Raw genomic sequence first — 115,343 nt, 5'->3', positions numbered from 1 at the left:
GGTGGTGCCGGTGACGGTCACGTTGATCTGGGTCGGGTCGTTGTAGACCGTGTCGTTCGGTGCCAGTGGCACGTTGACGGTGCCCGTGGTGGAGCCTGCCGGAATCACGATCACCGAGCCGTTGGACAAGGTGATGGTCAGGTCGGTCAGCGGCGCCTGGGTCAGGGTCGCCGTGTACACCAGCACGCCGCCGGCTTCAGTGATGGTCGGCGTGGCGCTGAGGCTCAGGGTCGAGTCGCGCAGGGCGTTGGTGGTGGTATCGGTGGTCTGGCCACCGGTGATGTTCTGGGCGGCCTGGCCGGCGGAATTGATGCCCGCGGTCGGGAAGCCGATGGTCGGGTCGACACGGCCTGCGGTCGCGTCGAGCATCACGAAACTGTGGCCGCCACCGGCAGCACCGCCCGTGCCTGCGGCGCTCGGGCCGGCAGCGGTAGCTTCAAGGGCGGTGGTCGGGTCAGCGCCGGCGGCGATGGCTTGTTGCAGTTCTGCAACGGACGGCGCGGCTTGCGCAGTGGCCTCGGCCAGATCGGTGCTGGAGTCCGGAGTGCTGGCGCTCCACTGCGTGTCGCGGCCCAGGTCCAGGGTGCGGCCATCGGCCAGTTCCAGGGACACCGCGCCGGAAACGCCGGTATCGACCTGATCACCGACGAACAAGCGGTCGCCTTCAACGAGTACGCGACGGACGCCCTCTGGGGACACCACGAAAACCTGACCGACAATGCTTTTGACGATGGCAACAACACTGCTCATTGAAGACTCTCCGGGTGTCACGTTCAGTTGACTTCCATAGACCTGATGGCTTTCTGCGCCGATTCAGTCTGGACGTACTTTTAAAAAAATGTGAATCAAGTTTGACGCTGATCTTCGTCAATATTTTGGCTAGATTCTTTCGCTATTAAGTTTATGCCAAACTATTGACCTTCTGGGAGCCATCCTAAACAATCGCCCCAGTAATGTCACATTGATATTTATGCGGCGACCTGCCTTCAGCGTGTGATCCAGTTCCGGTTTTAAACTTTCCGACATACGGTCATTCCGGTTGCCATCTTCCGACGCAGCTCGCCATTTTGCTGTGATTCAAGACAAGAAGTTCTGGGAAATCTTTACCATGCGTTCGCACCTGCTCAAGGCTCTACCCTTCGCTCTCGCCGCCTCTTTTGCACAAGCACAATCCTTACCGGAAGCCATGCAACAGGCACTGGATGTCCATCCGGAAATCCAGGCAGGGGTCAACAGTCGATTGGCTGCGGATTATCAGTTAAAGGCTGCCAAAGGTGGATACCTGCCCAAGGTCGATCTGCTCGGCGGTTATGGCCGTGAAGGCACCGACAGCGTCACCACCCGTGCCAACGGCGGCGGCAATCACTGGGAATCCCTGAACCGCGGCGAGTCGAGTGTGCGCCTGTCGCAAATGGTTTTTGACGGTTTTGCGACGTCCAGCGAAGTCGGGCGTCAACAAGCCACCGTCAACTCCCGCGCCTACTCCTTGCTGGGCACCTCCGAACGCACCGCGCTGACCGTGGCCCAGGTTTACCTGGACGTGTTGACCCGTCGCGAATTCGTGCGTCTGGCCGAGGAAAACCTCAAGAGCCACCAGCGTATCTACGACCAGATCCAGTTGCGCACCCAGCGCGGCGTCGGCAGCGGTGCCGACCTCGACCAGGCCGAAGCGCGGATGGCCCAGGCCCGCAACAATCTGCTGACCGAGCAGACCAACCTCGCCGACTCGGAAACCAACTTCCTCAGCGCCGTCGGCCAGATGCCCGATCAACTGGAGCGTCCGGCGCCGTTCATGGCGATGATGCCGGCCAACCTTAATGAAGCGCGCCAGCAGATGCTGGAAAACAGCCCGATCCTGCGCTCGGCCGAATCCGACATCGCTGCTGCCGAGAAGCAGTACGAAACCGCCAAGTCGACCTTCTACCCACGCTTCGACGCCGAACTGGGCCGCACCGCCGACAACGACCTCGACGGCCAGAACGGTCACAACAATGAATGGCAGGCGATGCTGCGCATGCGCTTCAACCTGTACTCCGGTGGCAGCAACAAGGCGGATCTGGAATCCAAGTCCTACCTGTCGAACCAGGCGCTGGACATCCGCAACAACGCCCTGCGTCAGTTGAACGAAGAACTGGGCCTGGCCTGGAACGCCTTGAACAACGCCAATGCCCAGGTGCCGATCGCTCAGCAGTACGTTGATCACAGCACCTCGGTACGCACCGCTTACCAGCGTCAGTTCAGCCTCGGCGAACGAACCCTGCTGGATTTGCTCGACAGTGAAAACGAACTGTTCACCGCTTCGCGCCGTCTGGCCGAGATCAAAAACATTCAGTTATTTACTCAGTACCGAATCAAGGCGACCATGGGCGAGTTGCTCAAGAGCCAGGGAGTGGTCGCACCGATGGCATCCGTTGTGCAGAACGACGTGAAGCCCAAGGTCCAACTGCCCGGGATGAATTGAGTTGTCCCTTTTCAACTGTTAAAGAGTGTCGAGCGTGGAATCAGAAGTCAGTCGAGTTCATCTCAGTCATGATCCACGCGCGTTGCACGACGATCCGTTACTGGATGGTCTGCTTGCCCTTTGCATGCTGCACCAGAAACCCGCCAGCGCGGCGATGCTGACCACCGGTCTGCCGCTGCCCAAGCAACGCCTGAGTGTCGAGCTGCTGCCCCGTGCGGCGGCGCGCGCCGGGCTGCAGGGGCGGGTGCTGCAACGCAAGCTGGAAGAGATTCCAGCCATCGCCATGCCGGCGCTGTTGCTGCTCAAGGATGGTCGCAGCGCTGTCCTGCTCGGCTGGCAGGGTGAGAACGAAGCCCGGGTGTTGCTCAGCGAAACCGACGGCGGCGAGTCCCTCGTCAACCGTGAGCTGCTGGCCGACGACTACCTCGGCAAAGTGTTCTTCGCCCAACCCCAGCACAAATTCGACGTCAACCATGGCACGCTGATCCCGCGTGCACGCTCGTGGTTCCGCGACACCCTCAAGCGCTCGCGCTGGCTGTACGTCGACGCCATCGCCGCCAGTTTCCTGATCAACATCATCGCCATGGCCGCGCCGCTGTTCGTGATGAACGTCTACGACCGCGTGGTGCCGAACCAGGCCGAAGCGACCCTGTGGGTCCTCGCGCTGGGCATCACTGGTGCCTACATTTTCGACCTGATCCTCAAGAGCCTGCGCAGCCTGTGCCTGGATCTGGCCGGCAAGAAAACCGACCTGATCATCTCCGCCACGCTGTTCGAACGCATTGTCGGCATGGCCATGAAATACCGCCCGGCGCGGGTCGGCAGCTTTGCCCAGAACATCCATGAGTTCCAGAGCCTGCGCGACTTCCTCGCCTCGCTGACCCTGACCAGCCTGATCGACCTGCCGTTCACCCTCCTGATCTTCATCGTCATCGCGATTCTCGGCGGGCATCTGGTGTGGATTCCGGTGCTGGCCTTCCCGATTGCGCTGCTGATCGGCTACGCACTGCAAAAACCGCTGGTGGCAACCATGGAGCGCACCATGGCGCTGGGCGCCGAGCGTCAGTCGAGCCTGATCGAAACCCTCGCCGGCCTCGACGCGGTGAAGGTCAACAACGCCGAAAGCGAACGCCAGTATCAGTGGGAGCAAACCATCGGCACCCTCAGCCGTCTCGAGCTGCGGGTGAAAATGCTCTCCGGCCTGGCAATGAACATCACCCTGCTGATCCAGCAACTGGCCGGGGTGATCATGATCGTCTTCGGCGTGTACCAGATCATCGCCGGCAACCTGAGCATGGGCGGCCTGATCGCCTGCTACATGCTCAGTGGCCGCGCACTGAGCCCGCTGGCGTCGCTGTCCGGTCTGCTGACTCGTTACCAGCAGGCGCGGGTGACCATGACCTCGGTCGACCAGATGATGGAGCTGCCGCAGGAGCGCAATTTCGAAGAGCGCCCGCTGAGCCGCAAGGTGCTGCAAGGTGCCATTGAATGCCGTCAGCTCAACTTCACCTACCCGGATCAACAGAACCCGGCGCTGAAAAACATCAACCTGGTGATCCGTCCCGGCGAGAAGATCGGCATCATCGGCCGCAGCGGCTCGGGCAAGAGCTCGCTGGCCAAACTGCTGGTCGGCCTGTATCAGCCGGACGACGGCGCGTTGCTGGTGGACGGCGTCGATATCCGCCAGATCGACGTCAGCGAGTTGCGCTACAACATCGGCTACGTGCCGCAGGACATCCAGCTGCTGGCCGGCACCCTGCGTGACAACCTGATTTCCGGCGCCCGTTACGTCGAGGACGAGCTGGTGCTGCAAGCCGCCGAACTGGCCGGCGTGCATGAATTCGCCCGCCTGCATCCGCAGGGTTATGAACTGCAAGTCGGCGAGCGCGGGCAGAACCTGTCCGGCGGCCAGCGGCAGAACGTCGCCCTGGCCCGGGCGCTGTTGCTCAACCCGCCGATCCTGCTGCTCGACGAACCGACCAGCGCCATGGACAACACTGGCGAAGAACGCCTCAAGCAACGCCTGGCTGCAGTCGTTGAAAACAAGACCGTGGTGCTGGTGACGCACCGGGCGTCGCTGCTGTCGCTGGTGGATCGTCTGCTGGTGATCGACCGCGGGCAGATTCTCGCCGATGGCCCGAAAGCCGCCGTGATGGAAGCGTTGAAGAAGGGGCAGATCAGTGTTGCTTAAATCGGGTTTCAAGGATTCGATCCGTCGCTACTTCAAAGGCTCTGCCTCGCTGCAGGGCCAGCCGCTGCCGGAGGTCAACAAGGCCTTGATCGAGGACGCACCGCGTGTGGTGCGGCTGACGATCTGGGCGATCATCGGTTTCTTCGTGTTCCTGATGCTGTGGGCCAATTTCGCCGTCATCGACGAAGTGACCAAGGGCGACGGCAAGGCGATTCCATCGTCGAAGATCCAGAAAATCCAGAACCTCGAGGGCGGTATCGTCTCCGAGCTGTTCGTCAAGGAAGGCCAGATTGTCGAAGCCGGCGCACCGCTGGTTCGCCTGGACGACACGCGATTCGCTTCCAACGTCGGCGAAACCGAAGCCGATCGCTTGTCGATGCTGCTGCGGGTCGAGCGCCTGAGCGCCGAAGTCGATGACCGTCCGCTGAATTTCCCGGAGGACGTGCTCAAAGCCGTGCCGGGTCAGGCCAAGAGCGAAGAATCGCTGTACGTCAGCCGTCGTCAGCAATTGCACGATGAAGTCGGCGGCTTGCAGGAGCAGTTGATCCAGCGTCAGCAAGAACTGCGCGAGTTCACCTCGAAGCAGGCGCAGTACCGCCAGCAACTCGGCCTGCAACGCCAGGAAATCAACATGTCCGAGCCGCTCGTGGCCCAGGGCGCGGTGTCGCCGGTGGAAGTGCTGCGACTCAAGCGTGCCGAAGTGGAAACCCGTGGTCAGCTCGACGCCACCACACTGGCGATCCCGCGTGCCGAATCGGCGATCAAGGAAGTGCAGCGCAAGATCGACGAAACTCGCGGCAAATTCCGCAGCGAAGCCCTGACTCAGCTCAACGAGGCCCGCACCGACCTGAACAAGGCCCAGGCCACCGGCAAGGCGCTGGAAGACCGGGTCAGCCGGACGCTCGTCACCTCGCCGGTGCGCGGCATCGTCAACAAGATGCTGGTCAACACCATCGGCGGCGTGATCCAGCCGGGCAGCGATTTGCTGGAAATCGTGCCGCTGGATGACACCTTGCTGGTCGAAGCGAAGATCCGTCCGCAGGACATCGCGTTCCTGCATCCGGGCCAGGAAGCCACGGTGAAATTCACCGCGTATGACTACACCATCTACGGTGGTCTGAAGGCCAAGCTCGAGCAAATCGGTGCCGACACCATCACCGACGAAGACAAGAAAACCACCTACTACATCATCAAGCTGCGCACCGATCGCAGCCATCTCGGCACTGACGAGAAGCCGTTGCTGATCATCCCGGGGATGGTGGCGTCGGTGGATATCATCACCGGCAAGAAGACCGTGCTGAGCTACCTGCTCAAACCGATCATCCGGGCTCGGGCCGAGGCGCTGCACGAACGGTAAATCTTCACGGACGCCTTCGCGGGACTCGCGAAGGCGTCCGTCGCAACAACACATCCCGTCCAGAAGTGACACAAATGGTCACTCACCATCCAGTCCATTCCTAAGCAATTGCCATATCGTTATTCGCTAACGGTATTTAAATTACGCTTCTTATAGCTATAAAGTCGACCTCCTGCGTACCTGCCGACCAATCGGCGCGCCGCACGACACGAACCCACACGCAATCCAGCGTGAGTTTCTGATCGACGCGCGCGCCCTTGAGCGTGCCATGCGTGGGAGATTGATTGATGTCCGCAGCTACTGCTACCCCAAGCGCCGCGACTGTCGCGCCGCAAACCTTCGAGATCCGCCCGTTCAGCGGTGCCGTCGGCGCCGAAATCATCGGCCTCGACCTGACCCGTCCAGTCAACGACCAGGATTTCGTCCGCATTCACCGCGCGCACCTCGATCACCACGTGGTGGTGTTCCGCGACCAGCGCATCACCCCGCAACAGCAGATCGACTTCAGCCGCCGCTTCGGCGTGTTGCAGATCCATGTGCTCAAGCAGTTCCTGCTGGCCAATCACCCGGAAATCCTCATCGTTTCCAACATCGTCGAGAACGGCCAGAACATCGGCCTCGGTGATGCCGGCAAATTCTGGCACTCGGACCTCTCCTATAAAGAGCTGCCGAGCCTCGGCTCGATGCTGCACGCCCAGGAGCTGCCGTCCGAAGGCGGCGACACCCTGTTCGCCGACATGCACAAAGCCTGGGACAGCCTGCCCGACGCGCTGCGCAAAGCCGTCGAAGGCCGTTCGGCCGCGCATTCCTACACCGCGCGTTACAGCGAAACCAAATTCGAAGGCAACTGGCGCCCGACCCTGACCCCGGAGCAATTGGCCCAGGTCGCCGAGGTCGTGCACCCGGTGGTCCGCACCCACCCGGAAAACGGCCGCAAGGCGTTGTTCGTCAGCGAAGGCTTCACCACCCGCATCGTCGGCCTGCCGGAGGACGAGAGCAAACAACTGCTCGACGAGCTCTACGCCCACAGCGTGCTGCCGCAGAACATCTATCGCCATCAATGGCAGCCCCACGACCTGGTGTTCTGGGACAACCGTTCGCTGATCCACCTTGCCGCCGGTTGCCCTGCGCACCTGCGCCGCAAGTTGTATCGCACCACCATCCAGGGCGACGCGCCTTTCTGATTTGCCGGAGATCCGATCATGTCCAAACGTCTTCCATTTGCGCCGCTGGCGGCGGCCATCGGCCTCGGTTTCAGCCTGATCGCCGGCAGCCTGGTGGCGCCGACCGTGGCCCACGCCGAAGGTGAAATCCGCATCGCCGAACAGTTCGGCATTGTCTATTTATTGCTCAATGTGGTGCGCGATCAGGGACTGATCGAGAAGTACGGCAAGCAGGAAGGGCTCGACATCAAGGTCGACTGGACTCAGTTGTCGGGTGGCGCGGCGGTCAATGATGCGCTGCTTTCCGGTTCCATCGACATTGCCGGCGCTGGCGTCGGGCCGTTGCTGACCATCTGGGATCGCACCCATGGCAAGCAGAACGTCAAGGCCGTGGCCTCGCTGGGCAACTTCCCGTATTACCTCGTCAGCAACAATCCAAAGGTCAAGACCATCGCCGACTTCACCGAGAAGGATCGCATCGCGGTGCCGGCGGTCGGGGTGTCGGTGCAGTCGCGTTTCCTGCAATACGCGGCCGCCAAGCAGTGGGGCGATAAGGAATTCAATCGCCTCGACAAGTACACCATCGCCGTCCCGCACCCGGACGCCACCGCTGCGTTGATCGCCGGCGGCACCGAGCTGACCGGGCATTTCTCTAATCCGCCATTCCAGGATCAGGCGCTGCAGAACCCGAACGTGCACGTGGTGCTCAACTCCTATGACGTGCTCGGGCCGAACTCGCCGACCGTGCTGTTTGCCACCGAGAAATTCCGCAACGACAACCCGAAGACCTACAAGGCGTTCGTTGAAGCCCTGACTGAAGCCGCGCAATTTGCGCAGAACGATAAAGGCGCGGCGGCGGACACCTATATCCGCGTGACCAAGGCCAAGATCGACCGCGCCGAACTGCTGAAAATCATCGACAACCCGCAGTTCGAATTCAGCGTCACGCCGAAAAACACCTACCCGCTGGCCGAATTCCTCTATCGCGTCGGCGCGATCAAGAACAAACCTGAATCGTGGAAGGACTACTTCTTCCAGGACGCCAAACCGCTGCAAGGGAGCTGATCGACATGAACGCCCCCTTGCAAGGCCACGCGGCCAGCAACCCGATCGCCACGGCGCAGGCGCTGTTGGCGGTCGACCAGGTCAGCCTCGAATACCGCACGCCGCAACGCGTCGTGCGTGCTACCCACCAAGTCAGTTTCGAAGTCGATCAACAGGACCGCTTCGTGTTGCTCGGCCCGTCCGGCTGCGGCAAGTCGACATTGCTCAAAGCCGTCGCCGGGTTCATTGCGCCGTGCGAGGGCGAGATCCGTCTGCAAGGCCAGCGCGTCGACGCGCCGGGGCCGGACCGGATCGTGGTGTTTCAGGAGTTCGATCAACTGCCACCGTGGAAAACCGTCAAACAGAACGTGATGTTTCCGCTGCTGGCCTCGCGCACCTTGAAGAAAAAGGAAGCCGAGGAGCGCGCCCTGCATTATCTGGAAAAAGTCGGTCTGGCGGCGTTCGCCGATGCCTATCCGCACACCTTGTCCGGCGGCATGAAGGCGCGGGTGGCGATTGCCCGGGCGCTGGCGATGCAGCCGAAAATCCTGCTGATGGACGAGCCATTCGCTGCGCTGGATGCCCTGACCCGGCGCAAGATGCAGGAGGAATTGCTGCTGCTCTGGGAGGAGGTGCGTTTCACCTTGCTGTTCGTCACTCACTCGATTGAAGAAGCGCTGGTGGTCGGCAATCGCATCCTGCTGCTGTCGCCGCATCCGGGGCGGGTGAGGGCGGAAGTGCACAGTCATCAATACGATCTGCAAAGCCTCGGCGGCGTGGCGTTCCAGGAATCGGCGCGGCGCATTCATCGGCTGCTGTTCGATGAAGGGCAGTCGCCGGAAACCGAGCGCGAGCACGATTTCAACGACATTCGCATCGCTTATTGAGCCACCCGGAGGATCGCCCGATGAGCCATTCATCATCCGTACGTCAAGAATTCGAAATTGATTTGCAGCCGCTGACCAGCGTCCCGGTGGAGCGCGAACTACCGCTGGGCCAGCGCCTGTGGCAGCAGGGCTGGCTGCGCAAAAGCGTGATCCTGATTCTGCTCGCGGTGCTCTGGGAAGTGGTGGCCCGCGTGCAGAACAATGATCTGTTGCTGCCGAGCTTTTTGCAGACCAGTCATGCGCTGTACGACGGCCTGCTCAGCGGCGAACTACTGGGCAAGGTGTGGATCTCGCTGATGGTGCTGCTCAAGGGTTACCTGATTGGCATCGTCCTGGCCTTCGCCCTGACCACGCTGGCGGTTTCGACCCAATTCGGCCGGGACCTGCTGAGTACCCTGACTTCGATGTTCAACCCGTTGCCGGCGATTGCGCTGTTGCCGCTGGCGTTGCTGTGGTTCGGCCTGGGCCAGAACAGCCTGATTTTCGTGCTGGTGCATTCGGTGTTGTGGGCGCTGGCGCTGAATACTTACGCCGGGTTTCTCGGCGTCTCGGAAACCCTGCGCATGGCGGGGCGCAACTACGGTTTGAAGGGCATGCGCTTTGTGCTGTTCATCCTGATTCCGGCGGCGCTGCCGTCGATCCTCGCCGGTCTGAAAATCGGCTGGGCCTTCGCCTGGCGTACCCTGATCGCCGCCGAACTGGTGTTCGGTGCCACCAGCGGCAAGGGTGGCCTGGGCTGGTACATCTTCCAGAACCGCAACGAGCTGTATACCGACAAGGTGTTTGCCGGTCTGGCTGTGGTGATCCTCATCGGTCTGCTGGTGGAGAACCTGGTGTTCGACACGCTGGAGCGGGTGACGGTGAAACGCTGGGGAATGCAGCGCTGATTTTCTGATCTGCTAGCATTGCGTGCGAATCAATCCTGATCGGTCACGAGTGCTCAGCATGCAACTCCCGGACATGAACCTGTTGGTCGCCCTCGACGCCTTGCTCGACGAGGGCAGCGTGGTCGGCGCCGCGCGGCGGATGAACCTCAGCCCGGCAGCCATGAGCCGTACGCTGACGCGAATCCGCGAAGCCATTGGTGATCCGATTCTGGTGCGTGCCGGCCGGGGTCTGGTGCCGACGCCCAAGGCGCTGGAACTGCGCGAACAGGTGCGCGATGTGGTCGAGCAGGCGGCGCTGCTGTTTCGCTCGGCCGATGCGGTGGAACTAGGCACCCTGCGTCGGCGCTTCAGTATTCGCGCCAACGATTTTTTCGTCGGCGTGTACGGCGGCAAGCTGTTCGACACCTTGGATCAACTGGCGCCGCACTGTGAATTGCGCTTCGTTCCCGAGGGTGACGGCGACGATGAAGCCTTGCGCGAAGGGCGAATCGACCTGAGTGTCAGCAACACGCGTCCGGTGACCCCGGAAGTCAAAGTGCAGAACCTGTTTTCCACCCACTTCGTCGGTCTGGTGCGCGAGGATCATCCGCTGCTGGATGGCGAAATTACCGCCGAACGCTATGCCGGGTTTTCCCACATCAGCATGTCCCGCCGGGGCATCGCCCGTGGGCCTATCGACACCGCCTTGAATGCCTTGGGGCTGGAGCGGCGAGTCGCGGTGATCGCGCCAAGTTTCCACGCGGCGATGTTCGCCCTGCCGGACTCCGACCTGATCCTGCCGGTGCCCAAGGAAGCGCTGCTCAGCGTGCGGCGACTGGGATTGAAGCTGCGCTCGTTCGACCTGCCGATCCCGTTGCCGACGCTGATGCTGACCCAGGCCTGGCACCCGCGTTTCGACAAGGACCCGGCCCACCGCTGGCTGCGGGAAACCCTCAAGACCTGCTGCGACGAAACCTGGCTGGCGGCGCAGCCCTGACGATTGCGTCTGACGCACTTATAAGCTGTCAACAAGTCAATTTTCGTCAGTTCTAAGCCTTACTAAGATGCTCCGGTATTTTTCCCTCCGGAGTTTGCCTGCATGACATCCCTGACGGTTACGGCGCCGATTGCCGCTGCCGCTCCGATGGCCGCCGCGCCCCCGGTGTTCGGGGCCCGGATCATCATTGGCCTGGTCGGCGTACTGCTGGCGGTGCTGGTGTCGGGCCTCAACGAGATGGTGACCAAGGTCGCCTTGGCCGACATTCGCGGCGCCCTGAGCATCGGCTACGACGAAGGCACCTGGCTGGTCGCCAGCTATACCGCGACTTCGGTGGCGGCCATGGCGTTCGCGCCGTGGTGCTCGGTGACCTTTTCTCTGCGTCGCTTCACCCTGTGCGCCATCGGCGTGTTCACCCTGCTCGGGGTGCTCTGTCCGTTCGCCCCGAACTACGAAAGCCTGCTGCTGATGCGCATCCTGCAAGGCCTGGCCGGCGGCGCGTTGCCGCCGATGCTGATGACGGTGGCCCTGCGGTTTCTGCCGGCCAATATCAAACTGTACGGCCTTGCCGGTTACGCCCTCACCGCGACGTTTGGCCCGGGTCTCGGTACGCCGCTGGCCGGGTTGTGGACCGAGTACGCCGGTTGGCAGTGGACGTTCTGGCAAATCATCGTGCCGTGCCTGATCGCCATGGCCGCTGTCGCGTACGGCCTGCCGCAGGATCCGCTGCGTCTGGAGCGCTTCAAGTCGTTCAACTGGAAAGGCCTGTTGCTGGGGTTTCCGGCGATCTGCATGTTGGTGATCGGTCTGTTGCAGGGCAATCGTCTGGACTGGTTCGAGTCGAACCTGATCTGCGGTTTGCTCGGCGCTGGTTCACTGTTGCTGGTGGCGTTCCTGATCAATGAATGGTCGCAGCCGATTCCGTTTTTCAAGTTGCAGATGCTCGGCATCCGCAACCTGTCGTTTGCGCTGATGACGCTGGCCGGGGTGCTGGTGGTTTTGCTGGCGGTGGTGCTGATTCCATCGAGTTATCTGGCTCAGGTGCAGGGTTACCGGCCGGTGCAGACCGCGCCGATCATGTTGCTCGCGGCGTTGCCGCAACTGATCGCGCTGCCGCTGGTGGCGGCGTTGTGCAACCTGCGTTGGGTTGATTGTCGCTGGGTGCTCGGCATCGGCTTGAGCATGTTGACGCTGTCGTGCCTGGGTGGCTCGCAGCTGACCTCGGAATGGATTCGCGACGATTTCTACGTCCTGCAATGGCTGCAGATTTTCGGCCAGCCGATGGCGGTGCTGCCATTGCTGATGCTGTCGACCGGCAGCATCCAGCCGCAGGACGGGCCGTTCGCGTCGGCGTGGTTCAACACCGTTAAAGGCCTGGCAGCGGTGGTCGCCACCGGGGCCATCGAGGCGCTGACCACTTCGCGCCTGCATTTTCACTCGACGATGCTGGTCGATCGCCTCGGCAACTCGCCGCTGGCTGCGAGCAACGACCCGGGCCTCGCCCATCGCCTGCACGAACAGGCCGTGGTGCTGACTTCTTCGGATCTTTATCTGTGCATGGCTGGCGTCGCGGTGGCGCTGATCCTGCTGATTTTCTGGCTGCCGACGCGGATCTTTCCGCCTCGCGCGCCGACCTGACTGGAACAGAAGGTTTTTATGACGACTCAAGCAAAGCAAAAACTCGCGGTGGCTGTGGCCGCAGCGCTGGCGGTCGGTGTGTTGGTGTATCTGGCGATGCCGGGCCTGTTCGGCAAGCGCACTCAGCAGAACACCAACGACGCGTTCGTCTCTGCCGATTTCACCCTGGTGGTGCCGCGTGTGGCGGGGTTCATCAAAGAGGTGTTGGTGGAAGACAACCAACAGGTCAAGGCCGGGCAGTTGCTGGCGCTGATTGATGACCGAGACCTGCGTGTCGCCGCCGAAGCCGCCGATGCGCACACCGTGGTCGCCCGCGCTCAATTGCAAAACGCCAAGGCCACGCTGGAGCGGCAGACCTCGGTGATCGCTCAGGCGCAGGCGTCGGTGGTTTCGGCCAAGGCTGAAATGGCCTTCGCCCAGCAGGAATTGAACCGCTACAACCACTTGGCCGGCGTCGGCGCGGGCACTGTGCAGAACGCGCAGCAGGCACGCACCCGGATCGATCAGGCTTCTGCGCGGCTGGACACGGCCACGGCAAAACTGGCCGCGGAACGCAAACAGGTCGAGATTCTGACGGCGCAGCGCGATGCCGCCGAAGGCAGTCTGAAACAGGCACAGGCGGCGCTGGAAATCGCCAGTTTCGAGCTGTCCTACACGCGCATCACCGCGCCTCAGGACGGCATGATCGGCGAGCGCGCCGTACGGGTCGGCGCCTATGTGACACCGGGCAGCAAACTGCTGGCGGTGGTGCCGTTGAAGCAGGCTTATGTGGTCGCCAACTTCCAGGAAACCCAGCTCACCGACGTGCAGCCGGGGCAGGACGTGCAAGTGCGGGTCGACAGTCTCGGCGGCGAAGCCCTGAGCGGTCGCGTCGAAAGCATCGCCCCGGCCACCGGCGTGACCTTCGCCGCCGTGAAACCGGACAACGCCACCGGCAACTTCACCAAAGTCGTGCAGCGGATTCCGGTGAAAATCTTGCTGGAACCGGGCCAGCCGCTGGCCGAGCGCCTGCGCGTGGGGATGTCGGTGGAGGCGAGCATTGATACCAAAAGCTCGGCGGCGTCGGTGCGTGAGGTGACGCAGCGATGAAGCGCTTTCAATCTCTGACGGTTGTTCTCAGTCTGTCGACGCTGGCGGCGTGCACCGTAGGCCCGGACTTTCAGAAGCCCGAAGCCACGCAGATTGCCGACTGGGCAAGACCGTCCAGGTCCGCCCCCAGCCAGGCCGTCAGCGAACCCCTGAACGAGCGTTGGTGGGAGGTTTTTCACGACGCGCAACTCTCAGCCCTGACCCAGCGCGCCGTGAGCAGCAACCTAGACCTGCAACTGGCCAGCAGCCGCCTGCAACAAAGCCGCGCCGCCCGCCAGGTGATCACCGCGGACCGCTATCCGACGACTGCTGCCAGCGGCAGTTATGCCCGCAAACGCAACAGCGGCGAAGGCTTGAGCGACCCGTCCGGGCACAACGGCGATTCCGCCTTCAACCTGTGGGACGCCGGTTTCTCCGCCTCCTGGGAACTGGACTTCTGGGGCCGTGTGCGCCGGGAGACCGAAGCCGCCGATGCCAACCTCGAAGTCGCGGAAAACGACCGTCGCGGCGTGCTGCTGGCGGTACTCGCGGACACCGCGCAGAACTACATTCAGTTGCGCGGCGTGCAGAACACCCGCGCCGTCACCGAGCAGAACCTCGATGTCGCGCGGCACAGCCTGAAACTCTCGCAACTGCGGTTGAACGACGGCGTGGCCACCGATCTCGACGTCGCCGAAGCGGCCGCGCAAGTGGCGGCCATCGAATCGCGGCTGCCGGCGCTGGAGCAACGTCAGGCGCAACTGATCAACGCCATCAGCCTGTTGATGGGCGAACCGCCGCAAGCCCTGAGTAAAGAGTTATCCACAGACGCGCCGGTGCCACAGTCGCCGCTGGAAGTCGCCATCGGCCTGCCGTCGCAACTCGCCGAGCGCCGACCGGACATCCGCCAGGCCGAAGCCCGGTTGCATGCCGCCACCGCCAATATCGGCGTGGCCAAGGGGGATTTCTATCCGCGCATCACCCTGTCCGGCAATCTCGGCTCGCAAGCCATGCAGCTCAGCGATTTCGGTTCCTGGGGCTCACGTGCTTTCGGCATCGGCCCGCAATTCAGCCTGCCGCTGTTCGACGGCGGCCGCTTGCGCGGCGTGCTGCAACTGCGCGAAGCCCAGCAGCAGGAAGCCGCCATCGGTTATCAACAGACCGTTCTGCGCGCCTGGCACGAAATCGACGACCAACTGACCGCCTACAACGCCAGCCAGCGCCGCCGCGACAGCCTCGCCGAAGCCGTGCGCCAGAACCAGATCGCCCTGCGCACCGCACAACAGCAATACGTCGAAGGCGTGGTCGACTTCGTCAACGTCCTGACCGTGCAAAGCGCACTGCTCGCCACCCAGGAACAATGGGTGGAAAGCTCCACCGGCGTTTCACTGGCGATGGTCGGGTTGTACCGGGCGTTGGGCGGGGGATGGGAGTCGGTGTATCCGGTGGGGGAGATGGCGCAGCGTTGATTCTCGCACTTGAATGATGGCCTTTCGCTTGACGCTAACCCCCGCTGTCGTAGACTCCGAGCATCCGTCAGGGAGTAACGGTTATGCGGCGTTTTCGTGGTTGGGTTGTCGGATTGACCTTAGTAACGTGTGCAGTTCAGGCTCAAACGCCCGCGCCAGACGATCCGCTGCAGGATAGTGGCGGGGCGGCCAATGCGTCGGCCAGCAGCGAAGCACGGGGTGTTTTGCGGGCTCGGGATCAGGCGACGCTGGCCAGCGAGTTGTCCGGACGGATTGTCGAGTTGCCGTTCAGCGAGGGCGAGTCGTTCAAGAAGGGCGATACCCTGGCGCGGTTCGACTGTTCGGCCTATCAGGCCCAGTTGAATGCCGCGCAAGCCGCCAGCCGTGGCGCCGGTGAAGAACTGGCGCACAACCGGCAACTGGCGGCGCTCAATTCCGTCGGGCGTTTCGAGGTGGCCCGGGCCGAGGCCAAGGTCAGCGAAACTCAGGCGCAATCTCAGGTTTATCAAGTTCAGGTCAAACGCTGCAGCGTGGTTGCGCCGTTTGACGGGCAAGTGGTCGAGCGCAAGGTGCAACGCTACGAAAGCGTGTCGGCCGGGGCTCCGCTGCTCGATGTGGTCGACAACCGCACGCTGGAAATCCATCTGCTGGTGCCCTCGCGCTGGATGGCCAGGCTAAAGCCCGGCCAGACGTTCAGCTTCGTCCCCGATGAGACCGGCCAGCCAATCGACGCCACGGTCAAACGCCTCGGCGCGCGGATCGATGAAGGCAGTCAGACCCTGTTGCTGGTCGCAACACTCCCTGAAGCCAAAGGCCTGCTCGCCGGCATGAGCGGCACCGCGCGTTTTCCGGAGCTTAAGTGAACGCCCCGGTGAGCGGAGCCGCCGAGCAGGTGTTCGCGCGGTTTCTTGATCTCGAACGGCAGACCCGCGCCGCCCGCGATGCGTCGCAACTGGCCTACAGCCTGGTCAATGACGGGCAGTCGCTGTTCGGTTATCGCCATGCGGCATTGCTGATCGCCGGCAAGGTGCAGGCTGTGACCGGCGTCAGCGCGGTGGAACCGAATGCGCCGTTCGTGGCGTTCGTCGAGCAGGCGGTGGCGCAGTTGTTCAAGCAGGATGTGTTGAAGGTTGCGCGGGTGATCGCGCCTGAGCGGGTGGGCGAATCGATCCAGGCCGACTGGCGCAGCCTGTCCGCCGCTCAGGTGTTCTGGCTGCCGTTGATCGACCGCGAGGGCGAGGTGTTCGGCGGTTTGTGGCTGGCCCGCGACGTACCGTGGAATCCATCCGAACAAGTGCTGCTATCGCAACTGGGCGACACCTACAGCCACGCCTGGCTGGCGCTGCAACCGCGCAAGCCGTGGCGGCTGCGCTGGACTCGCAAGCGCCAGGTGGCGCTGGTCGCGGTGTTGTTGCTTGGCTTGTTGATCCCGGTGCGCCAGTCGGTGCTGGCCCCGGCCGAAGTGGTGCCGCAGGGCGGTCGTGTGGTCGCGGCGCCGGTGGACGGGGTGATCGCCGAGTTTCTGGTCAAACCCAATCAAACCGTGAAAAGCGGCGATCTGTTGCTGCGTTTCGAAAGCACCACCCTCAAGGCCCAGGCCGATGTCGCGGAACGCGCGCTCGGGGTGGCCGAAGCCGAATTGAAAGCCAACTCCCAACGTTCGTTCGCCGACGCCGAATCCAGTTCACGGGTGGATCTGCTGGCCGCCCGCGTCGAACAGAAACGCGCCGAACGTGACTACGCCCGCGAACTGCTCAACCGCACCGAAGTGCGTGCCGAGCGCGACGGTATTGCGGTGTTCGCCGACGCCGAGCGCTGGACCGGCAAACCGGTGCAGACCGGCGAGCGCTTGATGGAAATCGCCGACCCGAACCAGGCCGAACTGCGCATCGAACTGGCGGTAGGCGATGCGATTTCGCTGGAGCCGGGCGCCGACATTGCGCTGTTCCTCGACAGCGATCCGCTGCAACGCCATGTCGCCAGACTTGAGCGTTCGGCTTATGAGGCGCAGCCCACCGCCGGCGGCCAACTGGCCTATCGGCTGGATGCGAATTTCACCGACGCACCACCGCGTATCGGCCTGCGTGGCACGGCAAAGATATTCGGCGACCGCGCGCCGCTGGCGCTGTATCTGCTGCGCCGCCCGCTGGCCGGTCTACGCCAGAGCGTAGGCCTGTAAATGAACCTGCCGAGCCTGCGTGCCGACCTGCAACTGTCGCCTGCGGCGCCGGCACTGGACGGTTCGCCGCGCTGGACCCTGGCCGACCCGGTGCGCGGGCGCTATTTCAAACTCGGCACCGCGGCGATGCGCCTGTTGCGTCACTGGTCGCTGGGCGATCCCGAGCAAGTGCTGCGCGCCGCCAACCGCGAACCCGGCTTGCCGCTGGACGGCGTCGAGCTGGAGCAATTGCTGACGTTTCTGCGCGGGCATGACCTGATCAGCGCCCTCGACGATCAGCAACGCGCCAGTTACCAGCTCAAGGCCCTCGCGCAACGCCAGAGCCTGTGGAAAATCCTGCTGCATCAATACCTGTTTTTCCGCATTCCACTGTGGCGACCGGATGCGTTTCTCAATCGGGCATGGCCGTGGCTGGAGCGCTTCGGGCCAAGGGTGTTGCGCTTCGGTTTGCCGGCGACATTGGCGCTCGGGGTGTTTCTGGTCTCGCGGGACTGGCAGCGATTTGTCGGCACCTTTCCGCACCTGTTCAGCCTCGGCGGGGCGATTTCGTTTGGTGTTGCGCTGTTCTTCGCCAAGCTCTGCCATGAGTTCGGCCACGCGTTCATGGCCAAGCGCGCCGGGTGTCGGGTGCAGAGCATGGGCGTGGCGTTCATGGTCTTGCTGCCGATGTTCTACACCGACGTCAGCGATGCCTGGCGGGTCAATGACCGACGTGCGCGGCTGCTGATCGGCGCTGGCGGGGTGATGGCGGAATTGCTGCTGGCGTGCATCGCGTTGCTGGTCTGGTCGTTGCTGCCCGACGGCCCGGCGCGCACGGCGGCGTTCATGCTCGCCAGTGCAACCTGGATCACCACGCTGGTGGTCAATCTCAACCCGTTCATGCGTTTCGATGGCTACTTTCTGCTCAGCGATTTGTGGGAAGTCGACAACCTTCAGGGCCGGGCCTTTGCCTTTTGCCGCTGGCGCCTGCGTGAATTCTTGTTCGGCTATGGCGCACCGGCGCCAGAGCCTTGGTCGCCGGCGATGCAACGGCGTTTGCTGATCTGGGGGTATGGCTCATGGTTATGGCGTGCGGCGTTGTTTTTCGGGATCGCGCTGGCGGTCTATCACCTGTTCTTCAAGGTGTTGGGGATCTTCCTGATGCTGGTGGAACTGGTGTGGTTCATTTTTTTGCCGATCATGAGTGAGTGGCGCCAGTGGTGGAGCCGCCGCGAACAGGCGCATGGCCCCCGTGTGCTGCTCAGCAGCCTGGCGGTGCTGGGTCTGCTGCTGGTGCTGATCGTGCCGTGGCGCAGCGCGGTCGAACTGCCGACGATGCTTGAGGGCGGTCGAGCCAGTGCGTTGCACGCGCCGGTGGCGGCGCGGGTCAAAACGGTGAAGGTCACGGACGGCCAGAAGGTCGCTCAGGGCGACGTGCTGATCGAGCTTGAGTCGCCGGACCTTGATTCGCGGCAGGCCATCGTCCGCCGGGAAATCCAGATTCAACAGTTGCTGATGCGTCGTCAGGCCGGTCGCAGCGAAACGGCTGCCGACGCCGGCATCGTCGAGCAACGCCTCGCCGAAGCCGTGGCGGAATACCGTGGCCTGAGCGCCCGTCGCGAACGCCTGCTGCTGCGTGCGCCCCATGCCGGCACCGTGCGTGACTTGCTGCCGAACCTGACACCGGGCCGCTGGCTGTCGAGCAAGGATGCGCTGGCGCGGGTGGTCGAGGACGGTTCGCGCCTGCGTGGTTATGTCGCCGAAGCTGAACTGTGGCGGGTCAAACCGGGCGCAACCGGGCGCTTTATCGCCGATGATCCGATGCACCCGGCGATCACCGTGAAGCTCGATGAAATCGATACCAATGGCGTGGCCTATGTCGACCAGGAAGCGCTGACGTCCGATCACCACGGGCCGATTGCCGTGCGCCGCGATCAACAGCAACGGGCGGAACCGGTGCAGGCGCAATACGGCGCGCGATTGACTACGCTGGATCAGCCACCGACGCCGGTGCAACCGTTGCGCGGTGTGGTGGTGTTGCAGGGCAGTGGCGAGTCGGTGCTCGGCGTGGCCTGGCGTCGGTTGGCGGCGCTGGGGGTCAGGGAAAGCGGTTTCTAGGGAGCGTGAACATGGCGGACAACGCAGCAGTGTCGGCAGACGGATTGGTGGTGCGGCCTTCACGAGCCACCGACGGACCGTTTTTGCAAAGCCTCTATCAGTCGGCGCGCCCGGATCTGCAATGGATCGACGGCGAGCAAGAGGTGGTGCAGCACGTGGTCGCGCAGCAATTTCAGGTGCAGGAGCAGGGTGTGGGTGAAAACCATCCCAATGCCATGCACTACGTCGTGGAAAAACTCGGCACGGCCATCGGCGCGTTGAGCACTGACTTCGGCCCCAACGAAATCCGCGTGTTGTACATCGCCTTCATCCCCCAGGCCCGGGGCAAGGGTTACGGCCGTGCGGTGTTGCAAGGCGTGCAAAAGGCCGCGCAACAAGTCCGCTGCCCGGTGACGACGGTGGTCTGGGCCAACAATCCCCATGCACGCCAGCATTACCTGGCGCTGGGGTTCGCGGTGGAAGAGCGCAATCCGGCGGCGGAGCGGTTGGTGTGGTATCCACAGGGTTGAGTCAGATGACCGAGTCGATATCAAAGGTGTGCGGCGCGCCGATCTTGTGGCCGTAGAGCGTCGCCAGCAGCGGATCCTCTTCGGCGGCGTCCGGCGCCATGGCCAGTTGATGTGCGACGAGATTCTCCGGGTGGGCCTTCCAGCGCGGCAGGCTTTCGGCGAGTCGTTCCGGTTGTTCTGCCAGTCGCCCGTAAACGTCCTGGGCGATGACACGTTGATGCCGGAATATTTCCAGACGTTTGCGGGTGGCCTCCACTTTATCGACCTCTCGACTCAAGGCTTCGATAGCTTTTTCACTCGCGCGGACGTAGGCGTCCGGACGACTCGACAAATCATTTCGCTTGTCCCGTAGCTGTAAAGTGATGCGTTGCAGCGCTTTCTCGACCAAGACGTATTCCTGATCGGTGACCAGTGAGCGCCCTGCCTCCAGCGCCTCCTGCCAACGGCGCAACGCCGCCCAGCACGCCGGAATGTACGCCCCGGTCATCGAGTGGTGCCCGGCGTCGAAGATCTGTTTGAGCAACGTCGGCCGATCCGGCAGACCGTGCCGCTGTCGAATCGCTACATCGCATGCGGCGTGCTGGGTGATGGTGTCGCAACCTGGTTTCCACAGGATCGATGACACTTGCCCACGCCCGAACTCGACCGGCATGGCGTGCCGCAGGCTGCCGTGATGGTCGTAGGCTTCTCCGGTCCAATTGGTGATACCGGCGACGAACACCGACAGACCCACCGGTACATTGACGAACGTCAGCGCCGCCCCGGTGCCGTAGATGTCGGCCTTGGTGTTCATCCAGCTGCCGGGCACGCTGGGCACCGGATCGTTGTGATTGACCATGCGGTGATGCACGAGATCGGCTGCGGCCTTCACGAAATCCGCGTCGCCGGCGCGGGGAGCGCCGTAGGTGTAGAGCTGGATGTTGTAGCCCTCGGGCCGGCGCCGAAGCATTTCGGACAGCAGCAATGTGATAGCGCCGCCGAGGCTGTGGCCGCAGATCAGGAGGTTCTGGCCGGTGTAGAACTTTTCGAGGTATTTGACGGTGAAGTCGTAGGCTTTCTGCGCTGCTTCATAAAATCCTCGGTGTACCTGGCCGTCGCCTTCCTTGAACGGCACTTGAAGGGCGTCTGCATCACGTAGACCGTCGGCGATTATCTCGGCAGTGCCGCGCACGGCGATCAGGATCAGTTCGTCGTTGTGGGTGATGAAGGCTTGGGTGTCTGTAGACTCATTTCCTTCGTTTCTGTCATCAAGGAAATGAACCTTGGCTGGATGTTCTTGCGACTCCATCCTCTTCGGGTCATTCACTTCGTACAGATCCGAGTCGAATGGAACGATTTCCAGGCGTTTGGAATACGGCACGTCTTCGTACAGAGGGTAATAGGCTTTGATTTGACTTGAGTCGACCCTCCATAGTTCGTCGGATTTGGCCAGGGCATCGCCAAACCAATTGCCCACGCTGGGATGCAAAGGAAAGGTGACCCGATTTTCTTTGATCGGAACGGTTTCCGGTTTCTGGCCGAAGGGGCAGTAACTCAAGGTCGCCATCAATGAAAGCTGGTACAGATTGAGTGCACAGAATTCCTGAGCTGTGGATAACATCGGACGCAACGCGCGTAGCGGGCGCACTTCAAGAACTGTGTGACGTTGCGGCATCAGCGCTACGCCAAGTTTTCCGTGTTCACGCATGATGGCCGCGCACCCGGAATCGAGGGGGTAATCGCGATAAACCTCGGGTGGCAGATGCGAGGCATATCTCACCAGATGGCGGACTTCGACTTGAAAGTAGTCTGAGCCGTCTGCGATCTCGGGTCGCTCCCGTGTGCGGGTGGCATTCAGGTTCAGATAACGAGTTTTTTCGGCGCGTACCTGAAGGTCTGTGATTGGAAGAGGGTAGTGAATTCTTGTCTGCAAATCCTTGTAAAGCTTCTCTGTACCTTCATATTCCTGGCTGAACAAAAGGGCAATCGGCCCGGCAAAATGGCTCTCTACTTTACCGATGCCTGCGGGATCCAGATGCCCGTTGTATTTCATCCCTTCTGAATCCGTTGCGATATACGCGAGCCCGGCATACGGCGCTCCTGAGCCAGATTCATCGATCAGCTGAAAACTGGTCCATCTTCCGCTTTCCGGGCAAGACAGCATGCGGCTACCCAGTGAAGATTGAAGTTCTTTCTCGAGTGATGACATGTTGAACGCTCCTTATTCGGTGCAGGCGGGGTAAATGCTGCAGATGCGGCCATCAGGCATTTTGAATGTGCTGAAGTCGGTGTAATTGCCGTTGCAATAGGCATGCGGATCGTCATATCCATCACCCAGGCATCGCTTCCAGCCATTCGGCATCTTCACCCACGTGTCCCTCCATCCTGGCCGCTCTTCCTTCACCAGCCTGATCTTCATCCTCACGGTTTTGCCCGGAAGTTGATCGTGGGTGTATGCCGCAAACGGGCGCCCCGGCTCTGGCGTACCCAGAGCATTGGTTTCCTTGCAGTCGAGTATTTTTCGCAGGATTCTCGGCTTGCCCGAGGTGCGAAACAGCCACTGGCATTGGCCATGGAAGGTGCTTTCGCCCCGGCTGTCGAAGCTGTTTTTGTAGCGTTCCTCGATATCAGGAAGAACGGCGACTACGGCACTGTCTGCACTGAAGTCGCCGCGAGATTTTCCATAGACCGAATTGATATCGAGGCTGATTCTGCGTATCGCCATCGGGCAGCCACTGATCGTCCGGCGAATAGGGATTTCAAAGGTTGGTTCATACCGTTCACGCCACTTCTGATTGTGTGCTGAGACTGTCTTTCTGCGGTCCGGCACGCTGCACGTTTCGTCTTTGGCGGGTGTGTATTCGACAAAAGCCTGATAGGTAAAACCCGGTGGCAAATCGGCTGTGAAAGTGAATGAATTTGACGGTTCGGTTTTGCAGCCTGCGATGAGGGCAAGGCAACCCATCAAAGTCACATTTAGTATCGCGAGTCTGATCGTCGCGGGGGGCAGTGTTGGAGATTGCAGATCCTTTTCAAATAATTCCATGGCGAGCCCTCCTTACTCCGTGCAACTTGGATAAATAGTGCAGACGCGGCCATCAGGCATTTTGAATGTGCTGAAGTCGGTGTAGTTGCCGTAACAAAAGGCGTACTGATCCTCAAAGTTGTCACCCATGCACCGTTTCCAGCCGTTTGGAAACTTGACCCATGTGTCTCTGATGTAAGGTTGTTCTTCCCTTGCTAGCTTGATCTTCATCCTCACGGTTTTGCCCGGAAGTTGATCGTGGGTGTATGCCGAAAACGGGCGCCCCGGCTCTGGCGTACCCAGAGCATCGGTTTCCTTGCAGTCGAGCAGTTTTCTTAAAATTCGCGGCTTACCGGAGGTGCGAAAAAGCCACTGGCATTGACCGTAGAAGGTGCTTAAACCCCGTTCGTTGAAAGTGCCTTTGTAGCGATCGTCCAATTCAGACCGTATAACAACCGCTGCACTATCAGCGCTGATGTCGCTCCAGTCCTTCCCATAGGCGGCTCTGATGTCCAGATCAATTCGACGTATAACCATCGGGCAACCATTGATGGTCTTTCGGATGACAATTTCGGAAACAGGCTCGTACTTTTCTCGCCAGTTCCTGTTGAATCTGTTGGCTGTCTTGCGAAGGTCTATGGCTTTGCAGGTTTCACTACTATTTATCGGCTCATATTCTGCGAGAGCCTCATAGGCGAACCCTGGCGGTAACTCTGCCGTGAATTTGAAGGTGTTGGGCGGTTCGGTCCTGCAGCCTCCCAGTGCCGCGAAACAGCCGATCAGACCGAGGCTTTTGAGCGGAATTTTCATGATGGCGTCTCCCCGTTCCAGTGCTTCGAGAGCTGGTAAACCCGATCAAAGTGTTCATCCGGCGTTTCGTCCGGTCGGGCTTGCCAATGGGGCGCGGGATTCGGAGTTTGCAGGCTCTGGACCAGCAGAAACTCCAGCCGCTCCGGCGCCAGCCAGTCCCAGGTTTCGGCCAGTTCCAGTCGTTCACGCAGCCAGATGTGCGGATCCTGAGCGCACGCCAGCGCGGAATAAGCCTTTACATGTTCGGCCAGCAGAAAGCGGTGGGCATTGGCCAGGCGAATCGCCATGGCATGCTCATCAGGCATCGGCAGTTGCAGCCACGGTGGTGCGGCCGGCACGGGGTAGCTGCCCGGCGCGGGGTTGTCGGTCATCTGCCAGTGCGAACCCTGCCAATGGCAAACGCTGATCGCCGGCCCCAGATACGCCGGCAAAGCATCCACCGGTAGATGCTCCAGCGCCCGGGCCAGCACCCGGTTGTCGTGAAAGCGGTACAGCGCCTGATGCGGACGGGCGCCGACGATCAGCCGGTCCTGCCAGTGCCGGACCCAGGTCTTCAGCTCATCTTTGCCCAGGCTGGCGAACCATCCCCAATGGCTGTCCGGCCTGTCGAGCAGGGCGTCGAGACGACGGTCGTCGGGTTGATCGAAGGTGAAGAGGAACGGGCCGGTGTCTGCCAGTTCGGCGACTACGGTTTCGCCGTAGACGCTGGCGTATTGCTCGTAACGGCTGCTTTTCAGCCAGCGCTGGCGCATGTCGCGCTCGTTCTGCGAGTCGAGGACCAGGCACAGGAGGCAACCGGCGCGGTGTTGTTCGATCAGCCAGCGTCGTACAAGGGCGTCGGTCATGCGGCAGCCTCCGGGATCGGGCACGCACCTGTGCGGCAGGCTTCGCAGATCGGGCAGAAATCCGCGCCCAGGGTTTTGCTGGCGGTCATCAATGCCTGTTGCGAGGGTGCGACCAATGGCGGCAAAGGTGCGGGAGCCGACAGGTCTTCAATACCGTCGGGCTGCAACAGCGGGGCTCGTAGCGAGGGCACCGGTGCGCCGCCGATCAGCAGGTCGCTGCTGCCGTAAAGGCCGCTGTGGTCGAGGACAAAATGCTCGCCACCGACCTTCAGGCTGATGCTTTTTCCGGCTTCCAGCACCAGATGTTCGCCGGCGCTGAAGCACATTTGCCCGGCGGCTTCGGCCGTCAGCGATTGACCGGTTTTGATGTGGCTGCTTCCGCCGACATGCAGGTAGTCGCTGGCCTTGAGCCGGGTCTTGCGATCACCGGCGACGGTGCGGTGTTCCTCGGCATGCAGCACGCTGAAGCTGTTGCCCCGGACGGTTTCCCGCCGTTGGTTGCCGATTTCCAGATGACTGTCGTTCTCGACCTTCAGCTGAAGATCGCGCTGGGCGCGCAGGTAAATCTGTTCCTGGCCTGCGCGGTCTTCGATCATCAGCTCGTTGAATCCCGCGCTGTCCGGCGAGCTGCGGGAGCGAAACACGCTGCGGGTCTTGTGCATCGGCAGCTCGTAGGGCATCGGGTTGGCGCTGTTGGTCAGGCAGCCGCTGATCACCGGATGGTCGGGATCGCCGTGGAGAAAGGTCACCAGCACTTCCATGCCTACGCGCGGGATGATCACGCTGCCATGGGCATTGCCGGCCCAGCCCGAGGCCACCCGCAGCCAGCAACTGCTCTTGTCGTTATGACGGCCCTCGCGATCCCAGAAGAACTGCACCTTGACCCGGCCATACCGGTCGCAATGGATGTCTTCGCCTTCCGGGCCGGTGACCACAGCGGTCTGGGTCGAGCCGATGCGGGGTTTGCGAAAGCGCAACGGCGGGCGGTAGATCGCCTCCCAGGGCGTGGCCTTGAAGTGGTTGCGATAGCCCTGAATGAAGTCCTTCTCCGGGCTGAGTGGCGTGTGGCTGCCGGTTTCCTCCAGCACTTGCGGTTGCTTGCCCTCGTGCCGGATTTCGGTCAGCAGCCACAAGTCGTTCAATGCCGGATCGGGATGTTCGGTCAGTGACAGAAAATGTCCCGACACCAGCGCCGGTTCGTTGCTGTCGCCTTCGCCCAGGCAGTCATCGGCGCGCTGGCGCTCCAGGGCCCGCCGGGCCAACCGCTTGCCGTGCTCGCGGACGAGGTAGCGTCCCGGATACTCGTACACCTCAAGCTCTGGCTGAAGGTGTTGATCAGGTTTTCGGGCATCCGCTTCCAGCGCCATCCGCGCCTTTTTAAAGTCATAGGCGCGGCTGGAGGCATGGTTGGGCCGGGTTTCGAGACGGTAGTCGAAACGCTGGATCACCGGCCTGTCGGCGACCATGGCGTTGTGGGGTTTGAAGCGTGTTGGCCGAGAGAGGCGGGGAAACACGGTCTGATCGTCGCCAAATACCAGCAGGTGCCTGTCGAGGCTGTGCCGGAAGTGGTAGTGCAGGCCGTCTTCCTGACACAGGCGCTGGATGAAGTGCAGGTCCGATTCGTTGTACTGCACGCAATATTCACGATCCGGCAACGGCTCACCGAGCTTGAACTGGTAGAGGTCAGCGTGAATGCCGTGTTCTTCGAGAATCTGCGCGAGGATTCGTGGCACGCTCAGGTTCTGGAAAATCCGTTGATTGACGCGATGACGCAGATTGGCCAGCCGAGGGGCCAGGGTCAGGCTGTATCGCGTCAATCGCTTGCCGATGTTTCCCCGAGCGATGTGCTGGACCTGTCCGTGGATGCCGTGGCCCTGGTCATCGAAAGCAAGAAAGGCCTGTTGGTGCATCAGGCCTGGAAGATCGGCATCCGGTCTGGTGCTGACCAGCTCGACCTTGAAGGCAAAGGGTTCGCTGACGGCTTCGGTGCCGGTGAAGGAAAGCACCTGAAAATCGTGTTTAAAATCGTCGGTCGTGAGGCGAAAACGAGCATTGGCATTGAACATCCGTTGTTCCTTGTCCTGTGACGGATTCGGAACAACGCTATCAAGGTCATCCGGGAAATGATGTCGGACGTTTCCCAATAAAATGGGTTGAAGTGCCCGGACTACAAGGGTCTGGCCCTGCTCCTACATCTTTTTCCTACAGGGCTTCGCGCAGATTTTGTAGGGCGCCGGTAGCGCATCAGTTGAAGGAAATACAGAAGTAGCCCAATTGCGGATCTCGCCCCATCGCCGGCACCCGTGACACGAAGATGTCCTCTACCCGTCCGAGTTCCGGCAGTTCCAGTGCGCACAAACCGTCGACAAACTCGGTCGGCACCAGGCTGTTGAATTCAAGGCAGAAGGGCATGCGTTCGCTGAAGCGGGTTTTCGCCGCAGGGACTTCTTCGAGGTATTCGATCTGAATCGGCAGCGCTGTGCCGTCCGGCAGGTGCAGCGTGTGTTGTTGTCCCAGCAATGCCTGGGCGTGTTGGATCTGAACCGCTTGCAGCATGGTCTGACTCCAGTGACGAGAGAAACGGCCGGGGGCCCGAAGCCCCCGGCGGTTGTTCAGTTGCGCGAAGGGAAGAGGCCGTTCAGGGCAACGCTGAAGTTGAGGACCAGGAAGGGGTTCATGATGCCCAGCGGCTGACTGCCGCCGGTGGAGGAAATGTCCCCGGTGACGGTGGTGGTCAGGCCTTTGATCGGAATCGGCGTGGCGCCTTGGGCGTCGGAGTAGATATTCGCCGAGCCTGGGCCGCCACCGGAGGCGCCGATGTAGGAGTTGGTGGCGGTTGGCGTGGTCGCCGGATTGCTCGCGGGTACGGCCAGTTTCAAGGCCGTATTGGCGGTGAGACCGGTCATGGCGTGCGTATGATTGGGCATGTTGGCAATGGTGGCGGTGACACTTTCGGTACCGGACACTTCACCGATGACACGCGGCGTCAGCCCCAGTCCGGCCCCCTGAGCGACCATCGTGCGCCCTTGCAGATTGGGCAACTGAAAGTTGGTCGTGCCATTGCCGCCGTAGTAGGTACCCAGCAAGGCAAACAATGCCTGGTATTGCGAGATGCCCAGGATTTGTCCATTACACAAGGCCCAGCCGCTGGGAGCGAAGTTGAAGGCGAACGGTTGAATCGTACCCATAAAGACTTCCATGGTTCCTCATCCTTCTGTTATGTGGTCGGCGCGCCGCGCGGTAGCCTCTACTGCCGGGCAGGTCGAAACGCTTTACTGACTCCTTCCATTTGCGCGGGCAGGTCACGCCAAGCCGTAGCGTAGACCCGGATCGACGGACTTGCCGGACGTCGTCGTGGCCGCGCGTCGGCTTCAGCTCTGGCCTACAGTGTGCGCAATGAATGGCGCTGTTTTTTTACTCGGAATACCGTAAGGGAAGGTTGATGGAAGCGCGTCGCGAGACTCCGCTGGGGGATTCCCAGGACCCGTTTACCGCACCGAATGCCGGTGTCCGGCGGTTGCTGCGCTGGGCTCGCCAGCAGTGGCTGATACCGATTTTGCTGTTGGCGACGGTCGTGCGTTTTTATGACCTGACCGCTGCCGCAATTTGGGGTGACGAAGGCTCAAGTCTGCTACTGGCGAACTATTCGCTGGGCGGCATCTGGGAGCATGCGGCGTTCGATGTGCATCCGCCGTTTTACTTCATGCTGCTGCATGGCTGGATCGGGTTGTTCGGCGACGGCATCCTGTCGATCCGCAGCCTCAGCGCCCTGGCCGGCATCGCCACGGTCGGGCTGGGTGTGTGCCTGGTCGACCGTCTGGCCACCCGCCGCGCCGCGATCATCGCCGGGGTGCTGCTGGCGCTGCTGCCGACGGCGGTGCGCTACAGCCAGGAAGTGCGCATGTACTCGCTGCTCGGCCTGCTGCTGATCGGCACCACCCTGGCGTTGATCTGCTGGATCAGGCGCCCGCAGCGTCGCCGGTATCTGCTGATCTATGCGCTGCTGATGACCGCCGCGTTGTACACCCATTATTTTGCCGTGCTGGCTGCGCTGAGCCACTGGCTGTATCTGGGGCTGATCCGCTTGCTGCCGGGTTATCGCCTGCGGCATCTCCAGCGCAAGGACTGGTGGCTGGCCAACCTGGCCATTGTCGTGCTCTACCTGCCGTGGCTGCCGAACCTGCTCGGTCTGATGCAACACATGGAAGAGCTCAAGGCCGGTGGCGATGTCGGCTGGGAAGATCCGGTGACCCTGTCTTCCCTGCCGTCGATGATCTGGCTGTGGTTGATCCAGAACGATGGTGACCATCTTCCGCTGTTGCTGTTCGGCGGTGTGCCGCTGGCCTTGCTGGTGCTGGCGGGCGTGGCCGTTGCCCGCGACCGCAGCGTGAATCATGGCAGTGTGCTGCTGGCGCTCTACACCGGTGTGCCGTTGTTGCTGGTGTTCGCGGTGTCTTTCATCAGCCCGGTGTTTATCGAGCGTTATCTGACAGCCTATGCGCTGGGATTGCCGATGCTGGCGGGGCTGGCCATCGATCGTTTGTACAGCCATGTTCGTGTGCTCGCGATAGCGGTGCTGGTATCGCTGATCGGGGTCGAGATGATCGGGGTGAACACCAACGCCACGGTCGATCCGAACGACCAGTTCAATGTCATGGTCGATCACATCAACCGCCACTTCGTCAGCGGCGACCGGATCGTCACCAGCGACATGCTCTGGTACTTGAGCTACGTCTACTACAACCGCACGGATGCCCAGATCCGCTTGTATACACCGCCCGCCGCCGATGGCCGTTCGACGCGTCCGAACCACTATGGTTTCGGCACGCTGGTATCCGATGAGGTCTATCTGGATCGGCTGGGGGACCTGCCGAAGGACAGCGCTCGAGTCTGGCTGATCGGTGATCTGGACGTGGATGTACCCGATCCATTCGTACCCTTGCCGCCGGCCTGGGAATTGCGTGATCAGACCCACGCCGGTGGAGCGAAAGCGCGACTTTTTTCGCTGAAAACAGCGCAAGGAACAGAAGCCAGATGACTTAAACGCTTCACCTTTTTATTCGCGATAAAAACGGATTTTAATAATCCGTTTTGCTCTATTTTGATATCAAAACACTACTAGTCGAAAGGGTATTGTTGGACTACGCTCGTGGGACAAAAGGACTTACAAATACGGTGAAGGGATGCAGCAGTTCCACTTTATCTCCGGCTTGCCGCGCTCGGGCTCGACCCTGCTTTCTGCGATCCTTCTGCAGAACCCGCGCTTTCATGCCGGCATGACCAGCCCGGTCGGTGCACTGTTCTCCGGTGTCCTTGAACAATGCAGCGCCGGCAGCGAATTCGGCGCGGTGATAGACACCGAGATGCGCCGTCGCCTGCTGCGCGGGCTCTTCGACTCCTACTACGCCGACAAGGCCGACAAACCGGTGGTGTTCGACACCAATCGGCAGTGGAGCTCACGCCTGCCGGCCATCAGCGATCTGTTTCCCCAAGCCAAAGTCATTGCCTGCGTGCGCAACGTCGCCTGGGTGATGGACAGCCTGGAACGGCTGTACCGCGCCAATCCCTATGAAAACACCAAGCTGTTCGGCGATGCCGTCGAGCGCAACACGGTCTACAGCCGCTGCGAAACCCTGGCCCAGCGCAACCGCCTGGTGGGATTCGCCTGGGCGGCGCTCAAGGAAGCCTATTACGGCGAGCACGCCGATTCGCTGCTGATCGTCGATTACGACTTGTTGACCCAGGCCCCGGAGCGCGTGCTGCGGCTGGTCTACGACTTCATTGGCGAACCCTGGTTCGAACACGATTTCGAACACCTGGCCTATGACGCGCCAGAGTTCGACCAGGCCCTTGGCGTGGCCGGCCTGCACAAGGTCAAACCCAAGGTCGCCCTGCAGTCCCGGCGCACGATTCTGCCGCCGGACCTGTTCAAGCAATACGCCGATTTGTCCTTTTGGCTCGATGGCTCAGCCAGCGCTGCCAATGTCATTCGTATGAAGTCCGACGCCGCGATCAGTTGATCGCGGCGTTTTTCATTGATGCGTTACAACTGTTCGAGTCCGGGTGAGCAACATGTGGTGGAGCAAGCAAAAGTCGCGGGTAACCGAAGGCCAACGGACGCTGGCTGCGCCGCTGATCATGTCGCTGGAACCACGCATGCTGTTCGACGGCGCCGTCGCGGCCACTGTCGCTGATACAGCCGCCCAGGCCGACAGCCACCCCACCGCCGATGCAGCCAAGGCGCCGACGGCCGATCATCCGGTGGCCAGCAAGGACACCCACGGCCAGGCCGATGCCACGCCTGCCGCCAGCCCTGTCGCGGTACCGGGCCAGAGCGTGGTGTTCGTCGATGCCCGGGTCAAGGATGCCGACAGCCTGCTCAAAGGCGTCGCTCCCGGCACGCAAGTGGTCAAGCTCGATGCCAGCAAGGATGGTTTGCAGCAGATCGCCGATTACCTCGACCAGCACTCGGGCGTCAGCTCGGTGCAGATCATCGCCCACGGCAACGCCGGTGACTTGTGGCTCGGCAACAGTTACCTGTCGGCGGACAACGTCGCGCAGCGCAGCGCGGTATTGGCGGAAATCGGCAAGGACATGAACGTCGGCGGCGACATCCTCATTTACGGCTGCTACACCGCGGAGGGTGACCGAGGCCTGAGCTTCGTCGACTCGCTGGCGCAATTGACCGGCCGCGACGTGGCGGCATCGAACAACCGCACCGGTGTGGGCGGCGACTGGGATCTGGAAATCGCCACGGGCAAGATCGAGAGCGCCAATGTGCTGTCGACCCTGTCGATGAGCGAATACCAGTGGGGCCTCGCCACCTGGACCGCCACCAACAACGCGAACACCGGGGTCGGCTCGCTGCGAGCAGCTTTGGCCTCGGCGCAGAACGGCGACATCGTGACCTTCGGCACCAGCATGACGGTGCAGCTCACTTCGGAGTTGTTGATCAACAAGAACATCACGGTCGATGGCGACCTGAACAACGACGGTGTCGCCGACGTCACGCTCGATGGCCAGTACAAGACCCGGGTGGTGGAAATCACCTCCGGCAGTACGGTAACGCTCGATGGCCTGGTCATCACCCGGGGCCTGGTCTCGGGCAACGGTGGTAATGGCGGCTATGGCGCAACCGGCGCCATGGGCGGCGGGATTTTCAACGCCGGCATCCTGACCCTGAACAACGTTTCGGTCACGGGTAACGCGGCGGCCGGCGGTGGCGGCGGCGGCGGTGTCACGGGCGCCAACTACGGCGGCGGTGGCGGCGGTGGCGGTGGCCTAGGCGGTCAGGGCGGCGGCCATGGCGGCACGGCCGGGCCAGGCACAGGTACGCTGGGCGGCCAGGCTGGCAGCGGCGGTGTCGGTGGCTACGGTGGCGGCTATGACGCGACGCACATGGGTGGCCGCGGCGGCTCCACCACCGGCGGCGCCGGCGGTGTGGGCGTGTCCTATTACAGTAACGGCGGCAACGGCGGCACGGCCAACAACGGCACCATTTCCATTGGCGGCGGCGGTGGCGGCTCCGGTTGGGACAAGGTCGGCGGCGTCGGCGGCAACGCGGCCGGCGGCATTTACAACGCCTCGACCGGCACCCTGAAAATCGTCGGCACCTCGGTCATCAGCAACAACATCGGTGCAGGCGGCGGGGGTGGTGGCGGCAGCGGCCAGGGCAGCAACAACCTGAACGGCGGCGACGGCGGTCGGGGTGTCGGTGCGATCTGGAACCAGGGCGGCACGGTACTGATCACCGCCGCCAACTTCAGCGCCATCAGCGGCAACGCGGCCGGCAGCGGCGCCGGCGGTACGGAACTGGGCGGCGGCGTGACGGGCTCTGTACCGTTGGCCTTCGCGGCGATCTACAACAATGGCGGCACGCTCAATACCGCCTATGTGGAACCACCGACCGCGACCATCGTGATGTCGGACACAGCCCTGAAAATCGGCGAAACCTCGCTGGTGACCATCACCTTCAGCCGGGCAGTCACCGGGTTTACCAACGCCGACCTGACCATCGCCAACGGCACGCTGACATCGGTCAGCAGCAGCGACGGCGGCCTGACCTGGACCGCGACCTTCACGCCAACCAACAACATTACCGACAGCACCAACCTGATCACCCTCGACAACACCGGGGTGACCGCGATCAGCGACGGCGTGGCGGGCGTCGGCACGACCAATTCCGTCAACTACGCGATCGATACCGCACGGCCGACCGTGACCATCGTGATGTCCGATACGGCATTGAAGATCGGCGATACGTCGCTGGTGACCTTCACCTTCAGCGAGGCGGTGACCGGTTTCACCAACGCCGACCTGACCATCGCCAACGGCACATTGACGGCGGTGAGCAGCAGCGACGGTGGCATCACCTGGACCGGAACATTTACCCCGAGCGCCAGCATCACCGACACCACCAACCTTATCTCCCTGGACAACACCGGTATTGCTGACCTTGCCGGCAACGCCGGCAGCGGCACGACGGATTCGGCCAATTACGTGATCGATACCGTGCGGCCGACAGCGACCATTGTCGTTGCCGACACCAATCTGGCGGCGGGTGAAACCTCGCTGGTGACCATTACCTTCAGCGAAGCGGTCAGCGGCTTCACCACCGCCGACATGACGGTGGCCAATGGCACCCTGAGCGGTCTGAGCAGCAGCGACGGCGGCATTACCTGGACCGCCACGCTGACGCCGACCGGCAGCATCACGGACACCACCAACCTGATCACCCTGGATAACACCGGGGTCGTCGATCTGGCCGGCAACGCCGGCAGCGGCTCCACCAACTCGAACAACTACGCCATCGACACCGCGCGGCCGACCGCGACCATCGTGGTGGCTGACAACGCTCTGAAAATCGGCGAAACCTCGCTGGTGACCATCACTTTCAGCGAAGCGGTGACCGGTTTCACCAACGCCGATCTGACCATCGCCAATGGCACGTTGACGGCGGTCAGCAGCAGCGATGGCGGCATCACCTGGACGGCAACGTTCACGCCGACCGCCAGCATCACTGACGCGACCAACCTGATCACCCTGAACAACACCGGCATCGCTGACCTGAACGGCAACGCCGGCAGCGGCACGACCGATTCAAACAATTACGCGATCGACACCCAGCGTCCCACCGCGACCATCGTGGTGGCTGACAACGCTCTGAAAATCGGCGAAACCTCGCTGGTAACCGTCACCTTCAGCGAAGCGGTGACCGGTTTCACCAACGCCGACCTGACCATCGCCAACGGCACGTTGTCGGCCGTCAGCAGCAGCGACGGCGGCATTACCTGGACCGCGACGTTCACCCCGAGCGCCAACATCACCGATGCCACCAACCTGATTACGCTGGATAACACCGGTATCGCTGACCTGGCCGGTAACGCCGGCAGCGGCACCGTCGATTCCAACAACTACGCCATCGATACCCAGCGTCCGACCGCGACCATCGTGGTCGCTGACAGCAACCTCACGGCCGGTGAAACGACTCTGGTGACTTTCACCTTCAGCGAAGCGGTGACCGGATTCAGCAATGCCGACATTGTGGTTGCCAACGGCACCCTGACGGCGGTGAGCAGCAGCGACGGCGGCATCACCTGGACAGCAACGTTCACGCCGAACGTGGGCGTCAACGACGCGACCAACGTGATCGGCCTGGCCAACACCGGCATCGCCGACCTGGCGGGCAACGCCGGCAGCGGCACGACCAACTCCAACAACTACACCATCGACACCGTACTGCCGACCGCTACCATCATCATTTCCGACAACTCACTGAAAATCGGCGAGACCTCGCTGGTGACCATCACGTTCAGCGAGGCGGTTACCGGTTTCACCAACGCCGACCTGACCATCGCCAACGGTACGTTGACGGCGGTCAGCAGCAGCGACGGCGGCATCACCTGGACGGCAACGTTCACGCCGACCAGCAACATCAACGACGCCACCAACCTGATCGTCCTGGACAATACCGGCGTACAGAACCTGTCGGGCAACGCGGGTAGCGGCACCACCGATTCGAACAATTACGCGATCGATACCGTGCGTCCGACCGCCACCATTGTGGTCGCCGACACCGCGCTCGGCATCGGCCAGACCAGCCTGGTGACCATCACCTTCAGCGAAGCGGTGACCGGTTTCACCAACGCCGACCTGACCGTCGCCAACGGCACGTTGTCGGCCGTCAGCAGCAGTGATGGCGGCATTACCTGGACGGCGACGTTCACGCCGGCGGCCGGTATCACCGACACCACCAACATCATCACACTCGACAACACCGGCATCGCTGACCTTGCGGGCAACGCCGGCAGCGGCACCACCGATTCCAACAACTATGCGATCGACAGCCAGCGCCCGACCGCGACCATCGTGCTTTCCGACAGCAACCTCAGCGCCGGTGAAACCTCTCTGGTGACCATCACGTTCAGCGAAGCGGTGAGCGGTTTCACCAACGCCGACCTGACGATTGCCAACGGTACGCTGACGGCCGTGAGCAGTAGCGACGGCGGCATCACCTGGACGGCGACGTTCACCCCGAACGTGGGCGTCAACGACGCCACCAACGTGATCGCCCTGGCCAACGCCGGGGTCGCCGACCTGGCCGGCAACGCCGGCAGCGGAACCACCAGCTCGGCCAATTACACCATCGATACCGTGCTGCCGACCGCGACCATCATCGTGGCCGACCCCAGTCTGAAGATCGGCGAGACCTCGCTGGTGACCATTACCTTCAGCGAGGCGGTGACCGGTTTCACCAACGCCGACCTGACGATTGCCAACGGCACGTTGTCGGCCGTCAGCAGCAGCGACGGCGGCATCACCTGGACGGCCACCTTCACGCCGACCACCAACATCACCGATGCCACCAACCTGATTACGCTGGACAACTCCGGTGTTCAAAACCTGTCGGGCAATGCCGGCAGCGGCACCACCGATTCGAACAATTATTCGATCGATACGGTGCGCCCGACCGCCACTATCGTAGTGGCTGACACCGCACTCGGCGTCGGCCAGACCAGTCTGGTGACCATTACCTTCAGCGAAGCGGTGACCGGTTTCACCAATGCCGACCTGACCATCGACAACGGCACGCTGAGTGCGGTGAGCAGCAGCGATGGCGGCATCACCTGGACGGCCACCTTTACCCCGGCGGCCGGTATCACCGACACCACCAACATCATCACGCTGGACAACACCGGCATCGCCGACCTTGCGGGCAACGCCGGCAGTGGCACCACCGACTCCAACAACTACGCGGTCGACAGTCAGCGCCCGACCGCGACCATTGTCATGAGCGACTCCAGCCTGCGGCCGGGTGAAACGTCGCTGGTGACCATCACGTTCAGCGAGGCCGTGACCGGATTCGACAATTCCGACCTGAGCGTCGCCAACGGCACGTTGAGCAACGTCAGCAGCAGCGACGGCGGCATCACCTGGACGGCCACGTTCACGCCAAACATCGGTGTGACCGACCTCACCAACCTGATTGTCCTGAACAACACCGGCATCACCGACCTGGCCGGCAACACCGGCACTGGCACCACCAGTTCGGCCAACTACCAGGTGCAGACCCTGGTGCCGACCGCCACCATCGTGGTTGCCGACACTTCGCTCAAGGCCGGGGAAACCTCGTTGGTGACCATCACCTTCAGCGAAGCGGTGAGTGGTTTCGACAACAGTGACCTGAGCATTGCCAACGGTACGTTGAGCAATGTCAGCAGCAGCGACGGCGGTATCACCTGGACCGCGACCTTCACGCCGACGGCCAATATCTCTGACGCCACCAACCTGATCACCCTGAACAACGCCGGGGTGGCCAACCTGTCGGGCAACAGTGGCATCGGCAACACCGATTCCAACAACTTCGCCATCGACACCGCGCTGCCGACCGCCACCATCGTGGTCGCCGACAACCGGCTGGGCATCGGTGAAACCACCACCGTGACCATCACCTTCAGCGAAGCGGTGAGCGGCTTCGACCTGTCCGACATCAGCGTCGCCAACGGTGCGCTGTCGAACCTGACCAGCAGCGACGGCGGCGTGACCTGGACGGCGACCTTCACGCCAACAGCCGGCGTCAACGACGCGACCAACCTGATCCTGATCGACACCGCAGGTGTCCAGGATCTGGCCGGCAACCTTGGCGCGAGCATCGCCATCTCCAATAACTACATCCTCGATGCGACCCGGCCGACGGTGAACATCGTGGTCGCCAACCCGCATCTGGGCATCGGCCAGAGCACCACGGTGACTTTCACCTTCAGTGAGGCAGTGAGCAATTTCGACCTGTCCGACCTGAGCGTGACCAACGGTGACCTGAGCAACCTGACCAGCAGCGATGGCGGCAAGACCTGGACCGCGACCTTCACGCCGACCGCGAATGTCACCGACCCAAGCAATTTCATTGCCCTGGACACCAGCAACGTCACCGACCTGGCGGGTAACGCCGGCAGCACGGTGGCGGTGTCGAATAACTATGCCCTCGACAGTGAGCGGCCGACCGCCACGGTAGTGGTCGCCAACCCGAACCTGGGCGTCGGCCAGACGTCGCAGGTGATCATCACCTTCAACGAAGCGGTGACCGGTTTCGATCTGTCGGACCTCAGCGTGGCCAATGGCACCTTGTCCAACCTGAGCAGCAGCGACGGCGGCAAGACCTGGACCGCGACCCTGACGCCGAACGCCAACGTCAACAGCGCCAGCAATGCGATCAGCGTCAACAGTACCGGGGTCAGCGATCTGTCCGGAAACAGCGGCAGTGGTGTCAGCAGTTCCGGCAATTACGTGATCAACACAGTGCCGGCAGTGTCACCGACTTCACCGTCAGTCGTGGTGACGCCGGATCCGGAGTTCCGCAGCAGCGATCCGGTCGTGCAGCCGCCACCGCCGAACGTCCCGCTGCAACCGATCGTCTTCATGCCGCCCACCGGCAACCTCGGTTCACCGCTGACTTTCGCACCGTTGTTCGAACAGCGGGTGATCGGCGACGGCATCCGTCCGCTGGGCGATATTTTCATCAACCAAGGTGCGTTGAGCCCGAGTTTCATTGCCCAGGTCTTCACCAGCAGCGACAGCGGCGGTGACGGTTCCGGCCATGGCTTCCTCGGATTCGGCGGCGGTGATGGCGGGGTATTCGGCAGCAGCACGCTGTCGAGTCTGTTCAACCAGGACAGCGCCGCCGAGCGTGGTTCGCTGAACGCTTTCGACAGCCACTCGATCCGGGGCGGCGACGTGTCCCAGGGCCTGCGCGGTGTGTTCGGCGCGCCGACCCTGGGCCAGCAACTGCAACAGATCAAGGACAGCGAGCAGCACCGGGTCGACAACCTGGCGGCGGCTCTGCAACAGGTCGGCATCAGCGAAATGCCGGCCTGACAACACACAACAACTCAATATGTGCGGGACCTAGGGGCGATCCAGGGATGAAGAAAAGTCAGAAGTTGTTCGGCGCCAGCCTGCTGGCGCTGGCGATCAGCGGATGTGCAGTCACCAGTGAACCGATCGAACGCAGTGTCAGTGAGCAACGGGCCCGAGCCGACCTGCAAACCATGTACAAGGGCCAGGAACCGCTGCGCGGTCCGCTGACCCTGCATCAGGCCATGGCCCGTGCCGTGAAGTACAACCTTGAAGGGCGTTTGAAAATCATGGAGGAAGCGCTGGCCAAACGGCAGCTCGACCTCGCCAGTTTCGACATGCTGCCGCGCATGGCGCTGGACGCCGGCTACGTCGGGCGCAACAACGTCAGCGCTTCCAGCAGCCAGAGCGTACGCACCGGCACCCAGTCTCTGGAACCGTCGACCTCCCAGGACCGCGACCGCAACGTCGCGGACCTGACCATGGTCTGGAACGTTCTCGATTTCGGTGTCAGCTACATCAACGCCAAACAACAGGGCGACCAGCGTCTGATCGTTCAGGAACGTCGGCGCAAGGTGATCAACACCATTGTTCAGGATGTGCGCTCGGCCTATTGGCGGGCGATGGCGGCCGAACGTCTGCTCAAGCAGATCGACAGCCTGATGGCGCGGGTCGACGCTGCCCGGCGCAACAGCGAAAGCATGAGCGAGCAGCGTATCGGCGATCCGGTGCAGTCCCTCGGTTATCAACGTTCGCTGATCGAAGCCACCCGACAGCTGGAAGAGCAGCGCCGTGCGCTGTCGCTGGCGAAAACCGAACTGGCGACCCTGATCAACCTGCCGATGGGCACCAACCTGACGCTGGCCACCGACGACGGTTATCAGATCCCGGAACTCAAGGTCGATATCGCCAAACTGGAACAGGAAGCCCTGACCAGCCGTCCGGAACTGCGTGAGCAGGATTACCAGACCCGAATCAGCGCCGCCGAAACCCGCAAGGCGATGTTGCGCATGCTGCCGGGCCTGGAGTTTTCCGCCGGCGGGCACTACGACAGCAACTCGTTCCTGGTGAACGACCGCTGGGCCGACTATGGCGTGAAAGTGACCTGGAACCTGTTCAACGTGATCTCCGCTCCGGCGGCCATCGACGTGGCCAAGGCCGGCGAAGAGGTCGCCACCGCACGTCGCCAGGCGATGTCGATTGCGGTGCTGGCGCAGTTGTACGTGGCCAACGCCAACTATCAGGAGGCGCTGCGTCAGTTCAAGACCAACCAGCAGCTGTCGGACATCGACGGGCAAATCGTCGGTCAGCTGCGCAACCGTCATCAGGCGGCGGGCATCGGTGAGCTGGACCTTATCCAGGGCGAACTGAACAACCTGCAAGCGGACTTGCGTCGCGACCTGTCCTACGCCGATCTGCGCAATGCCTATGGCCAGATCTTCGCCAGTGCCGGGCTCGATCCGTTGCCGGATCAGGTGCAGTCGACCGAAGTGCAGTCGATCGCCACGGCGCTGGCCAACCGCGAAGCGGCGTGGGCGTCGGGGGATATCTCGGTGCCGGTGGCCCATGCCTCCGCGAAGTGATGTGCTGGCGCCGACCGCCAGCATCAGCCGTGCACAGCGCGAGGCCCGCAATGGCCATCGCGGCACGGCCATGTTGCTGACCGGTTTGCCGGCGGCGGGCAAATCGACCCTGGCTCAGGCGCTGCATGCCGAGTTGTTCAGCCGTGGTTTGCAAAGCGTTGTGCTCGACGGCGATGGTTTGCGCGTCGGGCTCAACCGCGATCTGGGATTCACCGATGCCGACCGACTGGAAAACATCCGTCGGGCCAGTGAACTGGCGGCGTTGCTGGTGGAGAACGGGCAGATCGTGATTCTGGCGATGATCGCGCCACTGGTGGAGTTGCGTGAAGTGTTCGCCCGACGTCTGGGCGATGACTATCGCGAAGTCTGGTGCAGTGCCGCGCTGGCGGTGTGCGAACAGCGTGATCCAAAAGGGCATTACGCCCGGGCGCGACGTGGTGAACTGGCTGGCTTCACCGGTGTGTCGGCACCTTACGAGCCGCCGGCTCAGGCTTCGCTGGTACTTGATACCGGAACGCTGACGGTCGAGGCTTGCCTTGACCGGTTGCTGACCTGGCTCGGCGAATCCGCGGTGTTGCCCAGGACATGAACCGGCCGGCGTTTTCGCGGCTACCGGTGGCGGTGGATCTGCCGCTGTTGTTGCAGGCACTGGCGGCAATTGAAAACGATGCCTGGCGCGGTCATTTCAACACGGCCTATTTCGCGGGTGACTGGAGCGGCGTGGCGCTGATTTCCGCTGCCGATGCGCTGACTGAACTGTCCCCAGGAACCGCCGAACCTGTACAGCGTGTGCCTTGGCTGAAGGACCGCCGCTGGCAGCAGGCGTTGCGTGATCTGCCGCTGGATATCGTCAGTGCCCGGCTGCTACGGCTGGGGCCGGGTGGTCAGATTCACGAGCATCGCGACTACGACCTCGAAGGACCTGACGCGGATTTCCGATTGCATATTCCGCTGCTCAGCCCACCTGCCGTGGACTTCTGGCTCGACGGTCTGCGCATGCCGATGTCGGCGGGCGAGTGCTGGTTTCTCGACCTTGCGCGGCCGCATCGGGTCGACAATCGCGACAGTACGGCGCGCATTCATCTGGTACTCGATTGCCGTCCCGGCGTCTGGCTGGAGCAGATGATTGCCGAGGGTTTACCGAACACGCCGCAGCCTGATGCCGAAGACTCGTCGTTGCAGCGGTTTCATCGTCTGCTGGCCGTGGATCCTTCGTTGTCGGCGACCTTGCAGGCATTGCACGACCCCGAGGTGTTCATCAGCCAGACACTGGCATTGGCCGCCGAGCGCGGCTTGTCATTCTCCCGGGAAGAGCTGGAGGCGGCGATGCGCAAGGGGCGCCGGTCATGGAACGAACAATGGCGAGCCTGAATTTCGACGGCTGGCTACCGATTCGCATCTGGAAAGACGCCAGCCAATGGCAGGTGGACTGGTGCTTGTTTGGCGATACGCCGCTGCATCAGCCATTTTTTCGCGATGCGGTGGAAGAAGCGCTGCGGCTGCCGTTCAATCAGGCGTTTCGCCGGCAAACACCCTTATTGGCACTCACGGATTGGCAGGCGCTCAGTTCTGGCCTGGCGCCGAGCGCCTTCATCCTGCACGCCTCGCGTTGCGGATCGACGCTGATCAGCCAGATGCTCGCCCGCCTCGACGATCACATCGTGATCTCGGAACCGCCCGCCCTCGATGCCTTGCTGCGCAGTGATCTGCCGGCCGTCGAACGCCGTGCGGCCATCGCCGGGTTGCTCTCGGCCTACGGTCAGCGCCGGCGCGGTGTGGAGCAACGGCTGGTGATCAAGCTCGACGCCTGGAACATCGGTGAATGGCCTCTGCTTCACGAATGCTTCCCCGATACGCCTTGGTTGTTCGTCTACCGCGATCCGCTGGAAATCGCTGTTTCGCATCTGCGTCGCCCGGGCATGCACATGGTGCCCGGCATGCTCGGCGAGTGCGTGCTGGACGACAACTTGCCATTCGAAGGGCGTGAGGATTTCATCGCCCGGAGGCTGGGACGTCTGCTGGAGGCGGGGCGCTTGCACTGCGCTGATTTCGGCGGGCTGACGGTCAATTACAGCGAGTTGCCCGAGGCGATAACGGGACGTTTGGCGGGGTTTTTCCAGCTGAATGCCGCGCAATGTGAACGCGCCATGGCAGGCTCCGCGCAACATGCGAAACAGCCGTCACAGGCGTTTGTCGCCGATGGCGAAAGCAAACGCCGTGAAGCTTCCACGCTGTTGCAGACGCAAGTGGAACGTTGTGCCCGGGCGCCCTACGAAGCGCTTGAACGCCTGCGCGCGCTCACGATTTCGCCGACAGATCCGCCATCCCCTTGAGCAACTCGATCGGCAACGGAAAGACGATGGTCGAGCTCTTGTCGCCGGCAATCGAACTCAGGGTCTGCATGTAACGCAACTGCATGGCGCCTGGCTGGCGCCCGAGCATTTCGGCGGCCTGCATGAGTTTTTCAGAGGCCTGCAATTCACCTTCGGCGTGGATCACCTTGGCTCGCCGTTCCCGTTCGGCTTCGGCCTGTTTGGCGATGGCGCGGACCATCGATTCGTTGAGGTCGACGTGTTTGATCTCGACATTGGCGACCTTGATACCCCAGGCGTCGGTCTGGGCGTCGAGCACTTGCTGGATGTCGATGTTCAGGCGTTCGCGTTCGGCCAGCAGTTCGTCCAGTTCATGTTTGCCGAGCACTGCACGCAGGGTGGTCTGGGCCAGTTGGCTGGTGGCCATGAGGAAGTCCTCGACCTGGATGATCGCTTTCTGCGGGTCGAGCACGCGGAAGTACAGCACCGCGTTGACCTTCACCGAAACGTTGTCGCGGGTGATCACATCCTGCGGCGGCACGTCGAGAACAATGGTGCGCAGATCCACCCGGACCATTTGCTGCACAACCGGAATCAACAGGATCAGCCCCGGTCCCTTGACCTGCCAGAAGCGCCCGAGCTGGAACACCACGCCACGTTCGTATTCACGCAGGATGCGGAACGTCGAGCCGGCCAGGGCAATGAGCAACAGCAGCAGCGCGACAAAACCGATTTGCAGACCCATGATCACTCTCCGAGCGGTGCCGCGTCAGCCGCGGCCACTTGCAGCAACAAGCCCTTGCGCCCGACCACCCGCACCGGTTGCCCGGTGTGCAGCGGTGTGGCACTCAAAACTTGCCAGCGTTCTCCCTGTAATTGCACCCAGCCGTTGCGAGCGTCCTGCGGCTGCACGACCGTCACGGCCGTTACGCTGCCAAGCAGGCCCGCGTCGCCGCTGACCGGATGGCGCGGTCGAGTCTTCAAAGCGCGGATCAGTAGCGCAATCAACAGCAGGGCGCTGACCAGCCCGAGGCCGATCATCATCGGCACCGGCAGTTCGGCGTTGCCCAGGATCAGCGCGCCGATCACGAACATGACGATGCCGCCCAGGCCGATCACGCCGTAGTTGGGCAGCGCGGCTTCGGCGATCAGGAACGCGATGCCCAAGGTGATCAGCCACAGGCCGATGGGGTCGACAGCGTGCAGCGGGGTGTCCACAGCCAGGGCCGATCCGCTCAGCAGCATCAACAGGACAAACGCACAGCGACGGGTGTTCACGTGACCCTCCGGGAGAGTCAGGGGTTCTCTTTACAGTCTAGTTGAGCCTGGAGCTGGATGAATTTTGATCAAATTGCTCGTGCCGCCAGTGGGCGGAATTCCCTTCACTCGCAGCGTGCCCGACTAGACTTTCAAGGACAGGAACAATGTTCATCACCGCCCGCCGCGCAGCGTCGGCGGGCACCGAGGTGCATCATGCGTATGGCAAGAAAAGTGCAAAGCAGCCTGACCCGGGCGCAATGCGAATATGACGTCCTCTCCCATCCGCACTCGAGCAGCAGCCTTGAAACGGCGCGGGTTTCGGGGATTCCGGCGGACAGGGTGGCCAAATCGGTGATCCTCGACGACCACCACGGGCATTACCTGATGGCCGTGCTGCCCGCCAGCCGCCATCTGGACCTGAGCAAAGTGCGCACCAGCGGCGAGTGGCAGATCACCCGCGAAAGCACCCTGGCGCACCTGTTCGACGACTGCGAACGTGGCGCAGTGCCGCCGTTGGGCGACTCCTACGGGCTGGACATGGTCATCGACCCGTTGGTGACCCGGCAAAAAGACATTTACCTGGAGGCCGGCAACCACAACAACCTGCTGCACATGAGCATGCCCGAGTTCCTGAAAATGGTGCCCCATGCCCAGGTGCGGGAGTTGAGTCAGTAGGTTTTTGTTAGCGTCTGCGCTGACGCCAATCGCGAGCAGGCCCGCTCCCACAGGTTCTGCAATGAATCTGTGGCAATGTGGCTTGCTCGCGAAATGTTTGCATCCACTGAATCTTCGAAGGAGTAGAACAATGGAAAATCCGACGCACAGCCTCCCATCCCTGTTCAAACAACTCGGACTGCCCAACGACCCGGTCAGCATCGACCAGTTCATCGCCACCCATTCCCCGCTCAAGCCCGAACTGCACCTGTGCGACGCGTTTTTCTGGACCAAGAGCCAGGCGGATTTCCTGCGGGACGAGATTCTCGATGATGCGGATTGGGCGGAGGTGGTGGATCAGTTGGATGTGATGTTGAGGAAGGGGCGGGCGGGGTAGCAGTCACCGTGGTAACGGCCATAATCGAGCGGTATGGACCAGTGCCAGAATCCAGGCTGCATCGTGTTCCAATTGATAAACGAGCCGATAGCTTTGGTGTGGAATGACTTCTCGCGTGCCGGCAATGATACCGACTGGGCCAATTTCCGGATTCTGAGAAATTCGGGAAACCGCTTCGCTGAAGCGGTTATCCATATCTACAGCGGCTTTTGCGTTTACGGAGTGAAGATAATCCCAAATTTTTTCACGATCCTTTTTGGCGGTTTTCGTCCAGATAATCCTCATTCTTGATTGTCTGCCCGCCTGCGCCTTGCGGCGAATTCTGCTTCTACTTCTTCATTCGACAAGCCATCCCCGTCGCGTATAGAGGCTCGTGCGATATCTACCTTCCGCTGCAGAAACGCCTCGTACTCGCGAGCCTCACGTTGAGTCTGGACGAAGTGCCGCATCATTTCTCTTACGATTTGCGAGGCAGGGCGATGCGTTGCTTCAGCTTCGGCCATGAATTGCTCACGCAACTCCGGCTCCAGCTTCATTGTGAAAACGGCTTGTTTTGACATGCTCAACTCCTTCGAAAGGGGGTTCGTACTGAAAAGGTATATACATTGTAAGTTCCTAATTAGGAACCACCTGATCGCTCTAACGACCAACGGGGCAATTTGTTTCAAAACTTGACTGAATTTCCCCTCAAATGCCATATTGATAGTTAGCAAACTAACAGTGTGTGCATTCCCTCGTGCCGAATACCCTCGACGCCCTCCAGATGAACATCAGCAGCGCCATGGTGGTGGCCGCCAGGCATTGGCGGAAGATCTGCCAGACCACGCTGGTCAACTATGGAATTTCCGAAGCCTGCGCCGTCCCGCTCTTGATGATCGGGCGTCTGGGGGAGAGCGTGCATCAGGTGCAGGTGGCGCAGGCGGCGGGGATCGAGAGCCCTTCGCTGGTGCGGCTGCTCGATCAGTTGTGCCACGCCGGCTACGTCTGCCGCACTGAAGACCCGCAGGATCGCCGGGCCAAATGCCTGAGCCTGACCGACACCGGTCGCGAGCTGGTGCAAGCGGTGGAAGTCGAGCTGGTGCGTCTGCGCAATGAGGTGCTCGAAGGCATCGACCGGAGTGATCTGGAGGCTACGCTTCGTGTACTGAGAGCTTTTGAGGCGGCCAGTCCGCCAGCGGTGATCTATCCGTGAACGGCTTTTTTTCCGGCATTCCTCCGGCCCGGGACTGGTTCTACGGGATCCGTACGTTTGCAGCCTCGATGATCGCGTTGTACATCGCCTTGCTGATGCAGATGCCGCGTCCTTACTGGGCGATGGCCACGGTGTACATCGTTTCCAGCCCGTTCCTAGGGCCGACCAGTTCCAAGGCGTTGTACCGGGCGATCGGGACCTTTCTCGGCGCTGCGGCGGCGGTGCTGTTCGTGCCGATGTTCGTCCAGAGCCCGTACGTGCTGGTGGTGGTCATTGCGTTGTGGACCGGGATTCTGCTGTTCCTGTCGCTGCACCTGCGCACCGCCAACAACTACGCGCTGATGCTCGCGGGCTACACCTTGCCGCTGATCGCCTTGCCGACGGTGGATAACCCGCTGGCGGTCTGGGACGTGGCGGAAGCGCGTACCGAAGAGATCTTCCTTGGCATCGCGGTGGCGGCGGTGGTCGGCGCGATGTTCTGGCCTCGGCGTCTGGCGCCGGTGTTCAACGATGCGGTGGGCAAGTGGTTCGCCGATGCGACGACCTACAGCCTAAAATTCCTTAGCCGCGACGTGCAGCCCGAAGAAGTCACCGCCCTGCGCATGGCCATGGTCGGCAGTTTCAACAGCCTGGAATTGATGATCGGCCAGTTGCCGCACGAAGGCGCGCGGCCGCAGACGGTGCGTAACACCAAGGAACTGCGCGGGCGGATGATCCACCTGCTGCCGGTGATCGACGCTCTGGAAGACTCGCTTTACGCCCTAGAACGGCGCACCCCGGAACTGGTGGAAAAATTCGCGCCGCTGCTCACCGCCACCCGCGAATGGCTCGGCCACAAAGATGCCGATCTCGACCGCTGGCAAGCCCTGCGCGATCAGCTCGAAGCCCTGCAACCCAGCGCCGAAGCCCTCGAAGATCGCAAACAGTTGCTGTTTTCCAACGCGCTGTACCGCCTCGGCGAATTCATCGATCTGTGGCAGGACTGTCGCAGTCTGCAGGACGCGATCCTGTGTGAACGCCAGGACAGCTGGCGCGCGGTTTATCGTCACTGGCGGCTCGGTCGCCTGACACCTTTTCTCGACCGTGGGCTGATGTTGTATTCGGTGGCCTCGACCATTCTGGCAATCATCGTCGCCTCGACACTGTGGATTCTGCTGGGCTGGACCGACGGCGGCAGCGCGGTGATTCTGGCGGCGGTGTCGTGCAGTTTCTTTGCCTCGATGGACGACCCGGCACCGCAGATTTACCGGTTCTTTTTCTGGACCGGGATGTCGGTGCTGTTCGCCAGTCTGTACCTGTTTCTGGTGCTGCCAAACCTGCATGACTTCCCGATGCTGGTGCTGGCATTTGCCATCCCGTTCATCTGCGTCGGCACCCTGACAGTTCAGCCACGGTTCTACCTCGGCATGCTGCTGACGCTGGTGAACACCTCGTCGTTCATCAGCATTTCGGGCGCTTACGATGCGGACTTCTTCGCCTTCGTGAACTCCAACCTGGCGGGCCCGATGGGGTTGTTGTTTGCGTTTATCTGGACGCTGATCGCCCGGCCGTTCGGTGCCGAACTGGCGGCCAAGCGCCTGACCCGTTTCAGCTGGAAAGACATCGTCAGCATGACCGAACCGGCGAACCTCGCCGAGCACCGGCAATTGGGCGTGCAACTGCTCGACCGCCTGATGCAGCACCTGCCGCGTCTGGCGCTGACCGGCCAGGACACCGGCATCGCCATGCGCGAAGTGCGCGTGGGTCTGAATCTGCTCGATCTGCTGGCCTACACCCCGCGCGTGACAGGCGCGCCGAACGCGTTGTTGCAGCAAGTGGTGGCCGAGGTCGGCGATTACTTCCGGGCCTGCCTCAAGGCCGGCGAACGCTTGCCGGCGCCGAGCCCGCTGCTGATGACCATGGACCGCACCCGTCGCGCGCTCAACGGCCACGGCGATGAAGAAACCCGACTACACCTGTTGCACGCCTTGAGCGGTTTGCGTCTGGCGCTGTTGCCCGGCGTTGAATTCGTTTCCAGCGCCGAACCCGAAGAACCGCTGCCCGAAGGAGCGCCCCTATGATCGGTGACCTGGACATCAGCGGCATTTTCCTGCCGACCCTGCTGGTGCTGATGGGCATCACGTATGTGCTGTTTGTGCTGGTACATGGCGTGCTTACACGCCTGCATTTCTACCGTCTGGTCTGGCACCGGGCATTGTTCAACGTGGCCCTCTACGCCGTGATGCTGTACGGCGTGGACTCACTCAGTCGATACCTGATGACATGAAAAAACCGTTTTTGACTATCGGTCGCGTGATGCTGACTTTGCTGATCGTGACTTTCGCCGTCGTCGTGGTCTGGCGCATGGTGATGTATTACATGTTCGCGCCCTGGACCCGTGACGGCCACATCCGCGCCGATATCGTGCAGATCGCTCCGGATGTGTCCGGGCTGATCCAGCAGGTCGAGGTCAAGGACAACCAGTTGGTGAAGCGCGGCCAGGTGCTGTTCAGCATCGATCAGGACCGTTTCAAACTGGCGTTGCGTCAGGCCAAGGCAGCCGTTGCCGACCGCGAAGAAACCCTCGCCCAGGCCCAGCGTGAAGCCAAGCGTAATCGTGGTCTGGGCAATCTGGTGCCGGCCGAACAGCTGGAAGAAAGCCAGTCGAAAGTCGCCCGTGCGCAATCGGCACTGGCCGAAGCGCTGGTGACAGTGGACAGTGCCCAGCTCAACCTCGACCGCTCGGTGATCCGCAGCCCGGTGGACGGTTACGTCAACGACCGCGCGCCGCGCACCCAGGAATTCGTAACGGCCGGGCGTCCGGTGCTGTCGGTGGTGGACAGCAATTCGTTCCACATCGACGGCTATTTCGAAGAGACCAAACTCGACGGCATCCACGTCGGCCAGTCGGTGGATATCCGTGTGATTGGTGACCGCGCCCGCTTGCGTGGGCATGTCGAAAGTATCGTCGCCGGCATCGAAGACCGTGACCGCTCGAGCGGCAGCAACCTGTTGCCCAACGTCAACCCGGCCTTCAGCTGGGTGCGCCTGGCGCAGCGGATTCCGGTGCGCATTGCCTTCGATGACGTGCCGGATGACTTCCGCATGATCGCCGGGCGTACCGCCACGGTGTCGATCATCGACGATAAACAGCAGGAGCCCGAGCAATGAACAGGGCCCTGATGATCGCCGGGCTGGGCGTGATGTTGTCGGCCTGTTCCATGGTCGGGCCGGACTATCACCTGCCGGGTGACGCGGCCATCCAGCGCAAGGATTTTCAGGGCGATCTGGCGGTGGCCGGCAAGCCGGTGGTCTCGTCGCCGGTGCCGGCGGACTGGTGGCGGTTGTATCGCGATCCGCGACTGGATCAACTGGTGCAGCAGGCCATGGCGTCCAATACCGATCTGCGGGTGGCGGCGGCGAACCTGTCGCGGGCCCGCGCCCAGGTCGATGAGGCCGAGGCAGCCGGTGGCTGGAGTGGCGGTGTGAAGATGGGCGCCCAGCGCTTGCAGGAATCCGGTCAGGCGTTCCTGCTGCCGGAGAAAGTCCCGGTGGCCAACGTCGCCGACATCGGCATCAGCGCCTCGTACCAATTCGACCTGTGGGGCGTTCTGCAACGTGGGATCGAAGCGGCGAAAGCCAACGCCGATGCGACCCAGGCCGCTGCCGACACCGCACGCATCACCCTGGTGGCCGACGTGGTTCGGGCTTACACCCAGGTTTGTGCGGCCAACGAAGAACGGGAAATCGCCCAGCATTCCCTTGACCTGCAATCCCAGAGCACCACGCTGATCCAGCGTCTGCGCGACGCCGGGCGCGGGGACGAAACCCAGGTCACCCGCTCGCAGACCCAATTCAAGTCCTTGCGCGCCGACATGCCGCGTTATGAGGCCGCGCGTCAGGCCGGGTTGTTCCGCCTGTCGATGCTGCTGGCCAAACCGGTCGATCAATTGCCGGCCGGCACCGCGACCTGCGCCGAACTGCCGAAAATCGCCCAACTGGTGCCGGTCGGTGACGGCGCTGCACTGCTCAAGCGCCGTCCGGATATCCGTCAGGCCGAGCGTCGACTGGCGGCCGCGACTGCCGGGATCGGCATTGCCACCGGCGAGCTGTACCCGGACATCAGCATTGGCGCGACCATTGGCACCGTCGGCATTGTCTCCGACCTCGGCGACCCGTCGACCAACCGCTGGGGCTTCGGCCCGTCGCTGAGCTGGAAGGTGCCGACCAACGGTGCCCGGGCGCGGATTCGTGAAGCCGAAGCCTCGACCCAGGGCGCACTGGCGCATTTCGACGGTGTGGTGCTGAACGCCATTCGCGAAACCCAGACCGGTCTGGCCCAGTACACCGCGCTGTTGCAACGCCGCGATGCGCTGGCTGATGCCGAGCAGTCGGCGAAGCTGGCCGCTGACCAGACTCACCGCTTCTTCCAGGCGGGCCGCGAGTCGTTCCTCGCCGACCTGCAAGCCACCCGCACCTACACCGATGTCACCGCGCAACTGGCCGCCGCCAACACCCAGGTTGCCATGAGCCAGATCGATTTGTTCCTCGCCCTGGGCGGCGGTTGGGAAAGCGGACGAACGCAAGCCTCGAGCGCCAGCAAACCCTGAGGCCGTTGCTATGCTTTGAAGTATTGAAGGGGCGCCCTGAGCAAGGCGCCTTTTCAGTGCACATTGCTAGCGCAGGTCTAGGGGAAACCAATAATGAAAAACCCTTACGCTCTCGGCTTCTGGTGCGCCCTGGTCGCACTGGTGCTGCTGTCGGCCACCTATTTCTACGGCATCATGCTGGCCCACCAGATCGACAAGGCGATGGTCTTCCTCGACAGCGCGACTGCGTTGATCGCCGTGATGGCGATCGTGGTGGTGGCCTGGTCGTTGGTGCAGGTGCAAAAGCTCAAAAAAAGGCAGCTTGAACAAAGCAAGACCCTGCTGCTGATCTGGGACACCAAGGTCGCGCTGCGCAAAGTCGAAACCGTGTTCGACCGCTACTTCTGGGGCAGCTACTGGCAACCGGGACGCACCTTCGCCGAGGTCATGGGCGAACTCACCGGCACCCCACTGGAAAAAAGCCTCGAAGCCCTGAAAAAACAATGCCTGGCACTCGACAGACAAGTCGCCGATGAAGGCTGGCACTGGCTGAACAATGCGCGTGAATTGTCCGACGTCGCCACGGCCATGGCCCGTGAGCGCTATCAACTGGATTTCTGCGACCCGCGCGGCGACGGGCCGGGCGGGGCGGTGATCGACCGGGATTTCGAGGTGCTGGTGTATACGTGGACCGCGCGCCTGAAAAGCTTCGATCATCAGCTCGATGAGATCGAGGTGCAGTATTCCTGACCTCCCGAAAGATCGCCGAACCCGGCGATCTTTTTGTTTGTCCATGTCCCGTGGACACTCTTTAACCTTTAAACATTGGGCCGCCCCGCGCTGCCAGTGCTAATCTCCACCGCTAAATTCAGCGGAGTCGAGCCACGGCCCGGTCACGGGTTCACGGAAGACGACCACACTTTCAGCCACGGAAATCGATCAGGTCATTCATGAATAAATCAGCAGGCGTGCTTCTCGGAATCGTTGTTGCCATCGGCGCCATCAGCGTCGGCGGGGCCTGGTACACCGGCACCAAGATCGAAGGCGTGCTCAACAACGCCGTCGTCGATGCCAACAAAGAGCTGCAAGCCGCCATGGCCGGTTCCAACGGCAGTGCGTCGCTGGAGCTGGTGTCGCTGGAACGTCACACCTTCAGCAGCACCGCGCACTATCGCCTCAAGGGCGAAGGCGAGATGTTCGGTGAGGCGCCGGTCGAGCTGTTGTTCGTCGATAACATTGAACATGGTCCGCTGCCGTTCTCCCGCCTGGTCTCGCTGAAATGGCTGCCGGTCATGGCCACCAGTCACTACGAGCTGGAAAAGACCCCGATCACCGAGAAATGGTTCGCCGCCACCAAGGGCGCCGCGCCACTGAAGGGTGTGGTCAATATCGGCTACGACCAGTCCACCACCGGCAACATCGAACTGCTGCCACTGGAAACCGCACTGGACGAGCAGTCGAGCCTGAAATTCTCCGGCCTGAACATGGATATCTCCGCCAGTGCCCAGGCGCAGAAGGTCAAGGCCAACGGCTACATGGACAGCCTGCACCTGACCACCGTGGCTGAAGACCAGGCGCCGGTGCAGATCGAACTCAGCGGCCTGACCCTGGCCAGCAACCTCGCCAAGAGCAGCTACGGCTACTACACCGGCGAAAACACCCTGGAACTGACCAGCAGCAAGACCACTTTCGGCGCCAAGCAGTCCGTGCTGGGTGTGAAGAACTTCGAAATGAAGAACCTCACCGAAGAAAACGGCACCAATGCTTCCGGTCGTGCCGATTACAAAATCGGTGAAGTGACCCTCAACGACAAGAAAATCGGTTCGGCCAATCTGGCCATGAGCCTGAAAAACCTCGACATCCCGTCGGCCCTGTCGCTGATGCAGATCTACCAGACCAAGCTGCAGCCGTACGAAAAAGCCGCCGCCGAAGCCACCGCCGCCGGTCTGCCGGCGCCCGAGCTGAACCTGACCGAAGCCGAGTCCACTCAGGTCAAGGCTGACCTGCAGAAACTGCTGGCAGCCGGCCCGCAGCTGGCGCTGGAAGACCTGTCGCTGAAAACCGCCAACGGTGAAAGCCGGGCCAATCTGGTGCTCGACCTGACCAAACCGGCCTCGATGGACCTGCCGCCGGATCAACTGGGCAAACAGCTGATCGCGCTGCTCGACGTCAATGTGCAGGTGTCCAAGCCGATGCTGGTGGATCTGCTCAGCGTTCAGGCCCAGATCGATGGTCAGACCGACGCCAAAGCCATCGTTGACCAGGCCAGCGCCGCTGCCGACATGTTCTCCGGCATGGCCGTGGGTTCGCAGCTGGCAACGCTGGATGGCACCAATGTGACGACCAAGTTGCATTACGCCGCCAATCAGGTGGAGTTCAACGGCCAGAAAATGACCGTCGAGCAGTTCGTCGGTTTCCTGATGAGCAAATTCGCTGGCGTCAACGTGAGCCAGGAACAGTAAAACCCCTCGCTACACCTCAACGCCCGGCCTTTGCTTCCCGCAGACGCCGGGCGTTTTGCTGTCTGGACTCTGCGTTTGCGGCGCGCGCCAGCGTTTCCGGTCACGAATCTGAACAAATATTGTGTTCTGAATATTGGTCTACGCTTGCGTGCAAGACTGCTTGGATAAGCTTGGCCAAGTGATTCTGACTTGGCCTCCGTTACGAATTGGGCAAGGGGGGGCATTGCAACCCGGCTGGCCATGTAAGGATGCTGACGAATGCCGCGTACTGATGTTCCCGTATTACATCGTGGTTTACGCCCTTTGTTTCGAGTCGCGCTGTGCAGCCAGTTGCTCTGGCCGGTGCTCGCGTTGGCCGATACGGCCTACGATCAAATGGTGCTCGACGCCCGGGCAGGGCATTACACGCCTGCGCTGACCGCTTTGCGTCAAGTGCCGCCGGCCCAGGCTTCCACCGGGCAGGTCAGCGATCACCTGCAAATCGCCAGTTGGGCCGGGCTCGACGCCGAAGTGGTGCAGGTCTACGAGACCCAGGGACGCGGCCGCGCATTGCCGATCCAGGCCCTGACCGCCACCGCCCGCGCCTATCGCAATCTCAAACGCTGGGATCAGGCCTCCGAGGTCTACACCAAGGCCCTGGCGCTGGAACCGAACAATGCCGACCTGCAACTCGGTCTGGCGTTGACCCAGGCTGATTCCGGCAAACCCGACGAGGCTGTGACCCGTGCGAAAGCGCTGGTGGTGGCCAAGCCCGACGATCCTTCCCGCCGTCTCGCCTTGGGCTATGCCCTGACCCGCGCCGGCAAGCAATACGACGCACTGTTCGAATACGATCAGGCCTTCTCTCGTGCCGGCAGCAAACCGGAAGTTGCCCGTGAGTACGTGGTCGCTCTGCAAAAAGCCCGTCTGCCTGAGCCTGCGCTACGCCTGGCCAACCAGCGTCCGGGGCTGATCGATCCGGTGACGCTGCGCCGTCTCGAAGGCGATCTGGCTGCCGAACGCGTGCGTCTCGCCGAATTCGCCACCCGCAGCGAAAAAGAACGTTATGTGATCGCCGACCGTGCGTTGGCCGACTACGACAAACTGCTCGCCACCTGGACCCCCGACGCCAGCGCCCACGACGATGTGACCCGCTGGCGCATCGACCGCATGGGCGCCCTCAAGGCCCGGGCGCGTACTGCCGACGTCATCACCGAATACCAGAAGCTGCAAGCGGAAGGCGTGAAGATTCCGACCTACGCTTTGCGTTGGGTCGCCGCGTCTTATCTGGATCGACGGCAACCGGAAGTCGCCACCGATCTCTATCGCCAGGTGCTCTCGGCGCCGGACGCCGATGCCGGCGATCGCCTCGAAGACACCACCGCGCTGTATTACTCGCTGCTGGAGAGCGACCGGGCCGACGAGGCACGCAAGGTCGCCGAAGACCTGGCCAAAAACGAGAAACCGCGCGTCGAACTCAAGGGACTGCCAATCGGCAACCCCAGCGACGACTGGATGGACGCGCAATTGCTCTCGGCACAGGCTGCCGGTACCTACGGCGCGGACTTGCCCCACGGCGAGGATCGCTTGCAGACGCTGGTCGATCAGGCGCCAGGAAACATCGGCTTGCGCCTGTCCCAGGCCGATCTGTACCTGGCCCGCCAATGGCCGCGTCGCGCAGAAAGCCAGCTCAAGGAAGTCGAGAGCGTGGTACCACGGGACATGGGCCTGGAAGTCGCTCAGGCCCGCACGGCCATGACTTTGCAGGAATGGCGGCAGATGGATGCGCTGACCGACGACGTCGTCGAGCGTTTCCCGGACAACCGCCAGGTTCAGCGCGCCGCACGCGAGCGCGAAGTGCATGACATGTCCGAGCTGCGCGTCGAAGCCTACGGCGGCAAGGCCAATGGCGGCAGCGGCGGCAATGCCGGCGCGGTCAGCGGCAGTCGGGACTTCGGCATCCAGAGCACGCTGTACAGCCCGCCGATCGATGAAGACTGGCGTGTGTTCGCCGGGGTCGGTTATGCCACCGGCGACTTCGCCGAAGGCACCGGCAACCACCGCTTCCAGCGCGTCGGCCTGGAGCGCCGCACCCGTGACATGACCCTTGAAGCCGAGGTCTCCAACCATTCCTACGGTTACGGCGACAAGCAGGGCTCTCGTCTGGCGATTGCCCGGGACATCAACGACAACTGGCAGTACGGCGGCAGCCTTGAATACCTGTCGGCCGACACCCCGTTGCGCGCGTTGAACAGCGACATCAAGGCCAACGGCGGCAGCGGTTTCATCCGTTGGCGCGCCAACGAAAGCCGCGAGTGGAAACTGTCGGTCAGCCCGTCGCATTTCAGCGACGGCAACAACCGCGTCGAAGCCTTGCTGACCGGGCGCGAAGGCGTCTACAGCACCACCCACGTGCAGGTCGACGCGGGTCTGGAAGTCGCCACCAGCCACAACTCCAATTCCGAAGACGTGCCGTACTACAACCCGAAGGCGGACCTCAGCGTGATGCCGACGGTCAACGTCAACCACGTGCTTTACCACCGCTACGAAACCTCCTGGAGCCAGCAGTTCCAGGCCGGTGCGGGTACGTACAGCCAGCGTGACCACGGCACCGGCGGCATGGCGTTGCTGGGCTACGGCCAGCGCTATGCCTGGAACGACGTGTTCGAGGTGGGTGGTTTGTTCAGTGTGATCAACCGGCCCTACGACGGTGACCGGGAAACCGATCTGCGTCTGCTCGTCGACCTCACTTTCCGCTTCTAGAAGAGTTTGAAGATGCCTTTTATTTCGCGTTTCATCCTTCTGCTGGGAGTGCTGCTGGTCAGCGCCTGCGCCCAGCAAGCTCCGGCCTTCGCACCGCCGTCCGAGCGCCCGGTGGCGGCCAATGAAAAACCATGGCCGAAAAACCACGTGCTGGGCATTGCCTACCACGACATCGAAGACCGGGATCCCGATCAGGCGGTGGTGGCGGTGCGCACCGAGCGCATGATCGAGCAACTGGCGTGGCTGCGGGAAAACAACTACAAGCCGGTGACGGTCGATCAGATCATGGCCGCGCGCAAGGGCGGGCCGGAGTTGCCGCCGAAGGCGATCCTGCTCAGCTTCGACGACGGTTATGCGAGCTTCTACACCCGTGTGCTGCCGGTGCTGCGTGCCTACAACTGGCATGCGCTGCTGGCGCCGGTCGGCGTGTGGATCGACACACCGCTGAATCAACCGGTGGATTTCGCCGGCACTCCGCGTCAGCGCTCTGACTTCCTGACCTGGGATCAGGTGCGCGAAATCTCGCAATCCGGCCTCGTGGAAATCGCCGCTCACACCGATGCCAGCCACAAAGGCATCCTCGCCAACCCGCAAGGCAACCTGCAGCCGGCCGCCGCGACCCGGCGCTACGATCCGGTGACCAAACGCTATGAAACCGAGGCGGATTTCCAGGCGCGGATCCGCACCGACGTGGCCACCATTTCGGAGAAAATCCGCAAGGCCACCGGCAAGAAACCGCGTATCTGGGTCTGGCCATACGGTACGGCGGACGGCACTTCGCTGACCGTGGTGAGCGAGCAGGGTTATGAAATGGCCCTGACCCTCGACGACGGTCTCGATGCCTTAGACAACCTGATGAGCAGCCCACGATTCCTCGTCGCCTCCGACCCGGACGGCGAGCATTTCGCCAACAGCATCGTGGCGGTGCAGTCCGATTTCGCCATGCGCGTGGTGCATGTGGACCTGGACAACGTCTACGACCCGGATCCTGCGCAACAGGAAGTGAACCTCGGCAAACTGATCCAACGCATGGCCGACATGGGCGCCAACACGGTGTTCCTGCAAGCCTTCGCCGATCCGAAAGGCGATGGCCTGGTGCATTCGCTGTACTTCCCCAACCGTCATCTGCCCATGCGTGCCGACATTTTCGACCGTGTCGCCTGGCAGTTGCGCACTCGGGCTCACGTGAAAGTGTTCGCCTGGATGCCGGTGCTGAGTTTTGCGCTGGATTCGAAATTGCCACGGGTCACGCGCTGGGATCCGAAGACCGGCACCACGTCGGTCGACCCGGATCAGTACAAACGGCTGTCGCCGTTCGACCCCGAAGTGCGACGGATCATCGGTGAAATCTACGAAGACGTGGCGCGCCTGACCTCGGTCGACGGCATCCTCTACCACGACGACGCCGTGCTGTCGGACTTCGAGGACGCCAGCCCCGAGGCTCTCAAGGCCTATGCCGCCCACGGTCTGCCGGGCTCGATTGCCGCCCTGCGCGACGATCCGGCAGCCATGCAGCGCTGGACACGATTCAAGAGCCGCTACCTGATCGACTTCACCAACGAACTGACCGCCAAGGTCCGCGCGATTCGCGGCCCGCAAGTGCTGACCGCACGCAACATCTTTGCCGAGCCGGTGCTCAATCCGCAAAGCGAAGCGTGGTTCGCGCAGAACCTCGACGACTTCCTCGTGAGCTACGACTGGACGGCGCCGATGGCCATGCCGCTCATGGAAAAGCAGACCCATGCGCAATCCGGCCCGTGGCTGGAAGAACTGGTGGCGAAGATCAAACAGCGCCCCGGTGCGCTGGATCGCACGGTGTTCGAATTGCAGGCCCGGGACTGGACGAAAAAGGACCAGGCCGACATCGACGGTGCACAACTGGCCGACTGGATGGGCCGCCTCAAGCGTCAGGGCGCGACGAGTTTCGGCTACTACCCGGACAACTTCCTCGAGAACCTGCCGGACCTGAAAACCGTGCGGCCTGCGCTCTCCAACAAATGGAACCCATGACATGCTGGATAGACTGCTGGCCCTGCTTGTTCTGGCGATTGTCCTCGGCGTCCCGCTGGGGCTGATCTTCCTGGTCACCGGGCAATTCCTGATGGACTTCGTGTTCTTCTACCCGCTGTTCATGTCCGGGTTGTGGATTTCCGGCGGCCTGTATTTCTGGCTGCACTGGGAGCGGCACTGGCCGTGGAAGGACGACACGCTGCCGCCACCGCTGGAAGGCGAACCGCTGATTTCGATCCTGATCCCTTGCTACAACGAGGGCGACAACGCCGCCGACACCATTCACGCGGCGCTGGCCCAGCATTACCCGAACATCGAAGTCATCGCGATCAACGACGGCTCCAAGGACAACACCGCGCAAGTGCTGGATGCGCTGGCCAAGGAAGATCCACGGTTGCGTGTGCTGCACCTGGCGGAGAACCAGGGCAAGGCCGTGGCACTGCGCATGGGCGCCATCGCTGCACGCAGCGAATATCTGGTGTGCATCGACGGTGATGCGCTGCTGGCGCCGAACACGGCGGCTTACCTCGTGGCGCCGATGCTCGACAACGCGCGACTGGGCGCGGTGACCGGTAACCCGCGGATCCGTACGCGTTCGACGCTGGTCGGGCGGGTTCAGGTCGGCGAGTTCTCGTCGATCATCGGGCTGATCAAACGCACCCAGCGAGTGTTCGGGCGGATCTTCACCGTGTCGGGTGTGATCGTCGCGTTCCGCCGCACGGCGCTGAACCGGGTCGGCTACTGGAGCCCGGACATGATCACCGAAGACATCGACATCAGCTGGAAACTGCAACTGGACCACTGGAGCATCTTCTACGAGCCCCGCGCCCTGTGCTGGATCCTGATGCCGGAAACCCTGGGCGGGCTGTGGAAGCAGCGCCTGCGCTGGGCCCAGGGCGGTGCCGAAGTGCTGTTCAAGAACATTCGCGGCATCTGGCAATACCGTCACCGTTACCTGTGGCCGCTGCTGTTCGAATACTGCCTGTCGACCGGGTGGGCGTTCACTTTCCTGTTGTCGGTGATTTTCTGGGTGATGGGCAAATTCATGGTCATGCCCGAAGCGATCGCCGTGCATCACCTGATGCCCCCGGCGTTTACCGGGTTGCTGCTGGCGTTTGTCTGCCTGGTGCAGTTCGCGGTCAGCATCATCATCGACCGGCGCTACGAGCCGGGTCTGGGCAAGACCATGTTCTGGGTGGTCTGGTATCCATTGGTGTTCTGGTTCATCAGCCTGCTGACCACGCTGGTCAGTTTTCCTAAGGTGCTGTTCGGCCAGCATCAGAAGCGTGCGCGTTGGGTCAGCCCGGACCGGGGTATCAAACCGGTCGGGGACGACGAAGAGGAGGTCATCAAATGAAAATCATCCGGACCCGCCAGCGACCATTCCTGGTGGTGGTCGATGTGTTCCTCACGGTGCTGGCCTGGGTTGGCCTGCTGTATCTGTTGGTGCGCGGGCTGTGGCCGCTGATCGAAACCCATGCCGGCGGGCCGCGCATCGATAACTCGGCGTTCGAAGCGCTGGGGACCTTGCAGATCTACCTGTGGGTGGCGCTGGTCAACGCCGTCATTCTGATTTCCTGGGCGCGTTATCAACAACGCAAGAGCCGCAGTTTTGCTCAGCGTCGGCTGGCCGCACCGGTGGTTGACGATGATGGCCTGAGCAAAAGCTTCAAGCTGTGCGATGACCGCCTGCAGAAACTTCGCAGCCCGGGCGTCATCACCATCCACAACAATCAGGATGGCGATGTCAGCCATGTGGTGCCGCACCTGTGGCCGGTGGAACAGGCGGAATTGCCGCCACCGCTGGCGCCACTGGAGCATCCGCGGGTGATCTTTCTGCATGCCGAGGACGACGATAACCGTGAGCCGGTGAACCGTCTGTAAGCGCGGTGATACCAATGGGCGTCATTTGCCACTGCCACGGCACGAACGGTACAGCTATAGTCTGCAGGCCGAAGACGGCCCAACTGCACAAGGTGCTCCCGGAATGACCCGATTGACCTCTCTCAACCCTTGGCTGGCGGCCGTTGCCGTCGCCCTTTGCGTGCAGTTTCCGGCGCAGGCCCAGGAGCGCTTCACCCTCAGCATTCCTGGTGTTTCGGACAACCGTCTGTTCACCGCGGCGGCAGCCAGCGATGCCGCCGGTTGCGGCGGCAAGAACCAGTCGCCGGCCCTGAGCTGGAACGCCGGCCCGGCCGCCACCCAGAGCTACGCCATCGTGATGCACGATCCGGACGGCCAGAAAGGCCTGGGCGTCGATCACTGGGTTCACTACGGCATCAAGGCCACGACCCGGCAGATCCCGGCCGGCATTGGCACCAAGCCGACCTTCGAAGGCCTGGGCGGCACCAACAGCAAAGGCACGACCACCTATGTCGGCCCGTGCCCGCCGACTGGCGACAGTGCGCACCACTACATCATTCAGATCTACGCCCTGGACCTGGCCCCCGACGCCTTGCCGGCCGGCCTGACTCGCGCGCAGCTGCTGGAGAAAATCAAAGGCCATGTGCTGCGCAACAGCAGTGCAGTGCGGCGTTATCACCGCTGAAAAAATTTTCGGCGGCGCTTAACCCGAACTGAAAGGGCTGTCCGTCTCAGAGGTTGAATGGATCAATTCTTCCTCGAGGTCAGCCCCATGTCTCTTCCTTCGATGCTTCTGCGACCCCTTGCTGCCGGTGTGCTGTTGGCCGTCGCCGGTTGCGGCATTTCCTCCAGTCCGGAATCCGCCGCCGTGCCGCCACCGGCACAGCTCCCCTCGAAACCCGTGATGCAGCAAGAAGTGGTCATGGCCGATCACTCCTTGGCCAAGCGCAGCGCGTTGGCGGCGCCGATGGCCAGTTTTGCACCGATGCCGGCCGGGGAAAGTTATCCACAGGACTATCGCGCCGAGCCGCGTGAGCAATACGAAACCCTGGCGGATAATCCGATCCACAGCGTTGCCGAAACGCCCGTTTCGACCTTCAGTGCCGATGTGGATACCGGCGCCTACGCCAATGTCCGCCGTCTGCTCAATCAGGGACGCCTGCCGCCGGAAGGCGCGGTGCGGCTTGAGGAGATGGTCAATTACTTTCCGTATGACTATGCGTTGCCCACTGACGGATCGCCGTTCGGCGTGACCACCGAGCTGGCCACTTCGCCGTGGAACTCGCACACCCGCCTGCTGCGCATCGGCATCAAGGCGTCCGATCGTGCGGTGGCGGAACTGGCGCCGGCCAACCTGGTGTTTCTGGTGGACGTGTCCGGCTCGATGGATCGTCGCGAAGGGCTGCCGTTGGTCAAAAGCACCCTGAAGCTGCTGGTCGATCAACTGCGCGAGCAGGATCGCGTGTCGCTGGTGGTGTATGCCGGCGAATCCAGAGTCGTACTGGAGCCAACCTCCGGACGAGAAAAAGCGAAAATTCGCACAGCCATCGAGCAGTTGACGGCGGGAGGCTCGACCGCAGGCTCCTCCGGCATCGAACTGGCCTATCAAATGGCACAACAAGCCTTCATCCCCAAAGGCATCAACCGCATCCTGCTGGCCACCGACGGTGACTTCAACGTCGGTGTCAGCGACTTCGACAGCCTCAAGCAAATGGCTGTGGATAAACGCAAGACCGGGATTTCCCTGACCACCCTGGGTTTTGGTGTGGATAACTACAATGAACATCTGATGGAACAACTGGCGGATGCCGGCGACGGTAACTACGCCTACATCGACAATCTGCGTGAAGCGCGCAAGGTGTTGGTGGATCAGCTCGGTTCGACCCTCGCCGTGGTGGCGAAAAACGTCAAATTGCAGGTGGAATTCAACCCGGCGCAGGTCAGCGAATACCGGCTGCTGGGTTACGAAAACCGCGCGCTCAAGCGTGAGGATTTCAGCAATGACAAGGTCGATGCCGGTGAGATCGGTGCGGGGCATACGGTGACGGCGCTGTATGAAATTGTCCCCGCAGGCGAGAAGGGCTGGCTGGAACCGCTGCGTTACGGAAAAACCGATGCAGGGGTTTCTGAAAAGAAAGGAGAACTGGCAATGCTGCGTGTGCGATATCAAAAGCCTGAAGGTGGGAAAAGTCTTCTGATCGAGCGGCCAATTACCAATCAAGTCGCGCCGGCCAGCGAGGATCTGCGATTTGCCGCCGCCGTCGCCGCGTTTTCCCAGCAGCTCAAGGATGGCCGCTATACCGGTGATTTCAGCCTCAAGGACACCGAAGCGTTGGCCCGAGGTGCCCGTGGCGATGACCGCTTCGGCCTGCGTAACGAGTTCGTGCAACTGGTGGAACTGGCGCAGAGCCTGCGTACTTCCACAGCATCCAACGGAATGTCCACTGAGCGACGGATTGAATAGTGAGCCGCCTCAAAGGCTTCATCACACAGCTGTTTGCCTCCGCAGACAGCCTTGAGGCCAGCAGCGACGAATCGCTGCTGGCCCGTTATCGCGAGGGCGACGGCAAGGCGTTCGAGATCCTGTACGCCCGCCATCGCCAGAGCCTGTACCGGTTTCTGCTCGGGTTGAGCGGCAAACCGGAACTGGCCGAAGAGGTGTATCAGGAAACGTGGCTGAGCCTGATCCGCAGCAGCAGTCAGCCACAAGGCCGGGCGACTTTTCGTACCTGGTTGTTCCAGATTGCCCGCAACCGTCTGATCGATCACTGGCGCAAACATGGCGCCCATCAACCGCTGCATGACAGTTACGACGAACAGACCCATGCGGTCAGTGACCATGCGAGCGACCCCGAGCAACTGCTGAGCCTCAGCCGCGACAGTCAGCGCCTGGACAGCGCCCTGCAAACCTTGCCCGCCGACCAGCGCGAAGTATTCCTGCTGCGCGCCCACGGCGACCTCGACCTGGCGCAAATCGCCAGCCTCACCGAAACACCGCTGGAAACCGTCAAGAGCCGCTTGCGCTACGCCCAGCAAAAACTGCGTCGGCTGCTGGCCGAGGAGGTACTGACATGACGGACACCCGCCAGACACCCGAAGAGCAACTGCTCAGGCATTACCGCGAGCAACAGACCGGCGAACCGCCGGCAAATCTCGACGCGTTGATTCTCAGCGCCGCGCATCGCCAGATCCCGGTACCGAAACCGAACCTTTGGCAACGCTGGATCAAGGCCTGCCAGACACCGCGCTACCAGGTAGCTTTCGCCAGTCTGGTCGGCATCGCGCTGATGCTGTCGCTGGTGCATCGCGCGCCGGAACCCGTGGCTCATTACGATTTCGCCCCAGCCGCCAAACCTGCTGCGCCAATGGCTCGTAAAGAGGCCATCGAATCCCGGACATTATCAGCACCCGCTGGCGCGTTATCCGCACCTGCGCCTGCGCCGATGGCGGAAATGGCCGCGCCGATGCAAAGCGAATCGATCAGCGCCGACAGCGCGGACGAAGCCAAAGTCAGCAAGCGCGCTGCCACCCCGGCCAATGGCCTCGACGAGCAACTGCGCGAAGTCCTGCGCCTGCGCGAATCCGGTCAATCACAGGCTGCCGATACCCTGTACAACAATCTGCACAAGCGTTACCCGAGCGTGAATCTGGACCTGCGCCTCGAACAAATCCGCCAGAACTGACCGGGTGATCTCTCAGCCATTTGGCATTGCCCCATAAAAACGCGCACTATCAGGCCATTGCCGATGCGCTGGAGGATGCCGTGGCCCAAAAAATCGACCGCATCGCCCAAATGCTCAACTGCCCGGTGAAGGGTGAGGAACTGCGGCGAGCAGTGACCGAGAGTCGTAAGGAGTTTCTTCTGGCGAAACAGGCAGAAGAGGATCTGGAGGAAGACGTTCTTGATGATGAGTTGATCGAGGACGACGAAGACGATGATGAATATGACGAGTTTGACTGGACGACGGAGTGAGTCGCCAATCAGCACCCACAAAAAAGCCCCAGACCTTACGGCCTGAGGCTTTCTCGTTTCTGTTCATGGCGCACCAGGCGGGATTCGAACCCACGACCCCTGCCTTCGGAGGGCAGTACTCTATCCAGCTGAGCTACTGGTGCAGCGGGCGACATCATACCTAGGTCGGCTCGGGGCGTCCATGCCGGGTTTTGGCGCTTATTGTCAGTGCGCGTGTCGGTCGAAAGCGCTGCATTCCATAAAGCTGTAACGTCCTGCAAAAGGCTCGCTTGGCGCTTTGGCGGGACTGAACTAAGGTTTCGTTGCGGCGCAGGCTGGTTTGCTCGTTGATCTGAAAAATCCGGCAAAAGCGGCGTTTTTGTTCTTTTTTTCGAACGACCTATTGTCCTTTACCCCCTTTGATCCTACGATCCGTTTGAGATTTCAAACGCTCTTTGATCGGGTGCCGAGCCGCACGTGTTTGCAACCGTGCACTCTTCAGGTGCTTCAGCCCGGTGAATGATTTCCCTGACGGCAGCCTTGCGAGGCGCCTTTCTACAATCATAATTTTGCTCCGCGCTGGCCGCGGTGCTGTTAAGGAAAGCCGACATGCAGCTTAAAGACACCCAGTTGTTCCGCCAGCAAGCCTTCATCGATGGCGCTTGGGTCGACGCGGACAACGGTCAGACGATCAAGGTCAACAACCCGGCCACTGGCGAAATCCTGGGCACCGTGCCGAAGATGGGCGCTGCCGAAACCCGCCGTGCCATCGAAGCCGCCGACAAGGCGCTGCCGGCCTGGCGTGCACTGACCGCCAAGGAGCGTGCAGGCAAACTGCGTCGCTGGTTCGAACTGATCATCGAGAACCAGGAAGACCTGGCTCGCCTGATGACCCTCGAGCAGGGCAAGCCACTGGCCGAAGCCAAGGGCGAGATCGTCTACGCCGCTTCGTTCATCGAGTGGTTCGCCGAAGAAGCCAAGCGCATCTACGGTGACGTGATTCCGGGCCACCAGCCTGACAAGCGCCTGATCGTGATCAAACAACCGATCGGCGTGACCGCCGCCATCACTCCGTGGAACTTCCCGGCGGCGATGATCACCCGTAAAGCAGGCCCGGCCCTGGCCGCTGGTTGCACCATGGTGCTCAAGCCGGCTTCGCAAACCCCGTTCTCCGCTTTCGCCCTGGCCGAACTGGCCCAGCGCGCCGGCATCCCTAAAGGTGTGTTCAGCGTGGTGTCCGGCAGCGCCGGCGACATCGGCAGCGAGCTGACCAGCAACCCGATCGTGCGCAAACTGTCCTTCACCGGTTCGACCGAAATCGGTCGTCAGCTGATGTCGGAATGCGCCAAGGACATCAAGAAAGTCTCGCTGGAACTGGGCGGCAACGCGCCGTTCATCGTGTTCGACGACGCGGACCTGGATAAGGCCGTCGAAGGCGCAATTATTTCCAAGTATCGCAACAACGGCCAGACCTGCGTCTGCGCCAACCGTCTGTACATTCAGGATTCGGTCTACGACGCCTTCGCCGAGAAGCTGAAAGTCGCCGTTGCCAAACTGAAGATCGGCAACGGTCTGGAAGATGGCACCACCACCGGCCCGCTGATCGACGAGAAGGCCGTGGCCAAGGTGCAAGAACACATCGCTGACGCCGTTGCCAAAGGCGCAACCGTGCTGGCCGGTGGCAAGCAGATGGAAGGCAACTTCTTCGAACCGACCATCCTGACCAACGTGCCGAAAAACGCTGCGGTGGCCAAGGAAGAAACCTTCGGTCCGCTGGCGCCGCTGTTCCGCTTCAAAGACGAAGCCGAAGTGATCGCGATGTCGAACGACACCGAGTTCGGTCTGGCTTCCTACTTCTACGCTCGCGACCTGGGCCGTGTATTCCGTGTGGCGGAAGCCCTGGAGTACGGCATGGTCGGCGTCAACACCGGGCTGATCTCCAACGAAGTCGCGCCGTTCGGCGGCATCAAGGCCTCGGGCCTGGGCCGTGAAGGCTCCAAGTACGGCATCGAAGATTACCTGGAAATCAAATACCTCTGCCTGGGCATCTAAGCCGGGAAAGGGATCGCTGCAAACGCAAAGGGCACGAGAGCGCTGTCCCTTTGCGTCGTTTCAAACCGGAATTTTCTCTGCGGCCGGGAACGCCGTGGCAGTCGATCATCGCATGCTGCCACCGCCGATTCCTCCCGCTTAATCCTTGAACCACGCCGCCCGATGAGCGGTGAATGAGGACTGTAATGAGCAAGACTAACGCTGAACTGATGGCCCGTCGTACCGCAGCTGTTCCACGTGGTGTTGGCCAGATTCACCCGATTTTCGCCGAGTCCGCGAAGAACGCGACCGTGACCGACGTTGAAGGTCGCGAGTTCATCGACTTCGCCGGCGGTATCGCCGTGCTGAACACCGGCCACGTGCACCCGAAAATCATCGCCGCCGTGACCGAGCAACTGAACAAGCTGACTCACACCTGCTTCCAGGTACTGGCCTACGAGCCATACGTTGAGCTGTGCGAAAAAATCAACGCTCGCGTACCGGGTGACTTCGCCAAGAAAACCCTGCTGGTGACCACCGGTTCCGAAGCCGTTGAAAACGCCGTGAAGATCGCCCGTGCTGCCACTGGCCGTGCTGGCGTGATCGCTTTCACTGGCGCATACCACGGTCGCACCATGATGACCCTGGGCCTGACCGGTAAAGTCGTGCCTTACTCGGCCGGCATGGGCCTGATGCCAGGCGGCATCTTCCGCGCGCTGTACCCGAACGAACTGCACGGCGTGAGCATCGACGACTCGATCGCTTCCATCGAGCGCATCTTCAAGAACGACGCCGAGCCGAAAGACATCGCCGCGATCATCATCGAGCCTGTTCAGGGCGAAGGTGGTTTCTACGTCGCGCCGAAAGAATTCATGAAGCGTCTGCGTGCCCTGTGCGACCAGCACGGCATCCTGCTGATCGCTGACGAAGTGCAGACCGGCGCTGGCCGTACCGGTACTTTCTTCGCCATGGAACAGATGGGCGTTGCCGCCGACCTGACCACCTTCGCCAAATCCATCGCTGGCGGTTTCCCGCTGGCCGGTGTCTGCGGCAAGGCCGAATACATGGACGCCATCGCGCCAGGCGGCCTGGGCGGCACCTACGCCGGTAGCCCGATCGCTTGCGCCGCGGCCCTGGCCGTGATGGAAGTGTTCGAAGAAGAAAAGCTGCTGGACCGCTGCAAGGCTGTCGGCGAGCGTCTGGTAACCGGCCTGAAAGCCATCCAGGCCAAGTACCCGGTGATCGGCGAAGTCCGTGCCCTGGGCGCCATGATCGCGGTCGAGCTGTTCGAAAACGGCGACAGCCACAAGCCAAACCCGACCGCAGTCGCTGCCGTCGTGGCCAAGGCGCGTGACAAGGGCCTGATCCTGCTGTCCTGCGGCACCTACGGCAACGTTCTGCGCGTCCTGGTACCGCTGACCTCGCCGGACGAGCAACTGGACAAAGGCCTGGCGATCATCGAAGAGTGCTTCTCGGAGCTGTAAGCCCGGGCACTGTGTGATCGGATCGACAAAAAACCCGCTTCGGCGGGTTTTTTTACGCTTGCTGAAACACATACCCCGCATTCGAGCTGTATCGAAACGCCAGCATTGGCTAAGGTTCAAGCATTGCAAGGGAGGGCGAGCATGCCTGCCGTCGAATTACCCGCTGTACCCCGAGTCCTGATTGCCGAGGCCGACCCATGGTCTCGTGACCTGCTCAAACAGGTTTTGCTCAATGTGCGCTGCGATGCGCGGCTGGATCTGTGCGCCGATGGCCAGGAGGCGATGACGCTGCTCAGTGAAGTCCCCTATGACCTGGCGATCGTCGACTGGGAGTTGCCCGGTGTCGACGGTTTGAACGTGTTGCGCAGTGTCCGCCAGCGCAAACGCAATCCGCCGCTGCCGTTCATTCTGATGAGCAGCCGCAACGACAGCGCCAGCGTACGCGAAGCCCTGCCGCTGGCGCCGACGGCCTACCTGGCCAAACCCCTGAACATGGAAAGCCTGACCGAGCGTTTGCAGGGGCTGCTGCTCAATGCCGGCGAGGAAGTGTTCTGCGAAGTGCCCGCACTGGCGCCGGGCATGACCCTGTCGGTGTTCCTCGAGCGTCGCCGCGAGCAGGCCGACGGCGCACCGTTGATGACCGACGTTCAGGTGGCGGTCAAACGCAGCCTCAACCCCAACGGGCTGGATCTGAAGCTGCTGGAAGAGGAAATCCGCACCGACCCGCAGATCACCGCCGTGTTGATCGCCGCAGCCAACAGTGCCGCTCAGCATCACGGTGCGGCGGTGCAGACCCTGGCTCAGGCGCTGCATCGCCTGGGCACCGGCCAAAGCATGAACCTGATCCTCGGCCTGGCCCTCAAGCGCAGCGCCAGACTCAGCGATCCATGCCTGGCGGACTACGCGGAGCGTTATTGGGGCCTGTCGCTGCACACCGCCGAATACGCGCGTACCCTGGCGCGTCTGCTCGATCTGGATCAGGAACGCTGCTATTGCGCCGGGATGCTCCATCGTCTCGGCGATCTGGCGTTGCTGCGTTGTTTGCAGGAGTGGAAGCAGGCCGGCGGCGAGCTGGATGAACTGGAGGAAGTCGGCGATGCGCTGGCGGAATTCGGTGCGGCGTACGGCTCGGCGTTGCGTACTCGCTGGCGTTTGCCGCTGGAGCTGCGCGAGTTGATTGCATCCGTCTACCAGCTCGGTGGCGGGGTGTACTCCCGCGAAGCGCTGGTGATGAACATGGCGGCGCAAATGGCGCGGCTGACCGAGCACGAGGGCGTCGAGGAGCTGGCGAAGAGCCGCACGGCGCGCCTGCTCAAGATCGGGCTGCCGGAGCTGATGCGGATGCGCAAATAGCGCTTGTTCCGCATCAGCGCTGTGTTCAGCCGGAAATGATCCGGTTCTTGCCCTGACGCTTGGCCTCGTACATCGCCGCATCGGCTCGGGCGAACAGGTCGTCGAGGCTTTCGTCTTCCGGGGTGAGGCTGGTCAGGCCCTGGCTGACGGTGATGCCGAAGGTCTGTTCACCGTGGCTGAAGCTCAGACGCTGGATTTCCTGTTGCAGGCGCTCGGCCACCTGCATCGCCATGTCCGGCGCGCAGCCCGGAAAAACCGCAGCAAATTCCTCACCGCCAATCCGTCCGAACAGATCCCCCCGACGCAACGAGGCGCGGCCACTTTCGGCGATTCGTTGCAGCACGTGGTCGCCTTCCGGGTGGCCGTAGGTATCGTTGATCACTTTGAAGTCATCGATGTCCAGCAACAGAAACGCCAGTGGCGCACCCTGCAAACGGGCTTCTTCAAACTCGCGGTTGGCGCATTCGAAGAAGTGTCGACGGTTGCTGCTTTGGGTCAGCACGTCGGTGGTGGCCAGGCGTTGCAGCTCGGTTTCCATCTGTTTTTTCTCGGTGATGTCTTCGGCGATGCCGACGATGATCACCGGTTGTCCCGGTTCTTCCTGGCGGTTGATGAAGCACTTGTCGCTGATCCAGCGCACCTGACCGTCGGCGTCGATGATCCGGTATTCGCGGTCTTCCACGGCGCCTTTGTGCAGCACTTCGGCGAGGCTGCGTTCAGCGTATTCCAGATCCTCGGGGTAGATGCTGTCGCGCCACTGGTTATGGTCGGCGAGCAGCAGGGCGGCCGAACGGCCGAAAATCCGTTCATAGGCGGGGCTGACGTACAGCACCTGACGGGTTTCCCAGTTGAAGGCCCAAAGCACGGCGTTGACGCTGACCAGCAGCGAGCTGAACAGCTGTTCGCGTTCGCTCAGGCGCGCCACTTCGCCTTGGGCGTGCATCAGCGCCATCAGGGTTTGTGCGGCTTCGGGCCACTGGGGAAGGGATGAGTCTTTTTGATTGTTGTTGACCATCGACACGGATCTCAAAGGGCGTGCCGATCAGTCGACAACGGCCACGGGACAGCCCGCCGGGGGTGGCGAAGTGTCTTTGAGATAGGGGATCGGGGGTGAAGTTCCGAAGGGTGCGCCCGGGAACCGGGCGCACCGATCAACGGCATCAGACGGCGGCGGGGCGCAGCGAGTAGGTTTTCAACTGGTCGGCGAATTCGCGCAAGGACTGGATACCGCTGGCCTCGGCCTCGTGTACCCATTCCTTGATGGCCGCGAGCATGTCGTGGCCATTTGCGCTGGTCTTGACCCAGATCTGCTGCAGGGCCAGACGTTTCTCGTAAATTACCTTCAGCGCCTGGCTGTGCTCGAGCATGTTCTGGATGCGCGCGTGGTGGCGATCCTCCAGCAGGCTGGTTTCACGGGAGAGCAGACGCTTGGCGCGGTGGAACTGATGGCGTACCGAATGATCGACCTTGTCCAGCTCCTGCTTGACCAGCGGTCCGATCACCAGCTTGCGGTACTGGGCCATGATCTGGAAGCGGTTGTTGAGGATCGCCATGGCGGTGTCCATGTCCAGGCTGCCCTTGCCTTCGACGCGGTGGGCGATCGGCGCAACGCGCTGCACCTTGGCCAGACGCAGGAAGCTGAAGACCTGGATCCAGGCCCAACCGAGGTCGAATTCCCACTTCTTGACCGACAGTTTGGCCGAGTTGGGGTAGGTGTGATGGTTGTTGTGCAGCTCTTCGCCGCCGATCAGGATGCCCCATGGCACCAGATTGGTCGCGGCATCGCGGCATTCGAAGTTGCGGTAGCCGATGGCATGGCCGAGACCATTGACCACGCCGGCGGCCCAGACCGGGATCCACATCATCTGGATCGCCCAGATGGTGATGCCGATGGTGCCGAACAGCAGCAGGTCGACGACCGCCATGATTGCAATGCCCAGCAACCGGTGGCGGCTGTAGAGGTTGCGCTCGATCCAGTCTTCCGGGCAGTTCTTGCCATAGATGCGCAGGGTCTCGGCGTTCTGCGCTTCCTCGCGGTACAGCTCGGCGCCTTTGCGCAGCACTGTCGACAGACCCTTGACGACCGGGCTGTGCGGGTCATCGGCGGTTTCGCATTTGGCGTGGTGTTTGCGGTGGATGGCCGTCCACTCGCGGGTGTTCTGCGCCGTGGTCAGCCACAGCCAGAAACGGAAGAAATGCTTCAGGCCGGCATTCAGCTCCAGGGAGCGATGGGCCGAGTAGCGGTGCAAGTAGACCGTGACGGCAACGATCGTCACATGGGTCATCAGCAGGGTGACGGCGACCAGTGACCAGGCCGACAAGCCAAGAAAACCTTCGTACCACATAGGCTATAGGGCCCTCGATAAAGAAAAAACAGCCGTTGCATTATCACCAAGCACACAGATAAAACCAGTCGCCCTTTCAGATAAGAGATGGCTGGATGTTTCTTGACCTATAATCCCGACATTTTTGTAGGGACATGGACGGCCGAATGTCTGCCTCATACCGCGATGCCTTGCGTGCAGCGCTGCTTTACCTGGTCCTTGCCGTTGTCTGGCTGCAAGGCATTGGCTATTTATTGAACAGTTTCTTCGATAGCTCTGATGAGTTGCTGCGTTGGCAACTGATCAACGGCTATGCCTTTGTGGTGTTCAGCGCCGGTTTGATCTTTCTTGCCCGGGCGCGCCTGTTCGAATGCCTTGGCATTGGTGCCCGGTTGCGCGAGCGCCAGGCCGATCGCGAACGCCTGCGTCAGGCCGCTGCTGTGTTCGATTGCACCCGCGAAGGCGTGCTGGTCACGGATCGGCAGGGGCTGATCGTGCACGTCAATCGCGCCTTCATGGAAATCACCGGTTATCAGCGTGAAGAAGTCATTGGCCAGCAGCCCAGCCTGTTCAAGTCCGGGCACCATCCTCCAGGGTTCTATCAGGCGATGTTCGCCACGTTGCAGGCGCAGGATGAATGGAGCGGCGAGATCTGGAACCGTCGTAAAAGCGGCGAGATTTATCCGCAATGGCAGACGATCCGCGTCATTCGGGACGAAGACGGTCGGCTCAGCCACTACGTCGCGGTGTTTTCCGATATCAGCGCGATCAAGGATTCCGAGCATGAACTCAAGCACCTGGCCCACCACGATCCGCTGACCGATCTGCCCAACCGCCTGCTGTTCAGCGATCGCGCCGAACAGGCGCTGGCGTCGGCGCAGACCCACAAGCGCGGCTGTGCGCTGCTGATGGTCGATCTGGACCATTTCAAATTGATCAACGACAGCCTCGGCCACAACATCGGTGACCGCTTGCTCAAGGCGGTCGCCGCGCGTTTGCAGGCGCTGTTCGGCTCCGGTATCACCCTGGCGCGGCTGGGCGGCGATGAATTTGCGGTGCTTGCGGAAAGTTGTCCACAGCCTGCGCAGGCCGCGGCGCTGGCCCAACGCATTCTCGATGCGCTCAAGGAGCCGTTCTGCCTCGACGGCCATGAACTGTTCATCAACGCCAGCCTCGGCATCAGCTTGTTCCCCAGCGATGCGTTGAGCGCCGAACAGTTGTTGCGCAACGCCGATGCGGCGCTGTTCAAGGCCAAGAGCAGCGGCCGCAACGGCTACGCGCTGTACACCGAAGAACTCACCGCCCACGCTCAGCAACGAGTGGAAATCGCCTTCGAACTGCGCCGTGCGCTGGAGCAGCAAGAACTGCGGGTTTACTACCAACCGGTGCACGACCTGAAAACCAGCCGCCTGATCGGTGTCGAGGCGCTGGTGCGCTGGGAGCATCCGCAGCGGGGGCTGGTGTCGCCGGCGGAGTTCATCCCGATTGCCGAGCGCACCGGGATGATCTCGGAAATCGACGCCTGGGTCATGCAGCAAGCCTGCCGGCAGATGTGCCAATGGCAGCAGGCCGGGGTCGTGCTGTCGTTTGTCGCGGTGAACGTGTCGTCGCGGCTGTTCGCCCGTCGCGAGTTGTATCAACAGGTGGCGCAGGTGCTGCACGACACCGGGCTGGACCCGGCCTATCTGGAACTGGAAGTCACCGAAAGCGCGGTGATGGACGATCCGGAAGTCGCACTGGAACAGATGCATCGTCTGCGCGAACTGGGCATTCGCCTGGCCATCGATGACTTTGGTACCGGTTATTCGTCGCTGCTGCGGCTCAAGCGCCTGCCGGTGCAGAAGCTCAAGATCGATCAGGGTTTCGTCGCCGGCCTGCCGTGGGACGAGGACGACGCAGCGATCGTCCGGGTAATCATCGCCCTGGCCCGCAGCATGGGCATGCAGGTGCATGCCGAGGGCATCGAGCAGGCCGAGCAGGCGGCGTTCCTGCTGGAGCAGGCGTGCGATCTGGGGCAGGGCTACTGGTTCGGGCGGCCGGTGCCCGAAGCTCAAATCGACTGGACCCGAGCGCCGGCAATCGGCTGACGGATGTGCACAGCGGGTTTGTAATCGGGCAAATCCGCCGCAAACCCTTGCTGCATCACATAATGTTATTCCAGTTATATAAACATTCTTAAATAGTCTTTTTAAGAATATCCGCGCCTCTCTTATATTGCTCCCACGCCGAACGCAGTGCCGCCCACTGCCAGGCATATCCCATACAAAGGAGCAGCACCATGAGCGCATCCCTGCGTAGCGTTGACGGTCAGGACGAAACCACCATCTTGCGCGAAATCCAGAGCGCCTTGCGCGACCTGCGTTTCGGCGCGGTGGAAATCACTGTGCACAACGCCCAAGTGGTCCAGATCGAACGCAAAGAGAAATTCCGTCTGCAGCAACCGGGTAACAAACCGGCCTGATTCGTAGTCTGCGGCAGCTCCTGCGGGGAGCTGTTGGCAGTAGCTGCCACAGGCTGCGGTCGTTGAATGAGCAACCCGATTCCAGCAATACATAAGAAAAAGCCACCACCAAGAATTCCAGGAGCTTTCACCATGTCGTCGATTCGCCGTTACGCTTTGGCCGCCCTGGCCAGCGCTGTGTTTGCCGGTTCCGCGGTTGCCAAGGATTACGAACTGCTCAACGTTTCGTATGACCCGACGCGCGAGCTGTATCAGGATTACAACGCCGAATTCGTGAAGTACTGGCAGGCAGAGCATGCCGGCGACACCGTGAAAATCCAGCAATCCCACGGCGGTTCGGGCAAGCAAGGCCGTGCGGTGATCGACGGTCTGCGCGCCGACGTCGTGACCCTGGCCCTGGCCGGCGACATCGACGAAATCGCCAAGCTCGGCAAGACCCTGCCGGCCGACTGGCAGAAGCGTCTGCCGGACGCCAGCACCCCGTACACCTCGACCATCGTGTTCCTGGTGCGCAAGGGCAACCCGAAAGGCATCAAGGACTGGGGCGACCTGGTCAAGAACGACGTCTCGGTGATCACCCCGAACCCGAAAACCTCCGGCGGTGCACGCTGGAACTTCCTTGCGGCGTGGGCCTACGGCCTGAAAGCCAACGGCGGCAACGAAGCCAAAGCCAAGGAATACGTGCAGACCCTGTTCAAGCACGTTCCGGTTCTGGACACCGGCGCCCGTGGCTCGACCATCACCTTCGTCAACAACGGTCAGGGTGACGTGTTGCTGGCCTGGGAAAACGAAGCCTTCCTGGCGCTGAAAGAAGACGGCGGCAAGGACAAGTTCGACATCGTCGTGCCTTCGCTGTCGATCCTCGCCGAACCACCGGTGGCGGTGGTCGACAAGAACGCCGAGAAGAAGGGCAACGAGCAGATCGCCGAAGCCTACCTCAAGCACCTGTACAGCCCGGCCGGCCAGGAAATCGCGGCGAAGAACTTCTACCGCCCGCGTGACAAGGACGTGGCAGCCAAGTACGCCCAGCAGTTCCCGAAACTGGAACTGGTGACCATCGACAAGGACTTCGGCGGCTGGAAAACCGCACAGCCGAAATTCTTCAACGACGGTGGCGTGTTCGACCAGATCTATCAGGCGCAGTAAGTTTCAATAGCCTAAAACGAGCCCCGGATTTATGTTCGGGGCTTTGCGCGTTCTCAAACCAAGGACTTTTATGTCGCGTCGTATCTCCCCCGTCATACCCGGCTTCGGGCTGACGCTGGGCTACACCTTGGTGTACCTCAGCCTGATTGTGCTTATCCCGCTGGCGGCGATGTTCGTCCACGCCGCCCAACTCACCTGGGATCAGTTCTGGACGATCATCTCCGCGCCCCGCGTACTCGCCGCACTGAAGCTGAGCTTCGGCACTGCGCTGTGCGCCGCGATCATCAACGGCATCATCGGCACGTTGCTGGCCTGGGTGCTGGTGCGCTACACGTTCCCGGGGCGCAAGGTGATCGACGCGATGATCGATCTGCCGTTCGCCCTGCCGACCGCAGTGGCCGGTATCGCGCTCACTGCGCTGTACACGCCGACCGGGCTGGTCGGGCAGTTCGCCGCCGACCTCGGTTTCAAGATCGCCTACACCTCGCTCGGGATCACTCTGGCGCTGACCTTCGTGACCCTGCCGTTCGTGGTGCGCACGGTGCAGCCGGTGCTGGCCGACATTCCGCGTGAAGTCGAAGAAGCGGCCGCCTGCCTCGGTGCCAAGCCGTTGCAGGTGTTCCGCCACATTCTGCTGCCGGCGCTGTTGCCAGCCTGGCTGACCGGTTTTGCCCTGGCGTTCGCCCGGGGCGTCGGCGAGTACGGTTCGGTGATTTTCATCGCCGGTAACATGCCGATGAAAACCGAGATCCTGCCGCTGCTGATCATGGTCAAGCTCGACCAGTACGACTACACCGGCGCTACCTCCATCGGCGTGTTGATGCTGGTGGTTTCCTTCGTCCTGTTGCTGCTGATCAACTTGCTGCAGCGGCGCATCGAAACCCCATAAGGAGGCGCGAACCATGTCCCAATCGTCTATTGCGGCCGCTTCCTCGGCCAACGCCGCCCGCCGTGGCAGCGCCACTTCGCGCAGAATCCTGATCGGCCTCGGCTGGCTGATTTTCTTCCTGTTTCTGCTGTTGCCGCTGTTCATCGTGGTGTCGCAGGGTTTGAAGAACGGCCTGGGCGCCTTCTTCACGGCGATCTTTGAGCCGGATGCCCTGTCGGCGCTGAAACTCACGGTGATCGCCGTGCTGATTTCGGTGCCGCTGAACCTGGTGTTCGGTGTCAGCGCCGCGTGGTGCGTGAGCAAATACTCGTTCCGTGGCAAGAGTATGCTGGTGACGCTGATCGACCTGCCGTTCTCGGTGTCGCCGGTGATCGCAGGTCTGGTCTATGTGTTGATGTTCGGCGCCCAGGGCCTGTTCGGGCCGTGGCTGCAGGATCACGACATCCAGATCGTCTTCGCCCTGCCGGGCATCGTGCTGGCGACGATCTTCGTCACCGTGCCGTTCGTGGCCCGTGAGCTGATCCCGCTGATGCAGGAACAAGGCACTCAGGAAGAGGAAGCCGCGCGTCTGCTCGGCGCCAATGGCTGGCAGATGTTCTGGCACGTGACCGTCCCCAACATCAAATGGGGCCTGATCTATGGCGTGGTGCTGTGTACCGCGCGGGCCATGGGTGAGTTCGGTGCGGTGTCGGTGGTTTCCGGGCACATTCGCGGGGTGACCAACACCTTGCCGCTGCACGTCGAGATCCTCTACAACGAATACAACCACGTGGCCGCGTTCGCCGTGGCGAGCCTGTTGCTGATCCTGGCGCTCTTCATCCTGCTGCTCAAGCAGTGGAGCGAAAACCGTATCAACCGCCTGCGCGCCAGCGCCGCGGAGGAATAATTCATGTCGATCGAAGTGCGTAACGTCAGCAAGAATTTCAACGCGTTCAAGGCGCTGGACAACATCAGCCTGGATATCCACAGCGGCGAGCTGGTGGCGCTGCTCGGCCCGTCCGGCTGCGGCAAGACCACTTTGCTGCGCATTATTGCCGGTCTGGAAACCCCGGATAACGGCAACATCGTGTTCCACGGCGAAGATGTTTCCGGCCACGACGTACGGGATCGCAACGTCGGTTTCGTGTTCCAGCACTACGCTTTGTTCCGCCACATGACCGTGTTCGACAACGTCGCATTCGGCCTGCGCATGAAGCCGAAAAACCAGCGCCCGAGCGAAAGCCAGATCGCGACCAAGGTTCACGAGCTGCTGAACATGGTGCAACTGGACTGGTTGTCGGATCGTTATCCGGAGCAACTGTCTGGCGGCCAGCGTCAGCGTATCGCTTTGGCTCGCGCCCTGGCGGTAGAACCGAAAGTGCTGCTGCTCGACGAGCCGTTCGGTGCCCTCGACGCCAAGGTGCGCAAAGAGCTGCGCCGCTGGCTGGCGCGTCTGCACGAAGACATCAACCTGACCTCGGTGTTCGTGACCCACGACCAGGAAGAGGCGATGGAAGTGGCCGACCGTATCGTGGTGATGAACAAGGGTGTGATCGAGCAGATTGGCTCACCGGGCGATGTCTACGAAAACCCGGCCAGCGATTTCGTCTATCACTTCCTCGGCGATTCGAACCGTCTGCATCTGGGCGATGACAACCACGTGCTGTTCCGTCCACACGAAGTGTCGCTGTCGCGGCATGAGCTGGAGGATCACCACGCCGCTGAAGTTCGCGATATCCGTCCGTTGGGCGCGACCACGCGGGTGACGTTGAAGGTTGAAGGTCAGACGGATCTGATCGAGGCGGAAGTGGTGAAAGACCACGACAGCCTGACCGGGTTGGCGAAGGGGGAGACGTTGTTCTTCAAGCCGAAGGTGTGGCAGAAAGTCGCCAACGTTTGATCTTGCGCGTTCCCACGCTTTGCGTGGGAACGCCGCGGGATGCATTCCCACGCAGAGCGTGGGAACGAGCGAATCAGCCTGTATTCAGACAGCCGCACGATTCGGATTGACCCGCACCACACCCGCCCGCGCTTCAATCTGCTCTTTCAGCTCATGACGCATCCCGAGCATGAAAGCCAACTCGGCCACCACAAACAGCGGCCCGACAATCAACCCGCTCAAGTCATCGACGAACGCCGGTTTGCGCCCTTCATAGTGGTGCCCGACAAACTGGATTACCCAGCCAATCACAAACATCGCCAGGCCGCTGCTCAGCCAGACCAGGGTGCTTTGCTGTGCCAAAGCATGCCCGGCCCAGACGGAAAGCCCCATCAGCGCCGTCATCAACACACCGAGTTTCACTTCCAGTCGCAGGTAAAACCACGCCGAAGCGAGGGCGGCAATCACCGCCGGGGAAATCCACAACCCACCCACCGACCATTCCGGCCGCGACAACAGCACGGCCACCGCCACCACAATCAGCGGAATCCCGATAAAGTGGCTGGCGATGTTGCGCGGGTCACGGTGGTAAGCGGCGTATTGACTCAAATGATCGACGAGGCTTTTCATTGTTGTTCCTCCTGTAGGGTGATCGAATCATGCCCCGGGTAAACGGTTCGCTCTGTCAGGCAGGCGACAATCTTTAGGAGAACGCATGGATAAGGTCTGGCGCGAGCGCCTGCTGACCGGGCAATGGTTCAGTCATCTGCCTTCGTCCTTTCAGGATAGTCTGCTGGCGGCGGCCAAGGAGCGGCGGCTGGCGGCGGGGCAGAGGCTGTTCCAGCGCGGCGATGCGCCGTGCGGGCTATATGCGGTACTCGACGGCGCGATGCGCATCGGCGCGGTCAGCGAGCAGGGCAAGGAGGCATTGCTGAGCCTGGTGGAGGCGCCGCACTGGTTCGGCGAAATTTGCTTGTTCGACGGTCAGCCACGCACCCACGATGCTTATGCGGTCGGTCCTTGCACCCTGCTGAACATTCCTCAGGCCACGCTACTGAAGCTGCTCGACGAACACCCCGTTTACTGGCGGCATCTGGCCTTGCTGATGAGCCACAAACTGCGTCTGACCTTCATCAACCTTGAACAGCTGAGCCTGCTACCGGCCCCGGCGCGTCTGGCTCATCGCTTGCTGATGATCGCCGAAGGCTACGGCGAACTCGATCCGCCACGCCGGGTGCTGCAACTGCCTCAGGAGCAACTGGCATCAATGCTGTCGCTGTCGCGCCAGACCACCAACCAGATCCTCAAGGAGCTGCAGGGGCAGGGGATTATCGGCTTGAGTTATGGCGAAATCGAAATCCTCGACGCTGCGCGATTGCGAGCGCTGGCTACCGTTTGAAACTCAACGCAACTGATCCCGAAACTGCCCCGGCGTCATCCCCGTCCAGCGTTTGAACGCGCGACTGAAGCTGCTCGTATCAGCAAACCCCAACAGATAACTGACCTCGCTCAACGAGCAGTGCGGATCCCGCAGGTGCAGCAGCGCCAGGTTCTCGCGGCTCTCATTCAGCAGCGTGTCGAAGCGACAACCCTCGTCCGCCAAGTGCCGCTGCAGGCTGCGCAGGCTCAGGTGCAAGGCCTGGGCGATGCGTTCGGCACTGGGTTCGCCTTCGGGCAGTTGTTCTTCGATGGCGTCGCGCACCTTGCGCTCCCAGGTCAGCGGCTTGAGCTGGGCGAGGGTGCGCTTGAGCACCGCTTCGTTGTGCTCGGCCAGTTCCGGGTTGGCGTCGTCGAGGTGGCTGTCGAAGTCGGTGAGGGCAAATTCGATGCGGTCTTCTTCGGCGGCGAAATGCACGGGTGAGCGGAACACTTTGTGCCACTGGTGCTCATCGGCCGGTGCAGGCCGACGCAGATACACCGCCAGTGGCGCGTAGTCTCGGCCCAGGCGATTGCGGCAGGTGCGCACGTAGATTGCGGCGAAGGCGTCGATGGCTTCGAACGCCGGGGCCGGGTTGTCGGCCGGGATTTTCAGGCGAAACCGGTAGCGGTCTTCGGTGCGGGTCAGCTCAAGCTCCAGCGCGTCGCTGACCACCTGGTGATAACGCACGATCCGCTCGAACACTTCCCGCAGGCTGCCGCTGGCCACCAACGCGTATCCCAGCGCGTGAAATGTCGTGGGGCTGACGAATCGCGACACGCGCAAACCGATCGCCGGATCACCGCTGACCTGCACCGCGATTTCCCACAGGCGCGTGGTGGCGGACAACGGATAGCGGGCGTTCGGGTCGTCCATCAATTGTGGATCGAGCCCGGCCTGCTGGCACAGGGCAGTGCTGTCCAGCCCCAGCGCTTCGAGTTGCTTGCGCAGGGCACGGGTCCAGCTGGCGAGAGAAGTCGGTTCCTTCATGCTGATTGGCGCTTCCGGTCAACAGGTTGGCGTTCTCGGCTACCGCGTTCGGAACTTGCACAGGGCAGGATGCGAACATCAATAACCAGAGGATGGAAGCATGGACCGTACTTCTGCAAGTCCCCAGCGACACAATGCTGCCCAGCGATCAGCGCATATTCGCGAAGTGGTGCTGGCCAAAGGCGTCGAGCTGCGTGAGCGCTACCCGATTCTCAACCATCAGGACGCCCTCGGCGCGGGGATTCTGGCCTTCGCGCTGGCCGGGATGATCGGTTCGGCGGCGCTCTACATCAGCGGGCACATGGCTTGGTGGGTATGCCTGTTGCTGAACGCGTTTTTTGCTTCGCTGACCCATGAGCTCGAACACGACCTGATTCACAGCATGTATTTCCGCAAACAGCGCGTGCCGCACAATCTGATGATGGGCCTGGTGTGGCTGGCGCGGCCGAGTACGATCAACCCGTGGATCCGTCGTCATCTGCACCTCAATCACCACAAGGTGTCCGGCACCGAAACCGACATGGAAGAGCGGGCGATCACCAACGGTGAACCCTGGGGTTTTGCGCGGTTGCTGATGGTCGGCGACAACGTGATGTCGGCGTTCATCCGCATGCTGCGGGCCAGGACATGGACGCACAAGTTCAGCATCATCAAGCGTTCGCTGAAGGTCTACGCGCCGCTGGCGCTGGTGCATTGGGGTGCGTGGTATGTGTTTCTCGGCTTCCATGCGGCCAACGGCATCGCTTACTTGATGGGCTCACCGATTGAATGGTCAGCGACCACGTTGTCGGTGATGCAAGTGATCGACATCGCCGCTGTGGTCATCATCGGGCCGAACGTGTTGCGCACCTTCTGCCTGCACTTCATCAGTTCGAACATGCATTACTACGGCGACATCGAAGCGGGCAATGTGCTGCAGCAGTGCCAGGTGTTGAATCCGTGGTGGCTCTGGCCGTTGCAGGCGTTCTGCTTCAACTTCGGCAGCAGTCACGGGATTCATCATTTTGTGGTGAAGGAGCCGTTCTACATTCGCCAGCTGACGGTGCCGGTGGCGCACAAGGTGATGCGGGAGATGGGGGTTCGGTTCAACGATTTCGGGACGTTTGGACGGGCGAACCGGTTTGTTCGCAAAGAAGAGGTGGTGCAGAAAGAAGTGCAGACGGCTCAGGCTTGAAGGTATTCGAAGCTATCGCCGGCCAACCGGCGATAGCGGGCATCCGTCACCCTCAATCCGGCTGAAACGGCGACTCACTCAAAATCACCCCGGTCTCCTCCACATACCGCTGCCAATGCTCGATCAGCGCTTCAAGCTTCTGCGGCTGACTCGACGCAAGGTCATGAATCTCACCCGGATCACTGCCCAGATCATAAAGCTGCCAGGTCGCCGGCCCCACTGGCCCGGGGATCCACACCGCCTTCCATTGCCCCTGCCGAATCGCCCGGCGCCCGAACAGTTCCCAGCCGGTAACGGTGTGTTCGTCATGCACCTGCGCCGTTTCGCCGGACAAGAAACCCAGCCACGATTTGCCACGCAACGGCGCCACCGGTTTGCCGTGCCACTGCTTGCCCGGATGGCGCACGCCGGCCAGATCGAGGATGGTCGGCGTGATGTCCATCACCGTGCCGAAACCATGGCTGATCTGCCCCTTCAACGGCAGCTGTGGATAGTGCAGCAGTGCCGGAACACGAATCCCGCCCTCGGTGGTGAACGCCTTGAACAGGCGTGACGGCGCGGTCGCCACCTGCGCCCAGTTCGGCCCGTACCAGACGTAGGAATTGGCGCGGCCGATGTTGTCGAGGCTGTTGTCGTAATGCTGGCTCAGGTAGGTCACCAGCTCCGGGCCGAATTTCGGGAAAGCCTCCAGCAGCGCGCCTTCGGCACCGTTGTCGGACATGAACAGGATGAAGGTGTTGTCGAGTTGGCCTTGCTGGCGCAGGTAGTCGACGACGCGGCCGATGTTCCAGTCCATGCGCTCGACCATCGCGGCGTAGACCTCCATCGCCCGCGCGGAAATCTGCTTCTGCTCATCACTCAACGCAGCCCATTGCGCGGTCAGCTGGATCAGCGGATGCGGCTCGACATCCGGCTCGATAAGCCCCAGCGATTTGAGTTTTTCCAGACGTTCGAGGCGCAAGACTTCGGGGCCCGCGTCGTAGCGGCCACGGTATTTTTCGACGATGTCGGCGGGTGCCTGCAACGGCCAGTGCGGCGCGGAAAACGGCAGGTAAGCGAAGAACGGCCGGCTCTGATCGCGCTCCTTGAGGTACTGCAACAGCTTGTCGCCGAAAGCGTCGGAGGAATAAAAATCCTTGGGCAATTCGTCGATGAAAGTGTCGTCTTCGATGTACAGCGCAGGGGTGGATTTCAGCAATCCCGGCGTGTGCTCATCGTAGGTCGGTTCGAATCCGTAATGGTTCGCGGCGCCGGGCAGCAGCGAGAACGAGCGCTCGAAGCCACGGGCGTGGGGCGCCAGTTCGGCGGTCAGGCCCAGGTGCCATTTGCCGCTCATCAAGGTCTGGTAACCCGCTTCGCGCAGCAACTCCGGCAACGCGACGACACGATCATTGAGGTAACCCTCGTAACCCGGTTTGCCGATCAGTTCCGGCGTCAGCGTTTCGGCCATGGTACCGATGCCGGCGATGTGGTGATCGGTGCCGGTGAGCAGCATCGAGCGGGTCGGCGAGCAGGTCGGTGCAGTGTGAAAGTCGGTCAGGCGCAGGCCGTTGTTGGCCAGGGCATCGAGGTTCGGCGTGGCGATTTCGCCGCCGAAGGCACCGATGTCGGAGAAGCCGAGGTCATCGGCCAGAATCACCAGAAAGTTGGGACGTTGCGGCATCAACAGGCTCCTGTTCAGCAGGCAATGAACGACAACGGCAGATCACGGATCTGTACCGGCACGCTCGGTTGGTAATGGTCATCACTGGTCAGTTCGTGCAGCAGTTCTTCGCGCAACTGATGGAAGTCAAAACTGCTGCGCTGGCGCGGATGGGGCAGGGCGATGTCCACCACTTGTTTGATCCGGCCGGGGCGCGGTTCCATCACCACCACGCGATCAGCGAGGAAAATCGCTTCCTCGACATCGTGAGTGACCAGAATCGTGGTGATTTTTGCCCGTTCACGAATCGCCAGCAGCTCGTCCTGCATCTGCTGGCGGGTCAGCGCGTCGAGGGCGCCGAAGGGTTCGTCGAGCAGCAGGATCCGTGGGCTCGCCACCAGCCCGCGAGCAATCGCCACGCGCTGCGCCATGCCACCGGAGAGTTGATGCGGGTAGGCGCGGGTGAAGTCGCGCAGGCCCACCAGTTCGATGAAGTCGTTGATGCGTTGCTGCTTTTCGGAGGCAGCCAGCGGCTCGTTGACCAGGCCCAGGCCGATGTTGTCGGCCACCGTCAGCCACGGGAACAAACGGTGTTCCTGAAACACGATGCCGCGTTCGCCGCCGATCCCGCTGACGGCTTTGCCATCGACCGTGATCTGCCCGCGAAACTGTGTGTCGAGGCCCACCAGCAAGCGCAGCAGAGTGGATTTGCCGCAGCCGCTGGAGCCGACGATGGCGACGAATTCGCCCTCGGCGATGTCGAGGTTGAATTCGCGGATCGCCTCCAGTTCGAAACCGTCGACGTCGAAGGATTTGCCTACGTGGGTGAAGCTGACAATCGGTGCGTTCATGCGTGTCTCCAGCGGGTGGCGCGGATTTCCAGGCGTTGGCCAATGAGGTTGAGCAGGGCGCCGGTGAGGCCGACCAGCAGCATCCCGGCCATGATCAGGTCCATGCGCAGCAGTTGTTGGGCGCCGATCATCTGGCTGCCGATGCCGCCGTTGGACGGCATGAAATATTCGGCGCCGATGGTGCCGAGCCAGGCGTAGATCAGGCTCAGGCGCAGCCCGGCGAAAATCCCCGGCGCGGCGCCCGGCAATACCAGTCGGCGTAGTCGTTGAGTGAGGCTCAGGCGCAGCACCTGCGCGGCTTCATTGAGTTGCGGCGAAAGGTTGGCAACGCTGCGTTGGGTGGCGATGAAAAGCGGGAAAAACGCGGCAAGGGCGACGAACACCCACTTGGCCAACTCGCCCAGACCGAACCATGCGGTCAACAGCGGCACCCAGGCGAAAATCGCGATCTGCCGCAGCGCGGCGAGAGTCGGGCCGAGCACGCGTTCGCTGGTGCGCGAAAGACCCAGCAGCAAACCCAGAACGAGGCCGAGGCCGCCGCCAATCAACAGGCCGCCGAGTGTGCGACCCAGGCTCAGGGCCATGCCCGAGATCAACGTGCCATCGAGCAATCCGTTTTTCGTCGCCTCAAGCACCGCCAACGGGCTGACCAGAATGTTGGCGTCGACCCATTGCTGATCGACCGCCAGTTGCCACAGCGCAAACAACCCCAGCGGCAACAGCCACGGCTGCACACGCTGCCAGCCTTCATGGCGCGGCCCGCGACGAATTTCTGCCGTGGCCGGGTGCGGCCAGTGCACGAGTTTTTTGTCCAGCAGGCCGATTCCGCGATCCATCGCCACGCCGATCAGGCCGATCACCACGATGCACACGAACACGATGTCGAGCATGAACAGCTGCCGCGCCCAGACCATCAGGTAACCGATGCCTTCGCTGGAGGCCAGCAGTTCCACCGCGAGCAATGAAGTCCAGCCAGCGGCCAGCGCCAGACGCACGCCGGCCATGAACGCCGGGAGGGCGGCGGGTAGCACCAGTCGGCGAATCAGCAGGCGTGGCGGCAGGCGCAATACGGCAGCGGCTTCACGCAGTTTCGGTTGCGCATCACGCACGCCGACCAGTGTGTGCAGGGTCACCGGCACCACGATGGCCTTGACCAGCACCACCAGTTTCAGTGTTTCGCCGATACCGAAAAACACCATGAACAGCGGAATCCACGCCAGCGTCGGCACCTGGGCCAGGCCGGCGAAGGTCGGAAAGATGAGGCGTTCGAGGCGACGGCTGAAGCCCAGCGCTGCACCGAGTACGGCACCAGCCGAGATCCCGGCGAGCAGGCCCCAGAACAGTCGTTGCAGGCTGATCCACAAGTGACTCCACAACTCGCCTTGGAACAGCTCGACGGCACTGCTCCACACCAGCGATGGCGCCGGCAGAATCTGTTCGCTCATCCATTGATTGCGCGCCGCCAGCCACCACAGGGCGAACAGCCCGAGCGGCAGTAGCCAGGGTAAAACGCGGTGGCTCAGGCTTGGCCAAGTGCGCCGGTTTTTCAACGGCGGTGCGGCCAGTGGCAGGCTGAGCAGGGATTCACGGGCCATGGGTGACCTCCGTTGTCGGGTTGGATCGAGTCAGCGGAATTAGCTAAAAACCAATTGTTATAAGTAAATTAAAAAATAATCATTTTGGAGATAAGCAGCGCCATTTAAGGCCTCCAGCCCTGCACGCATCCAATGCATTCGAAGAATATTTTCGATGCTCTCCATGCATACCGGCCTGTATGTCCCGACTTTGCTGGCTTAGCTTTAAAAGCTATAAAAATGTGCTTTTTAAGTATTTAAGCGCTGGTACGGATTGCGCCTACTTTCGGCTCCTCAATGCCCGCCGTGATCAGGAGCCGCACCCATGAACCTTCCCTTCAAACGTGTCATCAGCCTGTTTGCCGCGCCGGCACTGGCGGGTCTGCTGGCGTTCTCTGCCCAGGCCGACGAACTCAAGGAAATCAGGATCGCCGTGCCTGATCTGAGCGCCAGCACCCAGCACAGCGGCGGGGGCATCGTGGACGTGCTGCGCGATCAGCAGATCTTCGAAAAGGCCTTCGCCGATCAGGGCATCAAGATTCAGTGGAGTTTCTTCAAGGGCGCCGGGCCGGTGATCAATGAGGCGTTCGCCAACGGCCAGGTGGACCTGGCGTATCTGGGTGATCTGGCGGCCATCATCGGCAAGTCCAACGGGCTGGATACGCGTCTGCTCAGCGCCAGCGCCCGGGGTGTGAAGCAATACCTGGGCGTGGTGCCGGGTTCGGGGATCAAAACGTTGCAGGATCTCAAGGGCAAGCGCGTGGCGATCTTCCGGGGCACCGCGACCCAGTTGTCGTTCGATGCGGCATTGGCCAGCGTGGGCCTGAGCGAGAAGGACGTGAAGGTGATCAACCTCGATTTCAACGCAGCGGTTGCCGCGCTGGCGGCGAAGCAGATCGATGCGTCGTGGGGCAGCTCCGGGCTCACCGCCTTGCAGGCCAAGGGCCTGGCCGAGTTGCCACTGAACACCAAGGACCTCGGTGGTGCCGGCAGTGTGCAGTCGGTGCTGGTGGGTACCGGCAAGTTTGTCGACGGGCACCCGGAAGCCGTGGCGAAGCTGCTCAAGGCGCAGCAACAGGCGGTAGAGTGGCTGACTCAGGACAGCAACAAGGACGCCTACGTGCAACTGGTTTCGGGGCTGGCGAGCTATCCGCCGGTCATCCTGACTCAGGATCTGAAGGATCAGAACCTGAGCGAAGTGTTCCCGTCGACACTGGATCCTCTGTTCCTCGAGAACCTGCAGGGCAAGGTGGATCTGGCGGCGCAGCAGAAGCTGATCCGCAAGCCGTTCAAGGTGAACGAGTGGGTGGCGCCTGAGCTGGCGGCTGCGAAGCTCTGAGTGATGTGATCCTTCCCACGTTGAGCGTGGGAAGGATCCTTAAACCGCGACACTGATTTCCTGTTTATCCACCGCCACCAACGTCTCGATCATCGCCCGCGCCGCCGGTGACAGCCGGAATCCCGTGCGGCTCACAATCCCGCACCGCGCATTCATGCTTTCCAGATTCTGCGGCAGGTTGCGCCAGTGCAGCAGCGCCAGTGAGCCCTGGGCGATGTCCTCGACAAACGCCTCTTCAGTGCCCACGCCAATCGCGTTGGATTGCAGCACTACTTTCACCAGCGCCGGAAAATGCTCGGTCTCGATGGTGGGGGAAAAGTCGATCCGGCCGCTGAGGTTTGCCAGCAGTTTGCGAATGCCCGGCGGGATCAGCGTGGTCGCCAGCGGGTAGTCGAACATGTCGTTGGTCGACAGGCTTTCCTTGGCCAGCAGCGGATGCCCCGGCCGGCAGAAAAACACCCCGCGCTTGGGTGTCAGCGGCTGGGTCTGGAAGTTCGGGTCGGATTCGAAATGGCGGATGTCGGCGATGAAGAACTCGATCTCCTCGCGGCTCAGGGCGCGGCTGAGTTTTTCCCAGTTATCCACCTGAAAACAGGTGCGCACTTTCGGGTGCGCATTGATGAATTGCGCCACCGCATCCGGCACCAGTTTCACCGCCGGCGCCGGTCCGCAACCGAAGTGCAGTTCGCCGGCGTCCAGCTTGGTCATCTGCGTCACCTCGGCGCTGAGCAATGCCGCGCCCTGCACCAGGGTCAGGGCGTGTTGCAGCACCACCTGGCCTTCGGGCGTGGGGCGCAGATCCTTGTTGCCGCGATCCACCAGCACGCAGCCGAACTCCTGCTCCAGCCCTTGAATGCTGCGGCTGAACGCCGGTTGAGTGATGCCCATGGCATCGGCCGCGCGGACAAAACTGCGGTGTTCGTTGAGGGCGATGAAGTAGCGCAACTGGCGAAGATCCATATGCTTTTCCGGCATCCTAAAAATAGCTCGAAGGCATTTGCGACGAGGGTTGCTTGAGGTTTTAAATGCAAGCTCTTATTCCGTCAACGAAGCATGTGAATATCTATTAGATGTAAATGGAATATAGATAGAGCGTTGTTTCGCTGCCGTCCAACCGCAAGCAGTCGATGAGGGTCTACCCATGAGCAATGCCGCACTCGCTGTAAAACCCGCTGTCCACGCGCTGGAGATTCATCCGGTGGCCGGCCGTATCGGCGCCGAAATCCGTGGCGTGCACCTGTCCGGTGAGCTGGATGCCGCGACGGTTGAAGCCATTCAACAGGCGCTGGTGCAATACAAGGTCGTGTTCTTCCGCGAGCAGACTCAGCTCGACGATCAGCGCCAGGAAGCCTTTGCACATTTGCTCGGCGAGCCGGTGGCGCATCCGACTGTGCCGTCCCGCGAGGGCACTCGTTATCTCTTGGAGCTGGATGGCGCCGAAGGGCAGCGAGCCAACTCCTGGCACACCGACGTGACCTTCGTTGATGCCTACCCGAAAGCGTCGATCCTGCGCTCGGTGGTGGCTCCGGCATTCGGCGGTGACACCCTGTGGGCGAACACCGCGACCGCGTACAACGAACTGCCGACCGAATTGCGCGAGCTGGCGGACAAACTGGTGGCCGTGCACAGCAACGAATACGACTACGCCGGGGCGAAGCCGGACGTGTCGGCGGAGAAGCTTGAGCGCTATCGCAAGATCTTCACCTCAACGGTTTACGAGACCGAGCATCCGGTGGTCCGCGTACACCCGATCAGCGGCGAAAAAAGCTTGCTGCTGGGGCATTTCGTCAAACGCATCAAGGGTTACTCCCAGGCTGATTCGGCGTACCTGTTCGGCTTGTTGCAGAGTCATGTGATTCGTCAGGAAAACACCGTGCGCTGGCGCTGGAAGGCCGGTGATGTGGCGATCTGGGATAACCGTTCGACGCAGCATTACGCGATTGATGATTACGGCACTCAGGACCGGGTGGTGCGTCGGGTGACGCTCAAAGGGGAAGTGCCGGTCGGGGCGAGCGGGCAGCGTAGCCAGACCATCAAAGGCGCTGAAATCGTCGGCGTCTGATAAGACCTCATCGCGGGCAAGCCGGCTATCCGGCTTGCCCGCAGTCCTTTCACCAGACGCCAATCTGAACGAGCTTCTCGGTCTCCGGCTCCCCATAACGAAACCGCTGCCCACGCAAATCAATCTCCTGATGACTGATCGTCGTGCGCCGCTTCAGCCCACGCACCCACTCGAACAGATACCCCGCATGCTCCTCGCGCACCGCCGCATACGCCGGATCAGCGCCCAGATCCTGCAGCTCCTGCGGATCATTCAACAGATCGAAAAGCTGCGGCCGGAAGCCGTCGTACGCCAGGTATTTCCAGCGCTCGCTGCGCACCATGGTCATGCGACAACGGTCGATCGGCTGGCCCAGTCGCTCCCGTGCCGGGGCCTGGAAGGCGTAGTCGTATTCGCTGATCGCATAGCGGCGCCAGTCGGGATTCTCGCCGTGCAGCAATGGAATCAACGAGCGACCTTCCAGTCGATGCTCGGCACCTGTCACGCCCAGCGCTTCGAGAAAGGTCGGCACGCCGTCGATGGTTTCCGCCAGGCGTTCGTCCACCGTGCCCCGTGTGATGTCCGCCGCCGCACGCGGGTCGCGCACGATCAATGGCACGCCCACCGCTTGCTCCAGCAAAAACTCCTTCTCACCCAGCCAGTGATCGCCCAGGAAGTCGCCGTGATCGCTGGTGAACACGATCAAGGTGTCATCCCAGCGACCGTTGCTTTGCAGGAAATCGAACAGCCGCCCCAACTGATCATCGACCTGTTTGACCAGGCCCATGTATGTCGGGATCACGTTCAGTCGTACCGGGTCTTTGGAGAAGTTCAGGCTTTCTTCATGCTGGCGAAAGGCCTGATAGACCGGGTGGTCGCTTGGAGAGGCATTACGTACCGGTTCGAGAATCGATTTCGTACTGTACAAAGTGTGGTACGGAGCCGGTACGATGTATGGCCAGTGGGGTTTGATATAGGACAGGTGTAAAAACCACGGTTTTTCACCTTGCTCACCGATGAAGTCGATGGCTCGATTTGTAGTGTAGACAGTCTCTGAATGTTGCTCGGGAATTCGCGCCGGCAAATGGGCGTTGCGCATTTTCCAGCCGCTGAGAATTTCGCCGTTGTCACCTTCGGCAGCGTTGGCCCAGTCGTGCCAGGGGTTACGCCCCTCGAACCCCTGCTCGCGCAGGTAACGGGTGTACGGCGCGGATTCGCGTTTGTCATCGAACAGCGGGTCGTCGGGGAAGATGCCGTCGTGTCGAAAGTACGGCTCGAAGCCGACTTCATTCAGCACTTCGGCCTGTGCGCTTTCAGGGTTGATCGCCAGCCGCTGCAAGGCATCCACGTTGGCCGTGGCGTGGGTCTTGCCGACCAGCGCAGTACGAATGCCGTGGGGCCGCAGGTAATCGCCGATGGTCAGTTCTTCCAGCGGCAGCGGCACGGCGTTCCACGCCACCTGATGGCTGCTGACGTAACGCCCGGTGTAGGCCGACATCCGCGATGGCCCGCAGATCGTGCCTTGGGTGTAGGCGCGGCTGAAGCGCACGCCGGCAGCGGCCAGGCGATCGATGTTCGGGGTGTGCAGGTGCGGGTGGCCGTAGCAGGACAGGTAATCGCGGCGCAGTTGATCGCACATGATGTACAGCACGTTGCGCACGGGGTATTGCGGGTTGGACATGGGGTTCACCAGTCAGAAAGACAGGCGAGGTTTTTCGCTTTCGGCGAGGGTGTTCGGCAAGTGCATTCGGGGAATGCTTGTGATGCATGAAACGCATGGGCTCAGACGGCGAGGTTTGCCAGCGAGCACACCTCCTCATCCACCGCATCAATCGCCTTGATTTGCTCGATCATCGCCTCGGCCAATGGCGACAACCGATACCCGGCGCGACTGACAATTCCGTAGCGTGTGTACAGCTCCTCGAGATCATCCGCCAACCCCTCGATTTTTAAACACACCAGTTCACCCCGGGCCTGATGCAGCGCATCCGAATAGGCACCGACGATGCCGATCGCGTCGGAGCGCAGCACTACACCGAGCAGACTGGCGCTGTTCTCACACTCGACATTGGGTATGAAATCCGGGCGGCCACTGAGGTCGACGATGACCTTGCGCAGATTCGGCGGGCGAATGCTGACCGCCAGTGGATAACTCATCAATTGCTCGGCCGAGACCCGCTCAAAAGCAGCCAACGGATGCCCGGCGCGGCAGCAGAAATGCCATTTGCGTGGCCGCAATCGGTAGGTCAGATAATCCGGATCCGCCTCGAAATGCCGGGTGTCGGCGACGAAAAATTCAAACTCTTCGCTCAGCAGCCGCTTGCTCAGGCTCTGCCAGTCATCGACCTGGTAATGCACCCGCGCTTTCGGGTATCGGCCGATGAAACTGCCGATCGCCCGTGGGATCAATCCAGCCGCCGGCGCCGGGCCGCAACCGAAGCGCAACTCTCCCGCCTCCAGCCCGTTGAACTGGCTGATCTCATTGGCCATTTGCTGGGCGCCGCTGACCAGTCGCCGTGCGTGTTCAAGCAGCACCTGGCCCTGTTTGGTCGGCGGCAATTCCTTGCGCCCGCGATCCACCAACTGGCAACCGACGCTGTGTTCCAGCGCCTGAATGCTGCGGCTGAAGGCCGACTGCGACAGGTTCACCGCCTGCGCGCCCGCGACGAAGCTGCGTTGTTCGGCGAGGGCGATGAAGTGTCTGAGCTGGCGCAAGTCGATATGCATTTTTCACATAAAAAATATCCGGGAAATGCATTGGATATGCATTAGGTCGACTCCTTATAAAGGCAATCTCTTATGCAGTAAATCTTTGTAAAAACATAAATAAATAACTTAAAAGAATATGCGGCACGGAAGATGTCAGCGTGTTTTTTGACCAGGAGCAGCCCCATGAGTCCGTTGAACCTCGCTTCACCGCCGCCGCCACGACGGCTCAAACGCTTGCCTCTGGCCCTTTTGCTGGCGGGGAGTGCCAGCTGGAATCAGGGTTACGCCGATGAAGCTCAAAACCCTGTACCGCCCCCGGCAGGCAAAAACGCCACCGCCACTTCGCAACTGGAAACCGTGACGGTCACCACTCGCCGTCGCGAAGAAAGTTCGCAGGATGTACCGACGCCGATGAGCGTGGTCAGCGGCCAGACCCTGGAGACGCAGCGGGTCTATCGGATTCAGGATCTGCAGCAACTGGTGCCCAGCGTCAACGTCGCCTACATGCATGCGCGCCAGTCCAGCGTGTCGATTCGCGGCCTGGGCAACAACCCGGCCAGCGACGGTCTGGAAGGCAGCGTCGGCCTGTACATCGACAACGTTTATCTGGGCCGCCCGGGGATGGCGGTGTTCGACCTGATGGACATCGAACAGCTCGAAGTCTTGCGCGGGCCGCAAGGTACTTTATTCGGCAAAAACACCACCGCCGGGGTGATCAACATCAGCACCCGCGCGCCGAGTTTCACCCCGGAGCGCAGCATCGAAACCTCGGTCGGCGAGGACGGTTATTTCCAGACCAAGGGCACGCTTTCCGGGCCGCTCAACGATCAATTGGCCGGGCGCATTTCCGCTTATCGCACCCGCAGCGACGGCGACATCAAAAACGAATTCAACGGTCATGACCTGAACGGCGGCTCCCGCGACGGCTTCCGTGCGCAGTTGCTGTTCAAGCCCAACGAAGCTTTCAATCTGCGCTGGATCGGTGACTACAACGAAGAGGACTCCAGCGCAGGCACCCGCGTGCTGTACAACACCGGGCCGACCATCAACGGCGTCAACCTCTATCAGTCGCGGGCCAACGCCGCCGGCGCGACGCTGGTCAACGGTTCGCACCGCAAGGTCAATCTGGACAACGACCAGCACGTCACGGTGCATCAGGGCGGCACGTCGGTGGAGGCCAACTGGACGCTGCCGAGCGACTTCACCCTGACGTCGATCAGTTCGTACCGCTTCTGGAATTTCACTCCGGCCAACGACGATGGCCTCAATGTCGCGGCGACCTACAACGCTGGCGTTTCCGTCGAGGACAAACAGTACTCGCAGGAATTTCGCCTCGCATCGCCCAAGGGGGAGTTCTTTGATTACGTGCTAGGCGCGTACTACTTCGGTTCGGATCTGGACAACAAATCCTTCGCCTATTACGGCCCGCAGGCCGACATCTGGAACGGCACGCCGCGGGGCGCATTGGCCAATGTCGGTAGCGTCGGCAATGGTCACATCAAGACCGACAGTTTCGCCCTGTTCGCCCAAGGCACCTGGCACCTCACCGAACGCCTGGATTTCACCGCCGGGGTGCGCGGCACCTATGAAGAGAAGAATGCCTGGGTCACTCGCGATGCACCGGTCGGTGGCGCCGCTGTCACCGGTGCAGCGGCCACTGCACGACGCGGACGTACCGGCGCTTACGACTCTGGCGATCTCAACCAGTACAGCTCCAGCCCATCCGGATTGCTCAACCTCAGCTATCGCATCACCGATGATCTGCTCGGCTACGCCACGCTGTCCCACGGCGAAAAATCCGGCGGGGTCAACCTCGTGGTCGGTTCCGCTCCGACCGCTGGCGCCGACTCGCTGCTGATCGGCACCGAGCGCGCCAACAACGCCGAGCTCGGCTTCAAGAGCACCCTGTGGGACCGCCGCTTGCAGCTCAACGCCAACGTGTTCTGGACGCAGGTCAACGCTTACCAGACCAACGCCTACGATGACGTCAACCGCGTGCAATACCTGACCAATGCCGGTTCTGTGCGCTCGCGTGGTGTGGAATTCGAAAGCACCGTGATCCCGCTGCGTGGCCTGACCCTGAACTTCAACGGCTCGTTCAACGACGTCAGTTACCTCTCGTACAAAGACGCGCCGTGCCCGCCGGAAGTCAGCCTGGCACCGGGGGCTCCGGCCTCTTGCGACCTCAGCGGTCATCAGGTCGTCGGTGCCTCGAAATGGATCGGCAACGCCAACGGCAAATACGAATGGAATCTGGCCAACGGGCTGCAACCTTACGTCACCGGCAGCTACGCATTCCGCTCCAAAGCGGTGGGCACCGTCGAGGATTCCGACTACGGCCAGATCCCGAGTTACGCGGTGGTCAATCTCTCCACCGGCCTGCGCGGTGATTTCAATCAGGGTCAGTGGGACGTCTCGCTGTGGCTGAAAAACGCCTTCGACAAAACCTACTACACGACCCTGTGGACCGGCGGCAACGGCGGTTATGAAGGCCTGCTCGGCACGCCGCGCACCCTCGGCGTCACCGGTCGCTACGACTTCTGATCGATCCTTCAAGGAGCTGCATCATGTTGCGCATCAAAACCGCTTTACCGGTGTTGTTGTCCGGCGCAGTGCTCAGTGCCGGAGCGCTCGCCGCGCCCAGCGTCTATCCCACAGGCGTCACCCGATACGACCCGGCCAAGGCCTTCAACCAATATGTGATCTTCAGCGGTGCCGACAAGCAGACGCACCTGATCGACATGAACGGCAACGAAGTGAAGAGCTGGCCTCAGGCCGGTTTCCCGTCAGCGATCATCGACCCGAAACTGGTCGGTGGTGAGCGCGGTCACGTCCTGCTGCAACTGAGCGAAAAGGATCCGGGCAAGCTCGGTTCCGCCGGTAACGGCCTGGGCAATCAGAGTGTCGGCGAGCTGGACTGGAACGGCAAAGTCGTCTGGCAGTGGGGCGACAAGGCACCCGGTGGCGCCGCGCAACAGCATCACGACCAGCGTCGCCTGAGCAACGGCAACACCGTGGTGCTGGCGAACAAGGTGCACAAGGTCAAAGGCTTCAAAGTGCCCGAGGTGATCGACGATGCGATCTATGAAGTCAGCCCCGCAGGCGAGGTGAAATGGCAGTGGCTGGCGTCGGATCACTTGAACGAATTCGGTTTCACTGCCGAGCAATTGAAGCTGGTGCGTGCCAGTGAAAATCCGGATTACCTGCACATCAACAACCTCAGCCTGGTCGGGCCGAACAAATGGTTTGACGCCGGCGACAAGCGCTTCAATCCGGACAATCTGCTGCTCGACTCACGCAACGCCAATTTCATCGCCATCATCGACAAACACAGCGGCAAAGTGGTCTGGCGCCTGGGGCCGAACCTGCCGCTGGCCAACCCGAAAACCGCGCAGAAAATACCGCGCCCGGTGGACCAGTTCGTCGGTCAGCATGATGCGCACATCATCCCGGCCGGGCTGCCTGGCGCCGGCAATCTGCTGGTGTTCGACAACCAGGGTTCGGCGGGTTATCCCAACGTCACGCTGGGGCTGATTTCCGGCTCGCGGGTGCTGGAAATCGACCCGGTGAAAAATGAAATCGTCTGGCAGTACAGCGCGGCCGATTCGAAGCAGCCGGGGTGGGCGTTCTACAGCTCGTTCATCAGCAGCGCGCGGCGTTTGCCCAACGGCAACACGTTGATCGACGAGGGCATGAACGGGCGGTTTTTCCAGGTAACGGCCAGCGGTGAAAACGTCTGGGAATACGTCAGCCCATATCTGGGCAAGGCGCCAGGCAGCGATGCGATCAGCAACTGGGTGTATCGAGCACTGCCTGTGAGTTATGACTGGGTACCGGCCGGAACGCCGCGTTCGGAGACGGCAGTGATTGCGCCGGTAGTCGGTGTGCAACAGACCAACGCCAGCCGTTAGTTTAAATGCTATTAACACTCTTCAGATTCGAAATAAGTTATGAGCGACATGAATAGTGCATATAGCAATATCGTTGAAAAGTCGCGTGGACAATAAGTAAATGTCCAACCATCCTGAGTGTCGTGAGTTTCCAGGAGGAAACTTGCTCTCATCGGAAGACACTTATCCAACGATAAAGGAAATCTCGTTATGTCGAGCATTAATGGCAACTATGTAAACGCTAACACTGGCGCCAAACTGACGATTACCGATGGCAACGACTCCAACGGCACCTTCAGCGGAAAATTCAGCCAGAACGGCGTGAACTACGACATCGCGTACGGTCACTACCACTTCCAGAACAGCACCGGGCAGCCTACGATCATTACTTTCGCGGCTCTGAATGACGGCACTGGCTATCAGTCCTGGACCCTGTTCTCGCCGGATCACAACTACTCGAAAGTTCGTGCGGTGGGTTCGCGCACCAACTTTGACGGTGATGTAGTCGGTCTGGCCGGGGAGTTTGTGAAGCAATAAGAAATTCTGTAAGTCGAAGGCCGATGCATTAAACATGCATCGGCCTTTTTATTTGCCTCTTGAAAAGTTCGTCAACTATCACCTTGGTATTAGTTGTCACTGAATGCCGGGGCGTCGAAAACCCGATGCCTTGGATGAATACTTTTTATGCCGGGAAAGCATGTCGATTCTGGCGAATCGCTGGAAGCCTTGCGGGCCGTGGCTTTGGCGGAAATGACCGTTTTTTATATTCCATAAACATCTATCCATAACATGAAAGATTACTTTCGGAGATAAGCCTCTAGCCCAATGATTGACCCATCGATCACGCCGTGGGGGATTCAACAAGCGGCGCATCGGCTACGCGAAAAAACGCAAAGAGACCGCAGGGAGTAAATCAATGGGCAATGTCCAGACCGCCGCCAGTGCACAGGAGGTGCTGTGGCGCCAGGCGCCGAGCGGCGAGTTGGTCGATCTCGGCCGGCCCCATCGTGTGCCGTTGGGGCAACTGCGTTTGCAGCGCGCGCCCAAGGGCATTCTGAGCCGCCGCGAAACGATTCTGCTCGGCGTTCTGGCGCTGGTGGTGCATGGCGCGGTGATCTACTGGATCAATCAGCATCCGACACCGGCGCTGCCGATCGTGCCGCCGGAAATTCCACCGATGACCATCGAGTTTTCGCGCCCGGCACCACCGGCACCACCTGTGGTTGTACCGCCGCCACCGGCACCTGTGGTCGAGCCACCGCCACCGGTGGAAGACGAACTGGCAACCAAGCCACCACCAAAACCGAAGCCGATTCCCAAGCCGAAACCGGTCGCCAAACCCGTACCGAAACCGGCCCCCAAAGCCGTCGAGCAACCCCCGGCTCCGCCACAACCGGCGGCCCCGGTCGCTGCACCAGCGCCACCTGCACCACCGGCGCCTGCTCCGGTGACCCCGGCCTCGGCCAACGCCGCGTACCTGAAGAACCCGGCGCCGGAATATCCGTCGCTGGCCCAGCGTCGCGGTTGGGAAGGCACAGTGTTGCTCCGGGTACACGTACTGGCCAGCGGCAAACCGGGCGAGATCCAGATTCAGAAAAGCAGTGGCCGGCAACAGCTCGACGACGCGGCGCTGGACGCCGTGAAGCGCTGGAGCTTCGTGCCGGCCAAGCAGGGTGATGTCGCCCAGGACGGCTGGGTCAGCGTGCCCATCGATTTCAAGATTCATTAAACCGAAACCAATTTCGCGCTAAACGTTTACACGAGGGAACACATCATGACGTTACTGGCATCTCCACTGGAATCCATCGAAAGCGCGGTGATCTGGCTGCTGGTGGTCTTCTCTGTCGCCACCTGGGGCCTGGCATTGCTCAAGGCTGTGCAGTTCGGCCGGTTGAAGGCGCAGGATCGCAAATTTCACAAGCGCTTCTGGGCGGCGTCGAGTCTGGACTCCGCCGCCGAGTTGAGCGAAACCCAGCCCGGCGCGGCAGCGCGGGTGGCACAGGCCGGTTATGCGGCGATTCAAGTGGGCGAGGCGCCGCAGGCCAATGACCTGAGCCAGGCGATCAACCATCAGGATCGCCTCGAACGTGCCTTGCGTCAGCAGATCGTCCGCGAGCGTCGTTCGCTGGAAACCGGTCTGGCGGTGGTTGCGAGTATTGGCAGCACCTCGCCGTTCATTGGCCTGTTCGGCACGGTGTGGGGAATCATGGAAGCGTTGAAAGGCATCAGCGCGGCAGGCTCGGCGAGTCTGGAAACGGTCGCAGGTCCCATCGGTGCAGCGCTGGTCGCCACCGGGGTGGGGATCGCGGTCGCGGTGCCGGCGGTGCTGGTTTACAACTACTTTTTGCGTCGTCTGAAACTGACGGCGGCGGACCTGGACGACTTTGCCCACGACTTCTACAGCCTGGCGCAAAAGAGTTCGTTCCGCGTGCTGATCCACCCGACCGCGCACAAGGCTGCGGCCCAGGGCAACGCAACAAAAGTGAAGGAGGCGTCCTGATATGGCCTTCTCCACGCAAGACAGCGACGAGGTGCTGAGCGAGATCAACGTGACGCCGCTGGTGGATGTGATGCTGGTGCTGCTGGTGGTGTTCATCGTCACCGCGCCGCTGCTGACCAACGCGATACCGATCAACCTGCCGAAGACCGAAGCGGTGGCGCCGGTCGAGCAGAAAGACCCGTTGGTGGTGAGTATCGACGGTGCTGGAAAACTGTTTATCAACAAGGACGAAATCCAGCCGGACCTGCTGGAGTTCAACCTCAAGTCGGCCAAGGCCAAGGACCCGGAAGTGCGCGTGCAATTGCAGGCTGACGACGGGGTGAATTACGGCGAAGTGGCGCGAGCCATGGCTTCGATTGAGCGGGCAGGCATCACCAAACTGTCGGTGATCACTGCACGATAAGGGTTTCACGTTTTTCCGGGGCCGTCTCCTTGGCAGGGTGCGGCCCCTTTTTTTGCCTGAGGATTTATATTCTTTTCAGGTCTTAATAAATAGCTTCTTATTCCTTAACGAATATAAATCCCGTCCCTATACTCCTTCAGGAACAGACACGACGCAGGAGAGCTCCCCCATGCGCAACGAATCAATCCGCTATCTGATTGTGCCGGGCTGGCAAGGATCGCCAGAAGATCATTGGCAAAGCCATTGGCAGAACAGCCTGCCGAACAGCGCGCGGGTGGAGCAGGCCGACTGGCTGACGCCGCGTCGTGAAGACTGGGTCGCGGCGCTGGCCGAGGCGATTGCCGCCGACAGCACGCCGGTGATCCTGATCGCCCACAGCCTGGGTTGCATCACCGTGGCGCACTGGGCGGCCACCGCGCCGTTGCAGCATTTGCGTCAGGTGCGCGGTGCGCTGCTGGTCGCGCCGGCGGATGTAGAACGTCCGGCCTGCGTGCCGGCACTGCGCAATTTCGCACCGATTCCAACCGACCTGCTGCCTTTCCCGAGCCAGGTCGTCAGCTCCGACAACGACGCCGCCGTCAGCGCGCCGCGTGCCTTGGAGCTGGCACGCAACTGGGGTGCCGAGGCGGGAATTCTCGCGGGCGCCGGCCATATCAACGTGAAGTCCGGGCATCAACGCTGGGAGCAGGGATTCGCTTATCTGTATCGCCTGCAAAACCGCATGGAACACCACGCCCGGCGTCGTGCCTGACCATTTTTATTTTTTCAGCGCCCCCGTCTCCCGGCGATTTGGGGCGGGAGTCTGCCATGAGTTTCGAAACCTTCGGTCAGCCGTTGCTGACCTTTCCCGATGCGGAAAAAAGTCCCCTGAGCATTCGCGCCAAAGCGCTGGTGTTCGTCGATCCACGCTCGCGCCAACTGCGCGAGGAAATGGCCCAACTCGCACCGCGCTCGATTTCGGTGTTGATTCGCGGCGAGACCGGCACCGGCAAGGAATTGCTCGCCCGCCATATCCACCGCGCCAGTGATCGCAGCGGATTATTTGTTTCGGTCAACTGCGGAGCGATCAGCCCGACGTATGCCGATGCCGAGTTGTTCGGCTACGCCGCCGGCAGTTACAGCGGCTCGGCCAGCAGTCGCGCTGGCTGGTTCGGTTCGGCCAACGGCGGCACGTTGTACCTGGATGAAATCGGCGACCTGCCGTTGCCGATCCAGATCAAGTTGCTCGCCGCGCTGGAAAACCACGAAGTCACCCGCGTCGGTGCCCATCAACCGAGCCCGGTGGATGTGCGCCTGGTGGCGGCGACCAGCATCGATCTGGCCCAAGCGGTGGCGGCGGGGAAATTCCACGAGCGGCTTTATCACTATCTCAGCGAGGGGCATCTGGAACTGCCGGCGTTGCGCGCGCGGGTCGGCGACATTCTGTCGTTGGCCGAGTACTTCCTCGGCATCTACAGCCAGCGCCTGGATCTGCCGGTGCCGTTGATCAGCGAAGCGGCGCAGGAGGTGCTGGAGCAACACAGTTGGCCGGGCAACACTCGGGAGCTGGAGAACGTCATTCATTTTGCGTTGCTGGTGAGCACTGGCGAGGAAATTCTGCCGGAGCACCTGAACCTGCCCGAAGTGTCTGGGACGCTGGTTCAGATCGAACGTCAGGTGGCGAGCATCACTGCCAAAGGGACAGCCGAGGAACGTAAGGCATTGAAAAAATTACTGTTGAGCCTGAGCGAGGCGTTGTAACCATTTTGTTCAACATGAACAAAATGGAATATGAAGCTGAATAAACGTTATTGTCCGGGAATAAAAAATCCCGGTATTGTCCGCTTCACGCCAGCAGTAGCACATCGCTGGCACACGTATTAATGCCGTCGTCGATGACGACCGATTTTCGATAAGGACACTGCATGAAAAAGGTTCTGTTGTTTACCGCATTGGCGGCTGCTCTGACGGCTTCCCTGGCGCAGGCCGGCGAGAAACTGGTTGTCGCGGCGACCCCGGTTCCGCACGCCGAGATCCTCGAACTGATCAAACCGACCCTCGCCAAAGAAGGCGTGGATCTGGAAATCAAAGTCTTCACCGACTACGTTCAGCCGAACGTACAGGTTGGCGAGAAGCGTCTGGACGCCAACTACTTCCAGACCCTGCCGTACCTGAACAGCTTCAACCAGGGTAAATACAAGGACGACAAAGCCAAGTACCTGGTGACCGTGCAAGGTGTGCACGTTGAACCGTTTGGCGGCTACTCGAGCAAGTACAAGACCCTGGCCGAGCTGCCGGACGGCGCCACCATCGCCATTCCGAACGAAGGCAGCAACAGCGGTCGTGCACTGATCCTGCTGCAGAAGGCTGGCCTGATCGAACTGAAAGATCCGAAGAACGCCCTGGCCACGCCAAAAGACATCGCCAAGAACCCGCACAACTTCAAGTTCAAGGAACTGGAGTCGGCCCTGCTGCCGCGTGTTCTGAAAGAAGTCGACCTGGACATGATCAACACCAACTACGCGCTGGAAGCCAAGTTGAACCCGACCAAGGATGCTCTGGTGATCGAGGGTGCCGATTCGCCTTACGTGAACTTCCTGGTGGCCCGTGAGGACAACAAGAACAGCGACGCGATCCAGAAGCTGGCCAAGGCCCTGACCAGCCCGGAAGTCAAAGCGTTCATCGAGAAGAAGTACAACGGCGCGGTACTGCCGGCGTTCTGATCTGACGCAGCAACACAACCCCTTCAGGTATGAAAACGCCGATGGCCAGTGATGGTCATCGGCGTTTTTGTGTGTGCGGGTGAGGGGTTTTTTAAGCTCAGGCTATCCCGGTCTTCAACGCCCGGCGCAACGCCACCAACAATTTCACAATCTCATGCGGATCCAGTCGCTGCGGCACTTTTACGTCCATGTTTTCTTCCTTGTTATGGGGTTCGGCCGAGGGAGTCTGGCCAAAAGCTGTTCGTCCTTGGAGGGCTTTGATGAAAAAAAGATCCGTCCTACAGCGCTGGGGACAATAGCCTTCCTCCTCCTTCCCGGCAAACCCGTCGATTAGTTTTTTGTGTGATATCAATATGCTTTATCGGTATTTAAATTCTTCTTTTTATACCTTTAAAGTCGGTGCCTGCCGGACAGCTATCCGCTGCCCATGGACTGCACCACCGTCGCTTACCGAGCGGCGTCAGGATGTTTCATGAACTTCGATTACGCATTTATCCTCAGCACCCTGCCGGCGTTTCTCAAAGCCGTGGGCGTGACGCTGCAGGTCGGTTTGATCGCCATCGGCACCTCGCTGCTGGTGGCGTTGCTCAATGCGACGATTCTGGTGTTCCGCACGCCTTACCTGCAAAAGCTGGTCGGGCTGTATGTGGAGCTGGCGCGCAACACGCCACTGCTGATCCAGTTGTTCTTCGTCTACTTCGCCTTGCCGGCACTGGGGATCAAGGTTTCCGGTTTCACTGCCGCAATCATCACCATGACTTTTCTCGGCGGCGCCTACCTCACCGAAGTGCTGCGCGCCGGCGTCGATGCGGTGCCTCAGGCGCAACTGGAGTCCGGCCGTTCCATCGGCTTGTCCCACGGTCAGTTGCTGCGCTACGTGATCCTGCCGCAAGCGGGGATCCTCAGCCTGCCGTCGCTGTTCGCCAATTTCATTTTCCTGCTCAAGGAGACCACCGTGGTCTCGGCCGTGGCGGTGCCGGAGATTCTCTACACCACCAAGAGCTACATCGCGCTCTACTACAAAACCTACGAAATGCTCGCCGTGCTGACGCTGATCTGCGTGCTGTTGTTCCTGCCGCTGTCGCTGCTGTTGAGCCGTCTGGAAAGGAGGCTCCAGCATGGCCAGTTCGGGTCTTGAACTGCTCTGGGTGTCGTTGCCGCAATTGGCAAAAGGCGCCGGGCAAACCCTGTCGATCTCGTTCCTCAGCATCGCCATCAGTACCGTCGGCGGCGTGCTCTACGGTGTGCTGCGCACGCTCAACGTGACGTGGCTGAACGCGGTGCTGCGAATTTATCTGGAGCTGTTCCGGGCGATTCCGGTGCTGGTCTGGTTGTACCTGCTGTTTTTTGGCTTGCCGATTTTCTTTGGCCTGAGCCTGCCGAGCTTCTGGTGCGCGGTGCTGGTGCTGTCGCTGTGGGGCGCCAGCGAGGTCGGCGAAGTGGCGCGCGGTGCGCTGCATTCGTTGCCGCGCGGGCAGCGTGAAGCGGGGCTGTCGATCGGTCTGAACGCGGCGCAGCTCTATGGCTACGTGCTGTTGCCCCAGGCGCTGAAACGCATGACGCCACCGACCATCAACGTCTACACGCGGATCATCAAGACCAGTTCGCTGGCGGTGCTGATCGGCGTGGTGGATGTGATCAAGGTTGGCCAGCAGATCATCGAGCGCACCTACGAATCGGTGCTGATCTACGGTGCTCTGTTCCTGTTTTTCTTTTTCATCTGCTACCCGCTGTCGGCCGCTTCGCGTGTGCTGGAGCGGCGCTGGACGCAAGCATGAGCGCATTGATCGAGTTTCAGGGTTTCAACAAATTCTTCGGCGAACAGCAGGTGCTCAAGGGCATCGACCTGCAAGTGAAATCCGGCGAAGTCATCGTCATCCTCGGCCCCAGCGGCTGCGGAAAAAGCACACTGCTGCGTTGCCTGAACGGTCTGGAAACCGCCCACAGCGGTCACTTGAAATTCGCCGGCCGAGAGCTGCTGGACAAGGCCACCGACTGGCGTGAAATCCGCCAGCAGATCGGCATGGTGTTCCAGAGTTATCACCTGTTTCCGCACATGAGCGTGCTCGATAACTTGCTGCTCGGCCCGCTCAAGGTGCAGAAACGCGAACGTCGCGAAGCACGGCAGCAAGCCGAAGCGTTGCTCGAACGCGTTGGTCTGCTGGACAAACGTGATGCCTTCCCGCGCCAGCTCTCCGGCGGCCAGCAGCAACGCATCGCCATCGTCCGCTCGTTGTGCATGAACCCGCGGGTCATGCTCTTCGATGAAGTCACCGCTGCCCTCGACCCGGAGATGGTCAAGGAAGTGCTGGAAGTGATTCAGGGCCTGGCCCGCGAAGGCATGACCCTGTTGATCGTCACCCACGAAATGGCCTTCGCCCGCGCGGTGGCCGATCGCATCGTGTTCATGGATGCCGGGCGCATCCTTGAACAGAACCCGCCCGAGCTTTTCTTTACGAACCCGCAAACCGCACGCGCGCAGCAGTTCCTGGAGAAGTTCTCCTACGTCGAAGCCCTGCCTTCAACGACTTCGTCTAAAACGACTCAAACCAAGGAACTGGAACTGCCATGAAAACTGCCAAAGCTCTATTTGCATTACCGCTGATCAGCCTCGCGTTGCTGGCCGGCTGCAACAAGACCGAAGAACCGGCCAAGCCGAAAGTCGCCAGCGAAAGCACTGCGCCGGCCGGTTATCTGGACAAGATCAAGGCCCGCGACAAACTGATCGTCGGCGTGTTCACCGACAAGCCGCCGTTCGGTTTCGTCAATGAAGCCGGTCGCTATGTTGGCTTCGATACCGACATCGGCCGTCAATTCGCCAAGGATCTGCTGGGCGATGAAAACAAGGTCGAGTTCGTGGCCGTGGAGCCGGCGAGCCGCATTCCGTTCCTGCAGAGCGACAAGGTCGACCTGATCCTCGCCAACATGACCGTGACCCCGGAGCGCAAGGAAGCGGTGGAATTCACCAACCCGAACCTGAAAGTCGCGGTGCAGGCGTTGGTGGCTCAGGGCAGCGAAGTGAAGAAACTGGATGACCTGGCGACCCGCACCACCATCGTTACCACCGGCACCACTGCCGATATCTGGCTGACCAAGAATCACCCGGACTGGAAACTGCTGAAGTTCGAGAAAAACTCCGAGTCCCTGCAAGCCCTGGCCAACGGCCGTGGTGATGCCTACGCACAGGACAATCTGGTGCTGTTCAGCTGGGCCAAGCAGAACCCGGGCTACCGCGTGCTGGAGGAAAAACTCGGCGCTGAAGCCCCGATTGCACCGGCGGTGAAGAAGGGCAACATCGAATTGCGCGATTGGGTGAACACGGAGTTGGCCAAGCTAGGGGAAGAGAAATACCTGCTCAAGCTGTATGACCAATATGTGCGTAAAGAGCTGAGCGATGACACCAAGCCTGAGAGCGTGATTGTTGAAGGCGGGAAGTGGCAGGGCTAAGCCGATGATCGTTCCCACGCATGCGTGGGAACGATCGATCAACAAGCTAATCCGGCCAGTTCCACGCCGGCTCATCCAGAACCCTCTGCCCGACGATCCCGGTCTGGCCGAGGGTTTTTTCCAGCACGATGCAATTGCATTCCTCATCTTCCTGCAACGCCGAAATCAATCGCCGTGCGTGTGAAACCACCCACACCTGACACTCTTGCGATGCGCGAATGATCAACCTCGCCAGCGCCGGCAACAGATCCGGATGCAGACTGGTTTCCGGTTCGTTCAGCACCATCAGCGACGGCGGGCGTGGCGTCAGCAGTGCGGCGACCAGCAGCAGATAACGCAGCGTACCGTCCGACAACTCTGCCGCCGACAGCGGTCGCAACAACCCTTCCTGAAAAAACTCGATGGCAAAGCGTCCGCCCGCCAGCGGCGCGATGTTCAACCGTGCGCCGGGAAACGCATCGCTGATCGCGGCCTGCAGCGCCTCGGGGTCGCCGATTTCGCGGATGGTCTGCAAGGCTGCCGCCAGATCCCGGCCGTCGTGATGCAGCACCGGCGTGCGCGTGCCCAGTTGTGGCTGGCGCACCGGGGCGTCAGCGTCGCTGCGAAAGTGATCGTAGAAGCGCCAGCGGCGGATGAACTCGCGCATCTGGAACACTTCCGGCGAGGTGCGCAGGCTGCCGACCTGATCGAACAGGCTGTCGAATGTCGGCGTGTGCTGGGCCATGACATCCCAGGTGCGACCATCACGGGTACGAATCATTGGCCCGTCGCGGTCCACCAGCAAGCTGGCAGGTCGATAGAGCGGCCCGGCCCAGATGCATTCCCGCTTGATTTGCGGATCAAGGCTGAAGCGCGAAGGGGTCGGTACGCGGTCTCCAGGCAGCATGAAATGCCCGTTGGAGTCGGGGAGCCCGAGGCTGATCGAATAACTGAAATCTTCCCCGGCAAACCCCAGCCGCAGACGTTTCACGCCCTGGCGGACCGTCGATTGAATCGGCACTTCACCATTGCGCATGCGCCGGCTGATGGTTTCCGGCCCGGCCCAGAACGTCGAGTCCAGCCCGCCCTCACGGGCCAGCGCATTGACCACGCCGCCCTGAGCGGTTTCCGCCAGCAGTCGCAGCGCCCGGTAAAGATTGGACTTGCCGCTGCCGTTGGGGCCGGTGATCAGGTTCAGCCGACCCAGCGGGATTACCAATTTATTGATCGAGCGGTAATTGGCTACCGCGAGGGTCTTGAGCATGAAAATCCTTCTTGGGTGCCCCGAATTCCGGGTCAGGATACCTGCTGCACATAAATGCATATATCGCCCGGACGAAGGTTGAACCCTGTTCTAAGCTCACAGTCGTACCGTCACTTGCACGTTCGTACACAGGAAGGAGTCTGCATGGCGAGTCCCGGATTGAAAACAGCGGTGATGCTGAGCCTGCTCGCTTTGCTCGCGGCCTGCAGCGAAAAGAAGCCGCCTCAGGAATACCTGCCACGGGTCTTTGTACAAGAGGTCAAACCCGCGGACTTCGCGGCGTCCGTGACCCTCACCGGTGACGTTCAGGCGCGGGTGCAGACCGAATTGTCGTTCCGGGTCGGCGGCAAGATCATCCAGCGCATGGTCGATGTCGGTGACCGCGTCTCGGCCAAACAAGTGCTGGCCAAACTCGATCCCAAGGACTTGCAGACCAACGTCGACTCCGCCCAGGCCCAGGTGCTGGCCGAGCAGGCGCGGGTCAAGCAGAGCGCCGCCGCATTCGTCCGCCAGCAGAAACTGTTGCCCAAGGGTTACACCAGCCAGAGCGAATACGATTCCGCACAAGCCGCATTGCGCAGCAGCCAGAGTGCCTTGAGCGCGGCCCAGGCGCAGTTGGCCAATGCCAAGGATCAACTGAGTTACACCGCGCTGATCGCCGATGCACCCGGCATCATCACCGAGCGTCAGGCCGAAGTCGGCCAAGTGGTTCAGGCCACCGCGCCGATTTTCAGCCTGGCCCGGGACGGCGACCGCGACGCGGTGTTCAACGTTTACGAATCGCTGCTGGCCGAGCGCCCGGCGGAGCGTTCGATTGTCGTCAGCCTGCTCGACAACCCGCAAATCAAGACCACTGGCACTGTTCGTGAAATCACCCCGGCGGTGTCGGCGCAGTCCGGTACGGTGCAGGTCAAAGTTACCCTCGACAGTCTGCCGCAGGGCATGCAGCTCGGTTCGGTGGTCAGCGCCACCGCCAAGGGCAGCGGCAAATCGGCGGTGGAATTGCCGTGGTCGGCCCTGACCAAAAACATCAGCGAACCTGCGGTGTGGATGGTGGACGACAAGGGTGAGGCGCAACTGCACAACGTCACCGTCGGCCGCTACCTGACCGGGCACGTGATTATCAGCGCCGGCCTCACCGGCGGCGAGAAAGTGATCATTGCCGGCGGGCAACTGCTGCATCCGGGCATGAAAGTCGAGATCGCCGAGAACACCTACAAGGATCTGCAATCGGGAGCGCAGCCATGAAGCCTTTGTGGGTGATGTCGATCGGGCTGCTGCTGGGTGCCTGTTCCAAGAACGAGCCACCGCCGGAACCGGTGCGCCCGGTGCTGTCGATCAAGGTCGAAGCGCTGAGCGAGGAAAACCTCGGCCGTTTCGCCGGCAGCATTCAGGCGCGCTACGAGAGCAACACCGGTTTTCGCGTCGGCGGGCGCATCGCCAGCCGCAACGTCGATGTCGGCGCCGAGGTGCAGAAGGGCACCTTGCTCGCCACCCTCGATCCGTCCGACCAGCAGAACCAGTTGCGTTCGGCCCAGGGCGATCTGGCGAAAGTCGAAGCACAACTGATCAACGCCCAGGCCAACGCTCGGCGGCAGCAGGCGCTGTTTGATCGCGGCGTCGGCGCCCAGGCGCAACTGGACATCGCCACCACCGATCTGAAGACCACCCAGGCGTCCCTTGATCAGGCGCGGGCGGCGGTGAATCAGAGCAAGGATCAGCTCGGCTACACCGAGCTGCGCTCCGACCATAAAGCCGTGGTCACCGCATGGAACGCCGAAGCCGGGCAAGTGGTGACGGCCGGCCAGCAAGTGGTGACGCTGGCGCAACCGGACATCAAGGAAGCGGTGATCGATCTGCCGGACACGCTGGTCGACCAGATTCCCAGCGACGTGGTGTTTCTGGTGGCCGGGCAACTCGATCCGAGCATCAACACCACGGCCGTCATCCGTGAAATCGAGCCTCAGGCACAAAGCGCCACCCGTACCCGCCGCGCGCGTTTGACACTGGCTTCAACGCCGCCCGGATTCCGCCTCGGTACGGCGATCAGCGTGACCCTCAGTTCGGCGATCAAGCCGCGAATCGAATTGCCCGCGACAGCCTTGCAGGAGGCCGACGGCAAAACCCGGATCTGGGTGATCGACCCGCAAAACAAAACCGTTGCCCCGCGTGACGTCAGCGTGACCAGCCGCACCGACAGCACCGTGGTGCTGGCCGGTGGGGTCAAGTCCGGCGAGCGTGTGGTCAGCGCCGGCGTCAACAGCCTCAAACCCGGACAAGCCGTGAAACTCGACGAGGACAGTCAATGAAAGGGTCTTTCAATCTCTCCGAATGGGCCCTCAAGCATCAGTCGTTCGTCTGGTACCTGATGTTCGTCGGGCTGCTGATGGGGGTGTTCTCGTACATCAATCTGGGGCGCGAGGAAGACCCGTCGTTCACCATCAAGACCATGGTGATCCAGACCAAGTGGCCGGGTGCGACCCAGGAGGAAACGCTCAAGCAGGTCACGGACCGCATCGAGAAAAAACTCGAGGAACTCGATTCACTCGATTATGTGAAAAGCTACACGCGCCCCGGCGAATCGACGGTCTACGTGTACCTGCGCGACACCACCAGCGCCAAGGACATCCCGGAAATCTGGTACCAGGTGCGCAAGAAGATCAACGACATTCGCGGCCAGTTTCCCCAGGGCATTCAGGGGCCGGGATTCAACGACGAGTTCGGTGACGTCTTCGGTTCGGTCTATGCGTTCACCGCCGACGGCCTGACGATGCGCCAGTTGCGCGACTATGTGGAACAGGCCCGCGCCGAGATCCGCGGTGTGCCGGGGCTGGGCAAGATTGAAATGATCGGCCAGCAGGACGAAGTGCTGTACCTGAACTTCTCGACCCGCAAACTGGCGGCGCTGGGCATCGACCAGCGTCAGGTGGTGCAGAGCCTGCAATCGCAGAACGCCGTGACCCCGGCAGGTGTGATCGAGGCCGGACCGGAACGCATTTCGGTGCGCACCTCCGGGCAGTTCGCCTCGGAAAAGGATCTGGCCGAGGTCAATCTCAAGCTCAATGACCGCTTCTATCGTCTGGCCGACATCGCCGAGATCAGTCGCGGTTATGTCGACCCGGCAACGCCGGAGTTCCGCTTCGACGGCAAGCCGGCCATTGGCCTGGCCATTGCGATGCAGAAGGGTGGCAACGTTCAGGCATTCGGTAAGGCCCTGCACGCGCGTATCGATGAACTCACCGCCGACCTGCCGGTGGGGGTTGGCGTGCACACGGTTTCCGATCAGGCCGTGGTGGTGGAAGAGGCGGTCGGCGGCTTCACCAGTGCGCTGTTCGAAGCGGTGGTCATCGTGCTGGTGGTGAGTTTCATCAGCCTCGGCGTGCGTGCCGGGCTGGTGGTGGCGTGCTCGATCCCGTTGGTGCTGGCGATGGTGTTTGTGTACATGGAGTACAGCGGCATCACCATGCAGCGGATTTCTCTGGGTGCATTGATCATCGCCCTCGGGTTGCTGGTGGACGATGCGATGATCACCGTGGAGATGATGGTGACGCGTCTGGAGATGGGCGAGAGCAAGGAGCAGGCGGCGACGTTCGCCTACACCTCCACAGCGTTTCCGATGCTCACCGGTACGCTGGTGACAGTGGCCGGTTTCGTGCCGATTGGTCTCAACGCCAGCTCCGCCGGTGAGTACACCTACACGCTGTTCGCGGTGATCGCGGTGGCAATGATCGTGTCGTGGGTGGTGGCGGTGTTCTTCGCACCGGTGATCGGCGTGCACATCCTCAGCACCAACGTAAAACCCCATGAAGCCGAACCCGGACGCATCGGGCGGGCGTTCAATGGCGGTCTGCTGTGGTGCATGCGCAATCGCTGGTGGGCAATCGGCATCACGGTGTTGTGCTTCGTACTGGCAGTGTTCTGCATGCGCTTTGTGCAGAACCAGTTCTTCCCGTCGTCCGATCGTCCGGAAATTCTGGTCGATCTGAACCTGCCGCAAAACGCCTCGATCGATGAAACCCGCAAGGCCGTCGACAAGCTCGAAGCCTCGCTCAAGGGCGACCCGGACATCGTGCGCTGGAGCACTTACATCGGCCAGGGCGCAATCCGTTTCTACCTGCCGCTGGACCAGCAATTGCAGAACCCGTACTACGCGCAACTGGTGATCGTCAGCAAAGACTTCAAGGCCCGCGAAGCCTTGAGCCAGCGCCTGCGTGATCGTCTGCGCAAGGATTTCGTCGGCATCGGCAGTTACGTGCAAGCCCTGGAAATGGGCCCGCCGGTGGGCCGTCCGATCCAGTACCGGGTCAGCGGCAAGGACGTCGATCAGGTGCGCAGGCACGCCATCGACCTGGCCACCGAACTGGACAAGAGCCCGCACATCGGCGAGATCATTTACGACTGGAACGAACCCGGCAAAGTCCTGCGCATCGACATCGCCCAGGACAAGGCGCGTCAGCTCGGCCTGTCATCGGAAGATGTGGCCAACCTGATGAACAGCATTGTCAGTGGCTCGCCGCTGACCCAGGTCGACGACGATATCTACCTGATCAACGTGGTCGGCCGCGCGGTGGATTCCGAACGCGGTACACCGGAAACCCTGCAGAACCTGCAGATCGTCACGCCCAACGGCACGTCGATTCCGCTGCTGGCCTTCGCCACGGTGCGATATGAACTGGAGCAGCCGCTGGTGTGGCGTCGCGACCGTTTGCCGACCATCACCATCAAGGCCTCGGTGCGCGATGAAATCCAGCCGACCGATCTGGTGAAAGTCCTCAAGCCCACCATCGATGCCTTCGCCGCCAAACTGCCAGTGGGCTACAAGGTCGCCACTGGCGGTACGGTCGAGGAGAGCGGCAAGGCGCAGGGGCCGATTGCCAAGGTCTTGCCGCTGATGCTGTTCCTGATGGCGACCTTCCTGATGATCCAGTTGCACAGCGTGCAGAAGCTGTTCCTGGTGGCCAGTGTCGCGCCGCTCGGGCTGATCGGCGTGGTGCTGGCGCTGGTGCCGACCGGTACGCCGATGGGCTTCGTGGCGATCCTGGGGATTCTGGCGCTGATCGGCATCATCATCCGCAACTCGGTGATCCTCGTGACGCAGATCGAAGAGTACGAGCAAAAAGGCTACGCGCCCTGGGATGCGGTGGTGGAAGCGACCGAGCACCGGCGCCGGCCGATCCTGCTCACCGCGGCGGCGGCGAGCATGGGCATGATCCCGATCGCCCGGGAAGTGTTCTGGGGGCCGATGGCCTACGCGATGATCGGCGGGATCGTGATTGCGACGTTGCTGACGCTGCTGTTTCTGCCGGCGCTGTATGTGGCCTGGTACAAGATTCGCGAGCCGAAGAAGGACGCCTCGTCATCGGCACAGTGAGTGCGCTTGTTACATATTTGCGAAGGGCCTGACTTACAGCGTCGGCGTATTCGGTTAACGTCCCTCCTCCTTTAGGAGAAGGGACGTCTGATGCCTACCGTTACTTGCTGGCTGCGCGCGTTATTGCTGATTGTCGGTTTATGCCTGTCGTCCCAGTCCTGGGCCGACACGTTATTGGAAAACTCGTTGTGGCGCGTGCAACTCGATCCGGCAACGCTGGCTGTCCGTATCACCCCAGCGGGCCGCGAGACGGTGCAGGCGTCGACGGGGATTGCCCCGCACAAGGTCAGTCAGTTGATCAGGCGCGACAACCGCATCGACTGGCAATGGGATGACGGAGCCTGGACCCTCAGCGCCACGCTCGATCAACGTGATCTGTCCTTCTCGATCACGGCGCGTGAGCCCGCAGAACTGGAGTTTCTCCGTCAGCCCGCCAGCGCGATGGGCAAGGGGCTGATCTGGCCTCTGGCCGAGGGGCACTACGTTCCGCGCGGCGATCCGGTGTGGCATTCGTTTCTTTTGAATCAGGGCGAATTCAATACCACGCAGGATCTGAGTTTGCCGCTTTGGGGTGTTGAACATGATGGATTCAGCCTGCATTGGCTGATGTCCAATCCCTACAACAATCGACTGTTGTTCAGCGCCGAAGGCAAGACTCTGGCGCTGTCCGCCCGGCATCGCTTCACCTCACTCGATCCGTCGACGCCATTGACGTTCACGCTGTTTCTCGGGGCAACCGACCCGTTGGCCGGCGCCAGGCGCTACCGGCAATGGTTGATCGATAACGGTCGTTATGAAACCTTGAGCAGCAAATTCACGAAAACACCTGAGGCGAGGCGACTGCCGGGCGCCAGTCATCTGTACCTGTGGGGTAACGACCTGCTGGGAGCCAAAGATGTGCGCAGTTGGTCCGTGCTGCTCGACACCTTGCGCGGTGGTGGCTCGCTGGCCAGTGGGCTGAAAGCGGGAATGGATCGTGAAGCGTTGCAGATCCTTGCCACTGGCGGGGAGTTGAACCGCTATCAGAAAACCGTACTTTTGCGCAGTCTCAATCACGCCCTGAATACCCTGGCGCGCAAGACCTGGCAGGCCCGGGGCGTGCCGGACATGCAGGCTCTGGTCAACGGTTACGCTGATGTGCGCGCACAAGTGGCAGCCCACCTCGGTGAGGCGCTGACGCCTGAACCCGAGCGCTGGGGCAGCACCTTGTCGCTGGATACGATCAAGCAATTACAGAACGCCGGGTTGTCTCGTTTGTGGTTGGGACTGGGTGAGGGCTGGGAGGGTGGCCTCTGGCACCCCGAGACGATCAAGGCCGGCGTGGCGGCGGGTTATCTGATCGCGCCGTACGATTCTTATGAAACGGCGCTGAGCCGTAGCGAGAACCCTGATTGGACCACCGCACATCTGGGGGACAGGGCAAATCTTGAGTGCGCAATCGTGAAGAGCGACGGAACGCTGAAAAGCGGCTTCCAGCAATCGGGGCATTACACCGACCCCCGTTGCGTGCGACCGCTGCTTGAGCAGCGGGTCGCGGCCATTCGCGACGCCGCCGGTTTCAACAGCTGGTTTCTCGATGCCTATGCCACCGGCATGCTGTTCGACAGCTACCGTCTCGGAGCAACGATGACCCAGGCACAGAATGCCGAAGGCAACATCGGGGCATCGCGCTGGATCAATGAAGTCCTGAAACTGCCCGCCGGTTCCGAGGATGGCAACGCAACGACCGCGCAAGGCGTGTTGTTCGCCCATGGCATGCAGACGCCGGTGATCGGTTGGGGCGATGCCGAAATGAGCAAGAACCCCAAGTCCAGGTACTTTGCAGGCAAGTGGTATCCGCCGGAGCAGCCAGAGGTTTTCTTCAAACCTGTGCCGATCAAGGAGTCGTTGCGACGTATTCACTTTGATCCGGCCAGCCGTTTGCCGATGTACCAAGCGGTGTTCCATGGCTCGGTGATCACGTCCCACCACTGGCTGTTCGATAGCCTGAAGCTGACCAATGTACGGGCGGACAACGAACTCGCGCAGTTGCTCTACAACGTTGCGCCGCTGTATCACCTCAGTGTCGACACGCTTGCGCAGCGATTGCCGCAGATTGCCCGTCAGGATGCATTCTTCCGGCCTTTGCATGAACGTCTGGCAACCCAGGCGCTCACCGGTTTCGAATGGTTGAGCGCGGACCGGCTGGTTCAGCAGACATCCTTTGAAGACGGCACGCGATTGCTGGCCAATTTTGATGTGCAGGCGCATGAGGTGCAGGGGCAGACAGTGCCCGGGCGAAGCATCATGGTGCGCTCGCCGGGGAGTGCGCCAACCTGGTTTCAGGTTGAAGCGAGGCCCTGAGTTTCAGGCCTTGCGCCAGACACTGGCCAACCAAGGCTGCTGCTCACGCGGCAGCCCCGCCGGTCGGTAGTAATGCTCAAGTTCCACGAACCCGACAGCGGTCAGCAATCCGCGCCAGGCTTCAAGATCGTGGTACGAGCCATAACGCGGCCCATTCCAGCCTTCACGGTTATCCCCACGCGGGTTGGAACTGAACAACACCCCACCCGGCTTCAGTGTCCCGTGTAACTGCTGCAGAACCCGTGGCAATTCCTGCAACGGCACATGAAACAGCACTGCATTGGCGAAGATGCCGTCGAAGCGTTCTGCCGGCAGATCCAGCTTCAGAAAATCCTGGCACCACACCTCGCAGCCGCTGTCTTCCCGGGCCATCTGCGCGAATTTTTCCGCGCCGTCGAGGCCGACGGCGACGTGACCCATGCGCGTGAAGGTCTGCAAATCCCGCCCAGGTCCACAGCCGAAATCGAGGATGGAAAACGGCGCCTCAGCGTGAATGTGCCGCAGCAGTGCATCGATGTTCTGGCTGACATCGTGGTCGCGGGTGCCTTCACGAAAATCCTCGGCCACCGCGTTGTAGTGGCCGAGGGTAGTGGAGGTGATCTGTTCCAGATCGGTGGGGGTCTGCTTCATGGTCGGACTGCGCTGGCAATGGATGTTGCCGACTATACGCCATGCAGTTCAGCGCTTGTTCAACCCTCGTGCCAGACGATCGCCACCCAGCTGAATCACCGCTACCAGCGCCACCAGCAGCACGATCACGGTCAGCATGATCTGGCTATCAAAGCGTTGATAGCCGTAGCGATAAGCGATGTCGCCCAGACCGCCAGCGCCAATCGCCCCGGCCATGGCCGATGAGTTGATCATCGTCACCAGGGTGATGGTGAAACCGCCAACGATCCCCGGTAGCGCTTCAGGCAACAACACGTGCCAGATGATGTGCCAGCGTCGGCACCCCATGGCTTGCGCGGCTTCGATCAAGCCGTGGTCGACTTCGCGCAGGCTCACCTCGGCAATCCGCGCAAAGAACGGCGTGGCCGCGATGGTCAACGGCACTACGGCCGCCCACACTCCGTAGGTGGTGCCGACGATCAGCCGGGTGAACGGGATCAGCGCGACCATCAGGATCAGGAACGGAATCGAGCGAAACAGATTCACGAACGCGCCCAGCGCGCGATTCAGCACCGGCGCTTCGTAGATCCCGCCCTTGTCGCTGGTGACCAGAATCACTGCCATCGGAATACCCGCCAGCAGCGCGATCAGCGATGAAACGCCGACCATCAGAAACGTATCGATGAAACCCTGCAACAAGCGATCAAACCACATAGCCCAGCACCTCCGTGCGTTGTGCCCATTGGCTGGCACGCTGGCGCAATTCCTCGGCGTTCAGCTTCGAGCCTGCCACCACCAGCAACAGTTGCCCGAGCGCGTGCCCCTGAATCCGTTCCACACCGCCCTGCAGCAATTTCACCCGACCGCCGAGCGCGGCGAACAGCGCGGCCAGATCCGGTTCGTCCTGCTGGCTGCCGGTGAACTGCAAGCGCAACACCACAGAGGCATAGGACGACGATGGTTGCGCCTGCAAACGGCTTTGCAATTCTTCGGGCAAGGCGTGTTGCAGCGGTGCGAGCAAGGTCTGGCTGACTTCGTGCTGCGGGTTGCCGAACACTTCCCAGACCGGGCCTTGCTCGACGATGCGCCCGTGTTCCAGCACGACGACGCGGTCGCAGATTTCGCGGATCACGGCCATCTCGTGAGTGATCAGTACGATGGTCAGGCCCAGGCGTTTGTTGATCTCGCGCAGCAGGCCGAGGATCGACTGAGTGGTTTCCGGATCCAGCGCTGAAGTGGCTTCGTCACACAGCAGAATGTCCGGGTCGTGCACCAGTGCGCGGGCGATGCCGACGCGCTGTTTCTGCCCGCCGGACAGCTGCGCCGGATACGCCTTGTGCTTGGCTTGCAGGCCCACCAGCTCCAGCAGTTCGCGAACCTTTTTTTCCCGTTGCTCCTTCGGGACACCGGCGACTTTCAGCGGCAGTTCGACGTTCTGCCACACCGTTTTTGCCGACATCAGATTGAAGTGCTGGAAGATCATGCCGATCCGCCGACGCAGGGCGACGAGGCGATCCTCGTCGTACTCGCCGATGTCCACCTGATCGATCAGCACCCGGCCCGAGGTCGGTTGTTCGAGGCGGTTGATGGTGCGGATCAGCGACGACTTGCCGGCGCCGCTGCGACCGATGATGCCGAACACTTCACCGCGCTGGATCGCCAGGTCGATGTCTTGCAGGGCTGCGACCGGGCCTTGCTTGCCGTCGTAGGTTTTGCCGAGCCCGACGAAACGCACATGGGCGCGGTTCAGCTCGGGATGCAGCTCGGTGCGCTGTGCCAGCGCGGGTGGCTCTGGAAGATCCAGTCGCCGTTGAATGGCCGCGGTCATCCTCAGCTTTCCCAACCGGCCTGGTACAGCTTGCCGTGGGCTTTATCCAGCGCGGCGCGTACGGCCGGCGAATGCTGGTAGATGTCGACGAACTTGATCAGACGCGGATCGGTCTTGCTCTTCGGCTGGATCACGAACTGGATCACGTATTCCTTGTGGTCGAGGCCGTCGAACAGCAGCGCAGAGCCTGCATCGAAGGTCTTCGCCAGACGGATGTAGGCCGGGTAGCCCTGGACCAGATCGGCGTCATCGTAGGCGCGTACCAGTTGCACGGCTTCGACTTGCAGGATCTTGATCTTCTTCGGGTTGGCGACGATGTCGTCTTCGGTGGCCTTGTAGCCGACACCCGGTTTCAACGTGATCAGACCGGCCTTGGCCAGCAGTTGCAGGCCGCGACCGCTGTTGATCGGGTCGTTGGCGATGGCGACGCTGGCGCCCTCCGGCAGCTCAGCGAAGCTTTTGTATTTCTTCGAGTACAGGCCGACGTTGTTGATGATCCCCGGGGCGAACGGCACCAGGTCGAAACCGGAGGCCGCCTTGGCGTTTTCCAGGAACGGGATGTGCTGGAAGTAGTTCACGTCGATGTCGCCGGCGGCGAGGCTGACGTTCGGCGCGATCCAGTCGGTGAACTCCACGAGCTCGACTTTCAGGCCTTGTTTGGAGGCTTCCTCGACGGCGGCCTCCAGCGGAATCGCGAACGCGGCTGTGGTGCCGATTTTCAACGGCGCGTCGGCGGCGAAAACCGCCGAGCTGAACAGGCCGAAGGCCAGGGCCAGTGCTTTGACTGGGTGGGA

At 61.5% G+C, this 115,343-nt stretch carries 97 protein-coding genes and 1 tRNA gene (2 of these 98 only partly in view); 70 read left to right on the top strand and 28 right to left on the bottom strand.

Features of this window, described 5'->3' with window-relative positions:
• A protein-coding gene (locus AC1RMX_RS09475) for a LapA family giant adhesin (RefSeq protein WP_493071601.1) crosses the window boundary here: on the bottom strand, positions 1-750 show its start. 15,483 nt of this gene lie to the left of the window's left edge; the window shows 750 of its 16,233 coding nt (coding positions 1-750); it begins with the start codon at positions 748-750; the stop codon falls past the left edge of the window.
• Positions 751-1,108: 358 nt separating this feature from the next.
• Here AC1RMX_RS09475 and AC1RMX_RS09470 point away from each other — a divergent pair, with 358 nt between their 5' ends.
• The 15 genes from AC1RMX_RS09470 (at position 1,109) to AC1RMX_RS09400 (ending at position 19,926) form a co-directional block, all read left to right on the top strand.
• Positions 1,109-2,461, top strand: coding sequence for a TolC family outer membrane protein (locus AC1RMX_RS09470; RefSeq protein ID WP_493071599.1), 1,353 nt, complete (start codon positions 1,109-1,111; stop codon positions 2,459-2,461).
• A 34-nt stretch (positions 2,462-2,495) separates the two neighbouring features.
• Positions 2,496-4,652: a type I secretion system permease/ATPase gene (locus AC1RMX_RS09465; RefSeq protein ID WP_096823037.1), complete on the top strand. Its 2,157-nt coding sequence runs from the start codon at positions 2,496-2,498 to the stop codon at positions 4,650-4,652.
• Complete coding sequence (locus tag AC1RMX_RS09460; RefSeq protein ID WP_096823036.1) at positions 4,642-6,009, top strand: HlyD family type I secretion periplasmic adaptor subunit; 1,368 nt, start codon at positions 4,642-4,644, stop codon at positions 6,007-6,009. Before AC1RMX_RS09465 ends, AC1RMX_RS09460 begins: the two co-directional genes overlap by 11 nt.
• A 287-nt stretch (positions 6,010-6,296) precedes the next feature.
• Entirely contained in the window at positions 6,297-7,193 is an 897-nt protein-coding gene (locus AC1RMX_RS09455) for a TauD/TfdA dioxygenase family protein (protein WP_493071597.1), read from the top strand.
• An 18-nt stretch (positions 7,194-7,211) separates the two neighbouring features.
• A complete protein-coding gene (locus AC1RMX_RS09450; protein ID WP_096823034.1) occupies positions 7,212-8,237 on the top strand; it encodes an ABC transporter substrate-binding protein in 1,026 nt (341 codons plus the stop codon).
• A gap of 5 nt (positions 8,238-8,242) precedes the next feature.
• On the top strand, positions 8,243-9,103 hold the full coding sequence (locus AC1RMX_RS09445) for an ABC transporter ATP-binding protein (RefSeq protein WP_085712610.1): 861 nt from the start codon (positions 8,243-8,245) through the stop codon (positions 9,101-9,103).
• 20 nt (positions 9,104-9,123) lie between these two features.
• The gene (locus AC1RMX_RS09440) at positions 9,124-9,990 is read left to right on the top strand and encodes an ABC transporter permease (RefSeq protein WP_493071595.1); all 867 of its coding nucleotides are present in this window, start codon (positions 9,124-9,126) and stop codon (positions 9,988-9,990) included.
• A 58-nt stretch (positions 9,991-10,048) separates the two neighbouring features.
• Entirely contained in the window at positions 10,049-10,966 is a 918-nt protein-coding gene (locus AC1RMX_RS09435; RefSeq protein WP_011331856.1) for a LysR family transcriptional regulator, read from the top strand.
• A 102-nt stretch (positions 10,967-11,068) separates the two neighbouring features.
• On the top strand, positions 11,069-12,604 hold the full coding sequence (locus AC1RMX_RS09430) for an MFS transporter (RefSeq protein WP_493071593.1): 1,536 nt from the start codon (positions 11,069-11,071) through the stop codon (positions 12,602-12,604).
• A gap of 18 nt (positions 12,605-12,622) precedes the next feature.
• The gene (locus AC1RMX_RS09425; RefSeq protein WP_493071591.1) at positions 12,623-13,693 is read left to right on the top strand and encodes an HlyD family secretion protein; all 1,071 of its coding nucleotides are present in this window, start codon (positions 12,623-12,625) and stop codon (positions 13,691-13,693) included.
• Complete coding sequence (locus tag AC1RMX_RS09420; RefSeq protein ID WP_493071589.1) at positions 13,690-15,141, top strand: efflux transporter outer membrane subunit; 1,452 nt, start codon at positions 13,690-13,692, stop codon at positions 15,139-15,141. The genes AC1RMX_RS09425 and AC1RMX_RS09420 overlap by 4 nt, the downstream gene beginning before the upstream one ends.
• Positions 15,142-15,224: 83 nt before the next feature.
• A complete protein-coding gene (locus tag AC1RMX_RS09415; RefSeq protein ID WP_096823029.1) occupies positions 15,225-16,004 on the top strand; it encodes an efflux RND transporter periplasmic adaptor subunit in 780 nt (259 codons plus the stop codon).
• Positions 16,001-17,320 (top strand): efflux RND transporter periplasmic adaptor subunit, encoded by a 1,320-nt coding sequence (locus tag AC1RMX_RS09410; RefSeq protein ID WP_493071587.1) that lies wholly within the window; start codon positions 16,001-16,003, stop codon positions 17,318-17,320. The genes AC1RMX_RS09415 and AC1RMX_RS09410 overlap by 4 nt, the downstream gene beginning before the upstream one ends.
• Entirely contained in the window at positions 17,321-19,417 is a 2,097-nt protein-coding gene (locus AC1RMX_RS09405) for a site-2 protease family protein (protein WP_102620537.1), read from the top strand. It begins immediately after the preceding gene.
• Positions 19,418-19,428: 11 nt separating this feature from the next.
• Positions 19,429-19,926 (top strand): GNAT family N-acetyltransferase, encoded by a 498-nt coding sequence (locus AC1RMX_RS09400; RefSeq protein WP_096823026.1) that lies wholly within the window; start codon positions 19,429-19,431, stop codon positions 19,924-19,926.
• Between the two features lies 1 nt (position 19,927).
• Here AC1RMX_RS09400 and AC1RMX_RS09395 read toward each other — a convergent pair whose 3' ends face one another.
• From AC1RMX_RS09395 to AC1RMX_RS09365, 7 genes are all read right to left on the bottom strand, one after another.
• Positions 19,928-22,114, bottom strand: a complete 2,187-nt coding sequence (locus tag AC1RMX_RS09395) for a lipase family protein (protein WP_493071584.1) — start codon at positions 22,112-22,114, stop codon at positions 19,928-19,930.
• A gap of 12 nt (positions 22,115-22,126) precedes the next feature.
• The gene (locus tag AC1RMX_RS09390) at positions 22,127-22,951 is read right to left on the bottom strand and encodes a hypothetical protein (RefSeq protein ID WP_255261979.1); all 825 of its coding nucleotides are present in this window, start codon (positions 22,949-22,951) and stop codon (positions 22,127-22,129) included.
• A gap of 12 nt (positions 22,952-22,963) precedes the next feature.
• On the bottom strand, positions 22,964-23,740 hold the full coding sequence (locus AC1RMX_RS09385; protein WP_096823024.1) for a hypothetical protein: 777 nt from the start codon (positions 23,738-23,740) through the stop codon (positions 22,964-22,966).
• Positions 23,737-24,585: a DUF4123 domain-containing protein gene (locus AC1RMX_RS09380; RefSeq protein WP_493071581.1), complete on the bottom strand. Its 849-nt coding sequence runs from the start codon at positions 24,583-24,585 to the stop codon at positions 23,737-23,739. Before AC1RMX_RS09380 ends, AC1RMX_RS09385 begins: the two co-directional genes overlap by 4 nt.
• Positions 24,582-26,651: a type VI secretion system Vgr family protein gene (locus AC1RMX_RS09375; protein WP_493071579.1), complete on the bottom strand. Its 2,070-nt coding sequence runs from the start codon at positions 26,649-26,651 to the stop codon at positions 24,582-24,584. Before AC1RMX_RS09375 ends, AC1RMX_RS09380 begins: the two co-directional genes overlap by 4 nt.
• A gap of 178 nt (positions 26,652-26,829) precedes the next feature.
• Entirely contained in the window at positions 26,830-27,141 is a 312-nt protein-coding gene (locus AC1RMX_RS09370) for a DUF6916 family protein (RefSeq protein WP_096823021.1), read from the bottom strand.
• Positions 27,142-27,197: 56 nt separating this feature from the next.
• The gene (locus tag AC1RMX_RS09365) at positions 27,198-27,785 is read right to left on the bottom strand and encodes a phage tail protein (protein WP_192559447.1); all 588 of its coding nucleotides are present in this window, start codon (positions 27,783-27,785) and stop codon (positions 27,198-27,200) included.
• 242 nt (positions 27,786-28,027) lie between these two features.
• Here AC1RMX_RS09365 and AC1RMX_RS09360 point away from each other — a divergent pair, with 242 nt between their 5' ends.
• The 7 genes from AC1RMX_RS09360 to AC1RMX_RS09330 all read left to right on the top strand — a co-directional run bounded on the left by AC1RMX_RS09360 (position 28,028) and on the right by AC1RMX_RS09330 (position 41,851).
• Positions 28,028-29,623 carry a glycosyltransferase family 39 protein gene (locus tag AC1RMX_RS09360; protein ID WP_493071577.1) on the top strand — a complete coding sequence of 532 codons (1,596 nt, stop codon included), beginning with the start codon at positions 28,028-28,030 and terminating at the stop codon, positions 29,621-29,623.
• A 145-nt stretch (positions 29,624-29,768) separates the two neighbouring features.
• Entirely contained in the window at positions 29,769-30,605 is an 837-nt protein-coding gene (locus tag AC1RMX_RS09355) for a sulfotransferase family protein (RefSeq protein ID WP_096823018.1), read from the top strand.
• Positions 30,606-30,657: 52 nt separating this feature from the next.
• Entirely contained in the window at positions 30,658-37,956 is a 7,299-nt protein-coding gene (locus AC1RMX_RS09350) for an Ig-like domain-containing protein (RefSeq protein ID WP_493071575.1), read from the top strand.
• A 47-nt stretch (positions 37,957-38,003) separates the two neighbouring features.
• Positions 38,004-39,518 carry a TolC family protein gene (locus tag AC1RMX_RS09345; protein WP_457381759.1) on the top strand — a complete coding sequence of 505 codons (1,515 nt, stop codon included), beginning with the start codon at positions 38,004-38,006 and terminating at the stop codon, positions 39,516-39,518.
• On the top strand, positions 39,502-40,107 hold the full coding sequence (cysC, locus tag AC1RMX_RS09340) for an adenylyl-sulfate kinase (RefSeq protein WP_493071573.1): 606 nt from the start codon (positions 39,502-39,504) through the stop codon (positions 40,105-40,107). The genes AC1RMX_RS09345 and cysC overlap by 17 nt, the downstream gene beginning before the upstream one ends.
• The gene (locus AC1RMX_RS09335; protein WP_493071571.1) at positions 40,104-40,889 is read left to right on the top strand and encodes an aspartyl/asparaginyl beta-hydroxylase domain-containing protein; all 786 of its coding nucleotides are present in this window, start codon (positions 40,104-40,106) and stop codon (positions 40,887-40,889) included. Before cysC ends, AC1RMX_RS09335 begins: the two co-directional genes overlap by 4 nt.
• Positions 40,877-41,851 (top strand): sulfotransferase family protein, encoded by a 975-nt coding sequence (locus tag AC1RMX_RS09330; RefSeq protein ID WP_493071627.1) that lies wholly within the window; start codon positions 40,877-40,879, stop codon positions 41,849-41,851. The genes AC1RMX_RS09335 and AC1RMX_RS09330 overlap by 13 nt, the downstream gene beginning before the upstream one ends.
• Here AC1RMX_RS09330 and AC1RMX_RS09325 read toward each other — a convergent pair.
• Positions 41,817-42,575 carry a slipin family protein gene (locus tag AC1RMX_RS09325; protein WP_007957673.1) on the bottom strand — a complete coding sequence of 253 codons (759 nt, stop codon included), beginning with the start codon at positions 42,573-42,575 and terminating at the stop codon, positions 41,817-41,819. The two genes, AC1RMX_RS09330 and AC1RMX_RS09325, sit on opposite strands and share 35 nt — an antisense overlap.
• Before the next feature lie 2 nt (positions 42,576-42,577).
• Positions 42,578-43,108, bottom strand: coding sequence for an NfeD family protein (locus tag AC1RMX_RS09320; protein WP_096821839.1), 531 nt, complete (start codon positions 43,106-43,108; stop codon positions 42,578-42,580).
• Between the two features lie 195 nt (positions 43,109-43,303).
• On the opposite strand from AC1RMX_RS09320, the gene AC1RMX_RS09315 reads away from it, so the two are divergent.
• Complete coding sequence (locus AC1RMX_RS09315; RefSeq protein ID WP_096821840.1) at positions 43,304-43,765, top strand: aminoacyl-tRNA deacylase; 462 nt, start codon at positions 43,304-43,306, stop codon at positions 43,763-43,765.
• Positions 43,766-43,895: 130 nt separating this feature from the next.
• A complete protein-coding gene (locus AC1RMX_RS09310) occupies positions 43,896-44,141 on the top strand; it encodes a DUF2789 domain-containing protein (RefSeq protein ID WP_085712632.1) in 246 nt (81 codons plus the stop codon).
• 3 nt (positions 44,142-44,144) lie between these two features.
• On the opposite strand, the gene AC1RMX_RS09305 is transcribed toward AC1RMX_RS09310, so the two are convergent.
• Together AC1RMX_RS09305 and AC1RMX_RS09300 are read right to left on the bottom strand one after the other, a co-directional pair.
• Positions 44,145-44,426, bottom strand: coding sequence for a type II toxin-antitoxin system RelE/ParE family toxin (locus tag AC1RMX_RS09305; protein WP_493071567.1), 282 nt, complete (start codon positions 44,424-44,426; stop codon positions 44,145-44,147).
• Positions 44,423-44,701 (bottom strand): antitoxin of toxin-antitoxin stability system, encoded by a 279-nt coding sequence (locus AC1RMX_RS09300; RefSeq protein WP_096821982.1) that lies wholly within the window; start codon positions 44,699-44,701, stop codon positions 44,423-44,425. Before AC1RMX_RS09300 ends, AC1RMX_RS09305 begins: the two co-directional genes overlap by 4 nt.
• A gap of 203 nt (positions 44,702-44,904) precedes the next feature.
• Here AC1RMX_RS09300 and AC1RMX_RS09295 point away from each other — a divergent pair, with 203 nt between their 5' ends.
• The 16 genes from AC1RMX_RS09295 (at position 44,905) to AC1RMX_RS09220 (ending at position 62,951) form a co-directional block, all read left to right on the top strand.
• Positions 44,905-45,333 (top strand): MarR family transcriptional regulator, encoded by a 429-nt coding sequence (locus AC1RMX_RS09295; protein WP_176504882.1) that lies wholly within the window; start codon positions 44,905-44,907, stop codon positions 45,331-45,333.
• Positions 45,330-47,393: an FUSC family protein gene (locus AC1RMX_RS09290; RefSeq protein WP_493071564.1), complete on the top strand. Its 2,064-nt coding sequence runs from the start codon at positions 45,330-45,332 to the stop codon at positions 47,391-47,393. Before AC1RMX_RS09295 ends, AC1RMX_RS09290 begins: the two co-directional genes overlap by 4 nt.
• Positions 47,390-47,599, top strand: coding sequence for a DUF1656 domain-containing protein (locus AC1RMX_RS09285; protein WP_007957657.1), 210 nt, complete (start codon positions 47,390-47,392; stop codon positions 47,597-47,599). Before AC1RMX_RS09290 ends, AC1RMX_RS09285 begins: the two co-directional genes overlap by 4 nt.
• On the top strand, positions 47,596-48,483 hold the full coding sequence (locus tag AC1RMX_RS09280; RefSeq protein WP_096821845.1) for an efflux RND transporter periplasmic adaptor subunit: 888 nt from the start codon (positions 47,596-47,598) through the stop codon (positions 48,481-48,483). Before AC1RMX_RS09285 ends, AC1RMX_RS09280 begins: the two co-directional genes overlap by 4 nt.
• Positions 48,480-49,922, top strand: coding sequence for an efflux transporter outer membrane subunit (locus AC1RMX_RS09275; RefSeq protein ID WP_096821846.1), 1,443 nt, complete (start codon positions 48,480-48,482; stop codon positions 49,920-49,922). The genes AC1RMX_RS09280 and AC1RMX_RS09275 overlap by 4 nt, the downstream gene beginning before the upstream one ends.
• Before the next feature lie 93 nt (positions 49,923-50,015).
• The gene (locus AC1RMX_RS09270; RefSeq protein ID WP_096821847.1) at positions 50,016-50,651 is read left to right on the top strand and encodes an NADH:ubiquinone oxidoreductase subunit N; all 636 of its coding nucleotides are present in this window, start codon (positions 50,016-50,018) and stop codon (positions 50,649-50,651) included.
• Between the two features lie 200 nt (positions 50,652-50,851).
• Positions 50,852-52,363, top strand: a complete 1,512-nt coding sequence (locus AC1RMX_RS09265; protein WP_493071561.1) for a YdgA family protein — start codon at positions 50,852-50,854, stop codon at positions 52,361-52,363.
• Positions 52,364-52,621: 258 nt separating this feature from the next.
• The gene (pgaA, locus tag AC1RMX_RS09260; protein WP_493071558.1) at positions 52,622-55,105 is read left to right on the top strand and encodes a poly-beta-1,6 N-acetyl-D-glucosamine export porin PgaA; all 2,484 of its coding nucleotides are present in this window, start codon (positions 52,622-52,624) and stop codon (positions 55,103-55,105) included.
• A 12-nt stretch (positions 55,106-55,117) separates the two neighbouring features.
• On the top strand, positions 55,118-57,115 hold the full coding sequence (pgaB, locus tag AC1RMX_RS09255) for a poly-beta-1,6-N-acetyl-D-glucosamine N-deacetylase PgaB (protein ID WP_096821850.1): 1,998 nt from the start codon (positions 55,118-55,120) through the stop codon (positions 57,113-57,115).
• A 1-nt stretch (position 57,116) separates the two neighbouring features.
• Entirely contained in the window at positions 57,117-58,472 is a 1,356-nt protein-coding gene (gene pgaC / locus AC1RMX_RS09250) for a poly-beta-1,6-N-acetyl-D-glucosamine synthase (protein ID WP_096821851.1), read from the top strand.
• Complete coding sequence (gene pgaD / locus AC1RMX_RS09245; RefSeq protein WP_096821852.1) at positions 58,469-58,999, top strand: poly-beta-1,6-N-acetyl-D-glucosamine biosynthesis protein PgaD; 531 nt, start codon at positions 58,469-58,471, stop codon at positions 58,997-58,999. Before pgaC ends, pgaD begins: the two co-directional genes overlap by 4 nt.
• A 103-nt stretch (positions 59,000-59,102) precedes the next feature.
• Positions 59,103-59,663, top strand: coding sequence for a YbhB/YbcL family Raf kinase inhibitor-like protein (locus tag AC1RMX_RS09240; RefSeq protein WP_085733396.1), 561 nt, complete (start codon positions 59,103-59,105; stop codon positions 59,661-59,663).
• Positions 59,664-59,750: 87 nt separating this feature from the next.
• Positions 59,751-61,442 (top strand): vWA domain-containing protein, encoded by a 1,692-nt coding sequence (locus AC1RMX_RS09235; protein ID WP_493071556.1) that lies wholly within the window; start codon positions 59,751-59,753, stop codon positions 61,440-61,442.
• A gap of 29 nt (positions 61,443-61,471) precedes the next feature.
• Complete coding sequence (locus AC1RMX_RS09230; protein ID WP_255261958.1) at positions 61,472-62,053, top strand: RNA polymerase sigma factor; 582 nt, start codon at positions 61,472-61,474, stop codon at positions 62,051-62,053.
• On the top strand, positions 62,050-62,661 hold the full coding sequence (locus AC1RMX_RS09225) for a hypothetical protein (RefSeq protein ID WP_493071554.1): 612 nt from the start codon (positions 62,050-62,052) through the stop codon (positions 62,659-62,661). Before AC1RMX_RS09230 ends, AC1RMX_RS09225 begins: the two co-directional genes overlap by 4 nt.
• A gap of 20 nt (positions 62,662-62,681) precedes the next feature.
• Positions 62,682-62,951, top strand: a complete 270-nt coding sequence (locus AC1RMX_RS09220; protein ID WP_493071552.1) for a hypothetical protein — start codon at positions 62,682-62,684, stop codon at positions 62,949-62,951.
• A gap of 66 nt (positions 62,952-63,017) precedes the next feature.
• Here the strand turns inward: AC1RMX_RS09220 and AC1RMX_RS09215 are convergent.
• Positions 63,018-63,094, bottom strand: a tRNA-Arg gene (locus AC1RMX_RS09215).
• Positions 63,095-63,539: 445 nt separating this feature from the next.
• Here AC1RMX_RS09215 and gabD point away from each other — a divergent pair.
• The 3 genes from gabD to AC1RMX_RS09200 all read left to right on the top strand — a co-directional run bounded on the left by gabD (position 63,540) and on the right by AC1RMX_RS09200 (position 67,798).
• Entirely contained in the window at positions 63,540-64,982 is a 1,443-nt protein-coding gene (gene gabD, locus AC1RMX_RS09210; protein ID WP_085733392.1) for an NADP-dependent succinate-semialdehyde dehydrogenase, read from the top strand.
• A gap of 185 nt (positions 64,983-65,167) precedes the next feature.
• On the top strand, positions 65,168-66,445 hold the full coding sequence (gabT, locus tag AC1RMX_RS09205) for a 4-aminobutyrate--2-oxoglutarate transaminase (protein WP_007957613.1): 1,278 nt from the start codon (positions 65,168-65,170) through the stop codon (positions 66,443-66,445).
• Positions 66,446-66,586: 141 nt separating this feature from the next.
• Positions 66,587-67,798, top strand: a complete 1,212-nt coding sequence (locus AC1RMX_RS09200) for a response regulator (protein WP_096821856.1) — start codon at positions 66,587-66,589, stop codon at positions 67,796-67,798.
• Positions 67,799-67,823: 25 nt separating this feature from the next.
• On the opposite strand, the gene AC1RMX_RS09195 is transcribed toward AC1RMX_RS09200, so the two are convergent.
• Positions 67,824-68,813 (bottom strand): GGDEF domain-containing protein, encoded by a 990-nt coding sequence (locus AC1RMX_RS09195; RefSeq protein WP_096821857.1) that lies wholly within the window; start codon positions 68,811-68,813, stop codon positions 67,824-67,826.
• A 145-nt stretch (positions 68,814-68,958) separates the two neighbouring features.
• Positions 68,959-70,143, bottom strand: coding sequence for a delta-9 fatty acid desaturase DesA (gene desA, locus AC1RMX_RS09190; RefSeq protein ID WP_493065909.1), 1,185 nt, complete (start codon positions 70,141-70,143; stop codon positions 68,959-68,961).
• A 146-nt stretch (positions 70,144-70,289) separates the two neighbouring features.
• Between desA and dibA the strand changes: the two genes are divergently transcribed.
• From dibA to AC1RMX_RS09160, 6 genes are all read left to right on the top strand, one after another.
• Positions 70,290-72,209, top strand: coding sequence for a phosphodiesterase DibA (dibA, locus tag AC1RMX_RS09185; RefSeq protein WP_192559464.1), 1,920 nt, complete (start codon positions 70,290-70,292; stop codon positions 72,207-72,209).
• A gap of 191 nt (positions 72,210-72,400) precedes the next feature.
• The gene (gene oscA, locus AC1RMX_RS09180; RefSeq protein ID WP_085733386.1) at positions 72,401-72,583 is read left to right on the top strand and encodes a sulfur starvation response protein OscA; all 183 of its coding nucleotides are present in this window, start codon (positions 72,401-72,403) and stop codon (positions 72,581-72,583) included.
• Between the two features lie 132 nt (positions 72,584-72,715).
• Positions 72,716-73,729 (top strand): sulfate ABC transporter substrate-binding protein, encoded by a 1,014-nt coding sequence (locus AC1RMX_RS09175; RefSeq protein WP_096821860.1) that lies wholly within the window; start codon positions 72,716-72,718, stop codon positions 73,727-73,729.
• A gap of 70 nt (positions 73,730-73,799) precedes the next feature.
• On the top strand, positions 73,800-74,618 hold the full coding sequence (cysT, locus tag AC1RMX_RS09170; RefSeq protein WP_493071548.1) for a sulfate ABC transporter permease subunit CysT: 819 nt from the start codon (positions 73,800-73,802) through the stop codon (positions 74,616-74,618).
• A gap of 13 nt (positions 74,619-74,631) precedes the next feature.
• Positions 74,632-75,504 carry a sulfate ABC transporter permease subunit CysW gene (gene cysW / locus AC1RMX_RS09165; protein WP_064361637.1) on the top strand — a complete coding sequence of 291 codons (873 nt, stop codon included), beginning with the start codon at positions 74,632-74,634 and terminating at the stop codon, positions 75,502-75,504.
• A gap of 3 nt (positions 75,505-75,507) precedes the next feature.
• The gene (locus AC1RMX_RS09160; protein WP_102620559.1) at positions 75,508-76,497 is read left to right on the top strand and encodes a sulfate/molybdate ABC transporter ATP-binding protein; all 990 of its coding nucleotides are present in this window, start codon (positions 75,508-75,510) and stop codon (positions 76,495-76,497) included.
• An 84-nt stretch (positions 76,498-76,581) separates the two neighbouring features.
• Here the strand turns inward: AC1RMX_RS09160 and AC1RMX_RS09155 are convergent, their stop codons facing one another.
• The gene (locus tag AC1RMX_RS09155; RefSeq protein ID WP_273539818.1) at positions 76,582-77,106 is read right to left on the bottom strand and encodes an Mpo1-like protein; all 525 of its coding nucleotides are present in this window, start codon (positions 77,104-77,106) and stop codon (positions 76,582-76,584) included.
• An 85-nt stretch (positions 77,107-77,191) separates the two neighbouring features.
• On the opposite strand from AC1RMX_RS09155, the gene AC1RMX_RS09150 reads away from it, so the two are divergent.
• Complete coding sequence (locus tag AC1RMX_RS09150) at positions 77,192-77,875, top strand: Crp/Fnr family transcriptional regulator (protein ID WP_493071545.1); 684 nt, start codon at positions 77,192-77,194, stop codon at positions 77,873-77,875.
• A gap of 3 nt (positions 77,876-77,878) precedes the next feature.
• Here the strand turns inward: AC1RMX_RS09150 and AC1RMX_RS09145 are convergent, their stop codons facing one another.
• A complete protein-coding gene (locus AC1RMX_RS09145; RefSeq protein ID WP_096821864.1) occupies positions 77,879-78,883 on the bottom strand; it encodes an AraC family transcriptional regulator in 1,005 nt (334 codons plus the stop codon).
• Between the two features lie 100 nt (positions 78,884-78,983).
• Between AC1RMX_RS09145 and AC1RMX_RS09140 the strand changes: the two genes are divergently transcribed.
• Complete coding sequence (locus tag AC1RMX_RS09140) at positions 78,984-80,057, top strand: fatty acid desaturase (protein ID WP_096821865.1); 1,074 nt, start codon at positions 78,984-78,986, stop codon at positions 80,055-80,057.
• Positions 80,058-80,109: 52 nt separating this feature from the next.
• Here the strand turns inward: AC1RMX_RS09140 and AC1RMX_RS09135 are convergent, their stop codons facing one another.
• The 3 genes from AC1RMX_RS09135 to AC1RMX_RS09125 are packed head-to-tail and all read right to left on the bottom strand — an operon-like array spanning position 80,110 to position 84,145.
• Positions 80,110-81,720, bottom strand: coding sequence for an arylsulfatase (locus AC1RMX_RS09135; protein ID WP_493071542.1), 1,611 nt, complete (start codon positions 81,718-81,720; stop codon positions 80,110-80,112).
• A gap of 14 nt (positions 81,721-81,734) precedes the next feature.
• Positions 81,735-82,550 carry an ABC transporter ATP-binding protein gene (locus tag AC1RMX_RS09130; protein WP_096821867.1) on the bottom strand — a complete coding sequence of 272 codons (816 nt, stop codon included), beginning with the start codon at positions 82,548-82,550 and terminating at the stop codon, positions 81,735-81,737.
• Positions 82,547-84,145: an ABC transporter permease gene (locus AC1RMX_RS09125; RefSeq protein WP_493071540.1), complete on the bottom strand. Its 1,599-nt coding sequence runs from the start codon at positions 84,143-84,145 to the stop codon at positions 82,547-82,549. The genes AC1RMX_RS09130 and AC1RMX_RS09125 overlap by 4 nt, the downstream gene beginning before the upstream one ends.
• Positions 84,146-84,449: 304 nt before the next feature.
• Between AC1RMX_RS09125 and AC1RMX_RS09120 the strand changes: the two genes are divergently transcribed.
• Complete coding sequence (locus tag AC1RMX_RS09120) at positions 84,450-85,463, top strand: ABC transporter substrate-binding protein (protein ID WP_493071538.1); 1,014 nt, start codon at positions 84,450-84,452, stop codon at positions 85,461-85,463.
• A 39-nt stretch (positions 85,464-85,502) separates the two neighbouring features.
• Here the strand turns inward: AC1RMX_RS09120 and AC1RMX_RS09115 are convergent, their stop codons facing one another.
• Positions 85,503-86,423, bottom strand: coding sequence for a LysR family transcriptional regulator (locus tag AC1RMX_RS09115; protein ID WP_039764497.1), 921 nt, complete (start codon positions 86,421-86,423; stop codon positions 85,503-85,505).
• Between the two features lie 181 nt (positions 86,424-86,604).
• On the opposite strand from AC1RMX_RS09115, the gene AC1RMX_RS09110 reads away from it, so the two are divergent.
• Complete coding sequence (locus AC1RMX_RS09110; RefSeq protein ID WP_493071536.1) at positions 86,605-87,525, top strand: TauD/TfdA dioxygenase family protein; 921 nt, start codon at positions 86,605-86,607, stop codon at positions 87,523-87,525.
• 49 nt (positions 87,526-87,574) lie between these two features.
• Here AC1RMX_RS09110 and AC1RMX_RS09105 read toward each other — a convergent pair whose 3' ends face one another.
• Complete coding sequence (locus AC1RMX_RS09105) at positions 87,575-89,185, bottom strand: alkaline phosphatase family protein (RefSeq protein WP_493071534.1); 1,611 nt, start codon at positions 89,183-89,185, stop codon at positions 87,575-87,577.
• 101 nt (positions 89,186-89,286) lie between these two features.
• Complete coding sequence (locus tag AC1RMX_RS09100; protein WP_096821871.1) at positions 89,287-90,231, bottom strand: LysR family transcriptional regulator; 945 nt, start codon at positions 90,229-90,231, stop codon at positions 89,287-89,289.
• 165 nt (positions 90,232-90,396) lie between these two features.
• Here AC1RMX_RS09100 and AC1RMX_RS09095 point away from each other — a divergent pair, with 165 nt between their 5' ends.
• The 13 genes from AC1RMX_RS09095 to AC1RMX_RS09035 all read left to right on the top strand — a co-directional run bounded on the left by AC1RMX_RS09095 (position 90,397) and on the right by AC1RMX_RS09035 (position 103,155).
• Positions 90,397-92,757 (top strand): TonB-dependent receptor, encoded by a 2,361-nt coding sequence (locus AC1RMX_RS09095; RefSeq protein ID WP_493071532.1) that lies wholly within the window; start codon positions 90,397-90,399, stop codon positions 92,755-92,757.
• 23 nt (positions 92,758-92,780) lie between these two features.
• Positions 92,781-94,124: an aryl-sulfate sulfotransferase gene (locus AC1RMX_RS09090; protein ID WP_493071530.1), complete on the top strand. Its 1,344-nt coding sequence runs from the start codon at positions 92,781-92,783 to the stop codon at positions 94,122-94,124.
• 189 nt (positions 94,125-94,313) lie between these two features.
• Positions 94,314-94,640 carry a hypothetical protein gene (locus tag AC1RMX_RS09085; protein WP_493071528.1) on the top strand — a complete coding sequence of 109 codons (327 nt, stop codon included), beginning with the start codon at positions 94,314-94,316 and terminating at the stop codon, positions 94,638-94,640.
• A gap of 379 nt (positions 94,641-95,019) precedes the next feature.
• Positions 95,020-95,832, top strand: a complete 813-nt coding sequence (locus tag AC1RMX_RS09080) for an energy transducer TonB (RefSeq protein ID WP_041475106.1) — start codon at positions 95,020-95,022, stop codon at positions 95,830-95,832.
• Between the two features lie 45 nt (positions 95,833-95,877).
• Positions 95,878-96,603 (top strand): MotA/TolQ/ExbB proton channel family protein, encoded by a 726-nt coding sequence (locus tag AC1RMX_RS09075; protein WP_011331927.1) that lies wholly within the window; start codon positions 95,878-95,880, stop codon positions 96,601-96,603.
• Position 96,604: 1 nt separating this feature from the next.
• Positions 96,605-97,006 (top strand): ExbD/TolR family protein, encoded by a 402-nt coding sequence (locus tag AC1RMX_RS09070; protein ID WP_003220570.1) that lies wholly within the window; start codon positions 96,605-96,607, stop codon positions 97,004-97,006.
• Positions 97,007-97,175: 169 nt separating this feature from the next.
• Complete coding sequence (locus AC1RMX_RS09065) at positions 97,176-97,757, top strand: alpha/beta hydrolase (RefSeq protein WP_085712674.1); 582 nt, start codon at positions 97,176-97,178, stop codon at positions 97,755-97,757.
• 56 nt (positions 97,758-97,813) lie between these two features.
• Positions 97,814-98,746, top strand: a complete 933-nt coding sequence (locus AC1RMX_RS09060; RefSeq protein WP_493071524.1) for a sigma 54-interacting transcriptional regulator — start codon at positions 97,814-97,816, stop codon at positions 98,744-98,746.
• 164 nt (positions 98,747-98,910) lie between these two features.
• A complete protein-coding gene (locus tag AC1RMX_RS09055) occupies positions 98,911-99,708 on the top strand; it encodes a MetQ/NlpA family ABC transporter substrate-binding protein (protein ID WP_096821875.1) in 798 nt (265 codons plus the stop codon).
• A gap of 472 nt (positions 99,709-100,180) precedes the next feature.
• Positions 100,181-100,846: an amino acid ABC transporter permease gene (locus AC1RMX_RS09050; RefSeq protein ID WP_096821876.1), complete on the top strand. Its 666-nt coding sequence runs from the start codon at positions 100,181-100,183 to the stop codon at positions 100,844-100,846.
• Positions 100,827-101,486, top strand: a complete 660-nt coding sequence (locus AC1RMX_RS09045) for an amino acid ABC transporter permease (RefSeq protein WP_096821877.1) — start codon at positions 100,827-100,829, stop codon at positions 101,484-101,486. The genes AC1RMX_RS09050 and AC1RMX_RS09045 overlap by 20 nt, the downstream gene beginning before the upstream one ends.
• Positions 101,483-102,280, top strand: coding sequence for an amino acid ABC transporter ATP-binding protein (locus tag AC1RMX_RS09040; RefSeq protein WP_493071521.1), 798 nt, complete (start codon positions 101,483-101,485; stop codon positions 102,278-102,280). Before AC1RMX_RS09045 ends, AC1RMX_RS09040 begins: the two co-directional genes overlap by 4 nt.
• The gene (locus tag AC1RMX_RS09035) at positions 102,277-103,155 is read left to right on the top strand and encodes a transporter substrate-binding domain-containing protein (RefSeq protein ID WP_493071519.1); all 879 of its coding nucleotides are present in this window, start codon (positions 102,277-102,279) and stop codon (positions 103,153-103,155) included. Before AC1RMX_RS09040 ends, AC1RMX_RS09035 begins: the two co-directional genes overlap by 4 nt.
• Positions 103,156-103,201: 46 nt before the next feature.
• Here AC1RMX_RS09035 and AC1RMX_RS09030 read toward each other — a convergent pair whose 3' ends face one another.
• Positions 103,202-104,398: an AAA family ATPase gene (locus tag AC1RMX_RS09030; protein ID WP_096821880.1), complete on the bottom strand. Its 1,197-nt coding sequence runs from the start codon at positions 104,396-104,398 to the stop codon at positions 103,202-103,204.
• Positions 104,399-104,542: 144 nt separating this feature from the next.
• Between AC1RMX_RS09030 and AC1RMX_RS09025 the strand changes: the two genes are divergently transcribed.
• The 4 genes from AC1RMX_RS09025 (at position 104,543) to AC1RMX_RS09010 (ending at position 112,112) form a co-directional block, all read left to right on the top strand.
• Positions 104,543-105,646: an efflux RND transporter periplasmic adaptor subunit gene (locus AC1RMX_RS09025; protein ID WP_192559479.1), complete on the top strand. Its 1,104-nt coding sequence runs from the start codon at positions 104,543-104,545 to the stop codon at positions 105,644-105,646.
• Positions 105,643-106,707: an efflux RND transporter periplasmic adaptor subunit gene (locus AC1RMX_RS09020; RefSeq protein WP_096821882.1), complete on the top strand. Its 1,065-nt coding sequence runs from the start codon at positions 105,643-105,645 to the stop codon at positions 106,705-106,707. Before AC1RMX_RS09025 ends, AC1RMX_RS09020 begins: the two co-directional genes overlap by 4 nt.
• Positions 106,704-109,769, top strand: a complete 3,066-nt coding sequence (locus tag AC1RMX_RS09015) for an efflux RND transporter permease subunit (RefSeq protein ID WP_493071517.1) — start codon at positions 106,704-106,706, stop codon at positions 109,767-109,769. Before AC1RMX_RS09020 ends, AC1RMX_RS09015 begins: the two co-directional genes overlap by 4 nt.
• A 90-nt stretch (positions 109,770-109,859) precedes the next feature.
• Positions 109,860-112,112 (top strand): glycoside hydrolase, encoded by a 2,253-nt coding sequence (locus tag AC1RMX_RS09010; protein WP_493071515.1) that lies wholly within the window; start codon positions 109,860-109,862, stop codon positions 112,110-112,112.
• Between the two features lie 3 nt (positions 112,113-112,115).
• Here AC1RMX_RS09010 and AC1RMX_RS09005 read toward each other — a convergent pair whose 3' ends face one another.
• The 4 genes in view from AC1RMX_RS09005 to AC1RMX_RS08990 are tightly spaced (at most 48 nt apart) and all read right to left on the bottom strand, a layout consistent with a single transcriptional unit that may run on beyond the window.
• Positions 112,116-112,742, bottom strand: coding sequence for a class I SAM-dependent methyltransferase (locus AC1RMX_RS09005; RefSeq protein WP_493071513.1), 627 nt, complete (start codon positions 112,740-112,742; stop codon positions 112,116-112,118).
• Positions 112,743-112,790: 48 nt separating this feature from the next.
• Positions 112,791-113,435, bottom strand: a complete 645-nt coding sequence (locus tag AC1RMX_RS09000) for a methionine ABC transporter permease (protein ID WP_096821885.1) — start codon at positions 113,433-113,435, stop codon at positions 112,791-112,793.
• On the bottom strand, positions 113,425-114,549 hold the full coding sequence (locus AC1RMX_RS08995) for a methionine ABC transporter ATP-binding protein (RefSeq protein WP_493071511.1): 1,125 nt from the start codon (positions 114,547-114,549) through the stop codon (positions 113,425-113,427). The genes AC1RMX_RS09000 and AC1RMX_RS08995 overlap by 11 nt, the downstream gene beginning before the upstream one ends.
• Before the next feature lie 2 nt (positions 114,550-114,551).
• Positions 114,552-115,343, bottom strand: partial view of a MetQ/NlpA family ABC transporter substrate-binding protein gene (locus tag AC1RMX_RS08990; RefSeq protein WP_096821886.1) — the 3' portion only. 18 nt of this gene lie beyond the right edge of the window; 792 of the gene's 810 nt are visible here — the last part of the coding sequence; its start codon lies beyond the right edge, outside the window; it ends in the stop codon at positions 114,552-114,554.

It is taken from the genome of Pseudomonas sp. GW822-FHT03F04 (genome assembly GCF_058801405.1).
The sequence above is the reverse complement of the archived record's forward strand: the minus strand, read 5'-3'. Positions and strand labels throughout refer to the sequence as shown.

Bases quoted from the DNA above. Each gene is read 5' to 3' on its own strand.
- AC1RMX_RS09470 (WP_493071599.1), top strand. From the start codon at position 1,109: ATGCGTTCGCACCTGCTCAAGGCTCTACCCTTCGCTCTCGCCGCCTCT.
- AC1RMX_RS09455 (WP_493071597.1), top strand. From the start codon at position 6,297: ATGTCCGCAGCTACTGCTACCCCAAGCGCCGCGACTGTCGCGCCGCAA.
- AC1RMX_RS09450 (WP_096823034.1), top strand. From the start codon at position 7,212: ATGTCCAAACGTCTTCCATTTGCGCCGCTGGCGGCGGCCATCGGCCTC.
- AC1RMX_RS09445 (WP_085712610.1), top strand. From the start codon at position 8,243: ATGAACGCCCCCTTGCAAGGCCACGCGGCCAGCAACCCGATCGCCACG.
- AC1RMX_RS09440 (WP_493071595.1), top strand. From the start codon at position 9,124: ATGAGCCATTCATCATCCGTACGTCAAGAATTCGAAATTGATTTGCAG.
- AC1RMX_RS09435 (WP_011331856.1), top strand. From the start codon at position 10,049: ATGCAACTCCCGGACATGAACCTGTTGGTCGCCCTCGACGCCTTGCTC.
- AC1RMX_RS09430 (WP_493071593.1), top strand. From the start codon at position 11,069: ATGACATCCCTGACGGTTACGGCGCCGATTGCCGCTGCCGCTCCGATG.
- AC1RMX_RS09425 (WP_493071591.1), top strand. From the start codon at position 12,623: ATGACGACTCAAGCAAAGCAAAAACTCGCGGTGGCTGTGGCCGCAGCG.
- AC1RMX_RS09420 (WP_493071589.1), top strand. From the start codon at position 13,690: ATGAAGCGCTTTCAATCTCTGACGGTTGTTCTCAGTCTGTCGACGCTG.
- AC1RMX_RS09415 (WP_096823029.1), top strand. From the start codon at position 15,225: ATGCGGCGTTTTCGTGGTTGGGTTGTCGGATTGACCTTAGTAACGTGT.
- AC1RMX_RS09405 (WP_102620537.1), top strand. From the start codon at position 17,321: ATGAACCTGCCGAGCCTGCGTGCCGACCTGCAACTGTCGCCTGCGGCG.
- AC1RMX_RS09400 (WP_096823026.1), top strand. From the start codon at position 19,429: ATGGCGGACAACGCAGCAGTGTCGGCAGACGGATTGGTGGTGCGGCCT.
- AC1RMX_RS09395 (WP_493071584.1), bottom strand. From the start codon at position 22,114: ATGTCATCACTCGAGAAAGAACTTCAATCTTCACTGGGTAGCCGCATG.
- AC1RMX_RS09390 (WP_255261979.1), bottom strand. From the start codon at position 22,951: ATGGAATTATTTGAAAAGGATCTGCAATCTCCAACACTGCCCCCCGCG.
- AC1RMX_RS09385 (WP_096823024.1), bottom strand. From the start codon at position 23,740: ATGAAAATTCCGCTCAAAAGCCTCGGTCTGATCGGCTGTTTCGCGGCA.
- AC1RMX_RS09380 (WP_493071581.1), bottom strand. From the start codon at position 24,585: ATGACCGACGCCCTTGTACGACGCTGGCTGATCGAACAACACCGCGCC.
- AC1RMX_RS09375 (WP_493071579.1), bottom strand. From the start codon at position 26,651: ATGTTCAATGCCAATGCTCGTTTTCGCCTCACGACCGACGATTTTAAA.
- AC1RMX_RS09370 (WP_096823021.1), bottom strand. From the start codon at position 27,141: ATGCTGCAAGCGGTTCAGATCCAACACGCCCAGGCATTGCTGGGACAA.
- AC1RMX_RS09365 (WP_192559447.1), bottom strand. From the start codon at position 27,785: ATGGAAGTCTTTATGGGTACGATTCAACCGTTCGCCTTCAACTTCGCT.
- AC1RMX_RS09360 (WP_493071577.1), top strand. From the start codon at position 28,028: ATGGAAGCGCGTCGCGAGACTCCGCTGGGGGATTCCCAGGACCCGTTT.
- AC1RMX_RS09355 (WP_096823018.1), top strand. From the start codon at position 29,769: ATGCAGCAGTTCCACTTTATCTCCGGCTTGCCGCGCTCGGGCTCGACC.
- AC1RMX_RS09350 (WP_493071575.1), top strand. From the start codon at position 30,658: ATGTGGTGGAGCAAGCAAAAGTCGCGGGTAACCGAAGGCCAACGGACG.
- AC1RMX_RS09345 (WP_457381759.1), top strand. From the start codon at position 38,004: ATGAAGAAAAGTCAGAAGTTGTTCGGCGCCAGCCTGCTGGCGCTGGCG.
- cysC (WP_493071573.1), top strand. From the start codon at position 39,502: ATGCCTCCGCGAAGTGATGTGCTGGCGCCGACCGCCAGCATCAGCCGT.
- AC1RMX_RS09335 (WP_493071571.1), top strand. From the start codon at position 40,104: ATGAACCGGCCGGCGTTTTCGCGGCTACCGGTGGCGGTGGATCTGCCG.
- AC1RMX_RS09330 (WP_493071627.1), top strand. From the start codon at position 40,877: ATGGCGAGCCTGAATTTCGACGGCTGGCTACCGATTCGCATCTGGAAA.
- AC1RMX_RS09325 (WP_007957673.1), bottom strand. From the start codon at position 42,575: ATGGGTCTGCAAATCGGTTTTGTCGCGCTGCTGCTGTTGCTCATTGCC.
- AC1RMX_RS09315 (WP_096821840.1), top strand. From the start codon at position 43,304: ATGCGTATGGCAAGAAAAGTGCAAAGCAGCCTGACCCGGGCGCAATGC.
- AC1RMX_RS09310 (WP_085712632.1), top strand. From the start codon at position 43,896: ATGGAAAATCCGACGCACAGCCTCCCATCCCTGTTCAAACAACTCGGA.
- AC1RMX_RS09305 (WP_493071567.1), bottom strand. From the start codon at position 44,426: ATGAGGATTATCTGGACGAAAACCGCCAAAAAGGATCGTGAAAAAATT.
- AC1RMX_RS09300 (WP_096821982.1), bottom strand. From the start codon at position 44,701: ATGTCAAAACAAGCCGTTTTCACAATGAAGCTGGAGCCGGAGTTGCGT.
- AC1RMX_RS09295 (WP_176504882.1), top strand. From the start codon at position 44,905: ATGAACATCAGCAGCGCCATGGTGGTGGCCGCCAGGCATTGGCGGAAG.
- AC1RMX_RS09285 (WP_007957657.1), top strand. From the start codon at position 47,390: ATGATCGGTGACCTGGACATCAGCGGCATTTTCCTGCCGACCCTGCTG.
- AC1RMX_RS09280 (WP_096821845.1), top strand. From the start codon at position 47,596: ATGAAAAAACCGTTTTTGACTATCGGTCGCGTGATGCTGACTTTGCTG.
- AC1RMX_RS09275 (WP_096821846.1), top strand. From the start codon at position 48,480: ATGAACAGGGCCCTGATGATCGCCGGGCTGGGCGTGATGTTGTCGGCC.
- AC1RMX_RS09270 (WP_096821847.1), top strand. From the start codon at position 50,016: ATGAAAAACCCTTACGCTCTCGGCTTCTGGTGCGCCCTGGTCGCACTG.
- AC1RMX_RS09265 (WP_493071561.1), top strand. From the start codon at position 50,852: ATGAATAAATCAGCAGGCGTGCTTCTCGGAATCGTTGTTGCCATCGGC.
- pgaA (WP_493071558.1), top strand. From the start codon at position 52,622: ATGCCGCGTACTGATGTTCCCGTATTACATCGTGGTTTACGCCCTTTG.
- pgaB (WP_096821850.1), top strand. From the start codon at position 55,118: ATGCCTTTTATTTCGCGTTTCATCCTTCTGCTGGGAGTGCTGCTGGTC.
- pgaC (WP_096821851.1), top strand. From the start codon at position 57,117: ATGCTGGATAGACTGCTGGCCCTGCTTGTTCTGGCGATTGTCCTCGGC.
- pgaD (WP_096821852.1), top strand. From the start codon at position 58,469: ATGAAAATCATCCGGACCCGCCAGCGACCATTCCTGGTGGTGGTCGAT.
- AC1RMX_RS09240 (WP_085733396.1), top strand. From the start codon at position 59,103: ATGACCCGATTGACCTCTCTCAACCCTTGGCTGGCGGCCGTTGCCGTC.
- AC1RMX_RS09235 (WP_493071556.1), top strand. From the start codon at position 59,751: ATGTCTCTTCCTTCGATGCTTCTGCGACCCCTTGCTGCCGGTGTGCTG.
- AC1RMX_RS09225 (WP_493071554.1), top strand. From the start codon at position 62,050: ATGACGGACACCCGCCAGACACCCGAAGAGCAACTGCTCAGGCATTAC.
- gabD (WP_085733392.1), top strand. From the start codon at position 63,540: ATGCAGCTTAAAGACACCCAGTTGTTCCGCCAGCAAGCCTTCATCGAT.
- gabT (WP_007957613.1), top strand. From the start codon at position 65,168: ATGAGCAAGACTAACGCTGAACTGATGGCCCGTCGTACCGCAGCTGTT.
- AC1RMX_RS09200 (WP_096821856.1), top strand. From the start codon at position 66,587: ATGCCTGCCGTCGAATTACCCGCTGTACCCCGAGTCCTGATTGCCGAG.
- AC1RMX_RS09195 (WP_096821857.1), bottom strand. From the start codon at position 68,813: ATGGTCAACAACAATCAAAAAGACTCATCCCTTCCCCAGTGGCCCGAA.
- desA (WP_493065909.1), bottom strand. From the start codon at position 70,143: ATGTGGTACGAAGGTTTTCTTGGCTTGTCGGCCTGGTCACTGGTCGCC.
- dibA (WP_192559464.1), top strand. From the start codon at position 70,290: ATGTCTGCCTCATACCGCGATGCCTTGCGTGCAGCGCTGCTTTACCTG.
- oscA (WP_085733386.1), top strand. From the start codon at position 72,401: ATGAGCGCATCCCTGCGTAGCGTTGACGGTCAGGACGAAACCACCATC.
- AC1RMX_RS09175 (WP_096821860.1), top strand. From the start codon at position 72,716: ATGTCGTCGATTCGCCGTTACGCTTTGGCCGCCCTGGCCAGCGCTGTG.
- cysT (WP_493071548.1), top strand. From the start codon at position 73,800: ATGTCGCGTCGTATCTCCCCCGTCATACCCGGCTTCGGGCTGACGCTG.
- cysW (WP_064361637.1), top strand. From the start codon at position 74,632: ATGTCCCAATCGTCTATTGCGGCCGCTTCCTCGGCCAACGCCGCCCGC.
- AC1RMX_RS09160 (WP_102620559.1), top strand. From the start codon at position 75,508: ATGTCGATCGAAGTGCGTAACGTCAGCAAGAATTTCAACGCGTTCAAG.
- AC1RMX_RS09155 (WP_273539818.1), bottom strand. From the start codon at position 77,106: ATGAAAAGCCTCGTCGATCATTTGAGTCAATACGCCGCTTACCACCGT.
- AC1RMX_RS09150 (WP_493071545.1), top strand. From the start codon at position 77,192: ATGGATAAGGTCTGGCGCGAGCGCCTGCTGACCGGGCAATGGTTCAGT.
- AC1RMX_RS09145 (WP_096821864.1), bottom strand. From the start codon at position 78,883: ATGAAGGAACCGACTTCTCTCGCCAGCTGGACCCGTGCCCTGCGCAAG.
- AC1RMX_RS09140 (WP_096821865.1), top strand. From the start codon at position 78,984: ATGGACCGTACTTCTGCAAGTCCCCAGCGACACAATGCTGCCCAGCGA.
- AC1RMX_RS09135 (WP_493071542.1), bottom strand. From the start codon at position 81,720: ATGCCGCAACGTCCCAACTTTCTGGTGATTCTGGCCGATGACCTCGGC.
- AC1RMX_RS09130 (WP_096821867.1), bottom strand. From the start codon at position 82,550: ATGAACGCACCGATTGTCAGCTTCACCCACGTAGGCAAATCCTTCGAC.
- AC1RMX_RS09125 (WP_493071540.1), bottom strand. From the start codon at position 84,145: ATGGCCCGTGAATCCCTGCTCAGCCTGCCACTGGCCGCACCGCCGTTG.
- AC1RMX_RS09120 (WP_493071538.1), top strand. From the start codon at position 84,450: ATGAACCTTCCCTTCAAACGTGTCATCAGCCTGTTTGCCGCGCCGGCA.
- AC1RMX_RS09115 (WP_039764497.1), bottom strand. From the start codon at position 86,423: ATGGATCTTCGCCAGTTGCGCTACTTCATCGCCCTCAACGAACACCGC.
- AC1RMX_RS09110 (WP_493071536.1), top strand. From the start codon at position 86,605: ATGAGCAATGCCGCACTCGCTGTAAAACCCGCTGTCCACGCGCTGGAG.
- AC1RMX_RS09105 (WP_493071534.1), bottom strand. From the start codon at position 89,185: ATGTCCAACCCGCAATACCCCGTGCGCAACGTGCTGTACATCATGTGC.
- AC1RMX_RS09100 (WP_096821871.1), bottom strand. From the start codon at position 90,231: ATGCATATCGACTTGCGCCAGCTCAGACACTTCATCGCCCTCGCCGAA.
- AC1RMX_RS09095 (WP_493071532.1), top strand. From the start codon at position 90,397: ATGAGTCCGTTGAACCTCGCTTCACCGCCGCCGCCACGACGGCTCAAA.
- AC1RMX_RS09090 (WP_493071530.1), top strand. From the start codon at position 92,781: ATGTTGCGCATCAAAACCGCTTTACCGGTGTTGTTGTCCGGCGCAGTG.
- AC1RMX_RS09085 (WP_493071528.1), top strand. From the start codon at position 94,314: ATGTCGAGCATTAATGGCAACTATGTAAACGCTAACACTGGCGCCAAA.
- AC1RMX_RS09080 (WP_041475106.1), top strand. From the start codon at position 95,020: ATGGGCAATGTCCAGACCGCCGCCAGTGCACAGGAGGTGCTGTGGCGC.
- AC1RMX_RS09075 (WP_011331927.1), top strand. From the start codon at position 95,878: ATGACGTTACTGGCATCTCCACTGGAATCCATCGAAAGCGCGGTGATC.
- AC1RMX_RS09070 (WP_003220570.1), top strand. From the start codon at position 96,605: ATGGCCTTCTCCACGCAAGACAGCGACGAGGTGCTGAGCGAGATCAAC.
- AC1RMX_RS09065 (WP_085712674.1), top strand. From the start codon at position 97,176: ATGCGCAACGAATCAATCCGCTATCTGATTGTGCCGGGCTGGCAAGGA.
- AC1RMX_RS09060 (WP_493071524.1), top strand. From the start codon at position 97,814: ATGAGTTTCGAAACCTTCGGTCAGCCGTTGCTGACCTTTCCCGATGCG.
- AC1RMX_RS09055 (WP_096821875.1), top strand. From the start codon at position 98,911: ATGAAAAAGGTTCTGTTGTTTACCGCATTGGCGGCTGCTCTGACGGCT.
- AC1RMX_RS09050 (WP_096821876.1), top strand. From the start codon at position 100,181: ATGAACTTCGATTACGCATTTATCCTCAGCACCCTGCCGGCGTTTCTC.
- AC1RMX_RS09045 (WP_096821877.1), top strand. From the start codon at position 100,827: ATGGCCAGTTCGGGTCTTGAACTGCTCTGGGTGTCGTTGCCGCAATTG.
- AC1RMX_RS09040 (WP_493071521.1), top strand. From the start codon at position 101,483: ATGAGCGCATTGATCGAGTTTCAGGGTTTCAACAAATTCTTCGGCGAA.
- AC1RMX_RS09035 (WP_493071519.1), top strand. From the start codon at position 102,277: ATGAAAACTGCCAAAGCTCTATTTGCATTACCGCTGATCAGCCTCGCG.
- AC1RMX_RS09030 (WP_096821880.1), bottom strand. From the start codon at position 104,398: ATGCTCAAGACCCTCGCGGTAGCCAATTACCGCTCGATCAATAAATTG.
- AC1RMX_RS09025 (WP_192559479.1), top strand. From the start codon at position 104,543: ATGGCGAGTCCCGGATTGAAAACAGCGGTGATGCTGAGCCTGCTCGCT.
- AC1RMX_RS09020 (WP_096821882.1), top strand. From the start codon at position 105,643: ATGAAGCCTTTGTGGGTGATGTCGATCGGGCTGCTGCTGGGTGCCTGT.
- AC1RMX_RS09015 (WP_493071517.1), top strand. From the start codon at position 106,704: ATGAAAGGGTCTTTCAATCTCTCCGAATGGGCCCTCAAGCATCAGTCG.
- AC1RMX_RS09010 (WP_493071515.1), top strand. From the start codon at position 109,860: ATGCCTACCGTTACTTGCTGGCTGCGCGCGTTATTGCTGATTGTCGGT.
- AC1RMX_RS09005 (WP_493071513.1), bottom strand. From the start codon at position 112,742: ATGAAGCAGACCCCCACCGATCTGGAACAGATCACCTCCACTACCCTC.
- AC1RMX_RS09000 (WP_096821885.1), bottom strand. From the start codon at position 113,435: ATGTGGTTTGATCGCTTGTTGCAGGGTTTCATCGATACGTTTCTGATG.
- AC1RMX_RS08995 (WP_493071511.1), bottom strand. From the start codon at position 114,549: ATGACCGCGGCCATTCAACGGCGACTGGATCTTCCAGAGCCACCCGCG.